Annotated in this window: 109 protein-coding genes, 1 tRNA gene and 2 pseudogenes (2 of these 112 running past the window's edge); 65 read left to right on the top strand and 47 right to left on the bottom strand. The window is 71.8% G+C overall.

The window, feature by feature from the left end:
• Nucleotides 1-1,659 carry the 5' portion of an arginine--tRNA ligase gene (argS, locus tag OHT52_RS11815; RefSeq protein ID WP_328720102.1) on the bottom strand. The gene continues 126 nt to the left of window position 1, outside the view, so 1,659 of the gene's 1,785 nt are visible here — the first part of the coding sequence; it begins with the start codon at nt 1,657-1,659; the stop codon falls past the left edge of the window.
• Between the two features lie 170 nt (nt 1,660-1,829).
• On the opposite strand from argS, the gene lysS reads away from it, so the two are divergent.
• Complete coding sequence (gene lysS, locus OHT52_RS11810; RefSeq protein WP_328720101.1) at nt 1,830-3,584, top strand: lysine--tRNA ligase; 1,755 nt, start codon at nt 1,830-1,832, stop codon at nt 3,582-3,584.
• A 239-nt stretch (nt 3,585-3,823) separates the two neighbouring features.
• Nucleotides 3,824-4,054, top strand: coding sequence for a hypothetical protein (locus tag OHT52_RS11805; RefSeq protein ID WP_328720100.1), 231 nt, complete (start codon nt 3,824-3,826; stop codon nt 4,052-4,054).
• Nucleotides 4,055-4,102: 48 nt separating this feature from the next.
• Here OHT52_RS11805 and OHT52_RS11800 read toward each other — a convergent pair whose 3' ends face one another.
• Nucleotides 4,103-5,632 carry a DUF2637 domain-containing protein gene (locus tag OHT52_RS11800; RefSeq protein WP_328720099.1) on the bottom strand — a complete coding sequence of 510 codons (1,530 nt, stop codon included), beginning with the start codon at nt 5,630-5,632 and terminating at the stop codon, nt 4,103-4,105.
• Nucleotides 5,633-5,946: 314 nt separating this feature from the next.
• On the opposite strand from OHT52_RS11800, the gene OHT52_RS11795 reads away from it, so the two are divergent.
• Nucleotides 5,947-6,480 carry a hypothetical protein gene (locus tag OHT52_RS11795; protein WP_328720098.1) on the top strand — a complete coding sequence of 178 codons (534 nt, stop codon included), beginning with the start codon at nt 5,947-5,949 and terminating at the stop codon, nt 6,478-6,480.
• 21 nt (nt 6,481-6,501) lie between these two features.
• On the opposite strand, the gene OHT52_RS11790 is transcribed toward OHT52_RS11795, so the two are convergent.
• On the bottom strand, nt 6,502-7,434 hold the full coding sequence (locus tag OHT52_RS11790) for a DUF3558 domain-containing protein (RefSeq protein WP_328720097.1): 933 nt from the start codon (nt 7,432-7,434) through the stop codon (nt 6,502-6,504).
• A 184-nt stretch (nt 7,435-7,618) separates the two neighbouring features.
• A complete protein-coding gene (locus OHT52_RS11785) occupies nt 7,619-8,443 on the bottom strand; it encodes a DUF3558 domain-containing protein (protein WP_328720096.1) in 825 nt (274 codons plus the stop codon).
• A 217-nt stretch (nt 8,444-8,660) separates the two neighbouring features.
• Between OHT52_RS11785 and OHT52_RS11780 the strand changes: the two genes are divergently transcribed.
• Nucleotides 8,661-9,854: an RtcB family protein gene (locus OHT52_RS11780; RefSeq protein WP_328720095.1), complete on the top strand. Its 1,194-nt coding sequence runs from the start codon at nt 8,661-8,663 to the stop codon at nt 9,852-9,854.
• 68 nt (nt 9,855-9,922) lie between these two features.
• On the opposite strand, the gene OHT52_RS11775 is transcribed toward OHT52_RS11780, so the two are convergent.
• The 4 genes from OHT52_RS11775 to OHT52_RS11760 form a co-directional block, all read right to left on the bottom strand.
• The gene (locus OHT52_RS11775; protein ID WP_328720094.1) at nt 9,923-10,681 is read right to left on the bottom strand and encodes an SDR family NAD(P)-dependent oxidoreductase; all 759 of its coding nucleotides are present in this window, start codon (nt 10,679-10,681) and stop codon (nt 9,923-9,925) included.
• A 126-nt stretch (nt 10,682-10,807) separates the two neighbouring features.
• Complete coding sequence (locus OHT52_RS11770; protein WP_328723704.1) at nt 10,808-11,530, bottom strand: Mut7-C RNAse domain-containing protein; 723 nt, start codon at nt 11,528-11,530, stop codon at nt 10,808-10,810.
• A gap of 72 nt (nt 11,531-11,602) precedes the next feature.
• Complete coding sequence (locus OHT52_RS11765) at nt 11,603-11,881, bottom strand: hypothetical protein (RefSeq protein ID WP_328720093.1); 279 nt, start codon at nt 11,879-11,881, stop codon at nt 11,603-11,605.
• 304 nt (nt 11,882-12,185) lie between these two features.
• Nucleotides 12,186-12,776, bottom strand: a complete 591-nt coding sequence (locus OHT52_RS11760) for a hypothetical protein (protein WP_328720092.1) — start codon at nt 12,774-12,776, stop codon at nt 12,186-12,188.
• 285 nt (nt 12,777-13,061) lie between these two features.
• Between OHT52_RS11760 and hemL the strand changes: the two genes are divergently transcribed.
• Together hemL and OHT52_RS11750 are read left to right on the top strand one after the other, a co-directional pair.
• Nucleotides 13,062-14,369, top strand: coding sequence for a glutamate-1-semialdehyde 2,1-aminomutase (gene hemL / locus OHT52_RS11755; protein WP_328720091.1), 1,308 nt, complete (start codon nt 13,062-13,064; stop codon nt 14,367-14,369).
• Nucleotides 14,366-15,058: a histidine phosphatase family protein gene (locus OHT52_RS11750; protein ID WP_328720090.1), complete on the top strand. Its 693-nt coding sequence runs from the start codon at nt 14,366-14,368 to the stop codon at nt 15,056-15,058. Before hemL ends, OHT52_RS11750 begins: the two co-directional genes overlap by 4 nt.
• 85 nt (nt 15,059-15,143) lie before the next feature.
• Here the strand turns inward: OHT52_RS11750 and OHT52_RS11745 are convergent, their stop codons facing one another.
• The 3 genes from OHT52_RS11745 to OHT52_RS11735 form a co-directional block, all read right to left on the bottom strand.
• Entirely contained in the window at nt 15,144-16,325 is a 1,182-nt protein-coding gene (locus tag OHT52_RS11745; RefSeq protein ID WP_328720089.1) for a PP2C family protein-serine/threonine phosphatase, read from the bottom strand.
• A 188-nt stretch (nt 16,326-16,513) separates the two neighbouring features.
• Complete coding sequence (locus OHT52_RS11740) at nt 16,514-17,821, bottom strand: PP2C family protein-serine/threonine phosphatase (protein ID WP_443046555.1); 1,308 nt, start codon at nt 17,819-17,821, stop codon at nt 16,514-16,516.
• A 233-nt stretch (nt 17,822-18,054) separates the two neighbouring features.
• Nucleotides 18,055-18,558: a MarR family winged helix-turn-helix transcriptional regulator gene (locus tag OHT52_RS11735; protein ID WP_443046554.1), complete on the bottom strand. Its 504-nt coding sequence runs from the start codon at nt 18,556-18,558 to the stop codon at nt 18,055-18,057.
• Nucleotides 18,559-18,792: 234 nt separating this feature from the next.
• Between OHT52_RS11735 and OHT52_RS11730 the strand changes: the two genes are divergently transcribed.
• From OHT52_RS11730 to OHT52_RS11705, 6 genes are all read left to right on the top strand, one after another.
• Nucleotides 18,793-20,097 carry a hypothetical protein gene (locus OHT52_RS11730; RefSeq protein WP_328720087.1) on the top strand — a complete coding sequence of 435 codons (1,305 nt, stop codon included), beginning with the start codon at nt 18,793-18,795 and terminating at the stop codon, nt 20,095-20,097.
• 67 nt (nt 20,098-20,164) lie between these two features.
• On the top strand, nt 20,165-20,776 hold the full coding sequence (locus tag OHT52_RS11725) for a TlpA family protein disulfide reductase (protein ID WP_328720086.1): 612 nt from the start codon (nt 20,165-20,167) through the stop codon (nt 20,774-20,776).
• Between the two features lie 4 nt (nt 20,777-20,780).
• On the top strand, nt 20,781-21,542 hold the full coding sequence (locus tag OHT52_RS11720; protein WP_328720085.1) for a cytochrome c biogenesis CcdA family protein: 762 nt from the start codon (nt 20,781-20,783) through the stop codon (nt 21,540-21,542).
• Nucleotides 21,543-21,548: 6 nt separating this feature from the next.
• Entirely contained in the window at nt 21,549-23,333 is a 1,785-nt protein-coding gene (gene resB, locus OHT52_RS11715) for a cytochrome c biogenesis protein ResB (protein ID WP_328720084.1), read from the top strand.
• Nucleotides 23,330-24,424: a c-type cytochrome biogenesis protein CcsB gene (ccsB, locus tag OHT52_RS11710; RefSeq protein ID WP_328720083.1), complete on the top strand. Its 1,095-nt coding sequence runs from the start codon at nt 23,330-23,332 to the stop codon at nt 24,422-24,424. Before resB ends, ccsB begins: the two co-directional genes overlap by 4 nt.
• Before the next feature lie 92 nt (nt 24,425-24,516).
• Nucleotides 24,517-25,254 carry a DUF2625 family protein gene (locus tag OHT52_RS11705; RefSeq protein WP_328720082.1) on the top strand — a complete coding sequence of 246 codons (738 nt, stop codon included), beginning with the start codon at nt 24,517-24,519 and terminating at the stop codon, nt 25,252-25,254.
• A gap of 47 nt (nt 25,255-25,301) precedes the next feature.
• Here the strand turns inward: OHT52_RS11705 and OHT52_RS11700 are convergent, their stop codons facing one another.
• Nucleotides 25,302-26,618: an aldehyde dehydrogenase family protein gene (locus tag OHT52_RS11700; protein ID WP_328720081.1), complete on the bottom strand. Its 1,317-nt coding sequence runs from the start codon at nt 26,616-26,618 to the stop codon at nt 25,302-25,304.
• Between the two features lie 179 nt (nt 26,619-26,797).
• Here OHT52_RS11700 and OHT52_RS11695 point away from each other — a divergent pair, with 179 nt between their 5' ends.
• Nucleotides 26,798-27,247 carry a MarR family winged helix-turn-helix transcriptional regulator gene (locus tag OHT52_RS11695; protein ID WP_328720080.1) on the top strand — a complete coding sequence of 150 codons (450 nt, stop codon included), beginning with the start codon at nt 26,798-26,800 and terminating at the stop codon, nt 27,245-27,247.
• A gap of 127 nt (nt 27,248-27,374) precedes the next feature.
• Here OHT52_RS11695 and OHT52_RS11690 read toward each other — a convergent pair whose 3' ends face one another.
• The 3 genes from OHT52_RS11690 to OHT52_RS11680 all read right to left on the bottom strand — a co-directional run bounded on the left by OHT52_RS11690 (nt 27,375) and on the right by OHT52_RS11680 (nt 30,053).
• The gene (locus OHT52_RS11690) at nt 27,375-28,634 is read right to left on the bottom strand and encodes a tetratricopeptide repeat protein (protein ID WP_328720079.1); all 1,260 of its coding nucleotides are present in this window, start codon (nt 28,632-28,634) and stop codon (nt 27,375-27,377) included.
• A 123-nt stretch (nt 28,635-28,757) separates the two neighbouring features.
• A complete protein-coding gene (locus OHT52_RS11685) occupies nt 28,758-29,174 on the bottom strand; it encodes a PLD nuclease N-terminal domain-containing protein (RefSeq protein WP_328720078.1) in 417 nt (138 codons plus the stop codon).
• 66 nt (nt 29,175-29,240) lie between these two features.
• Nucleotides 29,241-30,053: a class I SAM-dependent methyltransferase gene (locus OHT52_RS11680; protein ID WP_328720077.1), complete on the bottom strand. Its 813-nt coding sequence runs from the start codon at nt 30,051-30,053 to the stop codon at nt 29,241-29,243.
• 85 nt (nt 30,054-30,138) lie between these two features.
• Here OHT52_RS11680 and OHT52_RS11675 point away from each other — a divergent pair, with 85 nt between their 5' ends.
• From OHT52_RS11675 to mqnP, 4 genes are all read left to right on the top strand, one after another.
• Nucleotides 30,139-30,858: a GntR family transcriptional regulator gene (locus OHT52_RS11675; RefSeq protein WP_328720076.1), complete on the top strand. Its 720-nt coding sequence runs from the start codon at nt 30,139-30,141 to the stop codon at nt 30,856-30,858.
• A 180-nt stretch (nt 30,859-31,038) separates the two neighbouring features.
• Entirely contained in the window at nt 31,039-31,239 is a 201-nt protein-coding gene (locus OHT52_RS11670) for a hypothetical protein (protein ID WP_328720075.1), read from the top strand.
• A gap of 91 nt (nt 31,240-31,330) precedes the next feature.
• The gene (locus OHT52_RS11665) at nt 31,331-32,788 is read left to right on the top strand and encodes a menaquinone biosynthesis decarboxylase (RefSeq protein WP_328720074.1); all 1,458 of its coding nucleotides are present in this window, start codon (nt 31,331-31,333) and stop codon (nt 32,786-32,788) included.
• Entirely contained in the window at nt 32,785-33,702 is a 918-nt protein-coding gene (gene mqnP, locus OHT52_RS11660; RefSeq protein ID WP_328720073.1) for a menaquinone biosynthesis prenyltransferase MqnP, read from the top strand. The genes OHT52_RS11665 and mqnP overlap by 4 nt, the downstream gene beginning before the upstream one ends.
• On the opposite strand, the gene OHT52_RS11655 is transcribed toward mqnP, so the two are convergent.
• Complete coding sequence (locus tag OHT52_RS11655) at nt 33,692-34,297, bottom strand: rhomboid family intramembrane serine protease (protein ID WP_328720072.1); 606 nt, start codon at nt 34,295-34,297, stop codon at nt 33,692-33,694. The two genes, mqnP and OHT52_RS11655, sit on opposite strands and share 11 nt — an antisense overlap.
• 149 nt (nt 34,298-34,446) lie before the next feature.
• Here OHT52_RS11655 and OHT52_RS11650 point away from each other — a divergent pair, with 149 nt between their 5' ends.
• The 7 genes from OHT52_RS11650 (at nt 34,447) to OHT52_RS11620 (ending at nt 40,782) form a co-directional block, all read left to right on the top strand.
• Nucleotides 34,447-35,115 (top strand): UbiX family flavin prenyltransferase, encoded by a 669-nt coding sequence (locus OHT52_RS11650; protein WP_328723702.1) that lies wholly within the window; start codon nt 34,447-34,449, stop codon nt 35,113-35,115.
• A gap of 139 nt (nt 35,116-35,254) precedes the next feature.
• The gene (locus OHT52_RS11645; protein WP_328720071.1) at nt 35,255-35,710 is read left to right on the top strand and encodes an Lrp/AsnC family transcriptional regulator; all 456 of its coding nucleotides are present in this window, start codon (nt 35,255-35,257) and stop codon (nt 35,708-35,710) included.
• 83 nt (nt 35,711-35,793) lie between these two features.
• Nucleotides 35,794-36,957, top strand: a complete 1,164-nt coding sequence (gene mqnE / locus OHT52_RS11640; protein ID WP_328723701.1) for an aminofutalosine synthase MqnE — start codon at nt 35,794-35,796, stop codon at nt 36,955-36,957.
• A gap of 178 nt (nt 36,958-37,135) precedes the next feature.
• The gene (locus OHT52_RS11635) at nt 37,136-37,660 is read left to right on the top strand and encodes a GNAT family N-acetyltransferase (RefSeq protein WP_328720070.1); all 525 of its coding nucleotides are present in this window, start codon (nt 37,136-37,138) and stop codon (nt 37,658-37,660) included.
• Between the two features lie 184 nt (nt 37,661-37,844).
• Nucleotides 37,845-38,138, top strand: a complete 294-nt coding sequence (locus OHT52_RS11630) for a DUF4229 domain-containing protein (protein WP_328720069.1) — start codon at nt 37,845-37,847, stop codon at nt 38,136-38,138.
• A gap of 433 nt (nt 38,139-38,571) precedes the next feature.
• The gene (locus OHT52_RS11625) at nt 38,572-39,921 is read left to right on the top strand and encodes a dicarboxylate/amino acid:cation symporter (protein WP_328720068.1); all 1,350 of its coding nucleotides are present in this window, start codon (nt 38,572-38,574) and stop codon (nt 39,919-39,921) included.
• Between the two features lie 219 nt (nt 39,922-40,140).
• Entirely contained in the window at nt 40,141-40,782 is a 642-nt protein-coding gene (locus OHT52_RS11620; RefSeq protein ID WP_328720067.1) for a TetR/AcrR family transcriptional regulator, read from the top strand.
• A 28-nt stretch (nt 40,783-40,810) separates the two neighbouring features.
• On the opposite strand, the gene OHT52_RS11615 is transcribed toward OHT52_RS11620, so the two are convergent.
• From OHT52_RS11615 to OHT52_RS11605, 3 genes are all read right to left on the bottom strand, one after another.
• A complete protein-coding gene (locus OHT52_RS11615) occupies nt 40,811-41,236 on the bottom strand; it encodes a nuclear transport factor 2 family protein (protein WP_328720066.1) in 426 nt (141 codons plus the stop codon).
• A gap of 63 nt (nt 41,237-41,299) precedes the next feature.
• Entirely contained in the window at nt 41,300-42,139 is an 840-nt protein-coding gene (locus OHT52_RS11610) for a MaoC family dehydratase (protein WP_328720065.1), read from the bottom strand.
• A gap of 4 nt (nt 42,140-42,143) precedes the next feature.
• Complete coding sequence (locus OHT52_RS11605; RefSeq protein WP_328720064.1) at nt 42,144-43,463, bottom strand: 3-oxoacyl-ACP reductase; 1,320 nt, start codon at nt 43,461-43,463, stop codon at nt 42,144-42,146.
• Between the two features lie 160 nt (nt 43,464-43,623).
• On the opposite strand from OHT52_RS11605, the gene OHT52_RS11600 reads away from it, so the two are divergent.
• The 3 genes and pseudogenes from OHT52_RS11600 to OHT52_RS11590 all read left to right on the top strand — a co-directional run bounded on the left by OHT52_RS11600 (nt 43,624) and on the right by OHT52_RS11590 (nt 47,912).
• Entirely contained in the window at nt 43,624-44,895 is a 1,272-nt protein-coding gene (locus OHT52_RS11600; RefSeq protein ID WP_328723700.1) for an acetyl-CoA C-acetyltransferase, read from the top strand.
• A gap of 94 nt (nt 44,896-44,989) precedes the next feature.
• Nucleotides 44,990-46,921, top strand: coding sequence for an AMP-dependent synthetase/ligase (locus OHT52_RS11595; protein ID WP_328720063.1), 1,932 nt, complete (start codon nt 44,990-44,992; stop codon nt 46,919-46,921).
• A 161-nt stretch (nt 46,922-47,082) separates the two neighbouring features.
• Nucleotides 47,083-47,912: pseudogene (locus OHT52_RS11590) on the top strand (M23 family metallopeptidase).
• A gap of 54 nt (nt 47,913-47,966) precedes the next feature.
• Here the strand turns inward: OHT52_RS11590 and OHT52_RS11585 are convergent.
• Nucleotides 47,967-48,413, bottom strand: a complete 447-nt coding sequence (locus OHT52_RS11585; RefSeq protein WP_328720062.1) for a sel1 repeat family protein — start codon at nt 48,411-48,413, stop codon at nt 47,967-47,969.
• 285 nt (nt 48,414-48,698) lie between these two features.
• Between OHT52_RS11585 and OHT52_RS11580 the strand changes: the two genes are divergently transcribed.
• Together OHT52_RS11580 and OHT52_RS11575 are read left to right on the top strand one after the other, a co-directional pair.
• Nucleotides 48,699-49,076: a hypothetical protein gene (locus OHT52_RS11580; RefSeq protein ID WP_328720061.1), complete on the top strand. Its 378-nt coding sequence runs from the start codon at nt 48,699-48,701 to the stop codon at nt 49,074-49,076.
• A gap of 134 nt (nt 49,077-49,210) precedes the next feature.
• Nucleotides 49,211-50,056 carry an LLM class F420-dependent oxidoreductase gene (locus OHT52_RS11575; protein WP_328720060.1) on the top strand — a complete coding sequence of 282 codons (846 nt, stop codon included), beginning with the start codon at nt 49,211-49,213 and terminating at the stop codon, nt 50,054-50,056.
• Nucleotides 50,057-50,116: 60 nt separating this feature from the next.
• Here OHT52_RS11575 and OHT52_RS11570 read toward each other — a convergent pair whose 3' ends face one another.
• Entirely contained in the window at nt 50,117-51,265 is a 1,149-nt protein-coding gene (locus OHT52_RS11570) for an Lrp/AsnC family transcriptional regulator (RefSeq protein WP_328720059.1), read from the bottom strand.
• Nucleotides 51,266-51,324: 59 nt separating this feature from the next.
• On the opposite strand from OHT52_RS11570, the gene OHT52_RS11565 reads away from it, so the two are divergent.
• Both OHT52_RS11565 and OHT52_RS11560 read left to right on the top strand, forming a co-directional pair.
• Complete coding sequence (locus tag OHT52_RS11565) at nt 51,325-52,521, top strand: M20 metallopeptidase family protein (RefSeq protein WP_328720058.1); 1,197 nt, start codon at nt 51,325-51,327, stop codon at nt 52,519-52,521.
• Between the two features lie 107 nt (nt 52,522-52,628).
• The gene (locus OHT52_RS11560) at nt 52,629-54,038 is read left to right on the top strand and encodes an MFS transporter (RefSeq protein WP_328720057.1); all 1,410 of its coding nucleotides are present in this window, start codon (nt 52,629-52,631) and stop codon (nt 54,036-54,038) included.
• Between the two features lie 157 nt (nt 54,039-54,195).
• Here the strand turns inward: OHT52_RS11560 and OHT52_RS11555 are convergent, their stop codons facing one another.
• Nucleotides 54,196-54,960: an HAD family hydrolase gene (locus tag OHT52_RS11555; protein ID WP_328723699.1), complete on the bottom strand. Its 765-nt coding sequence runs from the start codon at nt 54,958-54,960 to the stop codon at nt 54,196-54,198.
• A 140-nt stretch (nt 54,961-55,100) separates the two neighbouring features.
• On the opposite strand from OHT52_RS11555, the gene OHT52_RS11550 reads away from it, so the two are divergent.
• Nucleotides 55,101-57,683, top strand: a complete 2,583-nt coding sequence (locus OHT52_RS11550) for a bifunctional FO biosynthesis protein CofGH (RefSeq protein ID WP_328720056.1) — start codon at nt 55,101-55,103, stop codon at nt 57,681-57,683.
• A gap of 162 nt (nt 57,684-57,845) precedes the next feature.
• Here OHT52_RS11550 and OHT52_RS11545 read toward each other — a convergent pair whose 3' ends face one another.
• On the bottom strand, nt 57,846-59,075 hold the full coding sequence (locus OHT52_RS11545; protein WP_328720055.1) for an aminotransferase-like domain-containing protein: 1,230 nt from the start codon (nt 59,073-59,075) through the stop codon (nt 57,846-57,848).
• 533 nt (nt 59,076-59,608) lie between these two features.
• On the opposite strand from OHT52_RS11545, the gene OHT52_RS11540 reads away from it, so the two are divergent.
• From OHT52_RS11540 to OHT52_RS11520, 5 genes are all read left to right on the top strand, one after another.
• Nucleotides 59,609-60,472 (top strand): isocitrate lyase/PEP mutase family protein, encoded by an 864-nt coding sequence (locus OHT52_RS11540; protein ID WP_328720054.1) that lies wholly within the window; start codon nt 59,609-59,611, stop codon nt 60,470-60,472.
• Nucleotides 60,469-60,798 carry a hypothetical protein gene (locus OHT52_RS11535; RefSeq protein WP_328720053.1) on the top strand — a complete coding sequence of 110 codons (330 nt, stop codon included), beginning with the start codon at nt 60,469-60,471 and terminating at the stop codon, nt 60,796-60,798. The genes OHT52_RS11540 and OHT52_RS11535 overlap by 4 nt, the downstream gene beginning before the upstream one ends.
• Before the next feature lie 119 nt (nt 60,799-60,917).
• Complete coding sequence (locus OHT52_RS11530; protein WP_328723698.1) at nt 60,918-61,901, top strand: bile acid:sodium symporter family protein; 984 nt, start codon at nt 60,918-60,920, stop codon at nt 61,899-61,901.
• A gap of 127 nt (nt 61,902-62,028) precedes the next feature.
• Nucleotides 62,029-62,247 carry a hypothetical protein gene (locus OHT52_RS11525; protein WP_328720052.1) on the top strand — a complete coding sequence of 73 codons (219 nt, stop codon included), beginning with the start codon at nt 62,029-62,031 and terminating at the stop codon, nt 62,245-62,247.
• 53 nt (nt 62,248-62,300) lie between these two features.
• Nucleotides 62,301-62,975, top strand: a complete 675-nt coding sequence (locus OHT52_RS11520) for a class I SAM-dependent methyltransferase (RefSeq protein WP_328720051.1) — start codon at nt 62,301-62,303, stop codon at nt 62,973-62,975.
• A gap of 207 nt (nt 62,976-63,182) precedes the next feature.
• On the opposite strand, the gene OHT52_RS11515 is transcribed toward OHT52_RS11520, so the two are convergent.
• Nucleotides 63,183-64,697 carry an MFS transporter gene (locus tag OHT52_RS11515; RefSeq protein ID WP_328720050.1) on the bottom strand — a complete coding sequence of 505 codons (1,515 nt, stop codon included), beginning with the start codon at nt 64,695-64,697 and terminating at the stop codon, nt 63,183-63,185.
• Nucleotides 64,698-64,799: 102 nt separating this feature from the next.
• On the opposite strand from OHT52_RS11515, the gene OHT52_RS11510 reads away from it, so the two are divergent.
• Nucleotides 64,800-65,690 carry a helix-turn-helix transcriptional regulator gene (locus OHT52_RS11510; RefSeq protein ID WP_328720049.1) on the top strand — a complete coding sequence of 297 codons (891 nt, stop codon included), beginning with the start codon at nt 64,800-64,802 and terminating at the stop codon, nt 65,688-65,690.
• Nucleotides 65,691-65,697: 7 nt separating this feature from the next.
• Nucleotides 65,698-65,871: a hypothetical protein gene (locus OHT52_RS11505; protein ID WP_443046553.1), complete on the top strand. Its 174-nt coding sequence runs from the start codon at nt 65,698-65,700 to the stop codon at nt 65,869-65,871.
• Nucleotides 65,872-65,880: 9 nt separating this feature from the next.
• On the opposite strand, the gene OHT52_RS11500 is transcribed toward OHT52_RS11505, so the two are convergent.
• Complete coding sequence (locus OHT52_RS11500; RefSeq protein ID WP_328720048.1) at nt 65,881-66,273, bottom strand: MerR family transcriptional regulator; 393 nt, start codon at nt 66,271-66,273, stop codon at nt 65,881-65,883.
• Nucleotides 66,274-66,333: 60 nt separating this feature from the next.
• On the opposite strand from OHT52_RS11500, the gene OHT52_RS11495 reads away from it, so the two are divergent.
• A complete protein-coding gene (locus OHT52_RS11495) occupies nt 66,334-67,494 on the top strand; it encodes an alkene reductase (protein ID WP_328720047.1) in 1,161 nt (386 codons plus the stop codon).
• 74 nt (nt 67,495-67,568) lie between these two features.
• Here OHT52_RS11495 and OHT52_RS11490 read toward each other — a convergent pair whose 3' ends face one another.
• Complete coding sequence (locus OHT52_RS11490; RefSeq protein ID WP_328720046.1) at nt 67,569-68,162, bottom strand: nuclear transport factor 2 family protein; 594 nt, start codon at nt 68,160-68,162, stop codon at nt 67,569-67,571.
• Nucleotides 68,163-68,254: 92 nt separating this feature from the next.
• Between OHT52_RS11490 and OHT52_RS11485 the strand changes: the two genes are divergently transcribed.
• The 3 genes from OHT52_RS11485 (at nt 68,255) to OHT52_RS11475 (ending at nt 69,842) form a co-directional block, all read left to right on the top strand.
• A complete protein-coding gene (locus OHT52_RS11485) occupies nt 68,255-68,806 on the top strand; it encodes a LysR family transcriptional regulator (protein ID WP_328720045.1) in 552 nt (183 codons plus the stop codon).
• Nucleotides 68,755-69,132, top strand: a complete 378-nt coding sequence (locus tag OHT52_RS11480) for a LysR substrate-binding domain-containing protein (RefSeq protein ID WP_328720044.1) — start codon at nt 68,755-68,757, stop codon at nt 69,130-69,132. The genes OHT52_RS11485 and OHT52_RS11480 overlap by 52 nt, the downstream gene beginning before the upstream one ends.
• Nucleotides 69,133-69,449: 317 nt before the next feature.
• Nucleotides 69,450-69,842 carry a peptidase inhibitor family I36 protein gene (locus OHT52_RS11475; protein WP_328720043.1) on the top strand — a complete coding sequence of 131 codons (393 nt, stop codon included), beginning with the start codon at nt 69,450-69,452 and terminating at the stop codon, nt 69,840-69,842.
• Nucleotides 69,843-70,058: 216 nt separating this feature from the next.
• Here OHT52_RS11475 and OHT52_RS11470 read toward each other — a convergent pair whose 3' ends face one another.
• From OHT52_RS11470 to OHT52_RS11460, 3 genes are all read right to left on the bottom strand, one after another.
• The gene (locus tag OHT52_RS11470) at nt 70,059-70,574 is read right to left on the bottom strand and encodes a DinB family protein (protein ID WP_328720042.1); all 516 of its coding nucleotides are present in this window, start codon (nt 70,572-70,574) and stop codon (nt 70,059-70,061) included.
• A gap of 137 nt (nt 70,575-70,711) precedes the next feature.
• Nucleotides 70,712-70,912 (bottom strand): DUF397 domain-containing protein, encoded by a 201-nt coding sequence (locus tag OHT52_RS11465; protein ID WP_328720041.1) that lies wholly within the window; start codon nt 70,910-70,912, stop codon nt 70,712-70,714.
• Nucleotides 70,909-71,733 carry a helix-turn-helix domain-containing protein gene (locus OHT52_RS11460; protein ID WP_328723697.1) on the bottom strand — a complete coding sequence of 275 codons (825 nt, stop codon included), beginning with the start codon at nt 71,731-71,733 and terminating at the stop codon, nt 70,909-70,911. The genes OHT52_RS11465 and OHT52_RS11460 overlap by 4 nt, the downstream gene beginning before the upstream one ends.
• Before the next feature lie 141 nt (nt 71,734-71,874).
• Between OHT52_RS11460 and OHT52_RS11455 the strand changes: the two genes are divergently transcribed.
• The 3 genes from OHT52_RS11455 (at nt 71,875) to OHT52_RS11445 (ending at nt 73,916) form a co-directional block, all read left to right on the top strand.
• Entirely contained in the window at nt 71,875-72,195 is a 321-nt protein-coding gene (locus OHT52_RS11455; RefSeq protein WP_328720040.1) for a hypothetical protein, read from the top strand.
• Between the two features lie 173 nt (nt 72,196-72,368).
• Nucleotides 72,369-73,484 (top strand): ADP-ribosylglycohydrolase family protein, encoded by a 1,116-nt coding sequence (locus OHT52_RS11450; RefSeq protein ID WP_328720039.1) that lies wholly within the window; start codon nt 72,369-72,371, stop codon nt 73,482-73,484.
• A 141-nt stretch (nt 73,485-73,625) separates the two neighbouring features.
• Nucleotides 73,626-73,916, top strand: a complete 291-nt coding sequence (locus OHT52_RS11445; RefSeq protein ID WP_328720038.1) for a DUF1330 domain-containing protein — start codon at nt 73,626-73,628, stop codon at nt 73,914-73,916.
• A 40-nt stretch (nt 73,917-73,956) separates the two neighbouring features.
• On the opposite strand, the gene OHT52_RS11440 is transcribed toward OHT52_RS11445, so the two are convergent.
• The 3 genes from OHT52_RS11440 to OHT52_RS11430 form a co-directional block, all read right to left on the bottom strand.
• Nucleotides 73,957-75,141 carry an adenylate/guanylate cyclase domain-containing protein gene (locus OHT52_RS11440; protein ID WP_328720037.1) on the bottom strand — a complete coding sequence of 395 codons (1,185 nt, stop codon included), beginning with the start codon at nt 75,139-75,141 and terminating at the stop codon, nt 73,957-73,959.
• The gene (locus OHT52_RS11435; RefSeq protein WP_328720036.1) at nt 75,138-75,587 is read right to left on the bottom strand and encodes a universal stress protein; all 450 of its coding nucleotides are present in this window, start codon (nt 75,585-75,587) and stop codon (nt 75,138-75,140) included. Before OHT52_RS11435 ends, OHT52_RS11440 begins: the two co-directional genes overlap by 4 nt.
• A 390-nt stretch (nt 75,588-75,977) precedes the next feature.
• Entirely contained in the window at nt 75,978-76,907 is a 930-nt protein-coding gene (locus OHT52_RS11430) for an aldo/keto reductase (RefSeq protein ID WP_328720035.1), read from the bottom strand.
• Nucleotides 76,908-76,992: 85 nt separating this feature from the next.
• Here OHT52_RS11430 and OHT52_RS11425 point away from each other — a divergent pair, with 85 nt between their 5' ends.
• Nucleotides 76,993-77,655, top strand: coding sequence for a TetR/AcrR family transcriptional regulator (locus tag OHT52_RS11425; RefSeq protein ID WP_328720034.1), 663 nt, complete (start codon nt 76,993-76,995; stop codon nt 77,653-77,655).
• A 218-nt stretch (nt 77,656-77,873) separates the two neighbouring features.
• A complete protein-coding gene (locus OHT52_RS11420; protein ID WP_328720033.1) occupies nt 77,874-78,191 on the top strand; it encodes a hypothetical protein in 318 nt (105 codons plus the stop codon).
• A 346-nt stretch (nt 78,192-78,537) separates the two neighbouring features.
• Here the strand turns inward: OHT52_RS11420 and OHT52_RS11415 are convergent, their stop codons facing one another.
• Nucleotides 78,538-80,103: a sodium:solute symporter family protein gene (locus tag OHT52_RS11415; protein WP_328720032.1), complete on the bottom strand. Its 1,566-nt coding sequence runs from the start codon at nt 80,101-80,103 to the stop codon at nt 78,538-78,540.
• Nucleotides 80,104-80,683: 580 nt separating this feature from the next.
• Here OHT52_RS11415 and OHT52_RS11410 point away from each other — a divergent pair.
• Nucleotides 80,684-80,830, top strand: a complete 147-nt coding sequence (locus OHT52_RS11410; RefSeq protein WP_328720031.1) for a hypothetical protein — start codon at nt 80,684-80,686, stop codon at nt 80,828-80,830.
• A gap of 136 nt (nt 80,831-80,966) precedes the next feature.
• Here OHT52_RS11410 and OHT52_RS11405 read toward each other — a convergent pair whose 3' ends face one another.
• The 3 genes from OHT52_RS11405 to OHT52_RS11395 all read right to left on the bottom strand — a co-directional run bounded on the left by OHT52_RS11405 (nt 80,967) and on the right by OHT52_RS11395 (nt 83,289).
• Nucleotides 80,967-81,173: a DUF397 domain-containing protein gene (locus tag OHT52_RS11405; protein ID WP_328720030.1), complete on the bottom strand. Its 207-nt coding sequence runs from the start codon at nt 81,171-81,173 to the stop codon at nt 80,967-80,969.
• A 273-nt stretch (nt 81,174-81,446) separates the two neighbouring features.
• On the bottom strand, nt 81,447-82,304 hold the full coding sequence (locus tag OHT52_RS11400) for a helix-turn-helix domain-containing protein (protein ID WP_328720029.1): 858 nt from the start codon (nt 82,302-82,304) through the stop codon (nt 81,447-81,449).
• Between the two features lie 271 nt (nt 82,305-82,575).
• Nucleotides 82,576-83,289, bottom strand: coding sequence for a GOLPH3/VPS74 family protein (locus OHT52_RS11395; protein ID WP_328720028.1), 714 nt, complete (start codon nt 83,287-83,289; stop codon nt 82,576-82,578).
• Nucleotides 83,290-83,482: 193 nt separating this feature from the next.
• On the opposite strand from OHT52_RS11395, the gene OHT52_RS11390 reads away from it, so the two are divergent.
• From OHT52_RS11390 to OHT52_RS11375, 4 genes and pseudogenes are all read left to right on the top strand, one after another.
• Complete coding sequence (locus OHT52_RS11390; RefSeq protein ID WP_328720027.1) at nt 83,483-86,161, top strand: D-alanyl-D-alanine carboxypeptidase family protein; 2,679 nt, start codon at nt 83,483-83,485, stop codon at nt 86,159-86,161.
• A 284-nt stretch (nt 86,162-86,445) separates the two neighbouring features.
• Entirely contained in the window at nt 86,446-88,527 is a 2,082-nt protein-coding gene (locus OHT52_RS11385) for an MFS transporter (protein WP_328720026.1), read from the top strand.
• 236 nt (nt 88,528-88,763) lie between these two features.
• A pseudogene (locus OHT52_RS11380) lies at nt 88,764-88,904 on the top strand (hypothetical protein); the annotation flags it as partial.
• Between the two features lie 82 nt (nt 88,905-88,986).
• Entirely contained in the window at nt 88,987-89,127 is a 141-nt protein-coding gene (locus OHT52_RS11375; RefSeq protein ID WP_328723997.1) for a hypothetical protein, read from the top strand.
• Nucleotides 89,128-89,257: 130 nt separating this feature from the next.
• On the opposite strand, the gene OHT52_RS11370 is transcribed toward OHT52_RS11375, so the two are convergent.
• Nucleotides 89,258-90,037 (bottom strand): NAD(P)H-dependent oxidoreductase, encoded by a 780-nt coding sequence (locus tag OHT52_RS11370; protein WP_328720025.1) that lies wholly within the window; start codon nt 90,035-90,037, stop codon nt 89,258-89,260.
• A gap of 167 nt (nt 90,038-90,204) precedes the next feature.
• Between OHT52_RS11370 and OHT52_RS11365 the strand changes: the two genes are divergently transcribed.
• Nucleotides 90,205-91,065 carry a helix-turn-helix transcriptional regulator gene (locus tag OHT52_RS11365; RefSeq protein ID WP_328720024.1) on the top strand — a complete coding sequence of 287 codons (861 nt, stop codon included), beginning with the start codon at nt 90,205-90,207 and terminating at the stop codon, nt 91,063-91,065.
• A 159-nt stretch (nt 91,066-91,224) separates the two neighbouring features.
• Here the strand turns inward: OHT52_RS11365 and OHT52_RS11360 are convergent.
• From OHT52_RS11360 to OHT52_RS11340, 4 genes are all read right to left on the bottom strand, one after another.
• Nucleotides 91,225-91,297: transfer RNA gene (locus OHT52_RS11360), tRNA-Arg, on the bottom strand.
• A gap of 174 nt (nt 91,298-91,471) precedes the next feature.
• Nucleotides 91,472-92,980, bottom strand: a complete 1,509-nt coding sequence (locus tag OHT52_RS11355) for an FG-GAP-like repeat-containing protein (RefSeq protein ID WP_328720023.1) — start codon at nt 92,978-92,980, stop codon at nt 91,472-91,474.
• Between the two features lie 542 nt (nt 92,981-93,522).
• Nucleotides 93,523-93,873: a hypothetical protein gene (locus tag OHT52_RS11350; protein ID WP_328720022.1), complete on the bottom strand. Its 351-nt coding sequence runs from the start codon at nt 93,871-93,873 to the stop codon at nt 93,523-93,525.
• Between the two features lie 797 nt (nt 93,874-94,670).
• Nucleotides 94,671-95,093 carry a MarR family winged helix-turn-helix transcriptional regulator gene (locus tag OHT52_RS11340; RefSeq protein ID WP_328723696.1) on the bottom strand — a complete coding sequence of 141 codons (423 nt, stop codon included), beginning with the start codon at nt 95,091-95,093 and terminating at the stop codon, nt 94,671-94,673.
• A 170-nt stretch (nt 95,094-95,263) separates the two neighbouring features.
• Here OHT52_RS11340 and OHT52_RS11335 point away from each other — a divergent pair, with 170 nt between their 5' ends.
• Nucleotides 95,264-95,638, top strand: a complete 375-nt coding sequence (locus OHT52_RS11335; RefSeq protein ID WP_328720021.1) for a cupin domain-containing protein — start codon at nt 95,264-95,266, stop codon at nt 95,636-95,638.
• Between the two features lie 87 nt (nt 95,639-95,725).
• Here the strand turns inward: OHT52_RS11335 and OHT52_RS11330 are convergent, their stop codons facing one another.
• Nucleotides 95,726-96,643: a helix-turn-helix domain-containing protein gene (locus OHT52_RS11330; protein ID WP_328720020.1), complete on the bottom strand. Its 918-nt coding sequence runs from the start codon at nt 96,641-96,643 to the stop codon at nt 95,726-95,728.
• Nucleotides 96,644-96,814: 171 nt separating this feature from the next.
• Here OHT52_RS11330 and OHT52_RS11325 point away from each other — a divergent pair, with 171 nt between their 5' ends.
• From OHT52_RS11325 to OHT52_RS11315, 3 genes are all read left to right on the top strand, one after another.
• On the top strand, nt 96,815-98,233 hold the full coding sequence (locus tag OHT52_RS11325) for an MFS transporter (protein WP_328720019.1): 1,419 nt from the start codon (nt 96,815-96,817) through the stop codon (nt 98,231-98,233).
• A 143-nt stretch (nt 98,234-98,376) separates the two neighbouring features.
• Nucleotides 98,377-99,246, top strand: coding sequence for an alpha/beta hydrolase (locus tag OHT52_RS11320; protein WP_328720018.1), 870 nt, complete (start codon nt 98,377-98,379; stop codon nt 99,244-99,246).
• A 71-nt stretch (nt 99,247-99,317) separates the two neighbouring features.
• Nucleotides 99,318-99,920 (top strand): hypothetical protein, encoded by a 603-nt coding sequence (locus OHT52_RS11315; RefSeq protein ID WP_328720017.1) that lies wholly within the window; start codon nt 99,318-99,320, stop codon nt 99,918-99,920.
• Here OHT52_RS11315 and OHT52_RS11310 read toward each other — a convergent pair.
• On the bottom strand, nt 99,834-100,490 hold the full coding sequence (locus tag OHT52_RS11310) for a GOLPH3/VPS74 family protein (protein ID WP_328720016.1): 657 nt from the start codon (nt 100,488-100,490) through the stop codon (nt 99,834-99,836). The genes OHT52_RS11315 and OHT52_RS11310 overlap by 87 nt on opposite strands.
• A 136-nt stretch (nt 100,491-100,626) precedes the next feature.
• Here OHT52_RS11310 and OHT52_RS11305 point away from each other — a divergent pair, with 136 nt between their 5' ends.
• Both OHT52_RS11305 and OHT52_RS11300 read left to right on the top strand, forming a co-directional pair.
• On the top strand, nt 100,627-101,655 hold the full coding sequence (locus OHT52_RS11305; protein WP_328720015.1) for a hypothetical protein: 1,029 nt from the start codon (nt 100,627-100,629) through the stop codon (nt 101,653-101,655).
• A 33-nt stretch (nt 101,656-101,688) separates the two neighbouring features.
• Nucleotides 101,689-102,339: a GntR family transcriptional regulator gene (locus OHT52_RS11300; protein WP_328720014.1), complete on the top strand. Its 651-nt coding sequence runs from the start codon at nt 101,689-101,691 to the stop codon at nt 102,337-102,339.
• Between the two features lie 136 nt (nt 102,340-102,475).
• Here OHT52_RS11300 and OHT52_RS11295 read toward each other — a convergent pair whose 3' ends face one another.
• Entirely contained in the window at nt 102,476-103,753 is a 1,278-nt protein-coding gene (locus OHT52_RS11295) for a M6 family metalloprotease domain-containing protein (RefSeq protein WP_328720013.1), read from the bottom strand.
• Between the two features lie 265 nt (nt 103,754-104,018).
• Between OHT52_RS11295 and OHT52_RS11290 the strand changes: the two genes are divergently transcribed.
• Together OHT52_RS11290 and OHT52_RS11285 are read left to right on the top strand one after the other, a co-directional pair.
• Complete coding sequence (locus OHT52_RS11290) at nt 104,019-104,675, top strand: TetR/AcrR family transcriptional regulator (RefSeq protein ID WP_328720012.1); 657 nt, start codon at nt 104,019-104,021, stop codon at nt 104,673-104,675.
• Between the two features lie 418 nt (nt 104,676-105,093).
• Nucleotides 105,094-106,629, top strand: a complete 1,536-nt coding sequence (locus OHT52_RS11285; protein WP_328720011.1) for an MFS transporter — start codon at nt 105,094-105,096, stop codon at nt 106,627-106,629.
• Nucleotides 106,630-106,791: 162 nt separating this feature from the next.
• Here OHT52_RS11285 and OHT52_RS11280 read toward each other — a convergent pair whose 3' ends face one another.
• Nucleotides 106,792-107,295: a MarR family winged helix-turn-helix transcriptional regulator gene (locus tag OHT52_RS11280; protein WP_328720010.1), complete on the bottom strand. Its 504-nt coding sequence runs from the start codon at nt 107,293-107,295 to the stop codon at nt 106,792-106,794.
• A 161-nt stretch (nt 107,296-107,456) separates the two neighbouring features.
• On the opposite strand from OHT52_RS11280, the gene OHT52_RS11275 reads away from it, so the two are divergent.
• Nucleotides 107,457-108,239 carry a dioxygenase family protein gene (locus OHT52_RS11275; protein WP_328720009.1) on the top strand — a complete coding sequence of 261 codons (783 nt, stop codon included), beginning with the start codon at nt 107,457-107,459 and terminating at the stop codon, nt 108,237-108,239.
• An 18-nt stretch (nt 108,240-108,257) separates the two neighbouring features.
• Here OHT52_RS11275 and OHT52_RS11270 read toward each other — a convergent pair whose 3' ends face one another.
• The gene (locus OHT52_RS11270; RefSeq protein WP_328720008.1) at nt 108,258-108,803 is read right to left on the bottom strand and encodes a GNAT family N-acetyltransferase; all 546 of its coding nucleotides are present in this window, start codon (nt 108,801-108,803) and stop codon (nt 108,258-108,260) included.
• Between the two features lie 148 nt (nt 108,804-108,951).
• Here OHT52_RS11270 and OHT52_RS11265 point away from each other — a divergent pair, with 148 nt between their 5' ends.
• Entirely contained in the window at nt 108,952-109,950 is a 999-nt protein-coding gene (locus tag OHT52_RS11265) for a sigma-70 family RNA polymerase sigma factor (protein ID WP_328720007.1), read from the top strand.
• Nucleotides 109,951-110,222: 272 nt separating this feature from the next.
• Here the strand turns inward: OHT52_RS11265 and OHT52_RS11260 are convergent, their stop codons facing one another.
• Nucleotides 110,223-110,969 carry a DUF6227 family protein gene (locus OHT52_RS11260; RefSeq protein WP_328720006.1) on the bottom strand — a complete coding sequence of 249 codons (747 nt, stop codon included), beginning with the start codon at nt 110,967-110,969 and terminating at the stop codon, nt 110,223-110,225.
• Between the two features lie 243 nt (nt 110,970-111,212).
• On the opposite strand from OHT52_RS11260, the gene OHT52_RS11255 reads away from it, so the two are divergent.
• Nucleotides 111,213-111,239, top strand: partial view of a hypothetical protein gene (locus tag OHT52_RS11255; RefSeq protein ID WP_328720005.1) — the start only. The gene runs 147 nt beyond the window's last position; only the first 27 of its 174 coding nucleotides appear in the window; it begins with the start codon at nt 111,213-111,215; its stop codon lies beyond the right edge, outside the window.

Here is a 111,239-nt window from a genome sequence, read left to right as displayed (position 1 = left end):
GCACTGGTCGTAGAACGTGGTCAGGTGCGACGCCAGCTGGTAGAGGTACGCGGCCAGCTTGTGGGGCTCGTACCCCGCAGCGACCTCGGCCAGCGTCTCGCCGAACCGGTCCAGGTGCAGGCCGAGCGCGCGCTCCGCCGGGGCCAGCTCAAGCTCCGGGTGGGCGACGGGCTTCGCGTCCCCGGCCTTGCGGAGGATCGAGCGGATACGGGCGTAGGCGTACTGGAGGTAGACCGAGGTGTCGCCGTTGAGCGAGACCATCTGGTCCAGGTCGAACTTGTAGTCGCGCACGGCGGACGTGGACAGGTCGGCGTACTTCACCGCGCCGACGCCGACGAACCGGCCGTTCTCGACGATCTCCTCCTCGGTCAGGCCCACCTTCTCGGCCTTCTCCCGCACCACCGCCGTCGCCCGGGAGACCGCCTCGTCCAGGAGGTCCTCCAGTCGGACCGTGACGCCCTCACGGGTCTTGAACGGCTTGCCGTCCTTGCCGAGGACCGTGCCGAAGGCCAGCTGGTGCGCCGTGACGTCCTCGCCGAGCCAGCCGGCCCGGCGGGCGGTCTCGAAGACCATCTTGAAGTGCAGCGACTGCCGGGCGTCCACCACGTAGAGGAGGGTGTTCGCCTTGAGGTTCTGCACCCGGTCCCGGATCGCGGAGAGGTCGGTCGCCGCGTAGCCGTAACCGCCGTTGGTCTTCTTGACGATCAGCGGGACCTGGTTGCCGTCCGGGCCCTTCACGTCCTCGAAGAAGACGCAGAGCGCACCCTCGGAGCGCACGGCGACGCCGGTCTCCTCCAGGATGCGGCAGGTCTCCTCAAGCATGTCGTTGTAGCCCGACTCGCCGACGATGTCCGGGTCGGAGATCTCCATGTCGAGCTTGTCGAAAACGGAGTAGAAGTAGACCTTCGACTCGTCCACGAACCGCTGCCACATGGCGAGCGTCTCCGGGTCCCCGGCCTGGAGGGCGACCACCCGGTCCCGGGCGCGGGCCTTGAACTCCTCGTCGGAGTCGAAGAGCACGCGGGACGCCTTGTAGAGCCGGTTCAGCGAGGACATCGCGGCCTCGCCCGCGGACTCCGCGTCGCTGCCGGCGGTGTCGTGGCCCAGCTGGTCCGGGTGCTCGACGAGGTACTGGATGAGCATGCCGAACTGGGTGCCCCAGTCGCCGATGTGATGGCGCCGGACCACGGACTCGCCGGTGAACTCCAGGATGCGCACCATCGCGTCGCCGATGACCGCCGACCGCAGGTGGCCGACGTGCATCTCCTTGGCGACGTTCGGCTGGGCGTAGTCGATGACCGTGGTGCCCGCGTCCGCGGCGGTCGGCACGCCGAGGCGGCCCTCGGCGTCGGCGGCCCGCGCGGCCAGCGTCGTGAGGATCGCCCGGTCGGTGAGGGTGACGTTCAGGAAGCCGGGGCCGGAGACCTCGATCTCCTTGATCAGCTCACCCGCCGGGATGGCTGCCGTGACCTGCGACGCCAGCTCGCGGGGGTTGCCCTTGAGCTTCTTGGCCAGCGCGAGGATGCCGTTGGCCTGGAAGTCGGCCCGGTCGCTTCGTCGCAGCAGCGGGTCGGCGGCGCCGGCGTCGGGCAGTGCTGCCGTCAGGGCGTCCGCCAGCTGCTGCTGGAGCGTGGAAGCGAGGGAAGGGACCGAGGCCATGTGCCGGCTGCCGTTTCCGTAGGGGGTAATGGGTTTCCCCCAAGTATCCCACGGGCCGTGGGCACGTTCGCAAAGCCATTTGAGTCGCCCTCGCAAAGCCATTTTCGCGCTCCGCCCCGCACCTGGGAGAATGACAGGGCCCCCGAAAGATTCCTGTACGAGAGAAGGGCGTGCCGACCGTGGCCGAGAGTCAGACAAGCACCGAGACCGACTGGGTCTCCCGCTTCGCGGACGATGTCATCGCCGAATCGGAGCGTCGCGCGCCTGGCAAACCGGTCGTCGTCGCGTCCGGCCTGTCCCCGTCCGGCCCGATCCACCTCGGCAACCTCCGCGAGGTCATGACCCCGCACCTGGTCGCCGACGAGATCCGCCGCCGCGGGTACGAGGTCCGCCACCTGATCTCGTGGGACGACTACGACCGGTACCGCAAGGTCCCGAACGGCGTCCCCGGCATCGACGCGTCCTGGGCCGAGCACATCGGCAAGCCGCTGACCTCGGTGCCCGCCCCGGCCGGGTCCGCGTACCCGAACTGGGCCGAGCACTTCAAGGCCGCCATGACCGAGGCACTGGCCGAGCTGGGCGTCGAGTACGACCCGATCAGCCAGACCGAGCAGTACACCGCCGGTGTCTACCGCGAGCAGATCCTGCACGCGATGAGGCACCGCGCGGACATCGACGCCGTCCTCGACCGGTACCGGACGAAGAAGGACCCGGCCGCCGCGGGCAAGGGCAAGCAGCAGCAGAAGAAGGTCGACGAGGCCGAGCTGGAGGCCGCCGAGGGCTCCGGCGCCGCCGCCGAGGACGACGGCGGCGGCAGCTCCGCCGGGTACTTCCCGTACAAGCCGTACTGCGGCAACTGCGGCAAGGACCTCACCGTCGTCACCTCCTACGACGACGACTCCACCGAGCTGAACTACACCTGCTCGGAGTGCGGCTTCGCCGAGACCGTGCGGCTCAACGAGTTCAACCGCGGCAAGCTGGTCTGGAAGGTCGACTGGCCGATGCGCTGGGCGTACGAGGGCGTGATCTTCGAGCCCAGCGGCGTGGACCACTCCTCGCCGGGCTCGTCGTTCGTCGTCGGCGGCCAGATCGTCCGCGAGATCTTCGACGGCGTCCAGCCGATCGGCCCGATGTACGCGTTCGTCGGGATCTCCGGCATGGCGAAGATGTCCTCCTCCAAGGGCGGGGTGCCGACCCCGGCCGACGCCCTGAAGATCATGGAGGCGCCGCTGCTGCGCTGGCTGTACGCCCGCCGCAGGCCCAACCAGTCCTTCAAGATCGCCTTCGACCAGGAGATCAACCGGCTCTACGACGAGTGGGACTCTCTGGAGCGCAAGGTCGCCGAGGGCACCGCGCTGCCGGCCGACCTCGCCGCCCACGGGCGCGCCGTCCGCACGGCCGCCGGTGAGCTGCCGAGCACCCCGCGCCCGCTGCCGTACCGCACGCTGGCCTCCGTCGCCGACATCACCGCCGGCGCCGACGACCAGACCCTGCGCATCCTCAGCGAGCTCGACCCCCAGAACCCGCTCACCTCGCTCGACGCGGTGCGCCCCCGCCTCGACCGCGCCGAGAACTGGATCACCACCCAGGTCCCGGCCGAGGCCCGCACCATCGTCCGCGCCGAGCCCGACGCCGAGCTCCTCGGTTCGCTGGACGAGCAGGGGCGCGAGTCGCTGCGCCTGCTGCTGGAGGGCCTGGACGGCCACTGGTCGCTGGACGGGCTCACCACGCTCGTCTACGGCGTGCCGAAGGTGCTGGCCGGCCTTGAGCCGGACGCCAAGCCGACGCCCGAACTCAAGGTGGCCCAGCGGTCGTTCTTCGCCCTGCTCTACCGCCTGCTCGTGAGCCGGGACACCGGCCCGCGCCTGCCCACCCTGCTCCTCGCCGTCGGCGCGGACCGGGTGCGGGTGCTGCTGGGGGCGTAATCGCCCGCAGTACGACGGAAGGGGCCGCCGCCCGGAGTGATCCGGGCTGCGGCCCCTTTTCCCCACGGGGCTGCGGGCGCTCTTCCCGTTGACGCGGTGATCCCCACAGGCGTTCGATACGGCGGAGAGCGGACCGCGCGCACGGTGCGACGCTCGGGAAACGGCCTCGAAGACGCCGGGGAGACGGGGTTCGCACGGGGCAGGGCTGGTTCCCGCTGATCGTCGGAGCGGGGCTGTCGGTGGCGGCGATCCCTTACCTGACCGGCCGGAAGACGGCCGGTTTCCGCCGTCCCCGGGTGGGCGGCTGGGCGGTGCTGACAGCAGGTGCCGGCCTGTTCTTCAGCGCGCTGCTGGACATCGTCGACGTGGGCGGCGCCGCGCTGCTTCCTCCGGCTTGCCTCGTGCTCCTGGGGCTGCTGCTCCTCGCCCGCAGCGGACCGGTCAGCAGGTTCCCCCGGCACCGGGTGTGACGGCCGGCAGGCTTCGAGCCGCGGGAGGGATGCGACAGGCCTGTCGGCTCAGGCGATGTGGTCGGCCGCGAGCTCCGCGTCGTAGCGCTGCTTGAACTCCGGCATCAGACGGCGCAACAGGGCCGCGCTGCGCGGGTGGTGGACGTTCTGGCCGTCGGCGAGGTGGATGGCGAGGACGTCGATGCTGGGGTAGCCGCTGTTCGTCGCGACGAACGTCCGGAAGACCTGGTACGCGATCTCGGCGTACTCGGTGTCCTCGGCGCTGTCCGCGGTGGCGGCGATCCCCGCGCCACCGGTGTTCTCGGCCTCGGCGGTGGCCCGGGAGGCCCGCTCGGCCTCCCGCACGGTCTCCTCGGCCTCCTGGACGGCCTCCCGCGCGTCCTCGTCGGCGTCCGACGGCTGCTGGGCCTCGCGCGCGTGCGGGACGGCGCCGATGGTGCCCACGTTGCCGAGCGGGCGGGTCCGGCCGCCCGCGCCCGAGGGCACGTGGGCGGGCGTGCGCTCGAACTCCTCGTAGAAGGGGTCGTAGCCGCCCTGGTACTCCTGGTCGGACGGCTGTCCCGCGAACCACGGGCTGCCCTGCGCGTCCGGGTCGGGGTCCACCGGCGCCCAGTCGCCGCGCTCCTGCTGCTGGGTGTCCTGCGGATACGGCCCCTGCGGGTACGGGTCCTGCGGGTAGGCGTCCGGCGGGACGTCGTCCTGGGCGTACCCGTCCCGGGCGTAGCCGCCCCGTGCGCGGTCGTCCCGCTGCCCGGGCAGGACCGCGCGCGGCGGGAGGTTCCGCTGCTGGGGGTGGGGCGCCGCGGCCTGCCGCCGGTCGAGGTCCTGGGCGTGCTCCGTGCCGTCGTGCGGGGTCAGTTCGGGCTTCGGCGCGGGCGGCAGCAGCACGGGTTCGATCCCGGCCGCCGCCAGTCCGGCCGGGGCGGTCTCGGCGAGCGGTACGCCGTACTTGGCGAGCCGCAGCGGCATCAGGGCCTCGATCGGGGCCTTGCGCCGCCAGGTCCGGCCGAAACGGGCCTGAAGCCGGGCCTGGTAGATCAGCCGGTCCTGTTCGAGCTTGATGACCTGTTCGTAACTGCGCAGCTCCCAGAGCTTCATGCGCCGCCACAGCTTGAACGTGGGCACGGGGGAGAGCAGCCAGCGCGTGAGGCGCACGCCCTCCATGTGCTTGTCGGCGGTGATGTCGGCGATCCGGCCCACCGCGTGGCGGGCGGCCTCGACGGCGACGACGAAGAGGATCGGGATCACCGCGTGCATGCCGGTGCCGAGCGGGTCGGGCCAGGCGGCGGCGCCGTTGAACGCGATGGTCGCGGCCGTCAGCAGCCACGCCGTCTGGCGCAGCAGCGGGAACGGGATGCGCATCCACGTCAGCAGCAGGTCCAGCGCCAGCAGCACGCAGATGCCCGCGTCGATGCCGATCGGGAAGACCAGGGAGAAGTTTCCGAAGCCCTTCTCCAGGGCGAGTTCGCGCACGGCTGCGTAGGAGCCCGCGAAACCGATCGCGGCGATGACCGCCGCTCCGGCGACGACGAGCCCGATGAGTACCCGGTGCGTGCGTGTGAGCTGCATCGCGGCCACCCGCGATCCCCTCCCCGACCTCTGTTCTCCGCCCGGCTTCTCGACATCCGGTGGGGGCCAGCCTGGCACATGCGTACGAGTCGTGATGCGCGGGGAGGCCGGGAGGGCTGCCCGCAGGGGGGTCCGAGGGGAGTCCTCGATTCCGCAAAGAGGGCTCTGGACTGGGACGTTGGCCCAGGGGCGATTTTCGGTCACGACTTGGGTGCGGCCTGGGGAGAACGGCTGTTCGCGGTCCTACGCTGTGCTCGCGACAGGGGCTTCAGGAGCCCCTCTCGGCCGGCTTCGGCCCCTACGAGCAGACCTGGTGATGCCCCATGACCCCGGACGTGGTCTCCGTACGCCCCGGTATCCGCCTCACGGTGATGCCCGCCGCCTTCCTTCTCGCGGCTGCCGCCCTCAGGGCGTTCGCGGACGGCGGGGCGTTCGAATGGTGGGTTTTCGGCGTCATGGCGGCGCTCTTCCTGGCCGCACTCGTGGCCGTCCGCTTCGCATGCGCCGTCACCGTCACTCCCGGCACCGTCACCGTGCGGCTGCCCCTGCGGACCGTCTCCTTCGACCTCGGACAACTGCGTTCGGTGTCCGGCGGGCGTCCGCCGGGCAAGAAGCGTGGCGTGGAGGCGTTGAGGTTCGAGGGGCTGGACGGGACCCGCACCTCCATCACCATGGTGGCCGTCTCCCTGGCCGACCGCCGACGCCTGGTCGCCGCCCTGACGGAGCGGACGACGCCGGACGTGGTGAGGTGGGACGCGCCGATGCGCGAGATGCTCGCCGAGGCCCCGGAGACACCTGCGGGGCCCGGCCCTGAGAAAGCGGCCGGACCCCGGAGTGAGGCTGATCGGACGTCCTGATCGGCGGACGCCGTCCGGGCGTCAGGACTTCGTCGTCGCCTTGGGCGTCGCCTTCGCGGTGGCGCCCGAGTCCGTGTCCGAGTCCGAGTCGGAACCGGAGTCCGGGGCGGCGCTCTTGCTGCTGCTCGTCTTCGGGCTGTCGCTCTCGTCGCCGCTGCTCTTGCTGCTGCTCGTCTTCGGACTGGAGCTGGTGGTGGCGCTCGGGCTCGACGAATCGGTCGTGGTGGTGCCCGTACCGCCCGTACCGCCGACGGCCGCCACGACCTCCTTCGCCGCGGTCTGCGCGCCGGCCAGGATGTCCGCGGCGGAGGGGGCCTTGGCGCCCGCGTAGCCGGTGCCGTTGTAGTTCACCGAGACGACGACGTTGGCCGTACGCACGACGATCGCCGCGTAGGTGAAGTCCTCGCTCGTCTTGTTCAGGGTGTACGTGACCGAGGTGGCCTGGTCGCCGATGCCGGAGACGGGCGCGCTGTTGATGTTCTTCGCGCCCTCGGCCGCCTGTGCCTTGGCGACCGACTTGGTGTAGTCGGTGGTCGCCCGGTCGGCGCCGCTGCCGATCGACGCGTCGGAGTCGTACCGGACGAGGCCGATGTCCAGCCAGTGGTACACGGACCCCTTGACGCCCTTGTCGTCCAGGCCGTTCCAGGAGCAGCTGCCCCGGGCGTCGCCGTCGGTGGACTTGCCCGCGGTGCCCGAGGCCTTCTTGGCGGACGGGACGAGCTTCTTGACCGTCTTGGCGGAGACCGCCTTGCAGGGATCGGGCAGCCCGGCGAACTTCGCCGGTTCCACGGTGGGGCTCGCGGAGGCGGCGGCGCTCGACGATCCGGAGGCGGTGGTTCCGGTGCTCTTCTCCTTCGCGTCGTCGGAGTCCGACGAGCAGCCGGCGGCGACGAGCATCACCGGCACGGCGGCGCAGAGGAGTATGCGGGACAGTCGCGGGGCTGATCGGTGCATGGTTCCTTCACTCGGACGGGACGGGACGGCACGGGGCGACGATCGCGGTCGTTCCCGAGGCCGGGCGGGCGGTGCGGGTGCGTGTTCCGGAGAGCCACCGTACGACGGACGCGGAATCCGTGTGGCCGCGGCGGCCGGCCGCCGCGGTCCCGCGCGGGGCCCGCAGGCAGCCCGCGGAAGCGGCCTACTCGCTGATGGTCTCGTCCAGCCCGCGGGCCAGTGCCTGGGCCTTCTCCTGGAGTTCCGCACTCTCGGGCACCTCGGCGGCGGCGGTCGCCTGCTCGGCGTACCGGACGCTGACGACCACGTTCGATGTGCGGAAGACCACGCTGACGGTACGGCGCTGTGCTGCGGAACCTGCGCTTTCGAGGGAATCGTCCAAGAAAGCGGCATTTCCGATGTTGTTCAGCGTCCGGGGCGCGAGGTCCTCGGCGGCCTCGTCCCCGCCGGTGTCGCTCCCGGTCGGGTCCAGCGACGCGGGGGTGGTCGGCGAGGTCGAGCCCTGCGGTGACACGCCGTCCCCGCTGGACGGGGACGCGGTCGCGGAGGGGTCCGCTGAGCCGTCCGGCGAGGGGGAGGAGGCGGGCAGGCCGGCCGCCTCCGCCTTCTTCCCGTACACCGTGGAGGCGCTGTCCTCGTCGCTGACCGTGGGGTCGTAGGAGACGACCCGCTCGAAGTCGACCACCAGGGTCCGGGTGGAGTCCGCGGTGCGCGCCTGCCAGGTGCAGCCCGCCTTGCGGTCGGTGTCGTACGTGACCGACGCCCGGCCTTCGTACGCCGCCTCCCGCTGCTCCTCCGGGAGGTCGGCCAGGCCCGGCAGGAGCTGCTTGAGCGTGCCGGTGCTCACGGACCGGCAGGCTTCCGGCAGCGTCTGGTACTTGCCGGGGGGTGCGACCGAGACGGTGGGGCTGCCGGGCTTCGCGTCGGTGGTGGCGTCCTCGGTGCCCGAGCCTCCGGTGCAGCCGGCGACGAGCACCGCGAGAAGCGCGATGCCCGGAACGTACGCCATGGGTCGCAAGGTCCCAGGCCCCCTTCGATACGAAAACGAGTTGCCGCGCGACGGCGGCCGATGGACACAATGTGTATCGCACGTGCGGCTGTGAATGCCGGTCGGCCGAGATGTTTGCCGACCTTGGCACCGGTTTTGCGCTTTACGTCTTTTGGGGCCTTTCGGGCCACTTCTACTGTCTTTCCTGTCAGGTCCTGTCGGGGGAAAACGAGGATTCATGTCGTACGTGGAGATGCCGGGCGAGCAGGTACCGATCCGGATGTGGACCGACCCCGCGTCGGTCGAGGACGTCGCGATGCAGCAGCTGCGGAACGTCGCGACCCTGCCGTGGATCAAGGGACTCGCCGTGATGCCCGACGTCCACTTCGGGAAGGGGGCGACGGTCGGCTCGGTGATCGCCATGCACGGCGCGGTCTGCCCCGCCGCCGTCGGCGTGGACATCGGCTGCGGGATGTCCGCCGTGAAGACCTCACTGACCGCCAACGACCTCCCCGGCGACCTCTCCCGGCTGCGCTCCCGCATCGAGGAGGCCATCCCGGTCGGGCGCGGCATGCACGAGGAGCTGGTGGACCCGGCCTCACTGCCCGGAGTGGGAGCCGCGGGCTGGGACGACTTCTGGACCCGGTTCGGCGGGATCGCCGACGAGGTCAAGTTCCGCCAGCAGCGGGCGGTGCGGCAGATGGGCACCCTCGGCGGCGGCAACCACTTCATCGAGTTCTGCCTCGACGAGGCTGACTCGGTCTGGCTGATGCTGCACTCCGGCTCGCGCAACATCGGCAACGAGCTGGCCGACCACCACATCGGCATCGCCCGGAGCCTCCCGCACAACCAGGGCCTGATCGACCGCGACCTCGCGGTCTTCGTCGCCGACACCCCGCAGATGGCGGCCTACCGCAACGACCTGTTCTGGGCGCAGGAGTACGCCAAGTTCAACCGCGCCGTCATGATGGGCCTCTTCCAGGACGTGGTCCGCAAGGAGTTCCGCAAGGCGAAGGTCACCTTCGACCCGGTCATCTCCTGCCACCACAACTACGTGTCCGAGGAGCGGTACGACGGCATGGACCTGCTGGTCACCCGGAAGGGAGCGATCCGGGCGGGCTCCGGCGAGTTCGGGATCATCCCCGGGTCCATGGGCACCGGCTCGTACATCGTGAAGGGCCTCGGCAACGAGAAGTCCTTCAACTCCGCCTCGCACGGCGCGGGCCGCCGGATGAGCCGGATGGCCGCGAAGCGCCGCTTCACCACCAAGGACCTGGAGGAGCAGACGCGGGGCGTCGAGTGCCGCAAGGACTCGGGTGTGGTGGACGAGATCCCGGGCGCGTACAAGCCGATCGAGAAGGTCATCGACCAGCAGCGCGATCTGGTGGAGGTCGTCGCCAAGCTGAAGCAGCTGGTCTGCGTCAAGGGCTGAGAAGGCGGTACCCACCCGCGGGCCCGGTCCGGTTCAAACGGGCCGGGCCCGCGGGTGGGTGGGCCCGCTCAGAGCGTGCGGTGCACCTTGGTGTTGGACGCCTGGGCGCGCGGGCGCACGACGAGCAGGTCGATGTTGACGTGGCTGGGGCGCGTCACGGCCCAGCCGACGGTGTCGGCCACGTCCTCGGCGGTGAGCGGCGCGTCGACGCCCGCGTACACCTTGGCGGCCTTCTCCGTGTCGCCCCGGAAGCGGTTGGTGGCGAACTCGTCGGTCTTCACCATGCCGGGCGCGATCTCGATCACCCGCACCGGCGTCCCCACGATCTCCAGCCGCAGCGTCTCGGCGAGCACGTGCTCGCCGTGCTTGGCCGCGACGTAGCCCGCACCGCCCTCGTACGTCCCGTGGCCCGCCGTCGAGGTCAGCACCACGATCGTGCCGTCGCCGCTCGCCGTGAGGGCGGGGAGCAGAGCCTGGGTGATGTTCAGGGTGCCCAGGACGTTCGTCTCGAACATCTGGCGCCAGTCCGCCGGGTCCCCGGTGGCGACCGGGTCCGCGCCGAGCGCGCCGCCCGCGTTGTTCACCAGCACGGCGAGCGCCTTGAAGGCGGTGGAGAACTCGTCCACCGCCGCGCGGTCCGTCACGTCCAGGGCGTACGCGGTGGCCTGGTGGCCGGCCGCGGTGATCTCCTCGGCCAGCGCCTCGACGCGGTCCTTGCGCCGGGCGGTGAGCACCACGCGGTAACCCTCGGAGGCGAGCCGGCGGGCGGTCGCGGCACCGATGCCGCTGCTCGCGCCGGTGATGACGGCGATGGGGGTGGCGGCCATGACGAACTCCCTCGGACAGGTGACCGGTACGGGGCCAGGATAGGCAGACGCGCACCCGCCCCCTCCGGCGGTGCGCCCGGCCTGGGCCGCCGCCGCGGGGCCTCGGACGCCTGCCGCTCGGGCCCCTCAGGCGGTGCCCGGCGGGCCGAACTCGCGCATCGCGTCCGCGACCACCGTCTCCAGACGGCCGTGGTGCGCGCCCCGCCAGTAGACCCGCTCGCACACCGTGCACTGCGCGAACACGTCGTACGCCGCCTGCGTACCGTGCTCCAGCCGGTCGGCCACCGCCTCCTTGTCCGCCTCCCGCAGCGGCCCGTTGCACGCGGTGCACCGCGACCACGGCGCCAGCACCGGCGCGAAGCGCCCCAGCACGTCCCGGAGCTGCTCCTCGGGCCGGTCGCTGTAGACGTACGCCCCCGCCCAGAGCTCCCGCCTCCGCAGCAGCCCGCGGTCCCGCGAGAGCATCACCCGCCGCTCGCGCGCGGAGAGAGCCGCCAGCGCGGGGTCCCCGATGTCCTCGCTCTCGTACGCCGCGTCGACCCCGAGCAGCCGCAACCGGCGGGCCAGCGTGCCCAGATGCACGTCCAGCAGGAACCGCAACGGCGCCCCCGTCACCCGCTGCGGACGCTCCACCGCGCGTACGGCCACGTGCTCCCCGGTACGCGGGACGTGTGACACCGGCACCACCGCTCCGTCCACCACCAGCGCCCCCACTTCGGTGAGCGGCACGCCGAGCGACTCCACGACGTGCCCGAGGGTCGACACCCCGTCCGTCGCCAGCGCGGTCACCCCCTGACGCCGTTCGTGCGCGACGAACAGCCGCAGTTCGGAGGTCACTTCGACGGTGATCCGCTGCTTGGACGCGGGGGGCTCGGTCGCGGCGGGCTCGGGCGCGGGATGTTCGGTCACGCGCCCAGGATGTCACCGGGGCGGTGCGGGCGGCGAGGCGATTACGGGCGGGGCGGGCGCCGGGGCCGGGGAGCCGGGGGCCGTGTAGAGCGGGCCGAACGCGGCGTACGCGTCGGCGAGGATCTCCTCGGCCGTGACGAGCGTGTGTTCCTCGGCGAGGCGGAGCGCCTGGCGGGTGTACGGGGAGGGCAGGGCGGGGTGGCGTCGGCGCCACCAGCTCGCGCCCACGGCGTACGCGCCACCGGCGAGGACCAGGGCGGGGACGGACAGGGCCGGCAGTACATCGCCCACGGCGGGACCTCCTTCAGCGGATGTCCTCTTGTGTCGGCAGGTCGCGGGGCCCGACTGGAGATCGTTCTTCGGCCAATGAATGGCCGGATGACTACTGATCGATGCGCGTGCCGCAGGGATGCGCTCCGGTGCACCCGGGCGCTTACCCCGGAAGGCCGGCGCCCCTGGAAGCGCCCCGCAGGGGTGTTGCCGCAGGTCCCGCACCGTGCGTGCGCGTCCTACGCCCGACGCGCCCCGCGCGTCCGGCGAGTTCCGTACGACCGGTGCGTCGCGGATGTCTCGAATGTCTCTTACGTCTTGAGCGTCAGGGCCACACCAGGCAGTACGCCTGGTGGCCCGCGTCGTGCAGGCGGACGGAGAAGTCCTGCCACTCGTGGAGGAGGCGGTAGACGTTGAAGGCGTCGCGCGGGCCGCCGCGGTCGGGGACGGTCGACCATATGAAGGCCGCCGCGCCCACCGTCTCCTCGCCCACGTCACGCAGGGGGTCGACCACGGTCATCGGCAGCTTCACCACCGCGTAGTCGGGGTGGAGGACGACGAGCTCCAGCGGCGGGACCTGGTGCAGCGGGATTCCCTGTATCCCGGTGAGGACCATGGCGGCCACCGTCTCCGGCTTGATCTTGGTGAACATGCCCCCCATGCCCAGCTCGTCGCCGCCGAGCTCCTCCGGGCGCATCGAGATGGGTACGCGTGCGGCGGTCGCCCCGTCCGGGGCACCGAAATACTTGTAGGTCACCCCCACCCCGCCACCGCTCCTGATCCCGGGACCCCCGCCGGTCTCCGGGACCGGTCTGCCGCCCTGTGCGCGTTCAGCATCGCGCCGGTGCCGCCCCCGCCGCGCAGGCTCGGGCCCCAGGCCGTCGGTGCCTTCGCCCACTCCGCCACCGCGATGCATATTTCATCCACCCGACTACTTCTTAGGAGACACAGCCCCACCGCGCAACCCGATCATCGTGTCAGTGACCTCCCCACCAGGCGTGCGGCGAAACACCTGCCCGCGAGTCCGCGCGCGCCTCTGACACCATGGCATGTGTGAGCTTTCCCCATGACGCCCCAGTTTCGCAGACGCGAGAGGGCTGACGCCCTTTCGTGATACGAGGAGTGCGCGCTCCTTGGCTCACCGGTGGCCGCGATGTCCCCACCAGCCCTCCGACCCCCCGAATCGCAGATCAGGACCAAAGTGGCGTATTCATACGAAGCCCCAGTTTCACAGTCGCTCTTCGACCGCGCGTCCGTCGTGACGCCCGGTGGCGTGAACTCGCCGGTGCGCGCCTTCAACGCCGTAGGCGGTACGCCCCGGTTCATGGTGTCCGGAACCGGTCCGTACCTCACCGACGCGGACGGCCGCGAGTACGTCGACCTCGTCTGCTCGTGGGGGCCGATGATCCTCGGCCACGCCCACCCCGAGGTCATCGGTGCCGTCCAGGCGGCGGTCGGCCGGGGCACCTCCTTCGGCACGCCGGGTGAGGGCGAGGTCGCGCTGGCCGAGGAGATGGTGGCCCGCGTCGAGCCCGTCGAGCAGGTGCGCCTGGTCTCGTCCGGCACCGAGGCGACCATGTCCGCGATCCGGCTGGCGCGCGGTTTCACCGGCCGCGCCAAGGTCGTGAAGTTCGCCGGCTGCTACCACGGACACGTCGACGCGCTGCTGGCCGCCGCCGGCTCCGGCGTCGCCACCTTCGCGCTGCCCGACACTCCCGGGGTCACCGGCGCGCAGGCCGGGGACACCCTGGTGCTGCCCTACAACGACCTGGAGGCCGTCCGCGCCGCCTTCGCCGCGCACCCCGGCGAGATCGCCTGTGTGATCACCGAGGCCGCCGCGGGCAACATGGGCGTCGTCCGGCCGGTGGACGGCTTCAACGCCGGGCTGAAGGAGCTGTGCGCCGCCGAGGGCGCGCTGTACATCTCCGACGAGGTCATGACCGGGTTCCGCACCTCGAAGGCCGGCTGGTACGGCGTCGACGGAGTCCGCCCCGACCTGATGACCTTCGGCAAGGTCATGGGCGGCGGCTTCCCGGCCGCGGCCTTCGGGGGCCGGGCCGACGTCATGGCGTACCTCGCCCCGGCGGGTCCGGTCTACCAGGCGGGCACCCTCTCCGGGAACCCGATCGCCACCGCCGCGGGCCTCGCGCAGCTGCGGCTGCTCGACGACGCCGCGTACGCGAAGGTCGACGCGGTCTCCGCCGAGCTCCAGGGCCTGGTCAGCGGCGCGCTCAGCAAGGAGGGCGTCGCGCACCACGTGTCCACGGCGAGCAACATGTTCTCCGTGTTCTTCACCGACGAGCCGGTCCGGAACTACGCCGACGCGAAGAAGCAGGAGGCGTTCCGCTACACCGCCTTCTTCCACTCGATGCTCTCCCAGGGCGTCTACCTGCCGCCCTCGGCGTTCGAGTCCTGGTTCGTCTCCACCGCCCACGACTCGCGGGCCGTCGAGCGCATCGCCGACGCCCTGCCCGCCGCCGCCCGCGCCGCCTCGGAGGCCACCGCATGAGCGAGAACGGTTCCGCCCAGGACATCACCGTCGTCCATCTGATGCGCCACGGCGAGGTGCACAACCCGGAGGGCGTGCTCTACGGCCGCAAGGCCGGGTACCACCTCTCCGAGCTGGGCCGGAAGATGGCCGACCGGGTCGCCGAGCACCTGGCGCAGCGCGACGTCCGGCACGTCGTCGCCTCCCCGCTGGAGCGCGCCCAGGAGACCGCCACGCCGATCGCCAAGGCGCACGGACTGGACCTCGCCACGGACGAGCGGCTGATCGAGGCCGCCAACGTCTTCGAGGGCAAGACCTTCGGCGTCGGCGACGGCGCGCTGCGCAAGCCGGACAACTGGAAGCACCTCACCAACCCGTTCAAGCCCTCCTGGGGCGAGCCGTACGTCGAGCAGGTCGTACGGATGATGGGCGCGCTGGACGCCGCGCGCGACGCGGCCCGGGGTCACGAGGCGGTCTGCGTCAGCCACCAGCTGCCGATCTGGATCGTGCGCAGCTTCGTAGAGCGCCGCCGGCTCTGGCACGACCCGCGCAAGCGGCAGTGCACCCTCGCCTCGCTGACCAGCTTCACCTACCAGGGCGACAAGATCGTCTCGGTGGGCTACTCCGAGCCCGCCCGCGACCTGGTGCCCGCGCACCTGCTCGCCGGGGCGAAGCCGGTGAAGGGCAAGTCGAAGGCGTTCGGCGCCTGAGGACGCGCCCCGGCAGGGCGTGGACGATCCCGGGGGCTGGCCGGAGCGGCCCGCCCCCGGGATCGTCCGTTCTGCGCGGGGCCGCTCAGCCCTCGGGGCCGCCCTTCGCGCCGAACCAGTCGAGGCAGACGACCAGCGCGTCGTCCTCCGGCTCCGCGTCGCGGTGCTCGGCCAGCGCCTGCAGGATCGCCGTCGGCACGGACGGGGCGTGCAGCAGGCTCGCCGCCTGGATGGCCCGGGCCAGCACCCGTTCGCCGTACGGCTCCCCGGAGGAGTTCGCCGTCGCGTAGACACCGTCGCTGACGAAGACCAGCCGGTCCCCGGGGAGCACCTGGAACTCCTGGACCGCGTAGGCGGTTTCGTCGAACATGCCGAGCGGGAGCTGCGCCTCCAGCTCGACGCGCTCCACGGTCTTGCCGCGCCTGCGCCACAGACGCGGCGAACCGGCGTCCACCACCTGGACGTTGCCGGTGGCCAGTTCGAAGGTGAGCAGCAGCGTCGAGACGTACGACGCGCCCCGGTACTCGGCGTACAGCGCCTGGTCCGCGAGGGCCGCCTGGTCCGCTATGCCGATGCCGGCCCGGCGGGCGTTGCGCAGGGCGTTGACGGCCAGGTTGGTGAGGAGCGACGCCTCGATGCCCTCGCCCATGCCGTTGGTGACGGTGAGGGTGAGCGTGTCGGCGGTGGTGGACCAGTCGAAGTTGTCGCCGTGGATGGCGTACGCCGGCTCCAGCTGGGCGCCTATGGCGTATTCGGGCCGTGAACACGCCCGGGCGGGCAGCAGCTGCCACTGCATCTCCGCGGCGAGGGTCAGCCGGCTGACCCGGCGGGCCCGCAGATAGAGGTCGGTGTCGCGTTCGGCGACGATGATCTCGTGGCCGAGGAGCCGGGCGATCTCGGTGAGGTCCTGGACGGTCTCGCTGGTGCGCCGGTCCCGGGGGAGCGTCACGTCGAGGACGCCGAGCCGGTCGCCCCGGACCGTCACCGGGAGGTGCAGCAGGACCGAGTCGTCCCGCCCCGGAGCGGAGCGCTCGTACGGCGTCTGGCTGCCGAAGGTGCGGCCCTCGGGGCTGCCGTTCACCGGCACCGGGCCCTCCGTGCGTGCCGGTGCGCCGACCGGCTGGAGCACCGTCAGGCTGTAGTCGGCCATCAGCAGCTCGACGCCCGTGGCACCGTAGTGCTCGGCCAGGGCGGCGCGCGCGGCCTCCACCAGGGCGTGCGGCGCGGCGGTACGCAGGGCGCGTTCCACGGCCAGGTAGTTCTTCACAGTTGGTCGGCTTTCTTCACCAGAATGCTGCTCGGGGGCGAGCAGGGTAACGGGACCAGGGGGTGCCCGACGGGCCGGTGCCGGGCCCTTCGCGCCGCGCCCCTCCGACGGCGGAGCGGGAAGCGGCGGCCGGAGTCGGCGTCAGCGGGTGCGGGCGGGGCGGAGCGGCGTCGGCACGGGCGTCGCCCTCACACGGTGTCCGTCCAGCCGAGGTGGAGTACGGCCACGTCGTCGGCGAGTCCGCCGCTGTCGGCGGCGAGGTCCTCGCACCGCTGGACGACCGCGTCCACGAAGTCGTCGGCCGGGAGGTGGTGGGCGTACTCCCGCGCGATCTTCACGAGGCCCTCCTCGCCGAGGCGTTCGTGCCCCATGCCGACGCGGCCCTCGATGAGCCCGTCGGTGAAGAGCGCGAGCCGCGTCCCCCGGGGCGCCTCCAGTACGGTCACCGGCCAGTGCGCGCGGCCGGGCAGCAGGCCCAGCACGGGGCCGCCCGGCACCTCCTCCAGGCGGACCGGGCCGTCCGGCGGACGCACCAGCAGCCCCGGGTGCCCGGCGCGCATGACCTCCACGTGCGGAGTGCCGACCGCCCGGCTGAGCGTGGTGAGGGTGGCGAAGATCTCGGGACCGGACCGCTCGGCGACCAGCATCTGTTCGAGCAGGTCCAGCAGCCGTTGGCCGCGCGCTCCGGAGAGGATGAAGGAGCGCCACGCGACCCGCAGGCACACCCCGAGGGCGGCCTCGTCGGGCCCGTGGCCGGAGACGTCGCCGACGACCGCGTGCGTGGTGCCGTCGGGTGTCTGGACGACGTCGTAGAAGTCTCCGCCGAGCAGGGTCTGCGCGCGGCCGGGGCGGTAGCGGGAGCAGACCTGGGGGGTGTCGTCGAGGAGCAGCGGGGTGGGCAGCAGGCCGCGTTCGACCCGGCTGTTCTCCGCGGCCAGCATCCGGCTCTCCCGGAGGTCGGCGGCGGCACGCTCGGCGCGCTTGCGCTGTATCGCGTAGCGGATGGCCCGTACGAAGAGCTCGGCGTCGAGGCGGCCCTTGATCAGGTAGTCCTGGGCGCCGCCGGAGACCGCGGCGAGCCCCGAGTCCTCCTGGGCGAGCCCGGTCAGGACGACGACGGCCGTGTCCGGCGAGCGGGAGAGGATCGTCTCCAGTGCGCCGAGTCCCTGGGAGTCGGGCAGGTGCAGGTCGAGCAGGACGCACTGGGGGGTGTCCCGGTCGAGGGCGTCGAGCGCCTCCGCGAGGGTCCGCGCCCAGGACAGGTCGATGGCGACGCCGCTGTCGGCGACCATCTCCTCGACCAGCAAGGCGTCCCCGGCGTCGTCCTCGATCAGCAGGACGCTGGGCCCGTCGCCGCTCCACAGGTCGAAGCCCGGGGCCTCGCCGGTGCGGCCGGCGGGGAGGGCTGCGGCACGGGGCGAGGCGGTGCCGGTGCGCGACGGCTCGGAGGAACTGCCGTCACGGGGTGCGAGGACGGTGGGGGGCGGGGTGCCCAAGGCGCTGTGCCTCCTCTCACCATGGACCGGCCGGCCATGGGGCCGCACGATGCGACCGCGACGAGACTAGAGGTAATAGTTGTTCACTGACAACAATTGCAGGAAGGAAACATCCCTGGTCGGGGCGGTGTGGGGTGAATCGGTGCATTGTCTGCGGGTTCGTCGCGGGTTCGCTGCGCTCTCGCGACGGGCGGGGAGGGTGTGCCGGGCCGGGGCGGGCGGTCCCGGCGGTCTCAGGCGAGGTTGGCCAGCCAGGCGGGTTCGTCGGGCTCGTATCTCTCCCCGTCGATGACCTCGGCGGCTGCGTCCCGGAACGCCGCGAGCCCCTCGCGCAGTGCTTCGGCCGCCTCCGGCTCCATCGCCGCGAGCACCAGGGACACCTCCCGCACCTGGCCGGCCCTGATCTCGTCCAGCAGGGCACGGCCGGGCCGGCTGAGGTGGAGTTCTATCTCCCGGCGGCTGGCCGGGCTCAGGCGGCGCTCGATGAGGCCCGCCGCTTCCAGCCGGTCGCAGAGTCGGCTCGTCGCGGGCGGCGCCGACCCCAGTGCCTCGCCCAGGGCCCGCATGTTGCCGCCCTCCCGGCGCTCGATCGCCATCAGCGCGCGCAACTGGGACGGGGAGGTGGGGCCCGTCGGGGTGTTGGCCTGAGCTCTTCCCCAGAGGACCGCGAGCAGATTCGTCACCTCGGACGCGGTACGGGCCTCTTCTTGGGGGGACGACGGCCGGCGCGGGAACATCGCTCCACTGTGCCACCCCTGCGGCGCCGTTGTCAGCCCGCGCGTCCCCGGGCGGACGGCCGAAAGCCGTCAGGGCTGTCCCGTAAAAGCGGAGCCCTTGTGGAGAACCGGTGAGGGTCCGGTCGTGTGGTGAAAATCAGATAATCGTAGGAACCATCGCGTCGCTCCCTCCATCTCAGCCATGGGCAGTTTGTATGAGTGTGAGACAAAACGACCGTCGATGGGGACGTGGACGTGAACCAGGAACATGCGAACAACATCAACCGGAGGGGACTGCTGGGAGCGGGTCTGGGAGCCGCAGCCGCCGCGGGAATCGCGGGCTGCGGCTCACTCGGTTCCGGGAGCGGGGCGCACCACGGGCCGGAGAAGAGCCCCGGGAGCGCCGCCGGTACGACCCCGGGCCACGGGGGCGGCGCCGGCGGACGGAGAGAGCACGGAAAGGGCCCGGCGAACAGTGCCGTACGGCTGATCGGGGACGGTTCCACCTCCGACACCGGAAAGCAGCCGAAGCAGCCCGACGCGCCCGTCCCGCTCGAACCGGGTCAGACGCCTCCGCAGTTCGTGATCTTTTCCTGGGACGGGGCGGGCGAGGTCGGAAACGGCCTTTTCCCGCGCTTTCTCGAACTCGCCCGGGAACACGACGCCGCGATGACCTTCTTCCTCTCCGGTATCTACCTGCTGCCCGAGTCGAAGAAATCGCTCTACCTGCCGCCCAACAATCCGCGCGGCGCCTCGGACATCGGCTACCTCACCGACGAGCACGTCAAGCTGACCCTGCGGTACGTGCGCGAGGCGTGGCTCGACGGGCACGAGATCGGCACCCACTTCAACGGGCATTTCTGCGCCGGTTCCGGATCGGTCGGCGACTGGACGCCCGCGCAGTGGCACAGCGAGATCAATCAGGCCGTCTCCTTCGTGACGCAATGGCGGACGAACAGCGGGTGGGAGGAGGTCGAACCGCTGCCTTTCGACTACCGGAAGGAACTCACCGGCGGACGCACCCCCTGCCTCCTCGGCCAGGAGAACCTGCTGCCGACCGCGAGCAGGCTCGGCTGGCGCTACGACGCGAGTTCGCCGGGCGGGGTGCAGATGTGGCCGGAGAAACGTTTCGGCGTATGGGATCTCCCGCTCCAGGGGATGCCGTTCCCCGGTCACACCTTCGAGGTCCTCTCGATGGACTACAACATCCTCGCCAACCAGTCGCAGAATTCGACCCGGGGCATGCCCTCCCGCTATCCCGGCTGGCGCGAACAGGCGACCGGTTCCTATCTCGCCGGTTTCCGCCGGGCGTACGAGACGAACCGCGCGCCGTTCTACATCGGCAATCACTTCGAGGAGTGGAACGGCGGAATTTACATGGACGCCGTGGAAGAGGTGATCAAGGAAGTGGCCGGACAGCCGGACGTGCGGCTCGTCTCGTTCCGTCAGTTCGTGGACTGGCTGGACGTCCAGGACCCGGAAGTCCTCGCGAAGCTCCGCACGCTGGAGGTCGGTCAGGCGCCCGCGGGTGGCTGGAACGCTTTCTTTAAGCAGGCCTGACAAGGGGCTTTACGGGCAGCGAGGGGGGTGCCCAAGATCCCCGGATCTGCCATGCGAAACTTTTCACATGAGCCATGGCCGCGCATCCCGACGCCGCTTCACCCTGCTCGCCGCCACGACCGCCGTCGTGGCCGGTGCCCTGACCCTGTCCGCGTGCGGTGGGGACGACATCAAGTCGGGCGGCGGCGGTGACACCAACTTCGTCACCGGCGGCGGCGGCATCTCGACCGTGGCCCCGAAGGACCGCCGGGCCGCCCCGGAGCTCGCCGGCACCACGCTGGAGGGCGAGAAGCTCGACGTCGCCGCCTACAAGGGCAAGGTCGTCGTCCTCAACGTCTGGGGCTCCTGGTGCGGACCCTGCCGGGCGGAGGCGAAGCACTTCGCCGCGGTCTCCAAGGAGACCGCCGGCCAGGGCGTCCAGTTCGTCGGGATCAACACCCGCGACACCCAGAAGGACGCCGCGCTGAACTTCGAGGCCGACGCGGACATCACGTACCCGAGCCTCTACGACCCGGTCGGCAAGCTCATCCTCCGCTTCCCCAAGGGCACCCTGAACCCGCAGACCATCCCGTCGACCGTGGTCATCGACCGCGAGGGGCGCATCGCCGCCCGCACCCTCCAGGCGCTCGACGCGGAACAGCTGCACAAGATGATCGACCCGCTGATCGCGGAGAAGTGAGCCGGTGACCACCCTCGCCGCCGCCACGTACAACGAGACGGTCGTCAACGGTGCGCTGCTGGCCGCCGTGCCGATCGCGCTCCTCGGCGGTCTCGTCTCGTTCTTCTCGCCCTGCGTCCTGCCGCTGGTCCCCGGCTACCTGAGCTACGTCACCGGCATCAGCGGCACCGACCTGGCGAACGCCCGGCGGGGCCGGGTCGTCGGCGGTGCCTCCCTCTTCGTGCTCGGCTTCACCGCCGTGTTCGTGTCGGGCGGGGCGCTCTTCGGCTACTTCGGCGGCAACCTCCAGGAACACAGCGAGACCCTCCAGCGGGTCCTCGGCGTGCTGATGATCCTCATGGGGGTCTTCTTCATGGGGCTGATGCCGTGGATGACCCAGCGCGAGTTCCGCATCCACCGCAGGCCGGTCACCGGGCTGCTGGGCGCCCCGCTGCTGGGCGCCCTCTTCGGGATCGGGTGGACCCCCTGCCTCGGCCCGACGCTGAGCGCGGTGTCCATGCTCGCCTTCGACCAGGGCACCGCCGAACGCGGGGCACTTCTGACCGTCGCGTACTGTCTGGGACTCGGTGTCCCGTTCGTCCTCGCCGCCGTCGCCTTCCGCAAGGCGCTCGGTGCGTTCGGCTGGGTCAAGCGCCACTACGCATGGGTCATGCGCATCGGGGGCGTCATGATGATCGCGACCGGCATCCTGCTGCTGACGGGGCTGTGGGCCTCGTTCATGCAGGACGTGCAGGGCTGGTCCAACGGTTTCACTGTGGGGATCTGAGTTCCATTGAGCAAGCTGAACACCACTGACGAACGCGACGCCGCGCGCGCCGACGAGCAGGACACCCGGGAGCTCGGTGAGGCCGGGGCGCAGCTCTCCACCGCACCGGTGGAGGAACGCGCCGACCGCGAGGCCGGGCTGCCCGCCATGGGCTTCATCGGCTGGATCCGCTGGTTCTGGCGCCAGCTCACCTCGATGCGGATCGCGCTGATCCTGCTCTTCCTGCTGTCGCTCGGCGCCATCCCCGGCTCGCTGATCCCGCAGAACAGCGTGGACCAGCTGAAGGTGCTGACGTTCAAGAACACGCACACCACCGTCACGCCGATCTACGAGAAGCTCCAGCTCTTCGACGTCTACAGCTCGGTGTGGTTCTCCGCGATCTACATCCTGCTCTTCGTCTCGCTCATCGGCTGCATCCTGCCGCGCAGCGTCCAGTTCGTGGGCCAGCTGCGCAGCCGCCCGCCGCACGCACCGAAGCGCCTGACCCGCCTGCCCGCGTACACGACCTGGCGTACGGAGGCCGAGCCGGAGCAGGTCCGCGAGGCCGCGCTCACCCTGCTGCGCAAGCGGCGGTTCCGCACCCAGGCGGAGGGCGACGCGGTCGCGGCGGAGAAAGGCTATCTCCGCGAGGCCGGCAACCTGGTCTTCCACGTCGCGCTCATCGTGATGCTGGTGGCCTTCGCGGTCGGCGCGCTCTTCAACTTCCAGGGCGGCAAGCTCGTCACCGAGGGCGACGGTTTCGCCAACACGATGACGCAGTACGACGACTTCGACAGCGGCTCGCTGTACGACCCCGACTCGCTCGCGCCGTTCAGCTTCACCCTCGACGACTTCGTCGGCACGTACGAGAAGACCGGCCCCCAGCGGGGCACGGCCCGTACCTTCGAGGCGCGGGTGACGTACGCCGAGGGCGCGTACGGCAAGGAGAAGAAGGGCGTCATCAAGGTCAACGAGCCCTTGGTGATCGACGGCACCAAGATCTTCCTGATCTCGCACGGCTACGCCCCGGTCGTCACCGTCCGGGACGGCAAGGGCAAGCAGATCTTCAAGGCCGCCGTGCCGCTGCTGCCGCGCGACGCCAACATCACCTCGTCCGGTGCCATCAAGGTCATGGACGGCTACAGGGACAAGAACGGCAAGCGGGACCAGCTCGGTTTCAACGCGTTCTTCGTACCGACTTTCGCCGGCGCGGGCAGCGGGACGATGCTCTCGCAGTTCCCCGGCGCGGAGAACCCGGTGCTGGCGCTCAACGCGCTGCACGGCAGCCTCGGCGTCGACTCCGGCCTCCCGCAGAACGTCTACCAGCTCGACACGGACAAGCTGAAGCCCTTCAAGGACGCCTCCGGCGCCAACCTGAAGCAGCGCCTGGCGCCCGGCGAGACCATGCAGCTTCCGGACGGCGCCGGCTCCATCACCTTCGACGGCGTCGAGGAGTGGGCCAGCTTCCAGATCTCCGAGCGGCCCGCCGCCGGCTGGGCGCTCGGCGGGGCCATCGCCGCCATCGCCGGACTCGCCGGTTCGCTCTTCATCCAGCGCCGCCGCGTCTGGGTGCGGGCCGTGCGCGGGGCCGACGGGGTGACCGTCGTGGAGATGGCCGGACTCGGCCGCAGCGAGTCCGCGAAGCTGCCCGAGGAACTGCTCGGCCTCGCGTTGGCGCTGAACGACGTGGCGCCGACCGCACCCGATCCGCAGTCCGACCCCGCCCCGGGGCCGGAGACCGACTCCGCGGCCGAACCCGGCCCCGGTCCCGACGTACCTGCCGCAGAAACTGCCGAAGGGGCTGAGAAGTGAATCTCGCCGCCGCCGCCAACGAGAATCTGGCGCACACCAGCAATGTGCTGATCTATTCGTCGATGGCCGTCTACACCCTGGCCTTCCTCGCGCACATCGCGGAATGGGTGTTCGGCAGCCGCAGCAAGGTGGGCCGCACGGCCGCCGCGCTGGACGCCGCGAACCGGGCCGGGGCCGCCGCCGCGTCGGCGCCGAAGGTCCAGGTCACGCAGGCGGGCGGCGCGACCACCGTGCTGGAACGCCCGAAGGTGGTCACCCGGTCCGCCGCCGGCACCCGGGACGTTCCGGACGGCCCCGGCGCTTCCGGCGGCACCTTCCAAGGCGACCTGTGGGGCCGGATCGCGGTCTCGATGACCGTGCTCGCCTTCCTCGTACAGGCGGGTGGCGTCGTCGCCCGCGCGCTCTCCGTGGAGCGTGCCCCCTGGGGCAACATGTACGAGTTCTCGATCACCTTCTCCACGGTCGCCGTCGCGGCCTACCTGATCCTGCTCCTGCTGCGGAAGAACGTCCGCTGGATGGGGCTGCTGCTGGTCACCGTGGTCCTGCTGGACCTCGGCATCGCGACCACCGTGCTCTACACGGACAGCGACCAGCTGGTGCCCGCGCTCCACTCGTACTGGCTGTGGATCCACGTCTCCACCGCCATCATCTGCGGTGCGGTCTTCTTCCTCGGTGCGGTCGCCACGCTGCTCTACCTCTTCCGCGACAGCTACGAGCGGAAGATCGAGGACGGCGTGGAGCCGGGCCGGTTCGCGCAGTCCGTCCTGGACCGGCTGCCGTCGGCGGCCACCCTGGACAAGTTCTCGTACCGCGCCAACGCGGCCGTCTTCCCGCTCTGGACGTTCACGATCATCGCGGGCGCGATCTGGGCCGGCGAGGCGTGGGGCCGTTACTGGGGCTGGGACGCCAAGGAGACCTGGTCGTTCATCACCTGGGTCGCGTACGCCTGCTACCTGCACGCCCGCGCGACCGCCGGGTGGAAGGGCCGTAAGGCCGCCTACCTGGCGCTCATCGCCTTCGGCTGCTGGCTGTTCAACTACTACGGCGTCAACATCTTCATCACCGGCAAGCACTCCTACGCCGGGGTCTGACGCCCCGCACCACCTGCGCGAAACGGCTGCCCGCCCCTCCCGGACGTACGGGGGGCGGGCAGCCGTTTCACGTGTGCTGGGATCATGCGGGGATGCGCGCACTCGACGAACTCGTCCACGTGGACAATCCCGCCTGGCCCGAGGTACGGGAGCTGTTCTCCGCCGGTACGGCTTTGGTCGAGGTGTTCCCCGTCGACCGGGACGAGGCCGAGCGGTGTCTGCTCCGGACACAGGTCACCGTCGCCTCGACGCTGGGCGCCCTGGCGTGGCACAGCGGCGGCCTGCTCGTCGACGGGTGGGTCCGCGTGTTCGGCGGCGGCGGTGGAGGCGCGGGCTTCGCGGGCGAGGGCCGGCTGCCGAGCCTCGCCCGGGTCAACGCGTTCCCCGCCGGCCTCGACGCCACCTGGTATCCGGCCGGCGGCCTGATAGTCGGCCATGACGTCCTGGGCGGGGTCTTCGCCCTGAACGGCCACGACCCCGCAGCGGCGGACCGGCCAGGCCTCCCGGGACAGATGATCTACTTCGCCCCCGACTCGCTGGAGTGGGAAGCGCTGGACATGGGCCACTCGGGGTGGATCTCCTGGCTGGCCTCCGGGGGGACGGACGGGTTCTACCAGGACCTGCGGTGGCCCGGCTGGCGCGAGGAGGCCGCCGCGCTCTCCTGCGCGCAGGGGTTCTCCGTGTACCCGTTCCTGTGGTCGAAGGAGGCGCACGACGACCTCGCGGCCACCAGCCGCCGCGCCGTCCCGATGCGGGAGGTGCTCGGCGTGGCCGCCGACTTCGCCCGGCAGATGGGCCCGGCCGATCCGGGGTTCCTGGGCAGGGTCTGAGGCGGGGCCGACCTTCCTCGGCCGCTGCCGGGCGGGGCGCGGGAAGGTCAGCCGAGCGGGGTGTCCAGGACCGCCTTGCGGTGGGTGAAGGTGTCGATCGAGTAGGGGCCGTGGTAGCTGCCCATGCCGCTCTCGCCGACCCCGCCGAACGGCAGGTCGGAGACGGTCAGGTGGGCGAGCGGCAGGCCGATGCCGACGCCGCCCGAGGAGGTCTCGGCCAGCAGCCGCTCGCGGACCCCGGCCGACTCGGTGAACGCGTAGAGCGCCAGCGGCTTGTCCCGGTCGTTGATGAAGTCGATCGCCTCGTCCAGTCCGGCCACGGTGAGGATCGGCAGCACCGGGCCGAAGATCTCCTCGCCCATCACGGGGGAGTCCGGGGAGACGTCGGCGAGCACGGTCGGCGCGATGTACTTCGTCGCCCGGTCGTGGGAGCCGCCGGTGACCGTACGGCCGGAGTCCAGCAGGCGTACCAGGCGGTCGAAGTGGCGCTCGTTGATGATGCGGCCGTACCCGGGGGAGGCCGAGGGATCACTGCCGAACTGCGCCTCGACGGCGGCGGCGAGCGCGTCCGTGAGGGCGGCGGCGGTCTCCGGGTCGGTGAGGACGTAGTCGGGGGCCACGCAGGTCTGGCCCGCGTTGAGGAACTTCCCCGAGGCGAGCCGCTGCGCGACCGTCTTGAGGTCGGTGTCCCGGTCCACGAAGACGGGGGACTTGCCGCCCAGCTCCAGCGTCACCGGGGTGAGGTGCTTCGCGGCGGCGGTCATCACGATCCGGCCGACCGTGCCGTTGCCGGTGTAGAAGATGTGGTCGAAACGCTCCTCCAGCAGGGCCGTCGTCTCCTCCACGGCGCCCTCGACGACGGCGACCGCGTCGGTGTCCAGGAAGCGGGGGAGCAGCCGGGCCACGGCGGCGGAGGTGGCGGGGGCCAGTTCGCTGGGCTTGGCGACCACGCAGTTGCCGCCCGCCAGCGCGCCCGCGAGAGGGGCGAGCAGCAGCTGCACCGGGTAGTTCCAGGGGGCGATGACCAGGACCACCCCGAGCGGGTCCCGCACGGTGAGCGCGGTGGCTCCGGCGGCGGCGAGCCCGGCGTGCACGGGGGCCGGTTCGGGGCGCAGCCAGTCTTCGAGGTGCTCCAGGGTGTGGTCGATCTCCCGGACGGTGAAGTCGATCTCGGTCCGGTAGGACTCGGCGCGGCTCTTGCCGAGGTCGGCGTGGAGCGCGTCGGCCAGCTCGTCGCCGTGCTCGGTGAGCAGGGCGCGCAGCTGCTCCAGCTGACGGGTGCGCCAGGCCAGGTCCTTCGTGCGGCCGGTGCGGAAGGTGGTGCGGAGGCGGGCGACGACGTCGGCCGGGGACTCGGAGGGCATGGGGGCTCCCTACTGCGGGGCGTCTCGATATCAGGAAGTTGACATCGTCAAGCAACGCATTTCATGTAACGACCAGAAGTTGAGTAAGTCAAATAATCGGAACGCGGCGTACGGTGGATGTCCGCACCGCCCACCCCTTTGCCCCGCTCCCCGCGCCTCTGCCCAAGGATGACCACCCCATGCCCCCGGAACCGGCACCCCGCGCCGACCGCGCCGTCCCCACCCCGGACGACCTGCTGGAGCCCCTGGCCGTCGTCGTACGAGGGCACTCCGACGACCTCACCGCCGTCGCCGCCCGCCACGGCCTGAGCAGCGCGCAGGCCCGTGCCCTCGTCGCGCTCGACGCGCCGATGCCGATGAGCGCCCTCGCCCGCCACCTGGTCTGCGACGCCTCCAACGCCACCGGGCTCGTCGGCCGCATGGAGACCCGGGGCCTGCTCGTCCGCACCCCCGCCCCCGGCGACCGCCGCTCCAAGGTCGCCTCCCGCACTCCCGAGGGCACGGAGCTGGCCCACCGGATACGCGCCGAGATGCGCGTGGTGCACGGCGCGCTGGAGGCGCTCACCCCGGAGGAACGCACCGCGCTGCTGCCGCTGCTGGAGCGTCTGGGCGGGCTGCTGGGCGGGTGAGCGGCCGTCCGTCAACGCGGACGGACGCCCGGGAGCGGGGACGTATCCGGGCAGCCTGCGATCGTGGACCCCGCGGCGTCACCCGGCACGGACGCCGAGGACGAGGAGAAGGCACCTTCCACAGGTGTCACGAACGTGCGGACTTCGGCCCGTCCAGGCGATCGCGGAGGTGGGCGACGGCCTGGTGCGGCAGGCCGCGCCTCACGAGACGTTCGGCGAGGGTGATGGCGCCGTACACCGTTCCGCAGTGGAGGAGGTCCTCGTCGGGGTCGGCGGCATCTGCCGGCACCGCTCCGTCCTCGGCGCGGTCGCCCATCTCCATCACCCGGGCCCTCATGAGCGCCAGCTCCTGCGGGCTGCCGTTGTGGCGGGTGAAGTGGTCGCCGATGTAGGTGAGGGCGTCATCGGCCCGCCCGGCATCGACCAGGATGCGGCAGAGCAGGTGGATGATCCAGTCGCTGTCGCCGCCCGCCGTCTCGGCGACCGCGCTCAGTACGTCGACGGCCTCGTCGTGGCGGCCGTGGCGGGCAAGGCATTGGGCGAGGTCGAATGCCGCGTGGGGGTCCCCGGTGCTCGCGGGCGGACCGAGCAGGGCGACCACGTCCGTAATCCGGCCCTGCTCTTCCAGCAACTGGGCCAGGGCGGCCAAGGCGTACTGCTCGCCTCCGTCGATCGGGAACGCGCGCAGTTCGGCCTCGCGGCCGTGGCGGGCGAGGAGACCGGCAAGCTCCTGGGCGTGGAACGCGTACACGACACCGTCGATCCGAACGTGCCTGCTCAGCAGGTTGATCGCCTCGTCGATCCGGCCTCGGAGCTCCAGGAACCTGGCATGCAGAGGGACGGTGTCCACGGCATCCGAGCCGGAGGCGAACGGTTCGGTCGGGCCGATCCCGACATCGGGGAGCAGCGCGGCGATTTCGGCGTCGCGGCCGCGGCCCGCGGCGAGTTCCACCAGTTCCTCGGCGAGGTGGACATCCGCGGCACGTGGACCGAGCAGGGCGACGACCTGGTCCAGGTCGTCCAGTCGAGCGAGTAGCCGCGCCAGGTCGCGCAGGGCGCCCCGGTGCCCCGAGTCGGCGAGCGGACGCAGCAGCTCGATGGCCTCGTCGTACCGCTGCGATGCGGAGAGCAGCGCGGCGACCGCCTCGACGGCGGGCCACCATCCGGTGGCCGCGAACGGCTGTAGCGATGCCGACGCCGTCGCCCGCCCCTCCGGGCCGGACGCGGCAGCCGCCTCGGCAAGCTGACGGGCACAGAACCAGTCACCGCGGCTCGCCGCCCGGCGCAGGATGTCGTCGTGGCCGTAGTCGTGAAGGAGCGCGGCGACGGTGGGCGGTATCCAGCCGTCGTAGGTGCGATGGCGGTGGTCGAGGTCGACATGGTCCATGATCGCGAACTTAGGGCGCGCGCCGTCGGCAGGACAAGTGCGTGGAGGAGCCCGAGCGGACGGCACGTCGGTCGGCACCGCCGATGCGCGGTCAGCCGCCCGCCGGTCGCTCCACGCCGCTGGTCAGGCGGTCGCCGGCGGAGGCGTCCCCGGCGCTTCGTCGGGGCCGGTACCGCGCTCGCGGCGCTTGAGCTCGTCCTCGCGGCGGCGCAGGTCCGCCTCCCAGTCCTTCAGGAGCGACTCGTCCTTCTTGTTCTCCGCGCGGAGGCTGTTGAGGAACTCCGGGTTGTCGTCCGGCGCCACCCACTGGGTGCGGTGGTCGCGGTGCCACTCGGAGGGCGTACGGCCTCCGGCGGGCACGTGCCGCAGCTTGCCCGCGGCCAGCCAGACGATCGGGCCGACGATCCAGAACAGCAGGATGATGAAGACCCAGGCGACCTTCGGCAGGTGCTTGGCCTCGTCCTCCGGGGTGTTGAGGCAGTCGATGAAGGCGTAGATCGTCAGCGCCAGCGGCAGGAGATAGATCAGGGCCCTGAGCATGGTTGAGGCGTCCCCCTGGGAAAACGGCGGGGCGTGAAGGCCCCCGGTGAGCCGACAGGGTACCGGCTACGGATGACACCCCACGGCGAGCAGATGTGAACTGGCGGCGAGAAGCTCCGGATGAGCCTCCGCCAGACGGGCCGCGGCGAGCGCGGACTCAAACAGCGGCGAGTCCACGAGCGACTCCCCGGTGTGCTGCTCCGTCGCCTTCAGCAGCGACCAGGCAGGCCCCTCGATCCCGTACACCACCGGGTCCTCGCACCCGGAGTCGCGCAGTTCGGCCGCCAGTTCCTCCGGGGTGTGGAAGTACGCCTCGGTGAACCCGCGCCGGCCGTCGTACACCCCCGTCGCCAGGCTTTCCACGATGCTCTCCCCGATGGCGGGGTGGTGCAGGTGGGCGTAGGCGGTGTGCTCGAAGAGCGGGGCGTACCGGTTGATGCCCGCCGCCGCGACCAGCCCGCCCGGCCGGACCACCCGGCGGGCCTCCGCCAGGGCGGCCTTCCGGTCGGCGGGGTCGGTCAGGTGGTAGAGCGGACCGAGCAGCAGCACCGCGTCGTACGTGGCGTCCCCGGCCGGGAGCGCCCGCGCGTCCCCCTGCTCGGCGGTGGCCCCGGTCTCCAGGGCCTCCTGGACGTGCCGCTCGACCGGGTCGACGAGGTGGACCTCGTACCCCGCCTCCACCAGCCAGCGCGCGTGCGCACCCGGCCCGCCGCCCACGTCGAGCACCTTCGCAGGAGCGGGCGGCAGGTGCCTGCGCAGTAGTTCCCGGGTCCGCACCAGCTCCAGCACCCCGTCCGCGTTCTTGGTGAGCCGGGCGGACTCGTCGTAGCCGGAGGTGTAGAAGTCGATGATCCCGGGGGGTACCTGATGCGGCGCCATGCGTGCCTCCTGGGGTGGCCATGAGTGGGAGCGAACTCCTGGACTAACCTAACCGGTTGACCAGTCCAGCGACCAGGAGGCTGCGATGCCGCTTCTCAAGTACGAGCAGATCGCGGAGTCACTGCGTGCTCGCATCACCGACGGCGAGTTCGGCCCGGGTGACCTTCTCCCGTCCGGCCGTGACCTGTGCGAACAGTGGTCCGTCTCCCGGGCGACCGTCATCAAGGCGATGGACGTACTTCGCGCGGACGGGCTGGTGGTCGCGCGGCAGGGTTCGGGATTCACTGTGGTGGAGACGCCGCTGGCGCGCCCGGCGGGGCGGCGGATCGCCGGTTCCGCGCGCCTTTCGGGCGGCTCGGCCTTCCGTCGCCTCGGGACGCCGGTCCGGGAAGTGCCTCCGGAGAAGGTGGCGGAGGCGCTGTGTCTGGATCCGGAGGTCGCCGCACTCCGCCGTGACCGGCTCATGCTGCTGGACGACGGAGCGCCGCAGTCGCTGGTCGTTGCGTGGTTCCCGCCGGACATCGCCGATGCCTGCCCGAGGCTCGCGCAAGCCGGACCGCTGATGGAGGGCACCACCCACTACGTCGCCCGCACCACTGGCAGGCGCCCCGCTGAGGGCGTCGACGTGTCGACGGTCCGGTTGGCCTCCCGGCATGAGGCAGAGCTTCTGGGGCTCACACTTCCCGAAGCGGTTGCCGTCGTCCTTCATACGGCGTCGGACTCCGAGGGCAGGCCGCTTGTCTGCGAGGAGGGCGTGACACCGGCGCGGGTATGGGAGCGCACGGACGCCTACCCGATGAGCTGAGACCGATACCCGATGGGCTGAAGACGACCGGCATCCTTGACTGGACCGGTCAACCGGTCCAGTCTTCGATGTATGACACCAGATCACCTCGACACATCGACTGCTCGTTTACTTCCGTGGACACGCGAGGACGGCGCCCCCTGCTACCTCGTGACGAACGGGCAGGGCCCTGTCTCGCGCATGGCCGACGAGATGGAGCGGACGCAGATGCGTATGGCCGTCGAGGTCCAGGAATACGCGCACGCCCTGACGGAGGACCCCGACGTGACGGTTCTTGAGCTTCGCTTTGTCGCCACCCGGCTCTCCGAGTGCCTGACCGACGCACTGCGCATCGCGGAAAGCCGGGGCGGCCGACTGGAACGGAAGCGGATGCCTGAGTGACGTCCGCGCCACCTGCTCATCCGCCCCGCCCCGGCGCGGCGGCGGGGGAGCCCCCGAGGGTGAGCGTGGGGAGGATGACAAACTGGTGGGCATGGCTTACGACGATCTTCGCTCCCTGCTCCGGGCCTTGGAACGTGAGGGCGATCTCAAGCGCATCAAGGCCGAGGTCGATCCGTACCTCGAAGTCGGCGAGATCGTCGACCGCGTGAACAAGGCCGGCGGGCCGGCGCTGCTCTTCGAGAACGTCAAGGGGTCCTCGATGCCCCTGGCCATGAACGTGTACGGCACCGACCGGCGGCTGCTGAAGGCGCTCGGGCTGAAGGCGTACGCGGACATCAGCGACAAGATCGGCGGGCTGCTGAAGCCGGAGCTGCCGCACGGGTTCGTCGGTGTGCGCGAGGCTTTCGGGAAGCTCGGCTCGATGATCCACGTGCCGCCGAAGAAGGTGAAGGGGGAGAGCGCCCCCGTCCAGGAGGTCGTCCTCATGGGCGACGACGTCGACCTGGACCAGCTGCCCGCGCTCTTCACCTGGCCCGAGGACGGCGGTTCCTTCTTCAACCTGGGGCTCACCCACACCAAGCACCCCGAGACCGGCGTCCGCAACCTCGGGCTCTACCGCCTCCAGCGCCACGACCGCCGGACCATCGGCATGCACTGGCAGATCCACAAGGACAGCCGCAACCACTACCAGGTCGCCGCCAAGCGGGGCGAGCGGCTGCCGGTGGCCATCGCCTTCGGCGCGCCGCCGGCCGTGACGTACGCGTCCACCGCGCCGCTGCCCGGGGACATCGACGAGTACCTCTTCGCCGGGTTCGTCCAGGGCAAGCGGATCGAGATGGTCGACTGCAAGACCGTGCCCCTCCAGGTCCCGGCCCACGCCGAGGTCGTCATCGAGGGCTGGCTGGAGCCGGGCGAGATGCTCCCGGAGGGGCCCTTCGGCGACCACACCGGCTTCTACACGCCGCAGGAACCGTTCCCCGCACTGACCATCGACTGCGTGACCATGCGGAAGCGTCCGCTGCTCCAGTCGATCGTGGTCGGCCGCCCGCCCACCGAGGACGGGCCGCTGGGCCGCGCCACCGAACGGTTCTTCCTGCCGCTGCTGAAGATCATCGTCCCGGACATCGTGGACTACCACCTGCCCGAGGCCGGCGGCTTCCACAACTGTGCGATCGTTTCGATCGACAAGAAGTACCCCAAGCACGCCCAGAAGGTCATGAGTGCCGTCTGGGGCGCCCACATGATGTCGCTGACCAAGCTGATCGTCGTCGTGGACTCCGACTGCGACGTCCACGATCTGCACGAAGTGGCCTGGCGGGCGCTCGGCAACACCGACTACGCCCGGGACCTGACGGTCACCGAGGGGCCCGTCGACCACCTCGACCACGCCTCCTACCAGCAGTTCTGGGGTGGCAAGGCGGGCATCGACGCGACGAGGAAGTGGCCCGAGGAGGGTTACACGCGGGACGGAGGCTGGCCGGAGATGGTCGAGTCCGACCCGGAGACGGCGGCGAAGGTCGACCGCCGCTGGAAGGAATACGGACTGTGACTGCCGCAGAAGCAGCGCTGGGCCACGGCCCGGCGCAGCCCAGTAGCAAGGTGAAGGCGTTCCTGCGGCTGGTGATGATCGAGCACTCGGTGTTCGCGCTGCCCTTCGCGTACATCGCCGCGCTGATCGCGATGTTCCAGGTCAGCGAGTCGATCCACTGGGTCGAGCTGCTGCTCGTCACGGTGGCGATGGTGGGACTGCGGACCTTCGCGATGGCGGCGAACCGGATCATCGACCGGGAGATCGACGCGCGTAACCCGCGTACCGCGACCCGCGAGATCGTCACCGGCGCGGTCTCCGTGCGTTCCGCGTGGACGGGCGCCTTGGTCGCGCTGGTCTTCTTCCTCGGCGCCGCGGCCCTCCTCAACCCGCTCTGCCTCGCGCTCGCGCCGCTCGCGATCGTGCCGATGGTGGTCTACCCGTACGGCAAGCGGTTCACGAACTTCCCGCACGCCATCCTCGGCATCGCCCAGGCCATGGGCCCGATCGGCGCCTGGCTCGCGGTGACCGGCAGCTGGTCGTGGGACGCGGTCGTCCTGGGGCTGGCCGTCGGCGTCTGGATCGGCGGGTTCGACCTGATCTTCGCCTGTCAGGACGTCCGCGCCGACCGCGCGCACGGCGTGCTTTCGGTGCCCGCCCGCTTCGGCATCCCGGCCGCGCTCTGGGGCGCCCGGGTCTGCCACGCGATCACCACCGGACTGCTCGTCTGGTTCGGCCTCGCCACCGACGCGGAGCTCTTCTACTGGATCGGCATGGTGATCGTCGCCGTGGCCTTCGTGTACGAGCACCGGGTGGTGCGCCCGCACGACCTGTCCCGGCTCAACCGGGCGTTCTTCTCCGTCAACGGCTTCATCGGCATGGCGCTCTTCGCCTGCACCCTGCTCGACCTGGTGGTGCGCGGCCTCACGCCGTGACGGCGGTGTACGGGCGGCGGCGCGGCCTGCGGAACAGGAAGGCCGCGCCCACCCCGCCGATCAGCCCGAAGAGGTGGGCCTGCCAGCTGATGCCCGAGTCGGTGGGGAGCACGCCCCAGATGATCGAGCCGTAGACGCCCGCGACGAGGACGCCGACCACGACGTCCAGCGCGCGGCGGTCCACGAAGCCGCGGACCAGCAGGTGGCCGAAGAGCCCGAAGACCACCCCGGACGCCCCGAGGGTGACCGTGCCCGCCGGGGCGGTCAGCCAGACGCCGAGTCCGCTCACCACCACGATCGTCGCCACCACGCCGAGGAACCGGCGGACGTCCGCGAGCGCCGCCGTCCAGCCGAGGACCAGCAGCGGGACGGTGTTGGAGGCGAGATGGCCCCAGCCGCCGTGCAGGAAGGCGGCGGGCACGACGTCGAGCAGCTCGGCGGGGTCGCGCGGGCTGATGCCGTACGGGTCCAGGGCGTGGTCCGTCACCACGTCGATGCCCTCCAGCAGCCAGAGCAGCGCGATCCAGCCCACCATCAGCGCGCCCGCCGTCACGGCCCGTGCGCCGGCTCCGGGGGGCGTACGGACGTCGGTCATGGCTTCCTCCTCGTACCGGTGGCCGGGGGACGGCCGCGGGGCGGCCATCGGACGGCACGAGGAACAACGCCCCGGAGCCCCTGCCCGGTTCCGGGTTCGGCCGGTGTGCGGGGGACGGATACTCTCGGCGTGTGGAATCCACGACTTCAGTGAGTCAGCAGCGGCGACGGCCTTGGATTGTCGGGGTGTCCGGCGCCTCGGGGACCCCGTTCGCCGCTTCGGTGGTGCGCGGTCTGATCGCCGCCGGTGAGGACGTCGACCTGGTGGTGAGCCGCGCCTCGCGGCTCACGCTGCTGGACGAGACGGGGATCGCCTTCCGCGACGGGCACTGGCGGGACGACCTGGCGAGCTGGCTCGCCCGGGGGGCGGACGGGAAGCCGGACACCTTCGACCCGGACCTCTCCGGGGTGCGCCACTGGCCCGCCGGGGACCTCGCGGCGGGGCCGTCCTCGGGGTCGTACCCGGCGAAGGGGATGCTGATCGTGCCGGCTTCGACGGCCTGTGTGGCCGGGGTCGCGCTCGGGCTGTCCAAGGACCTGCTCCAGCGGGCGGCGAGCGTCACGCTCAAGGAGCGGCGCACCCTCGTCGTCGCCGTACGGGAGACACCCCTGAGCGGCGCGACGCTGAAGCAGATGGTGGCCCTGGACGAGGCGGGGGCCGTGGTGCTGCCCGCGTCCCCGGCGTTCTACGCGGGCGCCACGCACATCCAGGACCTGGTGGACTTCGTCGCCGGACGGGTGCTGGACGCGGCGGGGGTGCCGCACGGCCTGTACCGCCGGTGGGAGGGGGAACTCGGTGGTGGCTCACGTACCGCCTGAATCCCGCGCCGCCCGGTCGGCGGCGAGCTGCGGTTCGCGTTCTTGAATCTTCTGAAGGATTCATAGGGTCAGGGCCCTATTTGCCTTAAAATCTATACACAGACTTGCGATAGAGCTGAACAATGGAAGGTTCTTTCATATGGACGCGGTGGACAGGCAGCTCATCCAGGCCCTTCGGGAGAACGGCAGGGCGTCGTACGCCGAACTGGGCCGGCTCGTGGGCCTCTCCGGGCCCAGCGTCACCGACCGGATCAACCGGCTGGAGACCGCCGGGGTGATCACCGGCTACCGCGCCACCGTCAACGCGGCGGCGCTCGGCCTCGGCGTCACCGCGCTGATCGGCATCTCCCTCTCCGACGCCGCCGACCACGAGGACGTGGCCCGCCGGCTGCGCGATCTGGAGGAGATCGAGGACGCCTGGTTCATCGCGGGCGACGACTCCTACATGCTGAAGGTGCGCGTCGGCGACGTCGACGGCCTGGAGAAGACGATCCGGCGGCTGAGCGGGACGAAGGGCGTCTCCCGCACCCGGACGACCATCGTGCTCTCCACGAAGTGGGAGAACCGGGTCGGGGAGCTTCCCGAAGAGCGTTGAGGGGTGTCCCCGGGGATCGCGGGGGAACCGCGGGGCGTACGGTGGTGCGAAGTCTGTTACGTAGAGAAATGAGAGGCGTATCTGTGGACGCGGGACTCAAGCGCGAGCTGGAGGAGAAGGTCCGGGCCGGCGAGCGGCTGAGCCGCGAGGACGGGATCGCTCTCTACGAGTCCGACGACCTGGCCTGGCTCGGCGGTCTGGCCCACGAGGTGCGGACCGTCAAGAACGGTGACGTCGTGCACTTCAACGTCAACCGGCACCTCAACATGACGAACGTGTGCACCGCCTCGTGCGCGTACTGCTCGTTCCAGCGCAAGCCGGGCGAGAAGGACGCGTACACGATGCGCATCGAGGAGGCCGTCCGCCTCGCCAAGGCGATGGAGAACGACAACCTCACCGAGCTGCACATCGTCAACGGGCTCCACCCGACCCTGCCGTGGCGGTACTACCCGCGCTCGCTCAGCGCCCTCAAGGAGGCGCTGCCGAACGTGGCGCTGAAGGCGTTCACGGCGACGGAGATCCACCACTTCGAGACCATCTCCGGGCTCAGCGCCTCCGAGATCCTCGACGAGCTGATCGAAGCCGGTCTGGAGTCGCTGACCGGCGGCGGCGCGGAGATCTTCGACTGGGAGGTCCGCCAGCACATCGTCGACCACAACACCCACTGGGAGGACTGGTCGCGCATCCACCGCCTCGCGCACGAGAAGGGTCTCAAGACCCCGGCGACGATGCTGTACGGGCACATCGAGGAGCCCCGTCACCGCGTCGACCACGTGCTGCGGCTGCGCGAGATGCAGGACGAGACCGGCGGTTTCCAGGTCTTCATCCCGCTGCGCTACCAGCACGACTTCGTGGACATGAAGGACGGCAAGATCCGCAACAGGCTCCAGGCGCGGACGACGATGGCCACCGGCGCCGAGGCGCTGAAGACCTTCGCCGTGTCCCGGCTGCTGTTCGACAACGTGCCGCACGTCAAGGTGTTCTGGGTGATGCACGGCGTGCAGACCGCTCAGCTGGCGCTCCAGCACGGCGCGGACGACATGGACGGATCGGTCGTCGAGTACAAGATCACGCACGACGCGGACAACTACGGCACGCCGAACAAGCTGGGCCGTGACGATCTGCTGGAGCTCATCCGGGACGCGGGCTTCCAGCCCGTCGAGCGCAACACCCGGTACGAGATCATCCGCGAGTACCCGGGCCCGGACGCCGACCGGCGCGAGTCGCCGCAGGCGATGCGGGTCTGACACGAGGTTTCGGCCGGGTCCCGAGGGTCTCGGCGGCAGGTGTTCCCACCTGCCGCCGGGGCCCTTCGGCGTGTGCGCCGGTGCGGTGCGTCCGGCTGGCCGGTGTGCCGTGCCGGGGGAGTCCCGTCCCCCGGAGAGCTGGTTGAGGCCGCCCGGATGTAATGGTTAACCTTGATTCATGCCTCTTACCTTCACGCTGGACCCCGCCTTCGACCCCCAGTTGCGCGACGGCCTCCTGGAGCTCTGGACCGACGTCTCCAACGCGGGCGGCTCGGTCGGCTTCGTGCCGCCGGTCACCATCGAGGACATCCGCCCCGAGCTGCTCAAGCACCTCACCGCCCTCGTCGAGGGCCGCACCCGGCTGCTCGTCGGCAGGGACGAGAGCGGTGCCGTGGCGGCTACGGCCTTCCTCACCCTCAACACCCACCGGCTGATGGGGCACTGGCTCTGGCTGTACACCGTGATGGTCCACCCCTCCCACCAGGGCAAGGGGTACGGGCGTGACCTCATGGCGGCGGCGGCCGAGGCGGCGCGCGGCATGGACGGCATCGAGGCCATCCGGCTCACCTGCCGGGGCGGCACCGGAGTGGACCGCTTCTACGAAAGCTGCGGCTACAAGGAGGTGGGCCGGGTGCCGGACGCGATCCGGGTCGCCCCCGGCGACGACCGGGACGACATCACCATGCTGCTCCCGCTCCTCTGACCGCCTCCGCCCGCTCCGTCCGGCAGCCGCGGGGGCGGTGGCCCGGCGCGTTCCCGCAGTTCAGCAGGGGGTGCGCGGGGTGTACGGGGGGCTCGCGGCAACCCTGTGAACCGAACGATTTCGGGGCATGCTTCACTGGTCGGGCAGGATCGCAACACCGTCGTACGTAGAGAGAGGTTCAGCCGTGTCCGCTGCCAAGCCGAGCGCAACGATCCGGTACTCCGCGCTGCGACTGCTGATTTTCGTCGCCTGCTTCTTCGTCTCCGGAGTGGCGGTCCACTTCGGCGTGATCCCCTCCGGCGTCGGCGGCTCCAACGTCGTCTGGGTCGTACTCCTCGGGCTGGTGCTGTCCGCCCCCCTCAGCTACGTCCTGCTGCGCAAGCAGCGCGACGAGATGTCCGCCCAGGTCGTCGACAAGGTGAGCCGCGCCAAGTCCCGCCTGGAGGCGAACCGCACGCGCGAGGACGCCGTCCAGTAGGGCGCGGTTCGCGTTCCGCCGGAACTCGGCACGTAACCTTCGTCACACCGACGCCCTTCGGGGGCGTCGCGCATCGGACCCCGGACCGGAGCAAGTCGCTCCGGAACCGGGGTCTTTGGCGTTCTTATCCGCTGCTTACGCGTCGCGAACGGCGGGATACGTGGTCATAGAAACGCTTTGAGGACCCCAAAGTCACGGTGTTAACGTGAACGACATGAAGACAGCAGTGCGAATCCGCTACGCCCCGGGCGTCCCGCTCGTGGCGCGCCTGCACGTCGATCTCTGCCGCCGCACGACCGCGGCCTGTTGTCGCGTCTGACCGACGACACGCAGCGGCGCCGCCTCCCGGCGAGGACGCCGCCTTCCCGTCCCCACACCTTTCCCGCGTACCCGCGCCCCCGTGCGTACGCCGCGTCCTGTCTGGAGTGTGTCCGTGTCCGCGAACTCCGCGTCCACCACGGAGACCGCCGAGCCCAAGAGCTCCGGTTTCCGTATACCGAAGGTGCCCTTCTGGGCCCAGATCGTCGCCGGTCTGGTCCTCGGTGTCGTCCTCGGCTGGATCACCCGCTCGTACGACGTCGCGTGGCTCTACACCACGCTCGACAAGATCGGCCACATCTTCGTCCAGCTGCTGAAGCTGGCCGTCGCGCCGCTCGTCTTCTTCGCGATCCTGGTGTCGATCACCAACCTCCGCAAGGTCAACAACGCGGCCCGGCTCGCCACCCGCACCCTGCTCTGGTTCATGATCACCTCGCTGATCGCGGTGGCCATCGGTCTCGCCATCGGCCTGATCACCAACCCGGGCTCCGGCACCGGCCTCACGCCGAAGGACGGCCTCAAGCCCGAGCACGCCGGCTCCTGGCTCGACTTCCTCACCGGCATCGTCCCGACCGACGTGATCACGCCGTTCACCGAGCTGAACGTCCTCCAGATCGTCTTCATGGCCGCCGTCGCCGGCATCGCCGCCCTGAAGCTCGGCGAGAAGGCCCAGCCGATCCTCACCCTCAGCGAGTCGATCCTGGAGCTGCTCCAGAAGGCCCTGTGGTGGGTCATCCGCCTCGCCCCGCTCGGCACCGTCGGCCTCATCGGCTACGCCATCGCCGACTACGGCTGGGACCTCATCGGCAAGTACGCCACCTTCACCGCCGACGTCTACGTCGGCTGCGCCCTGGTGCTGTTCGGTGTCTACCCGCTGCTGCTCGCCACCGTCGCCAAGGTCAGCCCGATCCAGTTCTTCAAGGGCGCCTGGCCCGCGATCCAGCTGGCGTTCGTCTCCCGCTCCTCGGTGGGCACCATGCCCGTCACCCAGAAGGTCACCGAGCGCCTCGGCGTCCCGAAGGCGTACGCCTCCTTCGCCGTGCCGTTCGGCGCCACCACCAAGATGGACGGCTGCGCCGCGATCTACCCGTCGCTGGCCGCGATCTTCATCGCGCAGATCTTCGACGTGCAGCTCGGCGTCGGTGACTACATCCTGATCGCCTTCGTCTCGGTCATCGGTTCGGCCGCCACCGCCGGTCTCACCGGCGCGACGGTCATGCTGACGCTGACCCTCTCGACGCTGGGTCTCCCGCTGGAGGGCGTCGGCCTGCTCATGGCCATCGACCCGATCCTCGACATGATGCGCACCGCCACCAACGTGGCCGGCCAGGCGCTGGTCCCGGTGATCGTCTCGGCCCGCGAGAAGATCCTCGACCTCGACAAGTACGGTTCCGCCTCCGCCTCACCGGTGGACGAGATCGAGGTCGTCGAGGAGGAGCCCGTACGGGTCCCCGTCGCCGCCTGAAGCGCGTGGCGAAAGGAGCGCCGTCCGTCCGGAGGACGGGTCCGGCGGGACCTTCACCACACGGCCCAACCGGCACGGCACACCACTGACGCAGGGGCGTCCGGTCCTTCGGGACCGGGCGCCCCCGCGTCGTTCCGGGGCCCGGGGAGCCGAGGGAACCGCCCGGCTCCCCGTACCCTTACTCGGGAGTAAGGCAGCGGGGGCGGAAGGAAGTCCGACATGGATGCGGTGAAGAGCAAGCGGATGCCACGCGCCGTGCGTGAGCGGCAGATGATGGACGCGGCGGTACAGATCTTCGGGCAGCGCGGCTACCGCGCGGCCTCGATGGACGAGATCGCGGAGCTCGCCGGTGTGTCGAAGCCGCTGGTCTACCTGTACCTGAACTCCAAGGAGGAGCTCTTCACCGCGTGCATCCGCCGTGAGGCGAAGGCGCTGGTGGACGCGGTCCAGGCGGGGGTCGAGCCGGGGCTGCCCGCCGACCGCCAACTCTGGGAAGGGCTGCGCGCCTTCTTCGTCCACACCGCCGAGAACCCGGACGGCTGGGCGGTGCTGCACCGCCAGGCGCGTACGCACGGGGAGCCGTTCGCCTCGGAGATCACCACGATGCGGGACGAGATCGTCGCCTTCGTGACCGGGCTCATCGGTGCCGCCGCCCGGGAGGCGCACCACGATCCCGCGCTGCCCGACCGGGACGTGGTGGGCCTCGCGCAGGCGCTCGTGGGCGCCGCCGAGGCGCTCGCGGGCTGGGCCAACGAGACCCCGGGCGTCTCGGCCCGGGAGGCGGCGGCCACCCTGATGAACTTCTCCTGGGCGGGCCTGGAGAACCTCATGAACGGGCGCCCCTGGCAGCCGCCGGCCTGACGCGGTGCGGGGCGCGCCCCTGGCGCTCTCAGGGAGCTTCCGGGGCGAGCCCTTCGGCGACCAGGCCCGCGTGGACCGCCTTGCCGAGCGCCTGTACGGCGGACCGGGGGCGCACCATCACGGTGAACTCCTTGATCAGACCGGCCTCGTCGTAGTGGAGCAGGTCGATTCCGTGGATCTGGACGCCGTCCACGGTGGCCCGGAAGAGCAGGACCTCCGAAGGCGCCTCGGTGCCGTCGGCGCTGGTCTCGGCCGCGCCCTCGTAGCGGCCGACGTAGTGGAAGCCCTCGAAGACCCGGAGCAGGACTCCGAAGAGCCCGAGCACCTGGGCCTTGCCGTCGAAGGGGGTGAACTTCACCGGGCTGTAGAGGCGGACGTCGTCGGTGAACAGGGCGTCGAGCGCTCCGAGTTCACCCTTCTCCACGGCGGCCTGGAAGCGGTCGGCGGTCTCCATGGTTCCTCCTGGTGGTGGTGCGGTTCGTGCGGGGCGTGCCCTGTGGGGTCGTACCGTACGGGATCACAGGTCCCGGGTCACCGCACCAGTGAGGTGGACCCGCCCACCGTCCGGGCCGCCGCGCAGCTGGAACCTGGTGCCCGAGCCGTCCGCCGCGTACGTCACCGTGCCCGGCAGCAGCACCGGGGCCCGGAACTCCGCCCGTACGGTGCGGATGTGCTCGGCGCCCTCCGCCTCGGCGAGGCACCGGGCGACGGTCCACATCCCGTGGGCGATGGCCCGGGGGAAGCCGAACAGGCGGGCGGTGAGCGGGTGGAGGTGGATCGGGTTGCGGTCCCCGGACGCGGCGCCGTACCGCCGCCCCAGGTCGCCGGTGAGCCGCCACTCGGCGACGGCGGGCAGGCCGGGGAGGGGGTCGGGCGCCGGGGCGGGGTCCGCGGGGGCTTCCCGTACGGCGTGGCGGGCGAGGTATCCGCTGCGGGACTCCCACACCGGCTCGTCCGCGACCCGGGCCTCCGTCACCACGGTGACCTCGGTCCCGCGCCGGTGCGGTGACAAGGTCTCGGCCCGAACCGTCAGTTGGAGGGGTTCATCGGGGTGGACCGGGCGGTGGGAGGCGATCTCGATCCAGGTGTGGACGAGGCCGAGGACCGGCAGCGGGAACGACCGTGCCGTCATCAGCCGCATCGCGAGCGGGAAGGCCAGCACGTGCGGGTAGGTCAGGGGGAGCGGGCCGGCGGCCGGGAAACGGCAGATGTGGCGGTAGCGCGTCAGGAGTTCGGCCGGCGCGGGTGATCCGGGGCGGGTGATCCGGGTGGCCGGGAGAAGCGCTCCGGGGCGCCCGGGACGCTTGAGCGGAGAGGTCAACGCGCCGCGCAGGAGCATGAGTTCGAGGCCGGTCATCAGCTCACGCCCCCAACAGGCTCTGGCCGCAGACCCGTACCACCTGTCCGTTGACGGCGGTGGAGGCGGGCTGCGCGAACCAGGCGGTCGTCTCGGCCACGTCCACCGGAAGTCCGCCCTGGGAAAGGGAGTTCATGCGTCGGCCCGCCTCGCGGATGAAGAGCGGTACGGCGGCGGTCATCTTCGTCTCGATGAATCCGGGGGCGACCGCGTTGACCGTGACGCCGTGCTCGGCGGCGGCCCGGGGGGCCAGCGAGCGGACGAGGCCGATGATGCCCGCCTTGCTCGCCGCGTAGTTGGTCTGCCCGTTGTTGCCGGCGATGCCCGCGATGGAGGCGGTGGCGACGATCCGGCCACCCCGGTTGAGGGTGCCCCCCTTGAGGAGCGCGTCCGTGGTCCGCAGCACCGAGTCGAGGTTGACGTCGATCACCGAGGCCCAGCGGTCGGCCGCCATGTTGGCGAGCCTGCGGTCCCGGGTGATGCCGGCGTTGTGCACGAGGACGTCGAGCCCGTCCGGTACCGCCGCCGCGATCCGCTCGGCGGCGTCCGGTGCGGTGATGTCCAGCGCCAGCGCGGTGGCGCCGAGCCGGTCGGCCGTGCGCACCAGGTCGTCCTCGGCCTGGGGGACGTCGAGGCAGATCACCCGGGCGCCGTCCCGGGCCAGCACCGAGGCGACGGCCTCGCCGATGCCCCGCGCGGACCCGGTGACCAGCGCGGTACGGCCGGAGAGCGGGGCGAACCAGTCGGCGACCGGGTCCGGCGTGGCGCCGGAGACCTCGACGACCTGGCCGCTGACGTACGCGGACCGGGGCGAGAGCAGGAAGCGCAGGGTGGACTCGGCGGACGCGGCGGCGCCCGGTGCGATCCGTACCAGCTGCACGGTGGCGCCCCGGCCGATCTCCTTGCCGAGCGACCGGACGAACCCCTCCAACGCCTGCTGTGCGGAGGCCTGGTGGTGGTCCTCGGGGGACGGGACCGTACCGAGGACGACGATCCGGCCGCTGCGGGCGAGCGAACGGACGACCGGGTGCAGGGCCGCGTGGAGGGCGGCGAGCCCGGTCGCGGAGGTGATGCCCGTCGCGTCCACCACGATCCCGGCGGGGCGGTCCGCCCGCTCCACCACCGGCAGTCCGAGGCGGGCGAGCAGCTCGCCGACCTCTCCCGGGACGGCGGGTCCGCCCGCCGTGAGGTGCAGTACCGGCCCGTCGAGCGTGGGCGTCTGAAGGGACCAGCGGCGCAACGGCGCGGGCTGGGGGAGGCCCAGGCGGCGGGTGAGGAAACGGCCGGGGGCTGTGCCGGTCAGGTGCAGATAGCGGTCGGCCATTGTCCAGACTCCCTGCTCGGTCTTAGATTTACTCCAGAGTAAGGTTACTCAAGAGTCAGGAGCTGGTCGAGATGAACCGCCTCAGGTCGTGCCCGCGAACTTCCGTCCCGCGCCCGGCAGCACGGCGACGTCCCGCGACGGCCGGGACGAGAGGGCCGCGATGATTCCCCTCCCCGAGCCGCGCCGGGTCGCGATCCTCGGCGGCAGTCGCATCCCGTTCGCCCGCTCCGACGGCCCCTACGCCGAAGCGTCCAACCAGCTGATGCTCACCGCCGCGCTCGACGGGCTGGTCGAGCGGTTCGGCCTGGCCGGGCAGCGGGTGGGGGAGTTCGCCGCCGGCGCCGTCCTCAAGCACAGCCGCGACTTCAACCTCGCCCGTGAGACCGTGCTCGGCTCCCGGCTCGACCCCCGCACCCCGGCGTACGACCTCCAGCAGGCGTGCGGCACCGGGCTCCAAGCCGTCGTCGCCGTCGCCAACAAGATCACCCTCGGGGCGATCGACTCGGGCATCGCGGGAGGTGCGGACACCGCGAGCGACGCCCCGCTCGGCGTCAACGACGAACTGCGCCGCATCCTGCTGAGCGCCCGCCGGGCCAAGGGCAACGCGGCCCGGATCAAGGCGCTCGCGGCGGTCCGCCCCCGCCACCTCGTCCCCGACGTCCCGCGCAACGCCGAACCCCGCACCGGCCTTTCGATGGGGGAGCACGCGGCGATCACCGCCCGCCGCTGGGGCGTCACCCGCGAGGACCAGGACGTACTGGCGGCGGCGAGCCACCAGCGGCTGGCCGCCGCCTACGACCGGGGGTTCCTGGACGACCTCGTCGTCCCGTACCTCGGTCTGGAGCGGGACCAGAACCTGCGTCCCGGCTCCACCGTCGAGAAACTCGCCACGCTGAGGCCGGTGTTCGGCATCGGTGAACCCGGCGCGACGATGACCGCCGGGAACTCCACCCCGCTCACCGACGGTGCCGCCACCGTGCTGCTGGCGAGCGAGGAGTGGGCCGAGGCGCGCGGTCTGGAGCCGCTGGCGTACCTCTCGCTGTACGAGAGCGCCGCCGTGGACCACGTGCACGGCGAGAACGCCGAGGACGGCCTGCTGATGGCCCCCGCCCTCGCCGTGCCCCGGCTGCTGGAGCGGGCCGGTCTGACCTTCGCCGACTTCGACCTGTTCGAGGTCCACGAGGCGTTCGCCTCGCAGGTGCTGGCCACGCTCGCCGCCTGGCAGCAGCAGGGTCTCGGCCCCGTCGACCGGGAGAAGCTCAACGTGGCCGGTTCCTCGCTCGCCACCGGCCACCCGTTCGCCGCGACCGGCGCCCGGATCGTCGCCACCCTCGCCAAGCTCCTCGCGGAGCGCGAGGGGCCGGGGCGCGGACTGGTCTCGATCTGCGCCGCCGGTGGTCTGGGGGTGACGGCGATCCTCGAACGGCCCTGACGGCGGTACGCGAACGGCCCCGACACGAGAGGCCGTTCGCCCGCCGGACCCGCCCCGTGACCGCCCGCCACCGTCCCCGCCCGAGGAGCCGCACGTGTCCACGCCCCCCGCCCCGTCCACATCCCCGGCGAACGCCGGACCCGCCGCGCTGCCCGTCCTGGTCCCCCCGCTCACCCTGCGCGACGCGGCCGGCAGGGTGCGGGAGGCCTCCGTGCCCGCGTTCGCGCCGCCCGTCCGCCACGGCTCGCTCGCCGACATCCCCTTCGACAACGCGCGCGAGGCACCCGCGGACGCGGTCCTCAGCCGCAAGCAGGAGGACGGCGGTTGGCGGGACGTGACCGCACGGGAGTTCGCCGACGAGGTGCGCGCCGTCGCCAAGGGTCTGATCGCGGAGGGGTTCCAGCCCGGCGCCCGCATCGCGATCATGTCCCGCACGACGTACGAGTGGACCCTGCTCGACTTCGCCGCCTGGGCCGCCGCGCTGGTCACCGTGCCCGTCTACCCGACGTCCTCGGCGTACCAGGTGCGGTGGATCCTCCAGGACTCCGGTGCGCAGGCCTGCGCGGTCGAGGGGAAGGAACAGGCGCGGATCGTCAGCCAGGAGCGCAAGGAGCTCGGCGGGCTGGCCCATCTCTGGCAACTGGACACCGGGGCGCTCGGCCGGCTCAAGGCGGCGGGCGCGGGCGTGCCCGACGCGGCGGTGGACGAACGCCGCGCCCTGCTGAGCCCGGACAACGCCGCCACCCTGATCTACACCTCGGGCACCACCGGCCGCCCCAAGGGGTGCGTGCTCACCCACGGCAACTTCTTCGCCGAGGTCGACAACGCCATCGAACTGCTGCACCCGGTCTTCAAGTCGGTCTCCAGGTACCCGGCCTCCACCCTGCTGTTCCTGCCGCTCAGCCATGTCTTCGGCCGGATGGTCGCGGTCGGCTGCCTGCGCGCCCGGGTCCGGCTCGGGCACGCCCCCTCGATCCGCACCGAGGACCTGCTGGAGGATCTGGCCGGCTTCAAGCCGTCGTTCCTGCTGGCGATCCCGTACGTCCTGGAGAAGGTCTTCAACACCGGACGGGCCACCGCCGAGAAGATGGGCCGCGCCTCCTCCTTCGACCGGGCCGCCGGGATCGCCCAGCGGTACGGCCAGGCGGTCGAGGCCGCCGAACACGGCACCGGGCCGGGCCCCGGCAGGGCCCTGAGGATGGCCCGCGCGCTCTACGACCCGCTGGTCTACCGCCGCATCCGCGCCGCCCTCGGCGGCCACGTCCGGTACGTCATCTGCGGCGGCTCCCCGCTGGGCCGCAGGCTCGCCTCCTTCTACGCGGGCGCCGGCATCGAGATCTTCGAGGGGTACGGCCTCACCGAGACCACCGCCGCCCACACGGTGACCCCACCGCTCAAACCCCGACTGGGGACGGTCGGCTGGCCGCTGCCGGGCGGTGCGGTGCGGATCGCCGACGACGGCGAGGTGATGCTCCGGGGCGGCCAGGTCTTCCACGGCTACTGGGACGCGCGGCGCGGCGCGTCCGTGCCGGTGCTCGACGACGGCTGGTTCGCCACCGGCGACCTCGGCGCGCTCGACGACGACGGCTACCTCACCATCACCGGCCGCAAGAAGGACATCATCATCACCTCGGGCGGGAAGAACGTCGTCCCGGCCCCGCTGGAGGACTGGCTGCGCGCCCATCCGCTGGTCGGCCAGTGCATGGTCGTCGGCGACAACCGCTCCTTCATCACCGCGCTGATCACCCTGGACGAGGACGGTCTCGCGCACTGGCGGCAGATGAAGAAGAAGCGGGGCGTCCCGATCCGCGAGCTGAGCCACGACCCGGAACTCCTGGAGACGATCCAGCACGCGGTGGACGAGGCCAACAGCTCCGTCTCGCGCGCCGAGTCGATCCGCAGGTTCACCGTGCTGCCCGTCGGCTTCACCGAGGAGAACGGCCGGCTCACGCCCTCGCTGAAGCTCAAACGGGACGTGGTGGCACGGGACTTCGCGGCCGAGATCGAGGAGATGTACCGGAAGTAGGCCGGGGCGCCGGGGCCGGGCAGGGGGCGGTGGGCGGGTGGCGGCAGGCGGGCGGGGGTCTATTGGTGCGGCCAGGCCTCCGGCATGCTGGGGGCTGTTCGGCTCGATGTGACGCCCGTACCCCCACGACGCCCGGCTCTCGACCCGGAGGATGAATCCGCGTGCGATCCCCCCTGCGCATCGCCCTGCTCACGCTCGTCGCCCTGGTGGCCGGTCTGCTGTACGCCACTCCGGCCGCGGCGGCCCCGAACTTCAAGGCCCCCTACCCCTGCGGCCAGCAGTGGACCTACAGCCACCACTCGGCCGAGGTCCGCCTCGCCCTCGACTTCGTCCGTACCGACGGGGGCGCCACGGCGGGCACACCCGTGCTGGCCTCGGCCGCCGGTACCGCCTACCGCTACTCCCAGCCCAGCCCAGCGGCGCCGGCAACTACACCGCCGTCGACCACGGCGGCGGCTGGCAGACCTACTACTTCCACCTCTCCGCGTACTCCGTCGCCAACGGGGCCCAGGTCACCCAGGGCCAGCAGATCGGGGTGACCGGCTCGACGGGCAACAGCTCCGGCGCGCACATCCACTACGAGCAGCTGTACAACGGCGTCGGACAGAACATCGTGCTCAACGGCCAGTCCCTGGCGCCCTATCCGGGGGCCTACTACAGCAAGTACCTGACCAGCGACAACGGATGTGGTGGTGGCAGTACGGGGAAGCACTGGGTCGACACCTTCGCCAACGCCACCGGCTACGCGGCCGCGAACACGGCCGACGCCCAGGGCGTGCTCAACGCCGGTACCAACTACGTGTACTGCAAGGTCTGGGGTGCGCAGATCGGCTCCGGCTCGGCCTTCAACCACTGGTGGCTGCGGACCGACCTGGACACGGTGTACGCGGGCAAGAACGGGCGCAACGCCTACGTCTCGGCGTACTACCTCTCCCGCTGGGGCAACGACGAGGCCCGCGACAACAACGGCACGGTGATCCCGGACTGCTGAACGGGGGGTCTGGGGGCCGCGTCCCCAGACCCGCGCCGGTCCGGCCGGCGCCCCCTACAGCGGGTTGTCGCCCTTCATGTTGAGGGCGTGCCCCGGCCGGAAGAAGCGCTTGGCGGCGAAGTGCCCGTGCTCGGCCGCCATCCGGAACCACGGCTCGGACGCGGCCAGCCCGTCGCGCGCCTCCACCAGGCGGCCCATCTCCCACATCGACTCGGGGTCCTTCCGGTCCACCCCCTGCCGGAAGAGGCGCTCCGCCTCGTCCAGGTCGCCCCCGATCTTCGCGATGAGCGCGATCGACCGCAGGGCCCGCATGTCGCCGCCCTGGGCGGCGGCCATCAGCTTCTCCGGTGAGCCGTACTTCCGGTGCAGCCGCCAGGCGCGGAGCGCCAGCAGCAGGCCGAGCAGCCAGACCAGCCAACTGACGTCGAAGAGCGTCTCGTTGTCGGTCGCCATCCCGATCACGCTCAGAATCGCCGCCGCTACGAACAGTAGGAATGTCATGCGTACCCCCCCCGGGTCGAGCTCTGCCCACCCGCACCCTTCCCGGTAGGAGGGCCCGCTACCCCTGGTCGGCGGTTCGGATGCGGCGGCCGTCGCCACGACGACACCCGGGGGCCGCCGTGACCGGCCCGGCTCCCGTCCAGAACAATGCGTCGGGACGACGCACGAAGCCGTGCCCCCGGGACCGTCGTCCTCGATCCCGCCGGGGCGTCCGCCCGATCCGTCCGACGGCCCGCCACGGCGGGGACCTCCGCGGCCGGACCGGGCGCAACAGTGAGGATGTCCATGAGCGGCCTCGACCCCGTCGTCGTGCCCCGCGTCCTGTGGGGCGCGGTCGCCGTCGTGTCGGTGATCATCGCGGTCGTCCGGTCCGTCCGGGCCCGGCGGCGGTCCTCGAAGGGGGCTCCTTCTTCTCCGAGGTGGGACCCCTTCGGGCCGGATTCCACGTGGGCCTTGCCCGCGGCGGCCGTCGGGTACGCCGTCGTGGCCGTGTGGTCGGGCCACTTCGGCTGGGGTGACGCGGCGCGGAGCGTCTGGTGGTCGACGTTGTCCGCTTCGGCGCTCGCGTACGTGGCCAAGAACCGCCCGCACGGGCTGCCGGTGTGGGGCACACCGCTGTTCGCCGCCGTGGGGGCCGCGCTCCTCGGCCCGCTGCCGGCGTGACGCGGGGTGCGTGCGGAACCGCCTGGCGCGGGTGCGCGCGGAACCGGTGTGTGCACGCCCCGTGCCGTCGCCGCCGCCGCGCCCTACCGTGGGGCCCGTCACGTCACCGGGCCCACCTCGGAGGTTTCCCCCGCATGCGGATCGCCACCACCATCTTCCTGACCGACCGGACGATCGCGCCCGTCGCGCTCGCCCGCGAGCTGGAGCAGCGCGGCTTCGCCGGGCTCTACCTGCCCGAGCACACCCACATCCCGGTGAGCCGGGACACCCCGTACCCGGCGGGCGGCGATCTGCCGGTGGAGTACGGCAGGACGCTGGACCCGTTCGTCGCGCTCGGGCAGGCGGCCGCGGTGACCGAGCGGCTCGCGCTGGGCACCGGGATCACGCTGGTCGCGCAGCACGACCCGATCGACCTGGCGAAGCAGGTCGCCACGCTCGACCACCTCTCCGGCGGCCGGTTCACCCTGGGGGTCGGCTTCGGCTGGAACGTGGAGGAGGCCGCCGACCACGGGGTGGAGTGGAAGACGCGGCGGGCCCGGGGCCGTGACCGGCTGGCCCTGATGCGGGCCCTGTGGGCGGAGGAACCGACGGCGTACGAGGGCGAGTTCGGGTCCGTGCGCGCCAGCATCGCCTATCCGAAACCGGTGCGGAAGGCGCGTGGACCGGTCACCGGTCCTCGTACGCTCATCGGCGGCGCGGCCGGGCCGAAGCTCTTCGCGGACATCGCGCGGCACGCGGACGGGTGGCTGCCGATCGGCGGAAGCGGGCTCACCGAGGCCGTGCCGCGGCTGCGTACGGCCTGGGAGGAGGCGGGCCGCGATCCGGCGCAGCTCCAGGTGGTGCCGTACGCGGTCGTGCCGACGCCCGGCAAACTGGCGCACTTCGCCGAGCTGGGCATCGAGGAGGTCGTGGCGCATCTGCCGTCCGCCGGTGCGCCGGAGGTGTTGCGGGCCTTGGACGCGTACGCCGCGTACCTCTGACGTACGGGGGCGGGCGGCGGGGGCTCACCCTCCGGCGGGGGCTCACCCTCCGGCGGTGGCTCACGCGTGGTGGCCGCCGCCGTCCCGCAGCCGTTCCAGCAGGGCGTCCTCGGCCCGGTGGGCGTCCGGGTCCTCCCAGAAGGTGACGGGGACGCCCCGGATGTGCCGGCCGTGCGGATCCAGGAGGTGGCCGGCCAGCTTGAGCGGCCAGAGGGTCACCGCCCGGTCCGCGACCACCAGTTCGGGGAAGCGGGTCGCCAATCGGGCCTCGAACGCGCCGATTTCCTCGGCGGAACGCAGCCACACCGCCAGCATCAGGTTGTGCGGCCCCGACAGCGAGGCGCAGAGGCGGGTTTCGCGCATCCCGATGAGCTGGGAGGCGATCCGGGCGGTGTCGGCGGCCGGGGCGATGCCCCACAGGGTCACGGAGATCGGCCAGCCGGAGAGGTAACGGGCCACCTCGCAGCGGTAGATGAGCGCGTCCTCGCGGTGCATCCGGTCGAGCCGCCGGCGCACGGTGGTCGGGCTCACGCCCAGGCGTTCGGCGAGCCGGGCGGCGGGCCGGCGGAAGTCCTCGCTCAGCAGCTGGTACAGCCGGTGGTCCAGCTCGTCCGGGGCGGTCAGGCCCCGGCGCGGCAGGGAGGGGCCCCGGTCCTTCGTCAGGACGTCCTGGCTGTCCGGATCGAGCCGGTCCAGCCGCCAGCGACTGCCCTCGGTGTGGACGGCGGTGGCGATCTGCGAGCGGGTCGCGGCGACGCCGGGCAGGGCGCCGAGACGGAAACCGACGTACCGGGCCAGCATCGCCTGATCGGGGAAGGCGGCGGTGAGGACGAGGTCGCGGGAGCCGGTGACGTGCTCGATGGTGATCAGGTGCGGGTCGTCCGCGATCCGGGCCGCGACCTCGTGCAGGGCGCCCGCCACGCAGTCCACCTCGATGAACGCGATGATCGGCAGGGTCACCCCGGACGCCACCGTGTAGCAGCTCAGCCAGGCGTGCCCGGCCTCGGTGAGGCGGTTCCAACGGCGCGCGGCGGTCGATCCGTCCACCCCGAGCGCCTTGCCGATCTGGGCCCACTCCGCCCGGGGCGAGGTCTGCAACGCGGTGATCAGCAGATAGTCCAGCTCGTCGGGGAGGGCGTCCGCGGCGGCGGTGCCCGTACGGTGCACGGAGGCCGGGTCCGCGGTGGATTCCTGCGTGGAGGACCTCATGGGCGCCGCTTTCCTGCGGATGATCATCAATGGCGTGCTCGGGTTCGCACCATACGCCCATGTCTCTGCTCCAGGATGCCCACGCCCTCGCCCCCGCGCTGACCGAACTCCGCCACGCCCTGCACCGGGAACCCGAACTCGGCCTCGACCTGCCGCTCACCCAGCGCAGGATCGTGGACGCGCTGGAGGGCCTCGGCCTGGAGATCACCCTGGGTCGCGGGCTCAGCTCCGTGACGGCCGTGCTGCGCGGCGGACTGCCCGGTCCGGCGGTGCTGCTCCGCGGCGACATGGACGGGCTGCCCGTCCAGGAGGACACCGGCCTTCCTTACGCCTCCGAGCTCGACGGGCGGATGCACGCCTGCGGCCACGACCTGCACGTCACCGGGCTGGTCGGTGCGGCCCGGCTGCTCGCGGACCGGCGCGCGGAGCTGGCCGGGGACGTGGTGTTCATGTTCCAGCCCGGCGAGGAGGGGCAGGGCGGCGCGAAGATCATGATCGAGGAAGGGGTGCTGGACGCGGCGGGCGAACGGGTCGTCGCCGCGTACGCCCTGCACGTGGTCTCCACCGGGGCGCCGACCGGCTTCGCCGCCACCCGGCCCGGCCCGATGCTCGCCGCCTCGGACGTCGTCCACGTCACCGTCCACGGCCGGGGCGGGCACGGCTCCTCGCCGCACCTGGCCGCCGACCCGGTGCCCGCGATGTGCGCGATGGTCACCGCGTTCCAGACCCTCGTCACCCGCGAGACGGACATTTTCGACCCGGCGGTCGTCACGGTCGGCCGGATCGAGGCCGGTACGGCACCCAACGTCATACCGGAGGAGGCGCGGTTCTCGGCCACCGTGCGGACCTTCTCCGAAGCCGCCCGCACCACCGTCCGCGCCGCCGTCGAGCGGACCGTGCACGGGGTGGCCGCCGCCCACGGGGTCACGGCGAGCGTCGAGTACGTCGACCAGTACCCGCCGACCGTCAACCACGCCGAGGACGCGGCGTTCGCGCTGGAGACCGCGCGGCGGATCCTCGGCCGCGACCACGCCTTCGAGGCGCCCAAGCCGATGGCCGGAGCCGAGGACTTCTCCTTCGTGCTGCGCGAGGTGCCCGGCGCGTTCGTCGGGCTCGGGGCCTGCCCGCCCGGCGTGGACGCCACCACCGCCCCGATGAACCACTCCGCCCAGGCGGTGTACGACGACGGCGCCCTGCCGCACGCCGCCGCGCTGCTCGCCGGGCTGGCCCTGCGCCGCCTCGGCCACGACGTGTAGGGCCAAAACCCGCATACGGGCCCCGGCGGCCCGCCCGCCGCCTTCCGGTCCGTTCCGGCCCATTCCGGTGTCACCGTCGCCCCCGCACCCGTAGGAGGAGCCCGCCCATGGCCGTCACCGCCACGCCCGCACCGCCGCCCGCCACCGCCTCGGTCACCGCCGTCGTCGGCCTGCTCGTCTTCTTCGAGGCGACCAGCGGGTTCCTCCAGGTCGGGCTCTCGCCGCTGCTGCCCGACCTCGCCGCCCATCTGGACATCGGCTCGGCGGCCCTCAACTGGGTGGTGTCCGTGCAGCTGTTGGCGGCGGCGGTGTGCGTCCCGCTGTTCGGCCGGCTCGGTGATCTGTACGGCCACCGCCGGATGCTCCGGATCGCGCTCGCGCTGATCGCCGCCGGGACGCTGACCGTCGCCCTCGCCCCCGACTACCCGGTGCTGCTGGCGGGCCGGGTGCTCCAGGGCCCGATCGCGGCGCTGCTGCCGCTGGAGATCGCCCTCGTACGGGACCGGCTGCCGGTCGCCGAGGCGCGCCGGGGCATCGCCCGCCTGGTCGGGGCGCTGACGCTCGGCGCCATGGCGGGCGGGGTGGTGATGGGCCTCGTGGACTCCGCTTTCGGGTCCCTGCGGCTGACCCTGCTGGTCCCGGCCGTCCTCGCGGTGGCCTGTGTGCCGGTCTCCTTCGTCGCCGTACCGGAGTCCCGGAACAGGGCCGGCGGGCGCGTCGACCGGGCCGGAGTCGTCCTCCTCGGCACCGCGATGATCGCCCTGCTCGCCGGGGTCTCCGGCGCGGAGGACGGGTCCTGGGGCTCGGCGCGGGTACTCGGCCCCGTGCTGCTGGGACTCGCGCTGCTCGCCGTCTGGGTACGGGTCGAGCTGCGCACCGCCGAACCGCTGGTGGACGTACGGGCCTTGGCGGCGCGGACCACCGCACCCTTCTACTGCGCGGCCTTCCTCTTCGGGGTCTTCTACTTCGGCAGCCAGACCCCCAACGCCACCTTCTACGCCGCCGATCCGGCGGACGAGGGGTACGGGTTCGGGCTCGGCGCGCTCGCCATCTCGCTGGCCCAGCTGCCCGCGGCGGTCGGCAGTGTCGTCGGCTCCCTGTCCACGGTCGCGCTCGCGAAGCGGATCGGCTACCGCCCGACGCTGATGGCCGCCTTCGGCCTGGTCGCCCTGGCGTTCCTGCAATTCGGTCTTCGGCACGCGGAGTTGTGGCAGATGGCGGCCGGCTCGGCCTTCCTCGGCCTCGGCATCGGACTGGCGCTGGGCGCCATGCCGACCGTCATCGTGGAAGCCTCCGACCCCGGCCGTACGGGGATCGCCGCCGCGCTCTACAACAACGTGAAAACCCTCGGCGGGGCCGTGGCCGGCGGGGTGTTCGCCTCCCTGCTCGGCGCGTTCCGCCCGGACGCCACCGGAGAGCCGGGCGAGGGCGGCTACACGGCGGTGTGGCTGGTCGCCGCGGCGGCGGCCCTCGGGGCGGTCGCGCTGAGCGCGCTGTCGCGACGCCGGGAGGGGTGAGGAGTGCCGTCCGGGGAGAGCGGCACCGAGGAGTGCTGTCCGGGGAGAGCGGCACCGTGAGGCGCCGGCGGCCGGCGAGGCCTTGGGCGGCCGTCCGGCGGTCACCGCCGCCGGGGGACCACCACCGGGCGGCGGGTCCGGTGCGTCCGCCGTCCGGTCACCGCACCGACCGCAGCGCGCGGAGTGTGGGCGTCCCGCCCCGCTCCGCCCGCCGCTCCGGGTCGTCCCGTACGGGCCCCGCTCCGCCACCGCCCGGTCCGCCGCTCCCGTCCCCGTGCTCCCGTACCAGTCCCGGCAGCGCGGCCAGTTCGGTGAGGGCGTCCACCCGCCAGTCGGCCGACTCCATCACGTCCGGGTGATCCGCCCACCAGTGCCCGAACGGGCCCCGCCGCAGGTGAGCGGTCCGCAGACCGGCGGCTTTCGCGGGGAAGAGGTCCTCGGCCGGGTGGTCGCCGACGTACACCGTGGTGCGCGGGTCGGCGTCCGCCGCCTTGAGGACCGACACGAAGAACTCCGGATCCGGCTTGGCCGCGCCCCACTCCGCCGGGGTGACGACTTGGTCGGCCGGGAGGTCCAGGGCCAGCAGCTGCTCGGTGGCGCGCGCCGACCGGTGCCCCGCCACCACCACGCGCAGCCCGAGCGCCCGGAGCCCGGCCAGCGCCGGGCGCACGTCCGGGTAGAGATCCCGTTCGCCGAGGTGCTCGCCGCGCCCCGCCGCCTCGCGGGCGAGCTCCGCCTCCACGACGTCCATGCCGGGCCGGAGCAGCGCGAGCGCGTCCGTGGCGCTGCCGCCCCCGACGACGGCCGCGCCGACCAAGGCGCTCACCGTGTGCGCGGGCACACCCAGCCAATCGGCCCAGGACGCCCAGTGGCGGTCGTCGCGAACGAGGGTCTCACCGATGTCGAACACGATCGTTTCCATCACCGTCCCGACCCTACGGGGCCCACCCCGCCGCACCGCGACCATCCGCGTCCGGGCGCGCGGCGCCGACCCCCGTGAGGAGCGTCGATGTGTCAGGAACCACCCTCCGGCGGCCCCCGGGCCGCTCGTATGCTCGATGCATGACCGATCCTCAGAGCGGACGCCCCACGACCAACGCCATGCGGCGCGCACTCAAACGGGCACGTGACGGTGTGGCCCTCGACGCGACCGAGGCCGCCGTCCTCCTCCAGGCGCGCGGCGACGATCTGACGGACCTCGCCGCTTCCGCCGCCCGGGTGCGCGACGCGGGCCTGGAAGCGGCGGGCCGGCCCGGCGTCATCACGTACTCCCGCAAGGTGTTCATCCCGCTCACCCGCCTCTGCCGCGACATCTGTCACTACTGCACCTTCGTCACCGTCCCCGGCAAGCTCCGCCGCGAGGGCCACGGGATGTTCCTCTCGCCCGACGAGGTGCTCGACATCGCCCGCGAGGGCGCGGCGCTCGGCTGCAAGGAAGCGCTCTTCACCCTCGGCGACCGCCCCGAGGACCGGTGGCCCGAGGCGCGGGAGTGGCTGGAGGCGGAGGGATACGACGACACCCTCGCCTACGTACGCGCCATGGCGATCCGGGTCCTGGAGGAGACGGGTCTGCTCCCGCACCTCAATCCCGGGGTGCTCGGCTGGACCGACCTCCAGCGGCTGAAGCCGGTCGCCCCCTCGATGGGGATGATGCTGGAGACCACGGCGACCCGTCTCTGGTCCGAGAAGGGCGGCCCGCACCACGGCTCCCCGGACAAGGAGCCGGCCGTCCGGCTGCGCGTCCTGGAGGACGCCGGGCGCTCCAACGTCCCCTTCACGACCGGCATCCTGATCGGCATCGGCGAGAACTACGAGGAGCGCGCCGACTCCCTCTTCGAGATCCGCCGCACCGCACGCGCCTACCACGGCATCCAGGAAGTCATCATCCAGAACTTCCGCGCCAAGCCGGACACCGCGATGCGCGCGATGCCCGACGCGGAGCTGGAGGAGCTCGCCGCGACGATCGCCGTGGCCCGGCACATCCTCGGCCCCGCGGCCCGCATCCAGGCCCCGCCGAACCTGGTCGACTCCGAGTACGCGCTGATCGTCGGCGCGGGCATCGACGACTGGGGCGGGGTCTCGCCGCTCACCCCCGACCACGTGAACCCCGAGCGCCCCTGGCCGCACATCGACGAACTCGCTGCCCGCACCGCCGAGTCCGGCTTCTCCCTGCGTGAACGCCTCACTATCTACCCGGAGTTCATCCAGCGCGGCGAACCCTGGCTCGACCCGCGCCTCCTTCCGCACGTGCGCGCGCTCGCCGACCCGGAGACCGGCATGGCGAGGGAGGGCGCGATCCCGGTCGGCCTGCCCTGGCAGGAGCCGGACGAGGGGTTCGGCGCGAGTGGCCGCACCGACCTGCACCGCACCATCGACACCGAGGGCCGCACCGGCGACCGCCGCGAGGACTTCGACGAGGTGTACGGCGACTGGGAGGCGCTCCGCGAGGCCGCCGCCCCCGGCATGGTCCCGTCCCGCATCGACACCGACGTGCGCGAGGCGCTCGGCCAGGCCGCCGACGACCCGACGAAACTCACCGACGCCCAGGCACTCGCCCTGCTGCACGCGGAGGGCCCGGCGCTGGACGAGCTCTGCCGGATCGCGGACACCCTGCGCCGCGACACGGTCGGCGACGAGGTCACCTACGTCGTCACCCGGAACATCAACTTCACCAACGTCTGCTACACCGGCTGCCGTTTCTGCGCCTTCGCGCAGCGCCGCACCGACGCCGACGCGTACACCCTCTCCCTCGACCAGGTCGCCGACCGGGCCGCGCAGGCGTGGGACGTGGGCGCGGTGGAGGTCTGCATGCAGGGCGGCATCCACCCGGACCTGCCCGGCACCGCCTACTTCGACATCGCGCGGGCCGTGAAGGAACGCGTGCCCGGCATGCACGTCCACGCCTTCTCGCCCATGGAGGTCGTCAACGGGGCTACCCGCACCGGGCTTTCGATCCGCGACTGGCTGATCGCCGCGAAGGAGGCCGGACTCGACTCGATCCCCGGCACGGCGGCGGAGATCCTGGACGACGAGGTCCGCTGGATCCTCACCAAGGGCAAACTCCCCACCGCCACGTGGCTGGAGGTCGTGAAGACCGCCCACGAGGTGGGCCTGCGCTCCTCGTCGACCATGATGTACGGACACGTGGACCAGCCCCGCCACTGGCTCGGCCACCTGCGCACCCTGGCCCGGCTCCAGCAGGAGACCGGTGGGTTCACCGAGTTCGTGACGCTCCCCTTCATCCACACCAACGCCCCGGTCTACCTCGCCGGAATCGCCCGCCCCGGCCCCACCGACCGCGACAACCGGGCCGTCACCGCGATGGCCCGGCTGCTGCTCCACCCGCACATCACCAACATCCAGACCAGCTGGGTGAAGCTCGGCACCGAGGGCGCCGCCGAGATGCTCCGCTCGGGCGCCAACGACCTCGGCGGCACCCTGATGGAGGAGACCATCTCCCGTATGGCGGGGTCGAGTTACGGCTCCTACCGCTCGATCCAGGACCTGGTGGCCATCGCCGACCTGGCCGGCCGCCCGGCGAAGCCGCGTACCACCCTGTACGGCGAGGTGCCCGAGGAGCGCGTCGCCGCCGCGACCGCCTCGGACGGCCACCTGCCGGAGCTGCTGCCGGTACTGCCCGCCTGACCCGGTGCGCGCCGTCGTCCCCGCGCCCCCTTCGCTCGCGCGTCGGGGGTGCGGGAGGCGCGGTGGCGCGGGGATCGCGGGGCGCCGTGCCGCGCCTTCGGTCAGCCGCTCTCCGTCAAGGCCGCGTGCGCGGCGGCGCGGGCGCGGGCGGGCGCGACCGGCTCAGGCGTGCGCGACGGGCTGCGGCGCCCGCGGCGCCCCCGGCGTGCCCAGTGCCTCGCCCAGTCGCAGCAGCCCCTCGCGGATCTCGTCGGGGGTGTGGGTCGTGAACGACATCCGCAGGGCGGCCGGGTCCGGCGCGCCCGCGAAGAACGGCGCCCCGGGGACGTACGCCACCTCGTGGGCGATCGCCTTGGGCAGCAGCGCGGTCGCGTCGTGGCCGTCGGGCAGCCTGACCCAGACGAACATCCCGCCGTCCGGCCGGTTCCAGGTGCTGCCCGGCGGGAGGGCGGCGGGCAGGCCGTCCAGCAGGGCGTCCCGGCGCTCGCCGTACGCGGCGCGGACCCGGCCCACGTGGGCGTCGAGGTCCGAGACCTCCAGGTAGCGGGCGGCTGCCGCCTGGTCCACGGCGGAGCAGTGCAGATCGGCGGCCTGCTTGACGATCACGCAGGCCCGGCGCAGCGCGGCGGGGGCGCGGAGATGGCCGAGGCGCATGCCGGGGGACATGACCTTCGAGAAGCTGCCCAGCAGCACCGTGCGGTCGGCGGCGGCCTCCAGCGAGGAGATCCACGGCACGTGCGCGCCCTCGTACCGGAGTTCGCCGTACGGGTCGTCCTCGACGATCCACAGGCCGAGCCGCCGCGCCACCTCGGCCACGGCCCTGCGGCGGGCGAGCGGGAGGGTACGCCCGGTCGGGTTCTGGAAGTTGGGGATGGTGTAGAGCATCTTGGGCCGTTCGCGCTCGACGAGTTCCGCGAGCGCCACCGGGTCGATGCCGTCCTCGTCGCAGGGCACCGGCACCACCCGCGCCCCCGCGAAGCCGAAGCACTGCAACGCCGCGAGATACGTGGGGTCTTCGACGAGCACCGTGTCCCCGGGCTCCACCAGTGCCGTCGTGAGGAGCGTCAGCGCCTGCTGCGAACCGGTGGTCACCACCAGGTCCTCTGCCCCGGTCGGCAGGCCGCGCGCCGTGTACCGGGCGGCGACGGCCGCCCGCAGCCCCGGATCGCCCTCGGTCACCGAGTACTGGAGAGCCCGCGCCGCGTCCTTCGCCAGCACGTGGTCGTACGCGGCCCGTATCTCCCCGGTGTCGAACAGCTCCGGCGCCGGAAGCCCGCCCGCGAACGAGATCACCTCGGGCCGCGCGGTCAGCGCGAGGATCTCCCGTACGGGCGAGGCGTCGACCGAGGCGGCGCGGGTGGCGAGGGCGGGGGTGTCGGCTCGGGTCGTCATGGCCGCAGCCTACGAGCAACCACCCTGTCTCCAGAAGGCGTAGAGGCCGTCGAAGTCGCAGGAGGCGGCCCATCCGGTCATCACGTCCGGCCAGGGCGTGCGCGGGTGGGTGAGAACCCCGGGTCAGGACCGATCGGTACACAGCGGTGCCCCGCGCCGCGCCCGCCGGCAGGGCTCCGCCCGGTGGGGATCGCGGCCCGCCCGGTGTCGCGGTGGGCCGCCGCGGGCTCGCGGCCGAGGCATGGGTGATTGAATTCTTGATTTCCGATTAACGGGATTCAATTGTTGAAATCAATTCCCAAAGGTTTTTCAGTCAAGGCAAAAAACTGACGTTGCCTGTAAACGTCAGGCAAAGATATGGTCACTCGCGAAGCGCGGCGCACACGCATCCGCCCTTCATTCGTGGGCGAAAAGACCATGACATCTTTGGTACTTCGTCCGATTATCCGCATTCTGCGTCGCGCCAGAAATTTCGTCAGCGAAGACGCAACCCCCAAGCCGAGTGCTGGGGTTACCCTCCACTGGAGATAATCATGACGTACGGAAATGCCCTGCGGCAGGAGATCAAGGCGTCCGGGACGACGCCGCTCATCGGGATCTACGACATGTATTCCGCGTCCGTCGCGGCCCAGCACTACAACGGATTCTTCGTCTCGGGATTCGGGTTCGCGGCGTCGTACTACGGCCTGCCGGACATCGGCTTCATCGCCTGGCCCGACATGGTGGCTTTCGTGGAGCGGCTGCGCGGTGCGTTTCCGCGCCAGCACCTCCTGGTGGACATCGACGACGGCTACGTCGACCCCGAGGTGGCCTGCCACGTGGTGCAGCGTCTGGAGCGGACCGGCGCTTCCGGGGTGATCCTGGAGGACCAGAAGCGGCCCCGCAGGTGCGGCCACGCCGACGGGAAGCAGGTCCTCCCCCTGGAGGAGTACCTGGAGAAGCTGGAGCTGGTCCTGGCCAGCCGCACCGACCTCGTCGTGGTGGCGCGCACGGACGCGACGGAGGAGGCCGACATCCTGCGCAGGGCGGCGGCTCTCGCCGAGACCGACGCGGACGTGGTCCTGGTGGACGGGGTGCGCAGCGTCGACTGGATCAAGCGCATCCGCCGCGTCGTCGGCGACAAACCGCTGTTGTTCAACCAGATCGCAGGCGGGAAGTCCCCCCGTCTGTCGCTCACGGAGCTCACGGAGCTCGGTGTGGACGTGGCGATCTACAGCACGCCCTGCCTGTTCGCCGCGCACCGTGCGATGGACACGGCCCTGGCGGAGCTGCAGTTCGCGGACGGTCGGCTGCCCGAGGCGGGCGACACCGGGGAGGTCGGCGTGCGTGAGTCGACGGAGCTGCTGGAGCTCAACATCAGCCGTCATCACGACGCGCGAGAGGCGCTCTCCGCATGACCGTAACCATCCTTCCGGCCGGGGCGGCCTCTTCCCGCCCCGGCCGAGGGCCGCACCGTCGTCCCGCCCTCGGCCGGGGCTCTGCCGCCGCGATGGCGCTGGCGGCGGCGCTGCTGGCCGCCGCGGGTTCCCCGGCCGCGGCCGGGGACCTGAACCTGACGCTGATCGACAACTCCGAGGCGGACTCCTGGCTGGAGATCGACCGCACGGCGAACACCAACTCCGGCAGCGGCACTTCGGGCAGCGATCACGACGGCAGCGCGGTGGACCTCATGGACACCCTGATCAACCCCGACAGCACGGACGACGAGGAGGACGGCGGGTGACCGACGCCGGGCGGCAGGAGACCGTCGAGCGCCCGGCCTCGCCCCATCCCCGCCACGCGGCGGCGAGAAGCCCACGATCGCCCCGGCGCCGGCGATGGCCCCGGTTCGTCGACCCCTATGTGGCGGCACTCGTCGGGACCGTGGCGCTGGCCACCTTCCTGCCGGCCCGAGGCGGGGGCGAGGCCGTCGCGCGTACCGCGTCCGACATCGGAGTCGTTCTCCTCTTCTTCCTCTACGGCGTGCGGCTCTCCACGAGGGAGACCCTCGCGGGCCTGCGCCGTGTGCGCCTCCACGCGCTGATCCTGCTCTGCACCTTCGTCCTGTTCCCGCTGCTGGGGCTTGCGGCCCTGTGGCTCGCACCCGGCCTGTTGGGCGGTCAACTCGGTGCCGGGTTCCTGTTCCTGTGCGTCGTACCGTCCACCGTCCAGTCGTCGGTGGCGCTGACCTCCACCGCCCGAGGGGACATCGCCGCAGCCATCTGCGCCGGCACGTACTCCAGCGTGATCGGACTCGTGGCCACCCCGCTGCTCGCCGCCTGGCTGATCGGTTCGGAAACCAGCCTCTCCGCGGACGGAGCGCTCCGCATCGGCGCGCAGCTGCTCGCCCCGTTCCTCGCCGGGCAGCTGCTGCGCCGCCGGTGGGGAGAGTTCGTCAGCCGGAACAAGCGGGTGTTCGGTCCGGTGGACCGAGGGTCCATCCTGCTGGTCGTCTACGTGGCGTTCAGCGCGGGGGTGAACCAGGGTGTCTGGAGCCGCGTCACCCCCCTCCGGCTGCTGGAGCTCCTGGCCGTCCTGGCGGTGCTGCTCGCGGTGGCCCTGACCTGTACGCGGACCGCCGCCCGGTTCGCCGGGCTGGACCGTCCCTCACGCATCGCCGTCGTACTCTGCGGATCGCAGAAGAGTTTGGCGAACGGACTGCCCATGGCCGCGGTGCTGTTCGGCGGACAGGCCGCCCTGGCGGTCCTCCCGCTGATGCTCTACCACCAGATGCAACTGATGGTCTGCGCGGTCCTCGCCGCCCGATGGTCACGTGCGGCTCCTGCCGGTCCGCCGCCGGAGACGGCCTCCGCCCACTCTGCGGCGATCGTCGGCCGGTGCCGTTAGGGCGTGTTGCGACAGTCCCGCCCGTCCGGCGGGCGGACGGCGCTCCTTTCGCGACACGCTTGAGCATCGGGGACACGCCGTACGAGTGGCTCCGACGGGGAGTCCGCCACGGCGGCCGGTGGTGACCATGGACGCGGGAACGGCGGTCGGGGTCGTGGGAGCGTTCGCGCTGCCACTCCTGACCCAGTGGGAATCGCTGGGCAGGCCCCTCAGGTTCGTCTTCGCGGCGCTCGCCGTCGCCGCTGTGGCCGGAGGGCTGCTTCTCGGTGAGGCGGCCCTCTGCGCCGGGGTGCGGCTGCGCGGGCTCGCGCGCCCCGGCGCGCTGTGCGCATGGTGGCGCCGGTGAACTCGAAGTGCCGCTGCCTGGTGCGGTGTCGAGGATTCTCGCATGCTGGGTGTGTGACCGAACGAGACTTCACCCCGGCTCTCGGCCGGTTCGCGCCCACCCGCCTCTACGACCCGGTGATCGCCGCGCTGACCCGCGAGGGTGTGTGGCGGCGCCTGGTCGTCACCCTGATCGCGCCCGGACCCGATGACGTCGTGGCCGACGTGGGCTGCGGGACGGGATCACTCGCCCTGCTGCTGCACGCGGCGCAGCCCCGGTCCCGGATCATCGGTGTCGACCCCGACCGTCAGGTGCTGGCCATCGCGCGTCGCAAGGCGGAGGCGGCGGACGCCGGGGGCGGTACGGGCCCCGAGTGGCGGGAGGGCATGGGAGACACGCTCCCCGAGGTGTTGGGGCCACTGGCCGGTTCGGTGGACGCCGTGGCCAGCAGCCTGGTGCTGCACCAGTGCCCGATGGTGATGAAGCGGGCGGTGCTGGCCTCGATGCACGAGGTGCTGCGCCCCGGCGGACGGCTGGTGATCGCCGACTACGGACTCCAGCGCACCCGTCCGATGCGCCTGGCCTTCCGCGCGGTCCAGTTCGCCGACGGCAGGCGGGACACCCAGCCCAACGCGGACGGCGTGCTGCCCGAACTGATGACCGGGGCGGGGTTTGACGAGGTCCGCGAAGCGCATGTGGTGCCGACCGCCACCGGGTCGATTTCCCTCTACACCGCCCGGCGGGCCTGATCGCCGGCAGCGGGTTGCCGGGTGCTCACGGTTCGCGGTACCGGCCGACGGCGGGGCGGGGGCGGCCACAGGCCCGGCGTCGGGCGCCCGTAGGCCGTGTGCCGAAAGTCCCGCCTGTCCGGCGACGCCCGGCACGCACGCTCGCCGCGTTGTCGGGGTCGCCCTTTGGACGGACGGCGCCACTTTCGGCACACGCCCTAGCACCGCTCAGACCGCCGCTTCCGGCGCCCCGGCCCGCGCGATGCGGGTGGCGAAGAACGCGAAGGCCAGCGCCAGGGCGGCTTGTACGGCGACGGCGGCTGCGAAGCCCCGGGGCAGTCCGGCGGCGGCGGAACCGTCCGCCGTCGCGTCGGCCACGGCGTGGAAGAGGCCGCCCAGGAGTGCCACGCCCAGGCCGAGGCCGAGCTGCTGCAAGGTGGTGAAGAGCCCGCCGGCGACACCCGCCGCCCAGGTCGGGGTGCGGGAGAGGACCGTGCGCAGGACCGGCCCGTACATCAGGGCCTGGGTCACACCGAGCAGGACCAGCAGCGGCTGCAGGGCCCACGGGGCCCCGCCGTGGGCGCCGCTCACGACGACGGCGAGGCCCACCAGCACCCCTGCCTGTCCGACGGCCGCGCCGGTCATCGTCCAGCGCCCGGTGCGGCGTTCCACGGCGGGCAGGGCGAGCGCGGTGACGATGAACCCCGCGCCGAAACCGAGCAGCAGCACGACGGTGCCCCAGGCGTCCACGCCGAACGCGCCCTGGGCGAGCGCCGAGAACTCGTACAGGAAAGCGCCGTAACCGGTGAAGAACAGCAGCGACATGATGAGGCCCTGTCGCACGGCCGGGGTGCGCAGCACGCTCGGCGGGACGACGGGCAGTTCGCCGCGGCGTTCGGCGGCACGCTGCGACCGGGCGAAGGCGGTGAGCACCGCACCGGCTGCGGCCAGCATCGCGAGCACCGGGGCCGGTCCGCCCGCGGAGGTGCCGAGCGTCAGGGGCACCACGACGAGGAGCAGGCCGGTGCCGAGGAGCGCGGCCCCGCGCAGGTCGAGTGCGAGCGGTGCCGTCGAGCGCGACTCGGGCACGGTGCGCAGGGCGAGCAGCGAGGCCGCGCCGATCGCCCCGGTGAGTATCTGCACGAGCCGCCAGCCCCAGTGGTCACCGGCGGCCTGGGACACGGCGCCCGCGAGGAGCTGTCCGGCGACGGTCGCGATGCCGCCGACGGCGGCGAACAGCGTGACGCCCACCGCCCGCAGCTTCTCGGGCGCCGTGGCCTGGATGGTGGAGAGGACCTGCGGGGTGAACAGCCCGGCGGCGAAGCCCAGTACGGCGCGCAGCACGACGAGGGTGACCAGGTTCGGCGCGAGTGCGGCGAGCACGGAGGCCACTCCGAAGGCGCCGACACCGGCCGCGAGCAGCCGCCGACGTCCGAACCGGTCGCCCAGGCGCCCCGCGACGACGAGGGTCGCGGCGAACGCCGTGGTGTACGCGGACAGCACGAGCTGCCCGCCCGACGCGGTCACGCCGAGGTCCCCGGTGATCGCGGGTTCCAGGAGGTTGACCGACCCGAACGTCATGTTCACGGGCAGGAAGGCGACGAGCAGGGCGGCGAGCCCGGCACCGGTGAGGGCGCGGGCCGGAGGTGGTGCCACGGCCCGCGTGCGGTGGAGGGTCGGTGCGGTGCGTGTGGTCGGTGTGGCTGGTGCGGTGGGCACGCTCGGTACGGTCGTCACGGTCATGTCCACGACCTTGCGCCCGTTGCCATCCTGGTACCAGGAGCCTGCTTATCGGGGTACCAGTACTACCTGGATCCAGCGGCCCCGAGGACCGACACTGGGGCGGTGACCTCTTCGACGCCCGACCGCGACGCCCTCGGAACCTTCCTGCGTGCCCGACGCGCCCGCGTCACCCCCGGCGACGTGGGCCTGCCCACGAGCGGTCGGCGCCGCACGCCCGGTCTGCGGCGCGAGGAGGTCGCGCAACTCGCCGGGGTCGGGGTCACCTGGTACACGTGGCTGGAACAGGGAAGGGCCAGGAACGCCTCCGACCAGGTACTGGACGCGGTGGCGCGCGTCCTGCGTCTGGACGCCGCCGAGCACCGCCACCTGATGGTGCTCGCGGGCCGGGGCGCACCCGCCGAGCCGGGACCGCCCATGGACCTGCGCCCCGAACACACGGCCGTCCTCGGCAAGTTGCTTCCGTATCCGGCCGCCGTGCAGACCGACTGCTACGACCTGGTCGCGGCCAACCGCACCTACCGCTACCTGTTCGCCGACCTCGACGCGTACCCGGCCGAGGAACGCAACTGCGCGTGGCTGATGTTCACCGAACCGAGCTGGCGCAACAGCCTGGTCGACGAGGACACCGTCCTGCGCGACATGACCGCGAGACTCCGTGCCCGCCAGCCGGAACACCGCGACGACCCCCGCTGGAACGCGCTGATCACCCGGCTGCGCCAGGAGTCGCCGGACTTCGTGCGGCACTGGGAGTCGTACGAAGTCGGCGCGGACCGGAACCAGTTGCGCCACTACCGCTCCCCGCGCGTCGGCGCCCTCGACGTCCAGTTCCAGAGCCTGTGGCTGGACCGGACGCGGGGCGAGCGGATCATCGTCATGACGCCCGACGACCCCGCAACCGCCCAACGCCTGGAACGCCTCGACTCGTTGGTGGGGGCCGCACCGGCGTGGACCTCCCGCGGCGACTCCGCCGAAGGCTCGGCCGCGGGGGCCTGAGCGGGCCGTGTTCGTGGCGGCGGCCTTCGTGGCCTCCGCCACCTGGCAGTCGCCGCCGGTCGGCGGCGGTGCGCTGCTGGGGCGCGTACTGACCGGCCCCCGCGGGAGGTTGGTGACGGCGTCGCTCTCCAGCGCGGTGATCACTGGACTCGCGGTCCACCTGGTACTCGCCCCACGGTGACGACAGGGCCTACGCGACCGCGTCCCCGGACCCTGCGGACGGCGACTGCTCCTTCGCCGTCGCGATCACGTCGTCCAGCACGTCCCGGGAGCGCTGGAGGTCGCTGATCATGCGGTCGATCCGGTCGCGTTCCGCGCCGAGGTCGCTGACCAGCCGGGGCGTGGCGGTCGCGGCGGGGCCGCCGTCCGAGTCCCGTACGCAGGGCAGGAGTTCACCGATCTTCGAGCTGCGCAGTCCGGCCGCGTAGAACTCCTGGATGCGGATCACCCGGTCCACCGCGCCGTCCGGGTACTCCCGGTGCCCGCCGGGTGTACGGTCCGCCTTCAGCAGCCCCCGCGCCTCGTAGTAGCGCAGGGAGCGTTCGCTCACGCCGGTACGCCGGGCCAGCTCGCCGATCCGCATGACGCTCCACCTTCCCCGGGACTTGAACCTGACACCGGTGTCAATTCTTACCCTCCCGGCATGACGAACGCACCGGCGCCCACCTCCGTCCCCGTCCCCGTATCCACCCCCGTACCCGGTTCCCCGCAGGTGTCGGTCTTCGAGCCCGCCGCGCTCGGCCCGCTCCGGCTGCCGAACCGCCTGGTGATGGCCCCGCTGACCCGCAACCGGGCCACCGCCGGCGGGGTCCCGACCCCGCTGATGGCCACCTACTACGCCCAGCGCGCCACCGCCGGCCTGATCATCGCCGAGGCGTCCACCCCGAACGCGGTGGGCCAGACGTACCCGAACATCACCGCGATCCACCGCCCCGACCACGTCGCCGGATGGCGCATGGTCACCGACGCGGTACGCGCGGCGGGCGGGCGGATGTTCCTCCAACTCCAGCACGGCGGACGGGTCGGACACCCCGACACCAGTGGCCTGACCCCCGTCGCCCCCTCACCGGTGGCGCTCCCCGAGACCCTGCACACGCCCACCGGCAAGCAGCAGGCGCCCGTCCCGCGCGAGATGAGCCTCCAGGACGTCGAGGACCACGTGGCCGACTTCGCCTCCGCCGCCCGGCGCGCGATCGAGGCGGGCTTCGAGGGGGTGGAGGTCCACAGCGCCAACGGGCACCTGCTCCACCAGTTCCTCTCCCAGAACACCAACCGCCGCACCGACGCCTACGGCGGCCCGGTCGGCAACCGCGTCAGGTTCGTCGCCGAGGTGGTCCGGGCCGTCGCCGAGGAGATCGGCCCCGAGCGGGTCGGACTGCGCGTCTCCCCCGGCAACACGGTCAACAGCATCGAGGAGGGCGACACCGAGGAGATCTATCCCGCCCTCGTCGCCGCCCTGGCCGACAGCCGGATCGCCTACCTGCACATCGGGTACGCCGACCCCGGCCAGCCCGTGTTCCAGCGCATCCGCGAGGAGTGGCCCGGCACCCTGATCGGCAACCCGGTACTCCCGAAGGACCGCATCCCCGAGGACGGCGGACTCGCCGCGAGCGAGCGGCTGCTCGCCGCCGGAGCCGACCTCGTCGCCCTCGGCCGCCCGTTCCTCGCCAACCCCGACCTGGTCCACCGGCTGCGTACCGGAGCGCCGGTCAACCAGGTACGCGACGCGTACATGATGTACGTCGGCGGGGCGACGGGGTACACGGACTACCCGGTGCTGGCGGAGCCGCCGGCCGTCGGGTGAGCCGGGACGGGGAGCAGGTGGCGCCTGGCCCGGAGACCTCCTCCGCCGCCGCTGACCCCGGTCGGGGCCCCCGGTCAGGGGCGCGGGGCACCGCCCAGCCAGGCGAAGGCGGATTCCTTGATGTCGCGCTCCAGGTCGCTCCCCTTGGTCGCGAAGATTCGGCTCACCGGGTAGCCGCTGGCTTCCAGCAGGTAGGCGAGGGCCGCGTACTCCCTCGGGTACCGGGCGACCGCCTCCGCGTCGATGTCGACGATCCCGGCGGGGAAGGTGAACGTGCCGAAGTCGTAGACGCTCTTGCGGTCGCTGATGCGCCACATCCCGTCCCGCTTCTCCAGGCGGTCGATGAACCGGTTGTGACCGTTGCAGCCGAGCCGGAGGTCGACGTTCTCGCCGATGATGACGGCGTTGGTCTCGCTGACGGCGCGGGTGCCCTCGGCGGAGAAGGTCACCACGGGCGCGGTGATCAGGTGCTTGGTGCGGAAGGCGGAAGCCCCCATCCGTGCGGAGGCGTCCACGAACTCGTACGCCGGCCCCTCGAACCAGGTGATCTCGATCCGCGCGTCGGAGTGGAAGAGACCTCTGAGGAGATCCCACTCGCCCAGATCACGGTGGATCCAGCCGGTCATGAGGTCGGCGATGTCCTGTCGGTCCTGAATCGTCACGTTCATGCGTCCAGTTTTCGACACGAAGGGCGATAGGTCCAACCGAAAGATACGATCGATTGATCGGTGCACACGATGGATGAGGGGGGAGGCGACCGGTGGAACTGCGGCACCTGCGCTACTTCGTCGCCGTCGCCGACGAGCGCCACTTCGGCCGGGCCGCCGGCCTGCTGCACGTCACCCAGTCCACCCTCAGCGCCCAGGTGCAGGCTCTGGAGCGGGAGGTGGGCGGACGCCTGTTCCGTCGGACGAGCCGTCGCGTCGAGCTGACCGAGGCCGGAGAGCAGTTGCTCCCCGAGGCCCGCCGCGCCCTCGCCCAAGCCGACCGGGCCCTCCAGTCAGCCCGGTGGTCGGTGCGCGGCGAGACGGGGGCGGTACGGATCGGCTTCTCCGGCGTGGCAGCCCTCCAGGGGGTCCTCTCGGAGGACCTGCGGGGCTTCCGCCGGGCGCGCCCCCGCGTCGACCTCACCCTGACCGAACTGCCGCCCGCCGCCCAGGTCCAAGGGGTGCGGGACGGTTCACTCGACATCGGCTACTGCCCCGACCTCGGTCTGGCCGACACGACGGCCTCCGCGTCGTCCGGCGCGCGCTCACCCCGATGTCCGTGGCCCTGCGCGCGGACCACGAACTGGCGTCCCTCGCCTCTGTGACCACCGCCGAGTTGAGGGCCCACGACCTCATCGTCTTCGCGAGCCGCGAGGAGGACGAGACCGTCCTCTCCCGGCTCTGGCCCGCCCCCGTGGAGGACCGATCCCGGGTCCGCCTGGTCGGCAGCACCCTCGGCGTCCTCGCCCTCGCGGCAGCGGGCGAGGGGGTGGCCCTCGTCCCCACGGCCACGGAGCGCATCACCCTGCCGGGCCTCGTCCACCGCGCGCTGCGTGACGCCCCGGCCGGTCCGGACCTGCTGGTCCTCGGTCGGCACGACGAGACGTCGGGAGCGGTCCGCGCCTACCTCGACACCGTCCCCTCGCCCTGACCGGGCCCCCGCGGGGACCGTGGCAGGAGTCGCGGCTGCGGGATCTGGAACCGGCCGGTCCGGAGTACTGCGGCTCCCGTGGGGCCGGCGCTCTGCCGGTGACCGGAGCCCCGGCCGCCGACCGGGCCCACGACGCGCGAAGGGCAGTCAGGCGCGAGAGCGCCCGTCCCCGCCCCTTCCGTGACGGTGAGCAACGTCATCGCTGCCGACCACACGCGCGTGGGAACCGTCTCACTGCCCGATGCCCTCCATGTAGCGACAGTTGGACTCGGTGACCACGACCGCGCGTCCACGGGCGACAACGGGAACGGACCTTCATGAAACTGGCAGTCAGAACCGCAGCGGTAGGGGCGGTCCTCGCGGCCACCGCCGTGCTGGTGGCTCCGGGAACCGCATTGGCTGACGACCCCAAGGACGGAGGCGTGGCCCGCTGTGCTGAGGGCAAGGTCTGCCTCTTCGACGGCCCCAGCCTCACCGGGGACGTCCTGCAGCTCGATGCGGTGGACAACCGCAACATCGGAGCGGCGTGGAACGACCGGGCGGGCTCGCTGTGGAACCGCAGCAACCTCAATGTGTGCATCTGGACCGACGCCGACTTCCGCGGCCTCAACTGGATCATCGAGCCCGGTAACAAGCAGGAACTCTGGGCCCTTTACGACAATTCGGTGACCAGCATCGAGGCCCATTCCGGCTACGGCTGCGGGGGCTGAGCCGACCGGTTGACCCGTCCCGCCGTCCTCCTGCGGTTGAGCGAGGATGGCGGAGCGGGGCCGGATGGCGTCCGCCCTTCGCCACTCGCCCTTCGCCACTCGCCCTCCGCCCGGTCCGGCAGAACGCGGCCCCGTCCGTCGCGGAGGCCCCTCGGGCGGGTGTGCGGCCCAGCCGCTTCGCGATCGAGCTGACGATCACTCACGGCAGACGCTTGGTCAGTAGTAGCCCTTGGTGCCGTCGAGCAACTCCCGGACGATGTCCGCGTGTCCCGCGTGCCGCCCCGTCTCCTCGACCAGGTGGATCAGCATCCAGCGGAGGTTGGCGCCGGCCGAGTGGAAGCCGGTGTGGCGGCCGACGTCTTCCAGGGAGGCCGCGGCGACGATCTCGTTGCTGCGCACGCACTGGGCCTCGTACTCCGCGAGCAGTTCGGCGAGGGGACGGCCGCCGGTCTGCCAGTCGGCGTCCTCCACCGACTCGTCGAACGACGGGTTCTGCTTCTCGTCGCCGTCGAGGAACAGCACTTCCAGCCACGTGTGCTCGGTCCAGCGCATGTGGGAGACGAGACCGGCCAGTGTCATGAGCGGAGAGCTCGGGAGGACCGAACGGTGTGCGTCCTCGTCGCTGATCCCCTCGCACTTCCAGCGCAGGATCTGGCGTTGCAGGTCCAACCAGCCGATCAGTGCCGTGCGTTCGTCGGCCTGGAGCGGGGGGCGTTTCAGTTCTGATGTCATAGCGGCGCACGCTACCGGGGTGGTGGGAAAGCGCCACCGGATTTTCACGGGCCGCAGAACGGGTCCGGGCCGGCCGTCGCCCGGGGCGCGAGCGGACGCCCGTGCCCCGGGCCGCGTGGTGCGACCGGTTTCACGGCTCAGCGGTCGGCGGCGAAGGCGACGAAATTCGCCCAGGCGGGGGCGGTGATGAGGAGCGCGGGCCCGGTGGGGTTCTTGCTGTCGCGGACGGGGACGAGGCCGGGGAAGTCGTCGGAGACTTCGAGGCAGTTGTTGGCCCCGCCGTCGCTGTAGGTGGACTTGCGCCAGTGCGCGTAGCTGACGTCGAGGGTACGGCTCATGGTCTGTGCTCCTCCAGGACACCCCTGATGAACGCGGCGGATTCTGACGGGGGCAACGCCAAATCCCGGAGCCGATCGTAGGACAGCCGATAGCGTGTTACTGCTGACTGGTCTTCGACCAATTCGGCACATCCGTTGCCTTCGGTGTAGGCAATGGCCCCGCCATCCTCCTGCCACAGCAGGGTGAGCGAGCCGTCCATCAGGTTGTGTGCCCCCGCAGTGAAGGGCAGCACCTGGAGGACGAGCGACGACATCTCCGACACCTCGACGAGGTGGCACAGCTGTTTTCCCCAGGCCTTGGCATCGGAAACCGGGCGCCGCAACGCGTACTCGTCCATGATGATCCGCACCGAGGGAGCCGGGACACGGTGGAGCAGTTGTTGTCGACCCAGGCGCGCCACGACCTGCTCCTCCACCAACTCGGCTTCTGCTTGGGTTTCCCCGGCCCCGGACAACGACTCCCGGGCGACGTCCTCCGTCTGGAGCAGCCCCGGAATTCCCAGAGTGAACAGGTGCATGATCCGGGCCGTCGGCTCCAGCCGCATGAACTCCTTGTACTTGTCCTTGAAGACTTCCCTCCGGGCGACCTTCCACAATCCCTGGAGCAGCTCCCCGCTCGCGTAGTACCGGTCGAGGTCCGTCATCACCTCCAGCTTGGACAGCCGCTGGCCGACCTCCAGCCGGTACAGGTAGCTCTTGTCGTAGCGGGTCTCCTCGGCGAGTTGTCCGAGCGACTTGCCGGCCTTCTCCCTGAGGTAGCGCAGTGTGCGGCCGAGCGCGGCGCGGCCCGACTCCTCGTCCACGTCGACCGGTTCGGCCATCGTGGTCCTCCCGTTGTCCTGTGCGCGGGCAATCGTGTGCTGCTTTTGAGAGTAGGTCGCGGCGGTGATCATCGAGTCACGAACGGTGAGCATCACCCGATGGAAGTCACCCCGAGTCACTGCGTCTGCGAGGCACACGTCATGGCCGATTCCCAGTTCCGCCTGCTGCCCTGGAACTCCCCCGAGGGCAGGCGGTGTTACCTCAGCACCGACGACCCCGACAGCCGGATGTCGCGGCTGGCCGACGACGTGGAGGCCGAGCTCCTGGCCTGCGGGGAGGGCGTGCTCGCCGGGGCGCGGGAGGTGCTGGCGGACGAGTCGGCGGGGGAGGTCGCCGTACGGTTCGCGCTCCGGGCGGCCACCGACTCGCTGCGGGACGTGTTGCTGGTGGCGGAGTGCCGGGAGGGGAGGCCGCCGCTGGCCTGGATGGTCGGTGGGACGAGCCCGGGACCCCGGCGGTGAGGGGGCGCGGTCGCAGGGCGGCCGGGCCCGGTCCGTCCGGCTAAACCCTGATGAATGCCGTTCAAAAGTGTTCTCCAGAGCTACTCCGTACATTCCGTTCCGGCCCTGAATCAGTCGTTCCCGTTCTATTACAGTGCTGGCGGAGCCGTACCGACGGTAGGGGGACTGGCCGGATGACCATCGGGACCACAGCTGTCTGGGGCCGTGTGGAACAGCAGGACTTCCGCAGCCGGGTACGGGGGGCGCTGCTCGGCGCGGCGCTCGGGGACGCCCTCGGGGCAGCCGTCACCCCGCTCACGCTGGAGGAGATCCGGGAGGCCCACGGGGTCGGCGGGGTCGCGGACTTCGTGCCGGTGGACGGGCGGCGGGGCGGTGTCACGGCGGTCACCCAGCTGACGCTGTTCACCGTGGACGGGCTGATACGGGCGCAGGTGCGGCGCGACACGGGCGCCTGGCACCCGCCGACCGACGTGTACCGGGCCCATCTGCGGTGGGCGGCGACGCAGCGCGACTGGGGGCCCGACGAGCGGCGTGAGGGCGACGGCTGGCTCGCGCGTGAGGAGTGGCTGTACGCCCGCCGCGCCCCCGCGCGGTCCTGCCTGCACGGCTTCGGCGACACCACCATGGGCACCCTGGAACGGCCGAGGAACCCGGACGCCCGGGACTCCGCCGCGCTGACCCGGTCCGCGCCCTTCGGGCTGCTCGCGGGGTGGGAGCCGCAGCTGGTGTGCCAGCTCGCCGTGGAGTGCGCGGCCCAGAGTCACGGGCACGCCACCGCCCAACTGGCCGCAGGTGCCTTCGCGGTGGTGGTCCACGGTCTGGCCCGGCGGGACACGCTGGACGGGTCGGTGCAGCGGGCGCTGGCGCTGCTCGCGGAACGCCCGGGCCACGAGCCCGTCACCGAGGCGGTGCGCCGGGCCCTCGGAGCCGTACGACAGGGCATTCCCGGGCCCGCGCTGATCGAGTCGCTGGGGGCGGACGATTCGGCCGAGGAGGTGCTGGCGGTGGGGCTGTACTGCGCGCTCGTCGGCGAGGACGTACGCCACGGGCTCCGGCTGGCCGTGAACCACGGAGGGCCGTCCTCGCCCACCGCGGCGGTCTGCGGGGCGCTGCTGGGCGCGCTGCACGGGGAGACGGCCCTGCCGCCGTCCTGGCTCGCCGAGATCGAGGGCCGGGCCACCCTCCTGGAACTCGCCGACGACTTCGCGATGGAGATGACCCAGGGCCCTGCCCTGCACAACGCCACGGCCGCGGCACCGGGTTGGATCGCCCGCTACCCGAGGGCATGACCGGGCCGGGTCGCAGGTATCGCGGGGGCTGCGGGCAGTGCGGACGGGCGTGCCTCGGGCGTCGTCCGGTACGCCCAACGCGGGTGCCCGGCAACCCTATTGGAGTGGATCATGGTCGCTGGTCGGCATAGGGTCGGTCCCATGACCGCCTACGTGATCGCAGACGTGCAGTTGACCGGCGATGCCGAAGAGCTCGCCGAGTACCGGTCGAAGGTGGTGGCGACACTCGCGCCCCACGGGGGCCGCTACCTGGCCCGGGGGAGCGAGATCGACGTCGTCGAGGGGGAGTGGGCGCCCGGGCAGATCGTCCTCGTGGAGTTCCCGGACCTGGCCTCCGCGCGCGCCTGGAACGACTCGCCGGAGTACCGGGCCATCGCCCCGCTGCGCATCCGGAACACGGACAGCAAGAGGCTGATCGTCCAGGGGCTCTGACCACCCGGGGCCGGGCTCCGGGGCGAGAGGCCGGACCGGGTCACTCGTCCCGGGCCCGCCCGCGCGGAGATGCGGGCCGCAGCAGCACCGGCCGGAGCCTGCTGTAGCCGCGTACGGACACGGGGCGCAGCGACCGGAGTTCGTACCCGGGGAGTCCCGCGAGCTCCCCGGCCAGCTCCGTGTTGACGAGGACGGTGTCGGGACGGGCCACCGCCGTGAGGCGGGCGGCGATGTTCACGGCCGCCCCGTAGACGTCGCCGAACCGGCTGAGGACGGCTCCGTGGGCGAGCCCGGTCCGTACCTGCGGCAACCGCTGCTCGGCCTCGGCGCGTGCGGTGAGCTCCAGGGCGATGTCGGCCGCCGCGGAGGCCGACTCGCAGACGAAGAGCACCTCGTCGCCGATGGTCTTCACGACCCGGCCCCGCCCCTCGGCGACCACGTCACCGGTGAGGCTCTCGAACAGGTCCAGAACCCGGACGAGTTCGGCGTTGCCGAGGCCGCGGGTCATCCGGGTGTAGCCGACCATGTCGGTGAAGCCCACCGCGCGGTCGCGGACGTCGGCGCCCTCGTACGGCGGCACCTGCCCGCCCGCGGCTCCGCGCGCCGACTCGCCCCCCGACCGGTCCGCCCGCTGCCCCGACCCGGCGCGTGCCGCCTCGTCCGCCTCGGCGAGGACACGTTCCGCGTACGCCGCGAGGTGCCGGCGCCAGACGTGCTGCTGCAACCGCTCCATCTCCGGGAGCAGTGCCGCGGCGTGTGCCATCAACTTCCCGCCGTCGAGGGCGAAGCCCGACTCGCCGTCGAACTCCGACTCGCCGCCGAACCCTGACTCGCGGTCGAATTCCGCCTCGCGGTTGATCCAGGACCAGAGGGTGCCCACCTCCCACTCGGCGAGGCGGGAGAGGTGGTGGCCCAGGGCGCGGGCCATCATGATCTCGCTCTCCTCGGTGATGAGCCCGGCCGCGATGAGCCGTTCCCCCGCGCGGAGCGCCTCCACGTCGGCTTCGGTGAAGACCCTCGCGTCCTCGTCGACCATCGGGAAGCCGAGCGCGCGCCAGATCTGCGCGGTGCGCTCGGCCCCCACCCCGGACCGTTCGGCCATCTCCTGCCGCGTCCAGACGCGCCCACCGCCGAGCAGTACCTCCTCGACGGCCCGGCCGAGTTCGGCGACGCCGGGGAGCCCCCCGGCCCCCGACGCCCCCCGCTCCGGTCCCGCCGCACTCATGTGGTGTGCACGATCAGTACGTCGAGCGGCGCCTTCCGGGCGATGTCCGCCGGTACGGAGCCGAGGATGCGGCCGGCGAGCGAGCGCAGCCCGCGGTTCCCGACGACCAGCAGATCGGCGGACGTCTCCTCGGCGATCCGGGTCAGCGCGGCGACCGGTTCGTCCTCCACCGCGATCGTCCGCACGTCGTCCGCGCCCTGTGCCCTGGCCCGGTCCGTCGCGACGCGCAGAGTGGCCTCGGCCGGTGCGGAGCCCACCACTTGGTACGCCTCAGCGCCCAACTGGTCCTGTGCCTGCGCGAGTTCATGCCCGCGCAACGGTGCGTACGCGCAGGCGATCACGAGTTCGGCCGCGCAGGCGGCGGCGAGCCCGGCCGCCCTTTCGACCGCTGCCAGCGACGATTCCGAGCCGTCCGTGCCGACCATGACCGTCCGGTACGTGACCACGCCAAACTCCTTACTCCTGAGTCAACTTACTGAAAAGTAAGGTAGGGCGGGGCCGGTCTGCCGGGCAAGGGGCGGGAGGTGTGCGGAGGAGGTGACGTGCCGCACGCACCACCTTCCGGCCGCGTGGCCCGATCTCGACACCGGGTGGGGGCGTGGGCGCGGCAGGGGTGCCGGGCGGGTGTCGGTGCCGCAAGGTCGCCGGGTGGGGTGGTGGTGCCGACCGCGTCACGGCGGCGACGCCGGACGCCGTCGGGGTGCACCGACTAGCGCGCGTCTCCCCGCGGGGAGGGCCGCCCCCGGCACCGTGCCGGGGGCGGCTTCCGTCGTGGGCGCGGCGGGGCGCCCGAGGCCGCCGAGCCGGAAGCCCTGTCCGCGGAGGGCGTGTTCGCTTCAGCCGAGGATGTCCCCCGAGCGGGTCGGGACGGCGTCCAGGGCGGCGAGGGCCGTCGGGTCGAGGGCGATCGTCCCGGTGGCCACGTTCGCCTCCAGGTGCCCGGTGTCGGCCGTGCCGGGGATGAGCAGCACGTTCGGGGCGTGGTGGAGCAGCCAGGACAGGCCGGTCTGGGCCGGGGTGCGGCCCAGTGACTCGGCGACCGCGAGGACGGCCGGTTCCTCGGTCACCTTCGGCATGCCGGGGAAGGCGCTTCCGAGCGGGAAGTACGGCACCCAGGCGATGCCCTCCGCGACGCAGAGCCGGAGCATCTCCTCGTCGTCGCGGGCGACCAGGCTGTACGCGTTCTGCACGCAGACGGGACCTGCGGGGAGTGCCCGGCGCAGTTCGTCGATGCCGACATGGCTGACGCCGATCGCGTCGATCTTGCCCTCGTCGCGCAGGGCGGTCATGACGGCGAGCTGGTCGTCGATGTCGACCACCTGGTCGCCTTCGGCGATCAGGCCGGGAGCGCGGGAGGCGCGGCGCAGGTTGACCACGGGAATCCGGTCGAGACCGAGGCTCTTGAGGTTGTCCTCGACGGAGGCCCGGAGCTCTTCGGGCCGCTGGGCGAGACGCATCGGGTGCGGGCCGCCGGAGTGGGGCGTGGCGCCGACCTTGCTGACGACGGTGACGCCGTCCTCGGGGCGGACGGCCTCGCGGATGACGTCGTTGGAGAAGCCGTCCCCGTAGAACTGGGCGGTGTCGATGTGGTCGACGCCGAGCTCGACCGCCCGGCGCACCACGGCGAGGGCGGCGGCACGGTCGTGGGCGAGGCGGTGGAGCTGCATGGCGCCGAAGCCGATGCGGGAGACGGTACGGGCGCCGAGCCGGCCGGCCCCTCCGGCGCGGGGGACGCCGGTGGCTGTCGTGGTGTCTGTGCTCGTCATGAGGTCATCCCGTTCTCGTGAGAGGATGAAGAAACGGAGGAACCTCCGTTATGTCGACGGTACCACTACCGGAGGTTCCTCCGTTTTGAATGCTCCAGACGCCGCGGATTCCCCCGAGTCGCCCGGTATCCCCGAGTCCCACCCCGCCGCCGGGCATCCCGCCGCCGGCCGCCCCGCCCGAGCCGACGCGCGACGCAACCGCGAGAAGCTCGTCGCCGCCGCCCGTACGGCGTTCGCCGCGGCCGACGACACCGTCCCGCTGGAGACCGTCGCCCGCGCGGCGGGCGTCGGCATCGGCACCCTGTACCGCCACTTCCCCACCCGGGAAGCGCTGGTGGAGGCCGTCTTCGCGGCGGAACTCGACGCCGTCACCGAAAGCGCCGACGAACTGCTCGGCACGCTCCCGCCCGAGGTCGCCCTGCGCGCCTGGATGGACCGGTACGCGGAGTTCGTCGCGGCCAAGAGCGGCATGATGGGCACCCTCCGCTCCGGCTGGGCATCCGGGGCCATCGCCACCCCGGCCACCCGGGAGCGCCTCACCGCGGCCGTCGCGACCCTGCTCGCGGCGGGGGTGCGCACCGGTTCGCTCCGCGCGGACGTCGATCCCGACGACGTCACGTCCATGGTCTTCGGCGTCTTCCACGCGGTGGCCATCGGCGACACCCCGGACCGCACCGGCCGGGTCCTCGACCTCGTCGTGGACGCGCTGCGCCCGCGCGGCGGCGCCGGAGACCGGGCGGAGGGCTGACGGCCCCCGTGGCCCCGGGGCCGCCGGCCAACGACATCCGCACCCCTTCCCGTGCCGCCGCCCCGGCGCTCGGCACGGAACGCCCGGGGGCCGTGGACATGCTCCGGCTTCCTGCCGCGCTCCGCGCCGTCGCGGTGTTCGGTCCGTTCAGCCCGCACGCTCCCGGCACTGAGGAAAAGGGCTGTCGCCGGATCGGTCTCACACCGCATACTCCGCGGATGACGACGCCGGCCGCACCCGTGATCATCTTCGACGACGAGTTCCACATGTACGTCCTGAGGGACCAGGCGTACGCGGAGGCGTGGTGGGAGATGCCCGACGAGTACTCCTGCGGCTTCGACGCGACGGCCAGACCGTTGCGCATGACGGGCGAGCCCCACCGGGTCCGCCTCGAACCGACCGGTGAGGAGCCGGACGAGGCCCGGCTGCGCGGCTTGGTCGCCGACCACTACCGGCGCTACCTTCCGGGGCGGCAGCCGCCCTCCGCGCCCGGTCTGCCGGACTTCGTCGCGCAGCTGCCGCGCGAAGGGAAGTGACCAGGCCCGGGCCGCTCCCGCTCACCAGGAGACCTCCCCCGGACGGCCCACCTGTCTCGGTGACGGCGCGGGTGCCGGACACCAGGCTGTTGCGGTCGGCGAGTCGGCGGGCCGGGAAGCACGACGACGCGGTGGGAGCTCTTCGCCTTCTGCTGGTTCGCCTCTCCCTGAGAGCCTCCCCATCGTGCGGGGCCCGGCGCACCGTGCGGGGGCCCGTCGCATCGCCCACGGGCCGGTGGCCCCCGGTGGCGACCGCCTTGCGGCGTCGACAGCCGAGGAGCCCCGGCCCGTGCGCGTACGTACCCCTTCCCGCGCCCGCGTGCCCCGGAAGCCCCGGGGCGGGGCGTCAGTCCCGGACCGGGGCGGCGTCCGCGGCCGGGCCACCTTGGGCGGGCAGGGACGCGGCGGCCGAACCGTCGTCGCCGTCCTCGTTGATGCGGGCGAGGACCGCGTCGCGCTCCGGGGTGTCCTCCGGCTTCACGAACCCGATCACGATGTACAGGATCAGCGACACGGCCAGCGGCACCGAGACCTGGTACTGGAGCGGGACACCGCCGTCCACGGCCCAGTTGATCGGGTAGTTGACCAGCCAGAACGCGAGCAGCCCCATCGCCCAGCTGGTCAGCGCCGCGGTCGGCCCGGACTTGCGGAACGTACGCAGCAGACCGAGCATGAACGGGATCGCGATCGGGCCCATCAGGCCGGCGACCCACTTGATGACGACGGTGATGATGTCCTTGAAGGTCGGAGAGCTGACCTGCGTGGCGACCGCCATCGACAGCGCGAGGAAGGCGATCGTGGTCCAACGGGCCGCGATCAGGCCGACACGCTCGTTCCAGCCACGCGCCGCCTTGGAGAGGGTCGGCGCGATGTCTCGCGTGAAGACGGCGGCGATGGCGTTGGCGTCCGAGGAGCACATGGCCATCGTGTGCGAGAAGAAGCCGACGATCACCAGGCCCAACAGGCCGTGCGGCAGCAGCTGTTCCGTCATCAGGGCGTAGCTGTCCGAGGCGTCCGGCTTCTGCGCGTGGACGAGCAGCGGCGCGCACCACATCGGGAAGAACAGCACCGCGGGCCAGACGAACCACAGGACGGCGGAGAGGCGGGCCGAACGCGTCGCGGAGCGCGCCGAGTCGGTGGCCATGTACCGCTGCGCCTGGTTCCACATGCCGCCGTTGTACTCGAAGGTCTTGATGAAGAGGAACGCCAGCAGGAACGTCACCGTGTACGGACCGGCGGTCGGGTCGGCGTGACCCTCGGGGAGCTTGTCCCAGACCGTCCACAGGGTGGAGAAGCCGTCCAGCTTGCCCATCACGGCGATCAGCATCGCGAGTCCGGCGCACAGCTGGATGACGAACTGCCCCAGCTCGGTGAGCGCGTCGGCCCACAGTCCGCCGACCGTGCAGTAAACGGCGGTCACCACACCGGTGATGAGGATGCCCTGGCTGATGGTGAGTCCCGTGAAGACGGAGAGCAGCGTGGCGATGGCGGCCCACTTGGCGCCGACGTCCACGATCTTCAGCAGCAGACCGGACCAGGCGAGAGCCTGCTGGGTCTGCACGTTGTAGCGGTTCTTCAGGTACTCCAGCGGCGACGCGACCCGCAGCCGGGAGCGCAGCCGGTTGAGCCGGGGCGCGAAGAGCTTCGCGCCGATGAAGATGCCGATGGCGATCGGGAGCGACCACGTGACGAACGAGGTGACCCCGTACGTGTAGGCGATGCCGGCGTAGCCGGTGAACATCACCGCGCTGTACCCCGACATGTGGTGCGAGATGCCGGACAGCCACCACGGCATCTTCCCGCCGGCCGTGAAGAAGTCGCCGACGGTGTCCACGCGCTTGTGCGACCAGAGTCCGATCGCGACCATCACACCGAAGTATCCGATGAGTACGGTCCAGTCGAGACTGTTCATGTACCCCTCCAGGGGTCCGCCTTGTGAACGGGAACGCTCTTCGTCAGTACGGCCGTTCAGCGGTACCCCGCGCGGGTTACGGGGACTTGGGGGATTGAACCGCTTCTTCCAGGGCGGGGTCAAGGGATAGGCGGTCATGAATGTGAACGCAGATCAGCACTCCGAACAGTTTTACCTGTTCTTGACCTAGTGGCCCGTTGTGCGGAAGTGAGGGGGGCCACACGATGGGCGGGCACTTCGTCAGGCTGTCCGAACCATTGAACGCAGGCGTCGCGCGCGACGCGGGGGAACGTGGGCGACACGGGCGGGCGCAGGCGGGCGCGGGCGCGTGCCGATCGGAGGCGCGTACCGCACCGAGGGTGCATGCCGATTCCGGCAGGGCGCCGACCGCCGCGCCGTCGGCCGTGGTTCGCGTGCGCACCGCTCGCGCACCGTCGCCGGCGTACACACGGCAAGACCGCACGGGATGCGGGTCCCGTGCGGTCGAGGAGGGGGGAACTTGGTCGGTCGACATCCGGCGGTGCCGGAGCGTTGCCGGGGCGGCGGCCGGTTCCCGCCCGAGTCTGCCGACGGTCGTACCGTGCGGCGATGTCCGTACTCCGTGCTGTCCGTACGGGTCGTGCTGTCCGTACGGGTCGTGCTGTCCGTACGGGTCGTGCTGTCCGTACGCCGTTCCGGCGGCCGGGGCGGGTGGACGCCCCCGGACCGCCGTGCGGCGCACCGGTGATGCGCGTGCCGCTCGATCCGCCCCGTCCGGTCACTCCGCGCGAGGCGGTGGCGCCGAACCCTCTCGGCCAGGACGGCGGGCCGGTCGAGAGGGCTGGGCGGACGGCACGGGGACGGACCGGAGGAACTCACCGGTCTCAGGCGTCGAGCGTACGCTCCGCGACGTCCCGCACGAACGCGTTCCAGGCGCCGGGCACGAAGGTGATCGAGGGGCCCTCGGTCACCTTCGAGTCACGGACCGCGATGGAGAGCGCGACGGGGGACTTGACCTCGACGCAGGCGCCGTTGCCGCCGGAGTACGACGACTTGGTCCACATGTCCGTAGCACCCTGGAAGATAGCCATGTTCACTCCGGTTTCGATGAGTTGATCGTGAGCCTCGCACCAGACTGCTTTCAGCTGGCGTGATCGACGCTACTCGCCAACTCCCTCGGCTGAAGATGCCGTTCACTCGACCGGATGGCAATTGCCAATGAACTCTTACCTCATGAGGCGGCGACGGTGTATCGTGCCGTCGCCCCTCACGTCACATCGCTGCATGTCGCACATGACCCGCTAAAGCCGGGTGGCCGGTTCGCGTCCCCCGCGATCGGGGGAGTTGGACCCGCTTTCGCCCGATCAGTCGGTGTACTTCTTCGCGATCTCGCCGATGAACTGCCGGCTCTGCTCGACGTTGAGCGCCTGGGCCCGGAGGTGCTCGTACATGACGCTGTACCGCTGCACGTCGTTCGCCTTCTCCAGGTAGAGGTCGCTGGTGACGCCCTCGATGTAGACCACGCTGGAGTCGGCCGTGTCGGGGAACTCCAGGATGGCGTACTGGCCGTTGATGCCCGGATGCGCGCCCATCTCGAACGGCAGCACCTGCACCGTCACGTGCGGCAGCTTCGAGCAGGCGACGAGGTGCTCCAGCTGCTCGATCATCACCTGCTTGTTACCGACCGTCCGGTGCAGCGCCGACTCGTCTATGACGACCCACAGCCGCAACGGCCGTTCGGGTTCGTTGATGCGGTCCTGGCGCCGGGCCCGGACGTTCACCCGCTTCTCGATGTCGGCCGGCGGCGCCTCGGGGAGCGCACCCGTGATCAGCGCCTCGGAGTAGGCCCTCGTCTGGAGCAGGCCCGGGATGACCTGGGGCTCGTATCCGCGCAGCGACTCGGCGTCGGTCTCCAGACCGATGTAGACGCTGTACGGGATGTCGCCGAACGCGTGCCACCAGCCCTGCTGACGCGAGTCCTTCGCCATCTGCATGAGGGAGTCGACGATGCGGTGGTCCTCGACCTCGTAGACCCCGCAGAGGTCGCGTACGTCGCGCTGGCTGATGGAACGGCGGCCGTTCTCCAGCCGGCTGATCTTCGACTGGGAGACCAGCAGGCGGTCGGCCACCTCTTCGGCGGTCATGCCTTTTTGCTCGCGCAGGCGGCGCAACTCCTGGCCCAGCCGACGTCGCCTGACGGTGGGATTGACGGTGGACGGCACGGAAACGGCACCTCCGGCTGTGTTGCTGTGCGTATCTACTTCTCAGCAGATTGCCACCCTTGGCCCTCGCTTCGCTGGGAAACGGGGAACGCAAGCACGCGGGGCAGCCGGAAGACCGGCTGCCCCGCGTGTGGTGCGGCTCCCGAACCGGGTCTTCGCGGACGTCGGTACGGCGGTATGGGGATTCTCCGCGCGGTCTCCCGCGCGGTCCTTCGCAACGGTGCGCAGCGCGGATGTCCCGCGCGGCGCACCGCGGTTCAGCTCACTGCGTTCAGCCGGCGGCGATCTGAGCCATGCTGCCGCGACGTGCTTGCGGCTGCAACGGCACTCCCGCTGCCTGCTGGTTGCGGCGGGGCTGTGCGCCCGCGCCGCTCTGGACGTCCATCACGGCATGCGCCACGAGACCGCCCATCGGGTCGTGCCTGATCAGGTCCCGGAGGCGGGAGCGTGATGAACGCCCCTCGTTCCCCGGGTACAGGTGCTTGCCGAGTCCGACCGCGTGGGCCAGCGCGGCAAGCGCCGCGGTCCGCGGGTCCGGCGGTACACCGGTGCGGATCGCACTGTCCAGCCGGGACCTGATGTCCCTGCTGACTGCCGTGTCCGTCGCCTGGTAGCGAGTCGTCGGCAGTACTCCGCACATCTGGCCCGCCACGGCATGCACCATGCCGCACCGCTCCAGATGAGCGAGATAGATCTGACGGAGCCCCAGTCGGGGTCCGCCGATCCAGTGGACCGCCCGTACCGGGCTGCCGCGTCTGCGCAGCAGTTCCAGTGCGGAGTCCAGTGTCGGATCTCCAGTCGGCCGTGGCATCACCACGGCGATACGATCCCCGTCAGGGGCTATCCGACCTGCCAGAGCCAGCTCCACTAGCTGTGCTCCGGCGAGGCCGAGGTCGAGCGACTGCGGCTGCGCCGTGGTACCCGTGGTCGGGTCCAGAGCGAGCAGCAAAAGCTCTTCCGGAATTGTTCTGCGGCTCCTGCCCATCCATGCCTCCCCGCGTGGATGAGTGACAGGGTGACCCCTCTCACAACTGTCTGTCGAGAGCGCCTGCCAGCTTTGTACGGGAACCAGTAGGTATGTCGTTCTCGTCTAGCAGCTGAAGCCAGGGTTCACACAGGACACTGGTACACGGTTCGGACAGCGGGGGCAGTCCCCGCGGCTTTAAGAGGAGGCATTGGTGGCGGGCGAGTCCCCCGGCAAGTCGGAGCAGTCGAAGTCCTCGGGGGCGGCTCCGGAGGAACGCGACCCCAGGCTCTCCGTGTTCCGTGAACCCGCCGGACCGAGCGACGACACCGTCGGTGACGCGGCGGACGGCGATCCCGGTTCCGGGACGGACGGCGCCTCCCCCGCGGACGGCGCTTCCGGCACCCCCACCGACGCGGAGCCGGACACGGCCGCGGAGCCGGAGGCCGTCGACGCGGAGCCGGAGGCCGACGGGGAGCCGGAGGCCGAGGCGCGGCAGGACTCCGCCACCGCGGTGTTCCGCTTCCGCGTTCCGGTTCCTTCGGCGGACGAGGCCAAGTCCGAGGCCGAGCCGGAGAACCACGACGAGGACGCGGACGCCGTGGCGGCTCCGGAAGCAGACGCGACGGCGGACGCCACCACCGAGGCCGAGGACGGGGCGACAGAGGCCCCTGAAGGCCCCACAGGGCCCTCCGGGGCCGATTCCGCGCCCTCGGGAGCCTCCGGCGCGCGGGAGCGCTCCGTGAGCGCCCCGGCCGCCGGTACGGACGCGGCCGACGACGAGGCTCCGCAGGACACCGGGGCCTCCTCGGTCGAGGCGGCCGGGAACGACTCCACCGAGGCCGGGAACGACTCCACCGAGGGCGGGAACGACTCCACCGAGGGCGCGGGCGACACGCGGCTTCGCCGTGCGGTCGCCGCCTGGGTCGGCAAGGACGACAGTTCCGCCGAGGCCGGGAAGTCCCCCGAGGCCGGGAAGTCTCCCGAGGCCGGGGAGTCCGCCGACGACGTGGAGACCGCAGCGCCCGAGGAGCCCGAGGAGGAGCCTGAGGCGGCGGCGAAGCCCGAGGCGGCGACCGCCGGTGCCCGGGTGCCCCGTACCCGCGAGGAGGCCACGCCCACCGAACCGGCGTCGGCGGCCACGGGCTCCGGCGCTTCCGGCACGGTCGGCGAGCCCGCCGGCGCGGCGACCGACAGCGACGGCGACGCAGAGGCCGACGGCGACGCCGAGGCAGAGGCCGACGCGGACGGCGCGGACAGCACCGGTGTCGACCAGCCCACCGCCGTGTTCACGTCGGTCCGCCCCCGGATCGACCAGCCGACCACCGCGCTGAAGATCCCCAAGCGCGAGGCCCTGGCGAAGCAGGACCCGAAGCGGGACCCCGAGCGGGAGACCGGCTCGGACTCCGGGTCGAAGTCCGAGCCGAAGTCCGAGAGCGCCTCGGAGCGCACCAGCACCTTCGTGCCGCTGCGCTCGGACGACGTACGGTCCGCGCCCGCGCCGCGCCGGCCCGATCCACGGGGCCCGGTCGTCGGTCCCACGGTCACACCGGCCCTCGATACGCCCACCGAGGGCGAGCCCGACCGGACCCGGTCGCTGCCGCTGCCTCCGAAGCCGCCGCTGGACCTGCTCGCCGAGCTGACGAACACCCCGCCGCCGCGGGAGACGCCGGTGCGTACGGCGGTCCGGCGGGTCAAGATCTGGACGCCGCTCGTCGCCCTGCTGCTGATCGTGTTTGCAGTCGTACAGGTTTTCCGGCCGCTGCCTGATCCCACGCTCGCGGTCACGACGACGCCGACGTTCACGTTCGACGGGGCCACCCCCGACCTCTCGTGGCCGGACCAGGGCCAGGGGTACATGGCGGCGACCGGCCTGGGCAAGGTCGGTTCGTTCGGGAAGCAGAAGCCGGTGCCGATCGCGAGTGTGGCGAAGGCCATGACCGCGTACATCGTGCTCCGGGACCACCCGATGAAGAAGGGTGAGAACGGGGCGTCGATCAAGGTCGACGCCAAGGGCGAGTCGGACGGCAAGCTCTCCTCCGAGGGCGAGTCCACGCTGGACACCGTCAAGGAGGGGAACGTGCTGACCCAGCGCGACGCCCTCTCCGCGATCATGATCCCGTCGGCCAACAACATCGCGCGGCTGCTGGCCCGGTGGGACGCGGGCTCGGAGGCGGCGTTCGTCGAGAAGATGAACGCCACCGCGAAGGAGCTCGGGATGACGAACACCACGTACACCGACCCCTCCGGCCTCAACGCCACCACCGTGAGCACCGCCGAGGACCTGGTGAAACTCGGCGAGAAGCTCGTCGAGATCCCGGCGCTGATGGAGATCACCGTGCTGCCGAGCTGGACCGACCCCACCGGCAAGCTCTGGCCCAACTACAACCGCCTGGTCCCCTTCGACGGGGCGCTCGGCATCAAGACCGGCTCGACCACGAAGGCGGGCGGCAACCTGCTCTTCGCGGCCCACAAGATGGTCGACGGGACCGATCAGCTGATCGTCGGCGCGATCCTCGGCCAGTACGACAGCCAGTCGATCATCGACGAGGTCAACCGGGTCAGCAAGACGGTCATGCTGGCCACCGAGGACGCCCTCAAGGGCGCCACGATCGTGAAGAAGGGCCAGGTCGTCGGGGTCGTCGACGACGGGCTCGGCACCACCACGCAGGTCGTCGCCACCAAGGACGTCAAGGCGGTCGGCTGGGGCGGGCTCACGGTGAAGCTGGCACTCACCGACGACGGCAAGGCCGTCCCGCACGAGGCGGCGGCCGGAACCCGGGTCGGCACGCTGACGGTCGGCGAGGGCAGCAGCCAGGTGAAGGTGCCGGTCGCCCTGGCCCAGGACCTGAGCGAGCCCGGTATCGGGGCCAAGCTTTCCCGGATCGGCTGACGGCCGGTCCGGCCTGCGGGAAGAGGGGCGGGGGGTACCGATCCGGTACCCCCCGTCCCTCTTCTGTCCGCTTGGTACGTGTTAGCGTCCCGGATCAGACCGAACAGACGAACAGACGAACAGACCGAGCAGCCGGAAGGCCGGACAGGCCGAGCAGCCGGACAGGCGGACAGCCCGAAGGGCCGGGCGAGCCGGGCGGGGCGGCGGGCGGGCGCGGGGCGCGTCCCGCAGGACGCGCGGTCGCCGGGGACGCACCTGGCCGGCGGATGACGGGGAGAGCCGTAGTGACCACCGCGGAGCCGAGACCCGGCCGCGAGGCGGACAGCGAGAGAGACCGGAAGCCGGGGGAGACCGACAGCCCCGGGACCGGTGGCCCGACGGGTCCCGCGGAGCTCGTCACGTCGGCGCAACCCGTGGCGCCGGCGGACCTCGTCGTGGCGCGGGACCTCGTCGTGCCGGCCGATCCCGCAGGACGGGCTGGTCCCGTAGGACCGGCGGACCTCCTGCCGGCCCAGCGCGCCCCGGACGCGACGGACCCGGAACCCGGGTCGCGCGCGGACGCCTCGGACGCCGCCGGCCGAAGGGACGGCGCGGACCACGCGGGCCGTGGTCACCACACCGACCGGGAGCACCCGGAGGCCGCCCCGGGCACGCTGCTGGGCCGGCTGACGCGTCACCCCGTCACGATCGCGACGGCCGCCGCGGCCGTCACCCACGTCCTCTGGTTCTTCTTCTTCGCCAACAGCGGCGGAGACATCGCGGCGCAGGACGCCTGGGCCGAGTTCGTCGGCCAGCACCCCGGTACCGCGTACAACCTCGCCTGGTACGGGGGCATGCACCCCGTCTCGTACAGCGTGGTTTCGCCCTACCTGATGTCCCTCATCGGCGTCCGCTCGACGATGATGCTCGCGGGCACCGTCTCCGCCGGGCTGACCGCGATGATCCTGGTGCGGGTCAAGGCCGTGCGGAACCCGCTCGTCTGCTCGCTCGCCGGAGTCTTCGCGTACCTGTGCAACGCGCTGTCGGGGCGGGTGACGTTCGGGCTCGGCATGATGTTCGCGGTCGGGGCCGTCGCCGCCGTCTTCTGCTGGCCGTACCGCTGGCGGTACCGGCGCTGGGCGAAGGCGGCCGTCGCCGCCCCGCTCGCCGGGCTCGCCACCGCCTCCAGCCCGGTCGCCGGGCTCTTCCTGGGCGTGGTGGCCGCCGCGCTCTTCCTGCACAAGCGACGCCCCGGCGCGTACGCCATCGGGCTGCCGCCGGTGGCGGTGGTCGGGCTGTCCTCGTGGCTGTTCCCGTTCTCCGGCACCCAGCCGATGTCGGTGGGGACGCTGTCGCTGCCGTTCGTCTTCGCGGTGTTCGTGTTCGTGCTCGTCCCCCGCGACTGGAAGACGGTCCGCACGGCGTCCGCCGTCTACGGCCTGGGCACACTCGCCACGTACTTCGTGGACTCCCAGATCGGCTCCAACATCACGCGCATGGCGATGCTCTTCGCCGGTGTCGTGCTGCTGGCCGCGCTGCCGTTCACCGCGCCGCGCACCCGTCGCTGGTACGCCCTGGTGATCGCCGTCGCCGGCCTCAACTTCTGGATCGGCTTCAAGAGCGTCGCCGACATCGTCCGTACCGCGCCCACCGCTTCGTGGGCGCGTGAGCTGGCGCCGCTGGTCAACGAGCTCCAGGTCGTCGACGCGACCAGGGGCCGGATCGAGGTCGTCCCCGCGAGCAGCCACCGTGAGGCCTCGGCGCTGGCGCCGTACGTCAACCTCGCCCGGGGCTGGAACCGCCAGGCCGACATGAAGCGCAACCCGCTCTTCTACGACGACACCCTCGACGCGACCAACTACCGCGAGTGGCTCGACCGCTGGGCCGTCCACTACGTCGTGCTGCCCAAGGGCGACCCGGACAGCGGGGCGGCCCAGGAAGCCGCTCTGGTCGGCGCGGGCCTGCCGTACCTGAAACCGATCTGGGCCGACGCCAACTGGAAGCTGTACCGGGTCGAGGACCCGACGCCGCTCGCCGACCCGCCCGCCACCGTCCTGAACTTCGAGGCCGACGAGATCACGATCCGGGTCCCGGAGGCGGGCCGTGTCCTCATCCGGGTGCCCTACACCCGCTGGCTCTCCCTCGTGGACGAGGACGGCGACGGCCTGGACCGTCCCCAGGAGACGGCGGAGTCCAAGGAACGCACCAAGGAGGACGGCGATGCTCCGAAGACCTTCGACAACGTCAACGGGTGCCTCCTCCAGGTCGACGAGGAGACGCACGGGGACCAGTGGACCGAACTGGTCGCGCCGAAGGCGGGCGTCTACAAGCTGGCCGCGCCGTACCGCTTCAGCCCCGGCACCCCTTGCCCGGAAGAACTGCGCTGACCCGCGGAACGCCTCGTCGAGGTCGCGCCCGGCCGTCGTCGCGTCGCACGCTTCGGCCTGAGGGCTGTCCGGGTCCGGCCTCCCCGTCGGCCGCGCGGACCCCGTCGGGTCCCCCGTTGCCGTCCGGCGGGGAGCCCCGGCGTGACGGGTGGGACCCACAGCGCACCTGATGCCCCGTCAGTGCTTGCCGTGCCTGCGGGCGGTCGCGCGCAATTCGTTTGACATCCAGGGGCGGAATGGCGGACTTTCGGCCGGGACCACCGCATGCGCAACAGGGCCGGGGAGATACGGCTGCGGCGGCACCGCCCGGCGAGGCGCGGTCGGCCCCCGCTCCGGACGGGCCGGGGGTCTGCTCCCACGGAGACCTCCAGCCCGGCAACTTCCTCATCGAGGAAGGCCGGTTGGCCGCCGTCATCGACTTCGGCTGGCACGGGTCTCGCCGATCCGGCGCTCGACCCGATGGCGACCTGGCGGCGGGCACGCGGCTGGACGCTCTCCGTCGCGCTCCCCGAACTCGCCCACCACCGGGTGTCGAACCCGGGGATGGCGGCCAACGCCCGCCGCGTGATGGGTGAGTTGCTGGCGGAGCGGGCGGTGTAGCGGGCCCGGCGCGATCCGGGCGAGAGGCCCTGCGCCGCAAGGAGGGGCCCGCGACCGCGTGGAGACCGCCGCCCGGGCGTGGCGCAACCGATCGACGGGGACGGCGGGGTGAGGGGCGCCACCGCGGCGGTCATCCCCGCACGTGCAGCCCGAAACCCGTGCGGCCCGGCGACTCCAGGCCCTCCTTCAACTGCAGCGAGGGGATCTCGTAGTCACCGAAGTTCTGCCGCCGGAACGCGACCGGTTCGGTCGACTCCAGGGCGAGCAGGCGCTGTTCCCAGGCCTTGGCCACGTCCCGGTACTCCTCGGCGGTCATCCGGTCGGTGCCGTACAGCACGAACGGCGGCAGCACGTCGATGCCCGGGTAGTAGAGGATGCCGTGCTGGATCGGGAACAGCAGATCGTCGACGGGGCCGTTGATCCCCCGCGCGGAGTAGTGCGATTCCGGGCCGCCCGCGGTCACCGACAGCAGCGCCCGCTTGCCCGCCAGGGTGCCCTCACCGAAGCGCTCACCGTACTTCGTCTCGTCGTGCACGCCGACGCCGTACGCGAAGCGGTACGTGAACACCCGGTCCACCCAGCCCTTGAGGATCGCGGGCATCGTGTACCACCACAGCGGGAACTGGAAGATGATCGTGTCGGCCCACAACAGCTTCTCCTGCTCGGCGAGGACGTCCGGGGTGAGCGTCCCCGCCTCGAAAGCCCGGCCCGAGTCCGAAGCGACCTTCAGCGGACTGGAGGCTTGGGGGCCGTAGTCCGCGGCGTCCACGACCGCCTTCCAGTTCATCGCGTACAGATCGCTCACCCGCACCTCGTGCCCGGCACCCTCCAGGGTCGACACCGCGAGGTCCTTCAGCGAGCCGTTGAGCGAGTTCGGCTCCGGGTGGGCGTGGACGATCAGCGTCTTCATGGGAACTCCTTGGGGTCGGACGCCTTCGATCGGATGCTTCCGACCGGCTGCCTCCGATCCTGGACGCCGCGGCGCCCGGTGTTCAGGGGCGCCCGCTCCGTCGGACCGGACTTCCTGGTATCGGCAGGGCCACCCTCGCGCACGCCGTCGAAGCCATACTGGGGCGCATGGACGATCTCGCGGGTTTTCTGAGGACCCGGCGTTCCCGGGTCGATCCGGTCGCCTCCGGTATCCCCAACGACAGCCGCCGCCGGGTCGAGGGGCTGCGCCGCGAAGAGGTCGCGCACCTGTCCGGCGTCAGCGTCGACTACTACGTACGCCTGGAGCAGGGCCGCGCCACCCGGCCATCCGGGCAGGTTCTCGACGCGCTCGCCCGTGTCCTCGGCCTCGACGAGACCGAACGCGACCATCTCTGCCGGCTCGCCCAGCAGCGCCGCCCCCGCGCGAAGGCGCCGGGCGGGCGGGTCCGGCCGGAGCTGCTGCGCGTCCTCGACCTGGTCACCGACGCACCCGCGCTGATCATGAACCACCGCCTGGACGTGCTCGCCGGCAACCGCCTCGCCGGCCTCCTCTTCGGCCGGGAGATTCCTGGGCTCAACACCGCCCGGCACATCTTCCTGGAGGAGGCGGAGCGCGGCCTGTACGCGGACTGGGACGGCTGCACCGTCGACGTGGTCGGGCACCTGCGCCTGGCCGCCGGAGAATACCCCGACGATCCCCGACTGGCTTCCCTCATCGGCGAGTTGTCGATGGGCAGCGAACGCTTCCGCCGCCTCTGGGCCCGCGCGGAAGTGTCCGCCCGCACCCACGGGCGCAAGGCGTACCGGCACCCGCTGGTCGGACTGCTGGAACTCCACCAGGAGAACTTCGCACTGCCGGGCGACTCGGGAATGGAACTGCTGGTGCTGTCCGCCGCCGCCGGCAGCGCCGCCCAGGACGCGCTGCGCCTCCTCGCGGGCCTGGGCGAGGACGGCGCGGGCGCGCGTCCCCACCAGGAACACCCAGGTCGGCGTGTGCCCCACCTCTGATCGTACGGACCCGCGTTCACCGCTCACCGCAGGGCGATGACCGGTCGGGCGAACGCCGAGAGAACGCGCGACCACTCGCGTCCGGAACGACGACGAAGGGCCGGTCCGGGGCTCGTGCCCCGGACCGGCCCTCAGCCGGAATCCGTGTTCTCGAAACTGTGCCCCCGGCAGGATTCGAACCTGCGACACCCACTTTAGGAGAGTGGTGCTCTATCCCCTGAGCTACGAAGGCGGGACGGATCGGCGACCGACCCGGCAGGGTCTGCTCGCCGCGGCCAGTGTAGCGGGTACCGCAGGGGGTGTGCGGGGGACGCGGGTGGGGGCGTTCCCCCGGCCCCGGGGGAACGCCCCGGGGTCGCCCGCCCCGGTGGGGCGTGGGGCGGGCGGCTGCCACGGAACGGTCGGGTCAGTTGGCCGGGGCCGGGGTGACGATGGGGGTGCCCAGGGCGCCGGCCGCCTTGCCGGGGTAGACGTAGACGCCCCGGTTGTTGTTGATCGCGATGATGTCGGTCCTGCCGTCGCCGTTGAAGTCAGCGCCGGAGACCAGGCGCATGCCCTGCCAGCCCTGGCCGGTCTGGGTGGCGCCGTTGAAAGTGCCGTCTCCCTTACCCGTGTACAGGTACAGGGCGCCGCTGTCGTGGATCGCGTACGCGTCGGCCTTGCCGTCGCCGGTGAAGTCGCCCGCGACGACGGCGCGCATGTTGGCCCAGCCGGTGCTGGCCTCCGTCGCCGCGGCGAAGGTGGTGCCCTGGCCGGCGTAGAAGTAGAGGTTGCCGTTGCCGCTCACCCCGACCACGTCCCCCTTCTTGTCGCCGTTGAAGTCCGCGGCGGCCATCAGGCCGATGGTGTTCCAGCCGCCTCGCGGGACGGAGGAGCCGGTGACACCGTTGGCGCCGTTGCCGGGGTAGAGGTAGAGGTTGCCGTTGACGTTGGCCGCGAGGATGTCGGCCTTGCCGTCGCCGGTGTAGTCCGCGACGGCCAGCATGCGCATGCCCGACCACTTGCCGGGGGAGACCTTGACGCGTCGGCCGAACGCACCGGTGCCGTCGCCGGGCTGCACGTAGAGGTAGTTGTCGGCCGCGTCGACCGTCAGCAGGTCCGCCTTGCCGTCGGAGTTGAAGTCGGCGGCCGCCATCAGCAGCGCCCACGGCCGGGCCAGGGTCGTGGCGACCCAGTCGGCGATGTCGTCCGTGCGCACGGCGACGGCGCCGTTACGGGTCTCGGTCACGCCCAGGCAGCCTCCCTGCCAGGAGCGCGAGCCGATGCCCACGAGTTCGGGGACCCCGTCCACCTCGCGGACGAGCGGCCCGCCCGCGTCACCCTTGCAGAGGGAGTCGTCCGCCGTGCTGCCGGTGATGCCGACCGCGGAGCCGTCGACCGAATCCACGGTGAACGAGGCGGTGTGGAGCGAGTCCTGTACCCACTCCGTCTTGGTCCGGCCGAATCCCGCGGCCGTCAGGCTGTCACCCGCGGCGGCGGGCGTGTCCGCGAAGGCGACCGTGGGGACATCGGTCACGGGTTCGGCGAGGCGTGCCATCACCAGGTCCCGATCGGCGTGCGGCACCAGCTCCATGATCTCGCTGACGTGCCCTCCCGTGCCGGACAGATCGGTACGTCCGACGGTGGCGACGCTCTTGAGCTCGGGCAGTCCGGCCGCGGGCGGTTCGGGGTTCGTGAGGTCGTCGGCGAAGCAACTGGCCGCGGTGAGGACCCATTGCGCCGCGACGAGCGCACCGGAACAGGCGCGGGCGGTCTCGCCTTCGCCGATGGCTATCTTCACCGTGTAGCCGTACGCCCCTTCCGCCGCGGGGGCGCCGCTCACGGCGCCCGCGGAGGGACCGGAGAGAGCTCCGACTGAGAGCGCTGCGGTGAGCAGCGCGCCGGTCCACGCGGTACGTGAACGCTTTTGAGGCATATCTGTTCCCAACGGGTCTTGGTGTGATCAGTGAACAGGTCCGTTTATTCGCCGAATTGATCCGGACCGGGGGTGACTCGGTGTATCCAGACTCTTGTCGGTCCGACGGGGATGAGGACCCCGGCCCGGTCGTCGCCGGCGGCCCGGCGTGCGCCCTCGCCCGCTTTGACGAGGCGGGCCTCGCGGCGGCCGGCCTTGAGGCGGGTTGAGCCTGCTGCTCCTCCGGGCCTCGTCGTCATCGCGCCTCCGGGCATGCTGTTGGATCATCGGGCGCCACACCATACCCAGGAGAATCAGGACCCCGCGAGGATGCTCAACCCCTCGAAACAGGGCGACATGACGTCAAGTCAGCGTTTCGCCCCGGGGTTCGTCCGGGGTCGGGTGCGGCGATCGAGGGTGACTCGTCCCACCTGGCGAGGATCGTCCGGCAGCACGTCCGGCAGCACGTCCGGAGGGGCGCCGGATGCGGGGACGCCCGGCGACGCCCGCCTCCGCCGCCGGCGCGGGGGAGCTGTCGCCGGGAACGCTGTCGTCGAACGCCGTCATCCCAGCGTCGCTTCGCACTCCTCGCAGCGCCGGATCGCCTGCCGGTCCGTGTTCCCCTCGGTCGCGGTCGCCGGGCAGCTGCTGCTGAGCCGGTCCCAGAGCCCGGCCGGCGGCGCGGGGATCCAGCCCCAGCGCGGGGCGGTCACGACTTCCTCGGTCAGATGGGCGCAGGCGCCGGGGAGGTGCGCGTACCGCCTCGGGGAGATGAGGATCGTGTCGGCGGGGAACGTACGCCATTCCTGCCGGGGCGAGGCGAGGGGGCGCGCCTTCGGCGTCGAGTCGTCGGGTGGGCACGAACAGCCCAGTCCGATGACCAACTCGCATCGTTCGCAACACTTCTGTCGCACGTTCACACTCCCGCCTAGTGCCGGCGCCCGCGCCCAGGACGAGCGGTTCGTCGCATTCCGGAAACCCTGTCGAGTGGGAGAACGCCCGCACGCCGGGGCGGTCACGGTGCGTTGCTCCTCCGGGGTGGGCGGGATGCGCCGACGGGTGGTGTCCCGCCGTCCCGTCCCGGAGGAATCAGTCGCCGGTGCCCTCCCTGAGGGGGACCGGTGTTTCAGGACAGCGAGCGCACCGTCGTCGCGAAAACGCCGTGGATACCACCCGCTGCCAGTCCGGCTCCGATCAGTCGCTGGAATGCGAAGGAGGAGAAGAACCCGCGGTCTTCACGTCCGCCGAGACTCTCGTGAAATCCGCCCGGAAGGCCGTGGAGGTTCATCGCGACGCACAAGCCGACACAGAGAAGAACGACGGCGAGGGGCAACGTGACCCAGGCGGGCGCAGGATCCCTCGCGGCGGACGCAGAGATCATTCCGGCTTTTATGGTGCCGGCCTCCGCTTGTCGTGCTCCTGGACCCCTGGACGCAAGCCCTGCGGGATACCGACTGGACGATGACCTCGTGGCTGGTCAGGGGCGGTCGCGCCCGTCCGTGGGGCGACGGTGCCGGCGCTGACCCCGTGCCCGGTCCGGGCCGGCTCCCGGGCGGGGGCGCGTGTCGGCTTCACCGTCCACCGTAGCGGCGACGTCGGAGCTCCGCGCTCGTCCGGTCCGACCGGTGTCGGCAAGTCCGGCCGCAGGCCAGGGGCGAGACCTACGGCCCGCTCGCGTACTCCGCCCGGCCCGGCGGCCGGGAGCGCCACGTCACCAGAGGGGCCGCAGGGGTGGGAGCGCGTCCGGTGCCAGGGTGCGTACGAGGGCCGCCAGTTCGGCGCGGGGCACGCGCAGGCCCGACGCGTGCAACCGGTCGGACAGCTGTGCCTCCAGGTCGTGCAGTACGTGCCCGGCCGCGGCGAGGTGCTCCCGCGCCTTCGCGGTCAGGACGACGAGTCTGCGCCGCCCGCCCGCCGGGTGCGGGTGGCGTTCGACATAGCCCCGCTTCTCCAGGTCGTCCACGATCTGACCGGCCGCCTGTTTGGTCACCCCGAGCCGGTCGGCGAGTTCGCTGCTCGTGGCGCCGGAGGCACGCAGCACCTGGAAGACCATGCCGTGGACCGGGCGCAGATCGGTGTGCCCGGCGGCCTCCAGACGGCGCACGAACTCGGCCAGGACCAGCTGGAAGGACATGCCGAGCAGGAAGGTGAGCTCGGTCGACTCCAGGGGGTCGGACAGGTGTGTCGGATGTTCCGGGTTCTCCACCGGTCCATCTTGACACACCTGTGTAAAGCCTCTTTACTCGCATCGACGACCAATGAGTAAAGCAACTTTATACAGCCACTTCATACAGGGGGCCCTGCATGTACGTGATCAGCGAAAGTGAGCGGCGGACGACCGTCTCGCCGGTGGGGACGATGTCCGCCCTGGCCGGGCCGAGCCAGGGAAGTACCGAACTGAGTACCTGGCGGACGGAGTTCGTCGCCGGCGCCACCGGGCCGGTGCACGCCATCGACCGCGAGCAGGTGTGGATGCCCGTGTCGGGAGTGCTCCGGGTGGAGGCGGACGGCGTGACCGAGCGGGTGGAAGCCGGGCAGGCGCTCGTCCTCCCCGCCGGTGTGATGCGCCGACTCGGCGCTCCCGAGGGCCCGATGGTGGCGTTGGTCGCCATGGCGGCCGGAGGGAAGGCGATGCGGCCGGGGGACGACAGCTTGATTCCACTGCCTTGGGCCGAGTGACCGCGTCCGCTCGCGAGCGGCGCCCCGCACCCGTACGTACGGAACGCCCGGCCGCAGACCTCCCGGCCGGGCGTTCCGTACGCGTGTCTACCGCCGGCCGGCCGCGCCCGCGTCCGCCGCGTCCGTGTGCGGCGCCGCGCTCCGGGCACGTGCCGCCTCCTCCGTCAGGCTCGACAGCAGGCTCAGCGCCGCGTCGGAGGGGGAGCCCTCGGGGGCGGTGTAGAGCAGCATCCGATGACCGGTGTTGTCGGCGAGGTGGAGGTTCTCGAAGTCCAGCGTCATCGGGCCGACCAGCGGGTGGTGCAGTGCCTTCGTCCCGACGGTGCAGTCCCGCACCGGGTGCTTGGACCACAGGCCCTCGAAGTCGGGGCTCTGCAGCATGAGCGAACCGATGAGCTCCGCGAGCGCGCCGTCCTGGGGGTTGCGGCCCGCGACCAGGCGCATCGCGGCCAGGGCCACCCGCGCCTCCTTCTGCCAGTCGGTGTACAGCTCGCGGGTGTGCGGGTCGAGAAACAGCATCCGGGTGAGGTTGGGGCGGTTCGCCGGGGTGTCCGGGCCCGTCACGTCCAGGTGGCCGGCCAGCAGGGCGTGGCCCAGCGCGTTCCAGGCCAGGACGTCGTTGCGCCCGTCCAGCACCACGGCGGGCACCTGCGGCATCGAGTCGATCAGCCGCCGGGTGGTGGCGCGTACGAACTCCGGGCGGCGCGGCGCGGCACGCTTCGCCTTCGGCGGGCGGGCCAGGTCGCGCAGATGGGCGTGCTCGTCCGGGGTGAGGCGCAGGGCGCGGGCCAGGGCGTCGAGGACGCTGTCCGAGGCGTTGGCGCTCTGCCCCTGCTCCAGATGCGTGTAGTAGGTGATGCTCACCCCGGCCAGCAGGGCGAGCTCCTCGCGCCGCAGCCCCGGAACCCGCCTGCGGGTGCCGTGGTTCGGCAGTCCGACGTCCTCCGGCCGGAGCCGCGCGCGGCGGTTGCGGAGGAAGTCGCCCAGAGCCGTGGGAGTGTCCATGCGTCCCAGTGTGCCGGTCCGGCGGTCGCGGCGGGGCCTCGAAGGTGGCCCTGCCAGTGATACCTTCCGCGTCGCCAGCAAGAGCAGTGGGCTGGGTAACTCCCTTGCGCCGTACCAGAGTCACCTCCGGGGACGACCGAACCGGTGGTCCGTGACGGAGGGATGTGCGTGATGGCTGTTGCCGAAGAGGTACGGGTGGGGGAGGCTCCGGTCCGTCTGGACGGACGGCTGCGCCTCGTCCTGGTGGTGTTGCTGGTCGCACAGTTCATGCTGGCGGTGGACTTCTCGATCCTGAACGTGGCGTTGCCGGTGATCGGCGACGGGCTGGGCTTCTCGCTGTCGGGTCTCCAGTGGATCGCGACCTCGTTCGCACTGGCCGCAGCCGGGTTCACCCTGCTGTTCGGGCGGGTCGCCGACCTGTTCGGCCGGCGGCGGCTGTTCCTGGTGGGCCTGGCCGTGCTGGGGCTGTCCTCCCTGGTGGGCGGACTGGCCCAGAGCCCCGAAATGCTCATCGTGGCACGGGTGTTCCAGGGGCTGGCGACGGCCGCGGTGACACCGGCGGGGCTCTCGCTGCTGACGACCTCGTTCCCCGAGGGACCGCTGCGGCAGAAGGCGCTCGGCCTGAACGGTGCGTTGATGTCGGCGGGGTTCACGACCGGCGCGATCCTGGGCGGGGTGCTGACCGACCTCCTGTCGTGGCGCTGGTCGTTCTTCATCAACGTGCCCGTCGCGATCGCGGTGCTGGTGATCGCCCCGACGGTGATCAAGGAGTCCCGCCCGGCGGTCCGCCCGAAGCTGGACGTGCCGGGCGCGGTGTCGGTGACGCTGGGCCTGCTGGCGCTGGTGTTCGGTCTGACACAGGCCGGGGAGCACGGCTGGGGCTCGGGTGCCGCACTCGGCTGGCTGGCCTCGGGCGTGGCGCTGCTGCTGGTGTTCTACGCGGTGGAGTCCAGGGCGTCGAGCCCGCTGGTGCCGGTGTCGGTGCTGAAGAAGCGGACGGTGGCCTGGGGGAACGTGGCCGGCGTCATCGCGTTCCTCACGGAGACGAGCCTGGTCTTCCTGATGACGCTGTACCTCCAGGAGGTTCTCGGGTTCTCGCCGCTGACGGCCGGGCTCTCGTTCGGTGTGCTGGGGGTCGGCACCGTGGTGGGCGGATCGATCGCACCCCGGGTGATCGGTACGACCTCGACCCGGTCGACGCTGCTGATCGGCGGAGCGCTCCAGGCGGTGGCGACGCTCTCCCTGGTGGGCCTGGGCGAGACCAGTTCGAGCATGTGGCTGCTGCTGGCGGCGACCTTCGCCGGCGGCGTGGGGAACATGCTGGTGATCGTCGGCTTCATGGTCACGGCCACCACCGGCCTCGCGGACCACGAGCAGGGCATGGCGACCGGCCTGGCGACGATGACCCAGCAGATCGGCATCACGATGGGCACGCCGGTCATGTCGGCCATCGCCGCGGCGAACACCGACATCCACGACGGGATCACGACCGCGGTGATCGTGAACACGGCGGTGGTGGTCCTCGGAATCCTGACCTCCTTCCTCTTCCTGCGGACCCGGAAGCCCGCCGTGGAAGGCCGGTCCAGCTGAGCCGCGAGCGCCGGCGGGCGGCACCCCGGTATCCGGTGCCGCCCGCCGGTCCGCTGCCCGCCGGTCCGCTGCCCGCCGGTCCGCCGCCCGCCGGTCAACCCGCCCGCCGATCCCTGTCCGTTCACCGGAGGAAGGAACCCCTGATGACCACACCCCTGGTACCCCTTGGCGTCACCGCCCCCGGACCGGCAGCGGTGCACGGCGGCGAGATACGGATCCCCTCCCCGGCAGGCCCCCTGGCCGCCCGTACCTTCCTTCCCGACGCCTCGCCTCTGGGGTGGCTGGTCTGGGCCCACGGTGGGAGCTGGCGGGGCGGGAGCTCGGCCGAGTGGTACGGGGCGACGGCCGATCTCGCCGCGACCTCCGGTTTCGCGGTGGTCAGCGTCGACTACCGGCTGGCCCCCGGAGCCCGGCACCCGCAGATGGTCGAGGACGTCTTCGCCGCGCTCGTCTGGGCCCACGGGCGCGACCGGGCCGGCCGTGTCCGGCCCGTCGTGGCCGTGGGCGGGGACAGTGCGGGCGGGACCCTGGCGGCCTCGGCCGCCCTCGTCTGCCGGGACCGCGGTCTGCCCCTGGCGGCCCAGGTGCTCGCGTACCCGCCGCTCGACCCCGGCTGCACCGCCGACTCGTACCGCCGCTTTCCCGGCGCCTTCCCCGTCGCGGGCCACCTGCGGGCGGCCTGGCGTGCCTACCGGGAGCCCGACCGCCCGCGCGCCGCGGACGGCACCCGCCTCCACAGCACCCCCTTCGAGGCGGACGACCTCGCCGGGGTCGCGCCGGCGGTCCTGGCCACCGGGGACGTCGACCCCGTCCGCGACGACCTGCAGCGGTACGCGCTGCTCCTGCGGGAGGCCGGAGTCGAGCACGTACTGCGGCGGTTCCCGGGGACCGGTCACGGCGCCTTCCTCCAGTCCGGCCACGACCCGGCCGCATCGCTGCGCGGCTGGCTCGGCCCGGCCCTCCGCCGGCTGACCGCCCCGGAGCACGGCGACCGGACGGACCGGACCGGCTGAACCCGCCCGCCCGCCCCCGCCGAACGCCCGCCCTTCCCCCCGTACCCCCGAAGACCAGCAGAGGAGTCACCATGACCGCCCCCGATCCGTCTCCCGACGCCCCCACCACCGCCCCCGCCGATCTCACCGCGTTGCTGCGGCACTTCGCCGATCTGCGCGACGGGCGTCACGGCGACGCGGTGTCCCGGCAGGCCAAGGAGCGTCACTTCAGGTCGGCCGTCGAACTCCTCGACCCTCATGCGCACCGGGCACTGGACGATCTCAACGCCGAACTGCTGCTCGGTCAGGGGCAGGTGGAGGTGACGGGGGTGCGACGCGTGGCCGATGGCGGTCTGTTCGCCGCGTGGAAGCTCTCGTGGGAGGAGCAACGGGTGTCCGGTGTCGCCCCGGTGACGCTGTACGCCCACTACGGCAGGACCTTCCACCACCCGCACCTGCGCGGCGCCACCGTCGGCGAGTGGCCGCTGAACGTCTTCGACGACGCCCAGGCCGCCCGGGAACTGCCCACGCTGCGGGCCATCGCCGCCGCCGACCTGCACAACCTGGTCTTCGAAAGGGACTTCAGGATCGTCCCCGCGACCGCCCGGTCAGCCCGCCGCGATGCCCGGGATGCTCACCAGCAGCACGGTCAGGGCGGCGAGTGCCGCCGAGACGGCCTCGCCCACCGCTCCTGACGCGCCGGTCCTGGCAGCCAGTTCGCCCATGCGTTCCTTCACCACGGCGAGGTCGGCGTCCGGCAGCGCGCGGGCGTGCAGTCCCGCGTGGTGCAGCAGAGTGATCAGCTGCGCCGTCTCCGGACCGGCCGTCGCCCCGTCGAGCACCACCCCGGCGAGTTCGCTCCGCAGGTCCCGGGGCACCGAAGCGTCGGTCACCGGGTAGCGGTACGAGCCGAAGGCGCCGAGGATCTTGCGGCCCTCCCGGCGGACCACGCCCTTGACCTGGAGGCCTTCGTACGCGGTGGTGACCGCCTGGTCGCGCACCGCCAGCAGCCAGGCCTGCGGCCGGGCGCCGGGGTGTTCGCGCACCTGGGCCGCCACCGCGGCGGCGAGCGGCTCCCCTGGTGCCGGGCCGCCGGTGGCGACGAGCTCGCCCTCGTGCGCCACCACCGCTCCGCACCGTACGAGTTGGAGCAGTGGAGCCGCAGCGACCGCCGCGCCCACCCGTAGGGGGTCGTGCGGTGCGCCGTCCCGTTGATCCAGTCCGAGCAGTGCGATCCGCTCGCCGACGGTCAGTCCCGTGTCCATCGGACCTCTCTTCCCTCGTTGCCCGCGACGTGTCCCCGACTCTCCCTCATCACGCCCCGCCCGCACACCCGGTTCCCCCGGGGGGCGTCGCGGGACCGCGTATGGGTTCCGTCAGGGGAGAGCGTGTGGTGAACCCGTGAGCAGCGGTTGCGCCGCCGTGCAGGCGCCCCTGATCGCCTACTCGCCGGTTTCGCGCGTAGTCAGCTGCCCCGGGGGGCACAGTGGGCAGGCTCGCCGAACAGCGCATCCGGCCCTCCAGGACGAGCAGCGCGAGATCCTGTCCACCAGCCACTCCCTGGTACGCCAAGTCCTGTACTGGCAAGGGCAGGAAAGTGTGCACGAGGAGGTCGAGACCCTGGAGGGGGCAGGGCTGCTCTACGAACGGGTCGGCGAGCCGGCCTACTTCGCCCGCCGGGAGCTCTTGGTGATGCATCCGTCGTCGACGCTGACACCCGAATGCGCCGCCATGGCCCGTGAGTCAGATCTGAGATGTCTGCGACGTGGCGTCACCGTACGGGCGCTGGTGCATCGCTCGGCCCTGCGGGACCCCGTCTCGGCGGAGCACTTCCGGGAAGTGATCGAGCACGGAGCCCAGTTGCGGGTGCTGGGCGGGCCGTTCGAGCGGGTGCTGATCTTCGACCGGAGCACCGCGCTGGTGCAGTCGGTCCCCGACGCGCCGGACCAGCGCGCGGTGCTGATCCGCCAAGAGGGGCTGGTCCAGCCCCTGAGGTCGTTCTTCGACCGGTCCTGGGACCACGCGGCGGACGTGGCAGCGCTGTTGGGCGGTGGTGCGGAGCGGGACCGGCTGGAGGAGTTCCAGCTGAAGGTGCTCCAGATCATGGCCCGTACCGACAAGGACGAGGCGTGTTTCCCGGTTCGTTTTGCCGCTGATCAGAGGCCCCGAGAAGGGCCTCCGGCGCGGTCGCCGCCGGTCCGCTCGGCGGGGTCCGGGTGCCGGGGAGCGGACCGAGGGCCGGACCGGGGTCCGGGGTGGACCCGCGACGGACGGATGGGGAGGGGCGCTGGTGCCACGAGAGCGGTGTCCGCCCGTCGCGGGCGGCCCGGAGATCCCCTCGCGGGCACCCCTGAGATCCCGTCGTGGGCAAGCCCGAGATCCCGTCGTGGGCAAGCCCGAGATCCGGTCGCGGGACAACCCTTAGATTGATCGCCGACAGGCACTCACCCAGGGAGGGCGCGCATGTCGGAGGAAGTCGGTCCGGGCAGCGGGGAACAGGCCAAGCAACTGGCCCTGTCCCGACTCCGGCAGGCGATTCTGCGGGGCGAGATGGCGCCGGCCCAGCGGCTGGTGGAGAACGAACTCGCCGAGCGGTTCGGTGTGACACGGGCCAGCATCCGTGCGGCGTTGATCGACCTTGCCGCGGAGGGGCTGGTGGAGCGCATCCGTAACCGCGGGTCCCGGGTGCGCGTGGTGAGCGTCGATGAGGCGGTGGCCATCACCGAGTGCCGCATGGCGCTCGAAGGGCTGTGCGCGGCCAAGGCGGCGGTCCTGGCCACCGCCGCGCAGCGCGAGGAGCTGACCGGGCTGGGCGAGGCGATGGCCAGAGCGGTGGCTGGGGGCGATCCCCTCGCCTACTCCGAGCTGAACCATCAACTGCACACCCGTGTCCGGGAGGTCTCGGGGCAACGGACCGCCATGGAGCTCCTGGAACGCCTCAACGGGCAACTGGTGCGCCATCAGTTCCAGTTGGCCCTGAAGCCCGGTCGTCCCCAGCAGTCCTTGAGTGAACACCTGGCCATGATCGAGGCGATCGTGGCCGGGGAGCCGCAGGCGGCCGAGCGGGCCGTCCGCGCCCATCTCGGCAGTGTGATCGACGTGTTGCGCGACTGACCCGGGTGCCCGGCGGGAGGTCGGGGCGGGGCGCCCCGGCGGCCGAGTGGGCCCGGGGGTCCGGGGGTGGTCCCGGCCGCCGCCTTCGCCTGGAATCAGCCCCGGCCCGGTCGCCGCGCCCGGTGACCGGCTCCGGTCAGGAACGCGTGATCCGGACCCGGTAGTCACCCTCGTCGTCCTCGCCGAGCACCGACACCCGGATCCCGTTGGCCCGGTCGGTGAAGGTCTCGCCGGGCTGGAACGGCGCGTCGGAGAGCTCGGCGTGCACGTTGGGCCGACGGGTGCAGCCGCCACTGTCACCGGCGCTGTCCGCGACGGAGACCGGCCCCTGGCCCGTCTCCACGTCCGAGTCGACCTGGTAGATCAGCACCCCCGGGCGGCAGACGGCCTCGTCGTTCCCGGCTGCGGTGCGTACCTCGAGGACGTACCCGGAGTCCTCGCTCAGCGGTACGACCGCGAGCTTGGTGCCCCCCTCGGTTTCCAGCGGCTCAAGGGTGTGCTCGGTGCTGCCGGACTCCGAGGCGCAGGCGATCTGCCCGTTGTCGAGCCAGCCCAGCTTCCACTTGTGCCAGCCGAGGAAGTCGTTGTTGGCGCCCCAGTCCTCGGACATGATGTCCCAGTGCCCGACCGAGCCACCGCCCTCCGCGGTGTAGAGGTCGGGGAGGCCGAAGACGTGGCCGTTCTCGTGGGGGAGCACCCGGTAGCCGGTCCGGGCGTAGGAGCCCGAGCCGTCGTCCTGGCGGCTGTAGACGAACGAGGTGTTGGCCAGCGGTACGCCGTCGGCCCGCGGTGCCTCCTCGTTGTCGGGGAAGGTCACGGAGAGCACGGTGTCGAGGGCCGAGGGGCCCGCGTTCGGCGTGACCAGCACGTTGACCAGGTCGTACGCGGAGAAGTCCACCGTTGCGTCGGCGGCCTTGACGATGTCCGACACCAGCTGCCGGTAGCCCGGTTCGTACGGCGAGCCGCGCTCTATGCCGTACTCGGCGAACGGCATCGGCATCCGCAGCCAGCCCTTCACCGGCGCTTCGGGCACATAGACCAGCCGGCCGTACGAACTGCGGCGGAACCAGTCCGAGGTCTGCGGGAAGAACTCCGCCATCCGGTCCGCGGCGGTCCCGCTGCCCTGCGCGTCCGGGAAGTCGATCATGAGGTTCAGGGCCCGTACCGTCCCGGTGGAGCGGGCGTATCCCGGCGGCGTCGGCATGCCTTCCGACATCTGTACGCCCAGGGCGGCGGATATCCGGCACGGGCCGAGCGCGGACCCGTGACCGAGGGAGACCGGGCCGGCCGAGACCTGGTGCGCGTCGGGGAGCGTGGTGCTCGCGGAGGCCAGAGCGGCGATGACCAGCGCGGTCGCGCCCGCGAGGGCGAGCGGGCGGCGACAGCTGCGTATCCCTCGGCGAGGGTGCTGCATGGGGCGCGCCTCCGGGGTACACGGCAGCCGGCCGACCCGGACTGCGCTCTGGCGTCAGCCTCTGTCCGCTCGCCCCGGCCCGCTCGTTGGGTAAGCCGATCGGAGGGTTTTACGAACGGGCGGTTCTGTGACGGGGGTCACTTGTCCGGGTGAAATAACCGGGGACCCTTTCCCCGTTTGAACGTGTGTCCCCGCGAAGTGGGGACGTGGTCCCCGGTTCACCCGGGAGGCCGCCCGCACTCGTACACCGGAGAAGGTCCACGCCGTGGAGACCGTCGCTCGAACCGCACCGGAATGCCGGCGCCGTGCGTCCCGTCCGCGGGCCGACGCGCTGCGCAACCGCGAACGGATCGTCACGGCCGCCCGGGAGATGTTCGTCGAACTCGGGCCGGACGTGCCCCTCGACGACGTCGCCCGGAGGGCCGGCGTCGGCAACGCCACGCTCTACCGGAACTTCCCCGACCGGGCCGCGCTGACCCACGAGGTCGTCCTCGCGGTCATGTCCCGGACCGCCGACCGGGCCGAAGAGGCCATGGCCGAGGAGAGCGACCCGTTCGACGCGCTCAGCCGCTTCGTGCACGCGGCCGCCGACGAACGGGTCGGGGCCCTGTGCCCCCTGCTCTCCGGGACGTTCGACAAAGCCCACCCCGAACTGCTCGCCGAGCGCCTGCACCTCGAAGGGGCCGTCGAGGATCTCGTGCGGCGGGCCATGGCCTCCGGGCTGCTGCGTACCGACATCGCGGTCGGTGACCTCATGATCGCCCTGTCCCAGCTCACCCGGCCCCTTCCCGGCATCGCCTGCCTGGAGATCGACCAGTTCGCCCACCGCCATCTGCAGCTCTTCCTCGACGGATTGCGGACCCCGGTCCGCTCCGAACTGCCCGGCTCCGCGGCGACCTTGGAGGACCTGCGGCGGCGCTGATGCCACACGCACCCCCTCGACCGCCCGGCCGGACCCGTTGATGTCCGACTTTTTCCCGCTTCCCGACTTTTTCCCCTGTTTCCCTCCGTTCTTTCCCGTATCTTCTTCCGCTTCCCACGGGACCGGCAGCGTCGCCGGTGACCGGGGCCGGGCCGCACGGCCCGCGCGCCCGGGGAGCGCGCCCGCTCGCGCGGCGCCGCTCCCGCCCGTGCCCCGCCCGCCGCACCGGGCGTCCGACCGCCCGCCCCCGCGTCCCGTGGAGCCCGTCCCGACAGCCGTTCCGAAACGATTCGTCTCTTCTCTTCGCCCGTGTACGGGTGCGCTCGCGCACGTCCGTCACGTCCCACGCGTGCCTCGCACGAACCCTTCGGGACCGACGTCCCGCCGGTCCCGCGCATGTCCTTAGGTGGCTATTCCCATGTCAGAAACCCTGTCGAAGAACGCCGGAGTGCCGGCTTCCGACCCCGGGCGCTGGAAGGCACTCGCCTTCATCGCCCTCGCCCAGCTGATGGTCGTGCTCGACGCGACCATCGTGAACATCGCGCTGCCCAAGGCCCAGGTGGACCTCGGCATCTCCGACGCCAACAAGCAGTGGGTCATCACGGCCTACGCCCTCGCCTTCGGCGGGCTGCTGCTCTTCGGCGGCCGGATCTCCGACCTCTTCGGCCGCAAGCGCACCTTCACCATCGGTCTGATCGGCTTCGCGCTGGCCTCCGCGCTCGGCGGTGCTGCCACCAATCAGGCACTGCTGTTCGGCTCCCGCGCCCTCCAGGGCGTCTTCGGCGCCCTGCTCGCGCCCGCGGCCCTCTCACTGCTCGCCGTGACGTTCACCGACGCCAAGGAGCGCGCCAAGGCGTTCGGCATCTTCGGTGCCATCGCCGGTGGTGGCGGCGCGGTCGGTCTGCTCCTCGGTGGCTTCCTCACCGACTCGCTCAACTGGCGCTGGACCTTCTTCGTCAACATCCCGTTCGCGATCGTCGCGGCGGTCGGTGCGTACCTCTACATCCGTGAGCCCGCCGGTACGCGCAACCGTTCCTCGCTCGACATCCCGGGCGTGCTGCTCTCCACCCTCGGCCTGGTCTCGCTGGTCTACGGCTTCACCCGCGCCGAGTCGGCCGGCTGGTCGGACGCGCTGACCGTCGGTTCGTTCGTCGCGGCCGTCGTGCTGCTCGGCGCCTTCATCCTGGTCGAGTCGCGCGTCACGTCCCCGCTGCTGCCTCTCCGGGTGCTCGCCGACCGCAACCGCGGCGGCATCTACCTCTCGCTGGGCCTCGCCGTCATCGGCATGTTCGGCCTCTTCCTCTTCCTCACCTACTACCTCCAAGTGGTCAAGGGGTACAGCTCGCTCTCGACCGGCTTCGCCTTCCTGCCGATGGTCGCGGGCATGATCACGGGCTCCACGCAGATCGGCGCCCGCCTGATGACGCGCGTTCCGCCGCGCCTGCTGATGGGGCCGGGCTTCCTGCTCGCCGCGATCGGCATGCTGCTGCTGACCCGCCTGGAGATCGACTCCTCGTACGCCGGTGTCATCCTGCCGGGCATGGTCCTGCTCGGCCTCGGCATGGGCACCGCCTTCATGCCGGCCATGTCCATGGCCACCCACGGCATCGAGCCGCGTGACGCGGGCGTCGCCTCCGCGATGGTCAACACCTCGCAGCAGGTCGGCGGCGCCATCGGCACCGCGCTGCTGAACACCATCGCCGCCAGCGCCACCACCGCGTTCATCACCGACCACGCGGCGACCGCCACCGACCCGAAGCTGCTCCAGCTCCAGGCCATGGTGGACGGCTTCGCCAGCGCCATCTGGTGGGCGGTCGGCATCCTCGTGGTCGCTTCGGCCATCGCCTTCACCCTGATCAACGCCGGCAAGCCCAGCATGGGCCCGGTGAGCCAGGGCGGTGGCACGCGTGACGCCGAGGAGGACGAGTTCAAGATCCCGGTGATCGCGCACTGATCAGCCGATCGCGCCCGGTTCCACTGCCCCGGTCCCGCCGCCACCCGCGGCGGGGCCGGGGCAGACCCGTATCGGCTGCCTCGCCATGTGCGGCGGGGCCGGGGCAGACCCGTATCCGCTCCCGCCGTCGCCGTCCCGGTATCCGCTCCCGCCGTCGCCGCCTCAGCGGAGCCAGGGCAGGTCGGCGTCCACGCGGTCCGGTTCCAGTCCCGCCGCCAGGGTCCGCATGATCTCCCCGAGCCGGGACACCTGTTCGTGCGTGAGCCGGTCGAACATCGCCTGGCGGACGGCGGCGACATGGCCCGGCGCCGAGCGCCGCAGCATCGCGTGTCCCTCCTCGGTGAGGACCGCGTTCTGGCCGCGCTTGTCGGTCGGACAGTCCTCCCGGCGCACCCAGCCGTTCTTCTCCAGCCGGGCGATGGCGTGCGAGAGCCGGGACCGGGTGATCTTGGCGTCCTTCGCCAGCTCGGTCATCCTGAGCTGCCCGCCGGGCGACTGGGAGAGCTGGACGAGCAGCCCGTAGTAGACGTGCGGCATGCCCGCGTCCCGCTGCAACTGGCGGTCGAGGTGGTCCTCCAACAGCGTGGTCGTCTGGAGGTAGGCACGCCAGACGCTCTGCTCGTCGTCGGTGAGCCACCGTGTGCCGGTCGTGGGTGCCGTGGTCATGGGCCCACTGTACGACCTTTCCTTGAAAGTTGAACTAGATGGGGTTAGGCTCGCCGCTGGAACTTGAAGATTCAAGAAGCTGTCGCGCGGGAGGTTCTCCGGGAGCCGGACAGGGTCCGCCGGAGGAGAATCGTCACCAGTCGCAGCGGATGGGGAGCGCCATGACCGACACCACCGAGCGCATGCCCGCGCTCTACCTCTCCCACGGCGCCCCGCCGCTCGCCGACGACCCGGTGTGGACGGGGGAGCTGGCCGCCTGGTCCGCGGACCTGCCCCGGCCGCGCGCGATCCTGATCGTCTCCGCCCACTGGGAGGAGGCCCCGCTCGCGATCGGCGCCACCACGACGGTGCCCCTCGTCCACGACTTCTGGGGCTTTCCCGAGCACTACTACCAGGTGCGCTACGCCGCCCCGGGCGCCCCGGAGCTGGCCGAGGACGTCCGCAAGCTGCTGCGCGCCGCCGGTACCCCGGTCCAGGACATCCCGGACCGGGGCCTCGACCACGGCGCGTACGTCCCGCTGGTGGAGATGTTCCCCGACGCGGGCATCCCGGTCCTCCAGATCTCCATGCCCACGCTCGACCCGCGCAGGCTGATGGACATCGGCCGCAAGCTCGCCCCGCTGCGGGACGAGGGCGTACTGATCGTCGGCAGCGGCTTCTTCACCCACAACCTCGCCGCGCTCCGCCACGCCGGGGGCGGCACCCCGGGCTGGTCGGCGGAGTTCGACGACTGGGGGAACCGGGCCCTTCAGGCGCAGGACGTCGACGCGCTGCTCGACTTCGAGCACAAGTCCCCGGCCGGCCGCCTCGCCCATCCTCGTACCGAGCACTTCGCGCCACTCTTCGTGACGCTGGGCGCCTCCGAGGGCGAGCTCGACCGGGGCCGCAGCGTGATCGACGGCTTCTGGATGGGGCTGGCGAAACGTTCGGTCCAGTTCGGCTGAGCCCCGCGGCACCGCGGTTCAGAGCGGCTTCTCGAACCAGCTCACGTCCCAGTACCGCCCGAACTTCCGCCCCACCTCGGTGTACGTGCCGAGCGGGCGGAAGCCGAAGGCCGCGTGGAGGCGCCCGGACGGCTCGTTCGGCTGGGTGATGCCCGCGTACGCGCGGTGCAGGTCCTCACCGGCCAGCGCCTCGAAGAGCGCCGTGTAGAGCAGCGTCCCGATGCCCCGGCCCGTAGCGTCCGGCGCGCAGTAGACGCTGACCTCCACCGAGGTCCCGTACGCCGCCTTGGGGCGGAACGCGCTGCTGGTGGCGTAACCCAGCACCCTGCCCGGCACCCCGTCGCCGCCGTCCGCCGTCGTACGGGTGTCCTCGGCGACGAGCAGGCGGTGCGGGCCGCGGTCCGGATGGGCGCGCAGCCAGGGCATGCGCTCCTCGGGGGTGAACGGGGTCACGTCGAAAGTGAGCGCGGTCTCACGGACGTAGTGGTTGTACAGGTCCGTGAGGGCCCCCAGATCACCCTCCGTACCAGGTCTGACCTGCGTGTCCGTGGGTATGCGGGACATCTGTCCTCCTGTCGGCGGCCGACAGGGTACTGCATGATCGCGAAACTGAAGCCGGTGCTGGGGAATTCTGTCCGGATTCCAGTCGTTGTTTCCATCGGATGCAGGGCACCCGAAAGGGTGTCGCGACCTACTCAGCAAGGGAGCACGCATGGCAACCCGTGCCGTCGCCCGTCGTTCGTCACCCACCGGTGGGACCGAACGGGCCCGCAGTGTTCGCGGTGGAAGCGGAGAGATCGCCGACCGCGACCTGGTCGGCATGTACCTCGACGAGATCGCGCGAACGCCCCTGCTCGACGCCGCCAAGGAGGTCGAGCTGTCGCAGGCAATCGAGGCGGGTGTGTACGCCCGCAAGATCCTCGACGGTGAGGTCGAGAGCGACGCAGGTGGGGCGAAGCCCGAGGAGCTGGAAGCGCTGTTCGACGAGAGCGAGCGCGCCAAGGACGTCTTCATCCGCTCCAACCTCCGTCTCGTCGTCGCCGTGGCCCGTCGCTACCCGCGCGCGGGTCTGCCGCTGCTCGACCTGATCCAGGAGGGGAACGCCGGCCTGGTGCGCGCGGTCGAGAAGTTCGACTACGCCAAGGGCTTCAAGTTCTCCACGTACGCCACCTGGTGGATCCGTCAGGCCATCACCCGCTCGATAGCGGACCAGTCGCGCACGATCCGCCTCCCCGTCCACCTGGTGGAAGAGCTGGGCCGCATCCGCAGGGTCCAGCGCGAGTTCAACCGTGAGCACGGACGCGACCCGGAGCACGCGGAGATCGCCGCGGAGCTGGACTCCAACACCGAGCGGGTCAGCAACGTCCTGGACTGGGCCCGCGACCCGGTCAGCCTCAACATGCCGGTCGACGACAACGGCGACACGCAGTTCGGCGACCTGCTGGAGGACACCTCCGCCGTCTCGCCCGAGCAGTCCGTGATGTCGCTGCTGCGCAGCGAGGAGCTGGAGGAGCTGATCGGCAAGCTCGACAACCGCACCGCCTCCATCATCCGGATGCGTTACGGAATCGAGGACGGCCGTGAGCGGACGCTGACCGAAGTGGGCAAGGAACACGGTCTGACGCGTGAGCGGATCCGCCAGATCGAGAAGCACGCGTTGGTCGAATTGAAGCGAATGGCGCGCGACACGGGCTTTGACGCTGCGGCGTGAGCCAATAACCCGTAATCTCCCCATCAAGCCGGTTCGCACCGGCCCGACGACCGGTCTTCGCACCGGTCCCATGAACCGAGTCCCGGCGCCCACCCCCCCCGGCGTCGGGGCTCGCTCATGTCCGGGGCAGGACGGGCGGGGCCGGGCCCGGTTCTCCGGGCCCCTGCGGCAGGCGCGCCCGACCGGCAGGCGCGCCCGACCGGCAGGCGCGCCCGACCGGCAGGCGCGCCCGACCGGCAGGCGCGCCCGACCGGCAGGCGCGCCCGACCGGCTCAGCAGATGCGGGTGCGGTGCTCCATCGCGTCGCGGGCCGTCTGCTCGTCGGTGTAGACCTCGCACATGTGGCGGCCGTCCTCGGTCGCCGTGTGCTCGACCTCCCAGAGGCTGGTCTCGCTGCCGTCGAGCAACAGGAACGCGTGCTCGTAGAGGGTGAACCCGGCGTCGTGGCCGCCCACCCGGAACTGCCGGCCGAAGATCTGGGTGATGTGGTGGGCGAAGGCCGAGCGCAGCAGCCGGGCCGTGGCCCCGCCCGGACGGTCCGGGTTCTCCGCGCGGCGCAGCACCCGGCGTGCGTGGTCGGCACTGTTGTCGGGGGCGTACGTCCGGGGCGACGGCCCCGAGGGGGCGGCCATCAGGGCGTTCAGGGCGTCCAGGTCGACGGTCGGCGCGTCCTCGGTGAACGCCGGGGCGTCCGCGAACACGCCGGTGACCCGGGCGGCGGCGACGTGGGCGTCCGCCTCCTCGTCGTACAGCTCGTGCTCCCGGGTGGCGGGTGCGTCACGGCCGCCGCCGTGCACCAGCTCCCAGAGACTGAGCGCGCTGCCGTCGGTGAGCAGGTAGGTGTGGCGGTACGTCTCGCGGTGCAGCTCCGCGCTGTGGTGCGAGGAGTGCAGGGTGCTGCTGTGCGCGAGTGCCGTGCCGAGCCGTTCGACCGTGCTGTCGGGCAGGTCGAAGGAGTTGAGGGCCCGTCGCAGGAGTCGGTCGAGGTGCTGCTCGGTTGTCTCGTACGGATCGCTCAAGGTGCTGTCTCCAGGCCGTTGCCGCATGTGACGTGGTGCGTGCTTAACGTAGTCCCTGGCTCCGACATCGTCGCCGGGGTTGGAAAAAACGTGGGACGGCGACGGAAAGTTCCCGCCTCTGCCGAAGACACGGCCGAACTCCCCGCCGACCGGGGTGAGTCGGCGCCCGGTCCGGCGCCGACCCGGTGCGTGACACCTTTCACGCAGGAGGGGTGAGGGTCCAGAGTCCTGCGCTTCGTCCTGGTGCCGGGCCCCACCGGCGACCCCGGC

Source organism: Streptomyces sp. NBC_00247, assembly GCF_036188265.1.
GTDB lineage: Bacteria > Actinomycetota > Actinomycetes > Streptomycetales > Streptomycetaceae > Streptomyces.
The sequence above is the reverse complement of the archived record's forward strand: the minus strand, read 5'-3'. Positions and strand labels throughout refer to the sequence as shown.

Coding starts and splice junctions, on each gene's coding strand:
- OHT52_RS11480 (WP_328720044.1), top strand. CDS start 68,755: ATGTCCGTGGCCCTGCGCGCGGACCACGAACTGGCGTCCCTCGCCTCT.
- OHT52_RS11270 (WP_328720008.1), bottom strand. CDS start 108,803: ATGTCCCGCATACCCACGGACACGCAGGTCAGACCTGGTACGGAGGGT.
- OHT52_RS11600 (WP_328723700.1), top strand. CDS start 43,624: ATGATTCCCCTCCCCGAGCCGCGCCGGGTCGCGATCCTCGGCGGCAGT.
- OHT52_RS11455 (WP_328720040.1), top strand. CDS start 71,875: ATGGCCGATTCCCAGTTCCGCCTGCTGCCCTGGAACTCCCCCGAGGGC.
- OHT52_RS11785 (WP_328720096.1), bottom strand. CDS start 8,443: ATGGCGTACGTTCCGGGCATCGCGCTTCTCGCGGTGCTCGTCGCCGGC.
- OHT52_RS11525 (WP_328720052.1), top strand. CDS start 62,029: ATGGACGCGGGAACGGCGGTCGGGGTCGTGGGAGCGTTCGCGCTGCCA.
- OHT52_RS11735 (WP_443046554.1), bottom strand. CDS start 18,558: ATGTTCCCGCGCCGGCCGTCGTCCCCCCAAGAAGAGGCCCGTACCGCG.
- OHT52_RS11620 (WP_328720067.1), top strand. CDS start 40,141: ATGGATGCGGTGAAGAGCAAGCGGATGCCACGCGCCGTGCGTGAGCGG.
- OHT52_RS11475 (WP_328720043.1), top strand. CDS start 69,450: ATGAAACTGGCAGTCAGAACCGCAGCGGTAGGGGCGGTCCTCGCGGCC.
- OHT52_RS11760 (WP_328720092.1), bottom strand. CDS start 12,776: ATGCATCGCGGTGGCGGAGTGGGCGAAGGCACCGACGGCCTGGGGCCC.
- OHT52_RS11635 (WP_328720070.1), top strand. CDS start 37,136: ATGCCTCTTACCTTCACGCTGGACCCCGCCTTCGACCCCCAGTTGCGC.
- OHT52_RS11705 (WP_328720082.1), top strand. CDS start 24,517: ATGCGCGCACTCGACGAACTCGTCCACGTGGACAATCCCGCCTGGCCC.
- OHT52_RS11700 (WP_328720081.1), bottom strand. CDS start 26,618: ATGCCCTCCGAGTCCCCGGCCGACGTCGTCGCCCGCCTCCGCACCACC.
- OHT52_RS11685 (WP_328720078.1), bottom strand. CDS start 29,174: ATGCTCAGGGCCCTGATCTATCTCCTGCCGCTGGCGCTGACGATCTAC.
- OHT52_RS11275 (WP_328720009.1), top strand. CDS start 107,457: ATGACCGACACCACCGAGCGCATGCCCGCGCTCTACCTCTCCCACGGC.
- OHT52_RS11610 (WP_328720065.1), bottom strand. CDS start 42,139: ATGACCGGCCTCGAACTCATGCTCCTGCGCGGCGCGTTGACCTCTCCG.
- OHT52_RS11575 (WP_328720060.1), top strand. CDS start 49,211: ATGCGGATCGCCACCACCATCTTCCTGACCGACCGGACGATCGCGCCC.
- OHT52_RS11465 (WP_328720041.1), bottom strand. CDS start 70,912: ATGAGCCGTACCCTCGACGTCAGCTACGCGCACTGGCGCAAGTCCACC.
- OHT52_RS11655 (WP_328720072.1), bottom strand. CDS start 34,297: ATGACCGACGTCCGTACGCCCCCCGGAGCCGGCGCACGGGCCGTGACG.
- OHT52_RS11415 (WP_328720032.1), bottom strand. CDS start 80,103: ATGAACAGTCTCGACTGGACCGTACTCATCGGATACTTCGGTGTGATG.
- OHT52_RS11670 (WP_328720075.1), top strand. CDS start 31,039: ATGGCCGACGAGATGGAGCGGACGCAGATGCGTATGGCCGTCGAGGTC.
- OHT52_RS11555 (WP_328723699.1), bottom strand. CDS start 54,960: ATGGAAACGATCGTGTTCGACATCGGTGAGACCCTCGTTCGCGACGAC.
- OHT52_RS11560 (WP_328720057.1), top strand. CDS start 52,629: ATGGCCGTCACCGCCACGCCCGCACCGCCGCCCGCCACCGCCTCGGTC.
- OHT52_RS11340 (WP_328723696.1), bottom strand. CDS start 95,093: ATGTCCTTCCAGCTGGTCCTGGCCGAGTTCGTGCGCCGTCTGGAGGCC.
- OHT52_RS11580 (WP_328720061.1), top strand. CDS start 48,699: ATGAGCGGCCTCGACCCCGTCGTCGTGCCCCGCGTCCTGTGGGGCGCG.
- OHT52_RS11535 (WP_328720053.1), top strand. CDS start 60,469: ATGACCGTAACCATCCTTCCGGCCGGGGCGGCCTCTTCCCGCCCCGGC.
- OHT52_RS11540 (WP_328720054.1), top strand. CDS start 59,609: ATGACGTACGGAAATGCCCTGCGGCAGGAGATCAAGGCGTCCGGGACG.
- OHT52_RS11335 (WP_328720021.1), top strand. CDS start 95,264: ATGTACGTGATCAGCGAAAGTGAGCGGCGGACGACCGTCTCGCCGGTG.
- OHT52_RS11680 (WP_328720077.1), bottom strand. CDS start 30,053: ATGGCGCCGCATCAGGTACCCCCCGGGATCATCGACTTCTACACCTCC.
- OHT52_RS11295 (WP_328720013.1), bottom strand. CDS start 103,753: ATGCAGCACCCTCGCCGAGGGATACGCAGCTGTCGCCGCCCGCTCGCC.
- OHT52_RS11285 (WP_328720011.1), top strand. CDS start 105,094: ATGTCAGAAACCCTGTCGAAGAACGCCGGAGTGCCGGCTTCCGACCCC.
- OHT52_RS11585 (WP_328720062.1), bottom strand. CDS start 48,413: ATGACATTCCTACTGTTCGTAGCGGCGGCGATTCTGAGCGTGATCGGG.
- OHT52_RS11490 (WP_328720046.1), bottom strand. CDS start 68,162: ATGAACGTGACGATTCAGGACCGACAGGACATCGCCGACCTCATGACC.
- OHT52_RS11375 (WP_328723997.1), top strand. CDS start 88,987: ATGGCGACCTGGCGGCGGGCACGCGGCTGGACGCTCTCCGTCGCGCTC.
- OHT52_RS11440 (WP_328720037.1), bottom strand. CDS start 75,141: ATGAGTGCGGCGGGACCGGAGCGGGGGGCGTCGGGGGCCGGGGGGCTC.
- OHT52_RS11750 (WP_328720090.1), top strand. CDS start 14,366: ATGAGCGAGAACGGTTCCGCCCAGGACATCACCGTCGTCCATCTGATG.
- OHT52_RS11500 (WP_328720048.1), bottom strand. CDS start 66,273: ATGCGGATCGGCGAGCTGGCCCGGCGTACCGGCGTGAGCGAACGCTCC.
- OHT52_RS11460 (WP_328723697.1), bottom strand. CDS start 71,733: ATGGCCGAACCGGTCGACGTGGACGAGGAGTCGGGCCGCGCCGCGCTC.
- OHT52_RS11675 (WP_328720076.1), top strand. CDS start 30,139: ATGCCGCTTCTCAAGTACGAGCAGATCGCGGAGTCACTGCGTGCTCGC.
- OHT52_RS11330 (WP_328720020.1), bottom strand. CDS start 96,643: ATGGACACTCCCACGGCTCTGGGCGACTTCCTCCGCAACCGCCGCGCG.
- OHT52_RS11310 (WP_328720016.1), bottom strand. CDS start 100,490: ATGGACACGGGACTGACCGTCGGCGAGCGGATCGCACTGCTCGGACTG.
- OHT52_RS11315 (WP_328720017.1), top strand. CDS start 99,318: ATGACCGCCCCCGATCCGTCTCCCGACGCCCCCACCACCGCCCCCGCC.
- OHT52_RS11690 (WP_328720079.1), bottom strand. CDS start 28,634: ATGGACCATGTCGACCTCGACCACCGCCATCGCACCTACGACGGCTGG.
- OHT52_RS11565 (WP_328720058.1), top strand. CDS start 51,325: ATGTCTCTGCTCCAGGATGCCCACGCCCTCGCCCCCGCGCTGACCGAA.
- OHT52_RS11430 (WP_328720035.1), bottom strand. CDS start 76,907: ATGACGAGCACAGACACCACGACAGCCACCGGCGTCCCCCGCGCCGGA.
- OHT52_RS11515 (WP_328720050.1), bottom strand. CDS start 64,697: ATGACCGTGACGACCGTACCGAGCGTGCCCACCGCACCAGCCACACCG.
- OHT52_RS11320 (WP_328720018.1), top strand. CDS start 98,377: ATGACCACACCCCTGGTACCCCTTGGCGTCACCGCCCCCGGACCGGCA.
- OHT52_RS11265 (WP_328720007.1), top strand. CDS start 108,952: ATGGCAACCCGTGCCGTCGCCCGTCGTTCGTCACCCACCGGTGGGACC.
- OHT52_RS11405 (WP_328720030.1), bottom strand. CDS start 81,173: ATGGCTATCTTCCAGGGTGCTACGGACATGTGGACCAAGTCGTCGTAC.
- OHT52_RS11550 (WP_328720056.1), top strand. CDS start 55,101: ATGACCGATCCTCAGAGCGGACGCCCCACGACCAACGCCATGCGGCGC.
- OHT52_RS11645 (WP_328720071.1), top strand. CDS start 35,255: ATGGACGCGGTGGACAGGCAGCTCATCCAGGCCCTTCGGGAGAACGGC.
- OHT52_RS11775 (WP_328720094.1), bottom strand. CDS start 10,681: ATGGCCGCCACCCCCATCGCCGTCATCACCGGCGCGAGCAGCGGCATC.
- OHT52_RS11300 (WP_328720014.1), top strand. CDS start 101,689: ATGTCGGAGGAAGTCGGTCCGGGCAGCGGGGAACAGGCCAAGCAACTG.
- OHT52_RS11420 (WP_328720033.1), top strand. CDS start 77,874: ATGACGACGCCGGCCGCACCCGTGATCATCTTCGACGACGAGTTCCAC.
- OHT52_RS11365 (WP_328720024.1), top strand. CDS start 90,205: ATGGACGATCTCGCGGGTTTTCTGAGGACCCGGCGTTCCCGGGTCGAT.
- OHT52_RS11395 (WP_328720028.1), bottom strand. CDS start 83,289: ATGGGCAGGAGCCGCAGAACAATTCCGGAAGAGCTTTTGCTGCTCGCT.
- OHT52_RS11280 (WP_328720010.1), bottom strand. CDS start 107,295: ATGACCACGGCACCCACGACCGGCACACGGTGGCTCACCGACGACGAG.
- OHT52_RS11725 (WP_328720086.1), top strand. CDS start 20,165: ATGAGCCATGGCCGCGCATCCCGACGCCGCTTCACCCTGCTCGCCGCC.
- OHT52_RS11545 (WP_328720055.1), bottom strand. CDS start 59,075: ATGACGACCCGAGCCGACACCCCCGCCCTCGCCACCCGCGCCGCCTCG.
- OHT52_RS11370 (WP_328720025.1), bottom strand. CDS start 90,037: ATGAAGACGCTGATCGTCCACGCCCACCCGGAGCCGAACTCGCTCAAC.
- OHT52_RS11605 (WP_328720064.1), bottom strand. CDS start 43,463: ATGGCCGACCGCTATCTGCACCTGACCGGCACAGCCCCCGGCCGTTTC.
- OHT52_RS11495 (WP_328720047.1), top strand. CDS start 66,334: ATGACGAACGCACCGGCGCCCACCTCCGTCCCCGTCCCCGTATCCACC.
- OHT52_RS11355 (WP_328720023.1), bottom strand. CDS start 92,980: ATGCCTCAAAAGCGTTCACGTACCGCGTGGACCGGCGCGCTGCTCACC.
- OHT52_RS11615 (WP_328720066.1), bottom strand. CDS start 41,236: ATGGAGACCGCCGACCGCTTCCAGGCCGCCGTGGAGAAGGGTGAACTC.
- OHT52_RS11570 (WP_328720059.1), bottom strand. CDS start 51,265: ATGAGGTCCTCCACGCAGGAATCCACCGCGGACCCGGCCTCCGTGCAC.
- OHT52_RS11695 (WP_328720080.1), top strand. CDS start 26,798: ATGCCCCCGGAACCGGCACCCCGCGCCGACCGCGCCGTCCCCACCCCG.
- OHT52_RS11325 (WP_328720019.1), top strand. CDS start 96,815: ATGGCTGTTGCCGAAGAGGTACGGGTGGGGGAGGCTCCGGTCCGTCTG.
- OHT52_RS11450 (WP_328720039.1), top strand. CDS start 72,369: ATGACCATCGGGACCACAGCTGTCTGGGGCCGTGTGGAACAGCAGGAC.
- OHT52_RS11665 (WP_328720074.1), top strand. CDS start 31,331: ATGGCTTACGACGATCTTCGCTCCCTGCTCCGGGCCTTGGAACGTGAG.
- OHT52_RS11445 (WP_328720038.1), top strand. CDS start 73,626: ATGACCGCCTACGTGATCGCAGACGTGCAGTTGACCGGCGATGCCGAA.
- OHT52_RS11780 (WP_328720095.1), top strand. CDS start 8,661: ATGTCGTACGTGGAGATGCCGGGCGAGCAGGTACCGATCCGGATGTGG.
- OHT52_RS11470 (WP_328720042.1), bottom strand. CDS start 70,574: ATGACATCAGAACTGAAACGCCCCCCGCTCCAGGCCGACGAACGCACG.
- OHT52_RS11790 (WP_328720097.1), bottom strand. CDS start 7,434: ATGCACCGATCAGCCCCGCGACTGTCCCGCATACTCCTCTGCGCCGCC.
- OHT52_RS11795 (WP_328720098.1), top strand. CDS start 5,947: ATGACCCCGGACGTGGTCTCCGTACGCCCCGGTATCCGCCTCACGGTG.